This window comes from Kitasatospora sp. NPDC041917 (genome assembly GCF_055589745.1).
In genome coordinates, this window is record NZ_JBVJBI010000015.1 from 1 (window position 1) to 115,343 (window position 115,343).

82 protein-coding genes and 2 pseudogenes (1 of these 84 running past the window's edge) are annotated in these 115,343 nt (G+C 74.2%); 47 read left to right on the forward strand and 37 right to left on the reverse strand.

Features of this window, described 5'->3' with window-relative positions:
- Positions 1-117: 117 nt before the first annotated feature.
- Positions 118-762, reverse strand: coding sequence for a dihydrofolate reductase family protein (locus ACZ6EM_RS19850; protein WP_452180836.1), 645 nt, complete (start codon positions 760-762; stop codon positions 118-120).
- A gap of 302 nt (positions 763-1,064) precedes the next feature.
- On the opposite strand from ACZ6EM_RS19850, the gene ACZ6EM_RS19855 reads away from it, so the two are divergent.
- The 3 genes from ACZ6EM_RS19855 (at position 1,065) to ACZ6EM_RS19865 (ending at position 3,188) form a co-directional block, all read left to right on the forward strand.
- Positions 1,065-2,135, forward strand: a complete 1,071-nt coding sequence (locus tag ACZ6EM_RS19855) for a phosphatidylinositol-specific phospholipase C domain-containing protein (protein ID WP_401054958.1) — start codon at positions 1,065-1,067, stop codon at positions 2,133-2,135.
- A gap of 114 nt (positions 2,136-2,249) precedes the next feature.
- Entirely contained in the window at positions 2,250-2,642 is a 393-nt protein-coding gene (locus ACZ6EM_RS19860) for a ribonuclease (RefSeq protein WP_465772861.1), read from the forward strand.
- A 195-nt stretch (positions 2,643-2,837) separates the two neighbouring features.
- The gene (locus tag ACZ6EM_RS19865) at positions 2,838-3,188 is read left to right on the forward strand and encodes a 5-carboxymethyl-2-hydroxymuconate Delta-isomerase (RefSeq protein WP_465772862.1); all 351 of its coding nucleotides are present in this window, start codon (positions 2,838-2,840) and stop codon (positions 3,186-3,188) included.
- Between the two features lie 138 nt (positions 3,189-3,326).
- Here the strand turns inward: ACZ6EM_RS19865 and ACZ6EM_RS19870 are convergent, their stop codons facing one another.
- The gene (locus ACZ6EM_RS19870) at positions 3,327-4,934 is read right to left on the reverse strand and encodes an alpha/beta hydrolase (protein ID WP_465772863.1); all 1,608 of its coding nucleotides are present in this window, start codon (positions 4,932-4,934) and stop codon (positions 3,327-3,329) included.
- Positions 4,935-5,094: 160 nt separating this feature from the next.
- Between ACZ6EM_RS19870 and ACZ6EM_RS19875 the strand changes: the two genes are divergently transcribed.
- From ACZ6EM_RS19875 to ACZ6EM_RS19885, 3 genes are all read left to right on the forward strand, one after another.
- A complete protein-coding gene (locus tag ACZ6EM_RS19875) occupies positions 5,095-6,447 on the forward strand; it encodes an MFS transporter (RefSeq protein ID WP_465772864.1) in 1,353 nt (450 codons plus the stop codon).
- A gap of 60 nt (positions 6,448-6,507) precedes the next feature.
- Positions 6,508-7,488, forward strand: coding sequence for an SAM-dependent methyltransferase (locus tag ACZ6EM_RS19880; RefSeq protein WP_465772865.1), 981 nt, complete (start codon positions 6,508-6,510; stop codon positions 7,486-7,488).
- A 93-nt stretch (positions 7,489-7,581) separates the two neighbouring features.
- Positions 7,582-9,213, forward strand: a complete 1,632-nt coding sequence (locus tag ACZ6EM_RS19885; protein WP_452180838.1) for a purple acid phosphatase family protein — start codon at positions 7,582-7,584, stop codon at positions 9,211-9,213.
- A 46-nt stretch (positions 9,214-9,259) separates the two neighbouring features.
- On the opposite strand, the gene ACZ6EM_RS19890 is transcribed toward ACZ6EM_RS19885, so the two are convergent.
- From ACZ6EM_RS19890 to ACZ6EM_RS19910, 5 genes are all read right to left on the reverse strand, one after another.
- Positions 9,260-10,849: a cytochrome P450 gene (locus ACZ6EM_RS19890; RefSeq protein WP_465772866.1), complete on the reverse strand. Its 1,590-nt coding sequence runs from the start codon at positions 10,847-10,849 to the stop codon at positions 9,260-9,262.
- A 69-nt stretch (positions 10,850-10,918) separates the two neighbouring features.
- The gene (locus ACZ6EM_RS19895) at positions 10,919-11,536 is read right to left on the reverse strand and encodes a GTP-binding protein (RefSeq protein ID WP_359898353.1); all 618 of its coding nucleotides are present in this window, start codon (positions 11,534-11,536) and stop codon (positions 10,919-10,921) included.
- Positions 11,517-11,879 (reverse strand): DUF742 domain-containing protein, encoded by a 363-nt coding sequence (locus tag ACZ6EM_RS19900; protein WP_359898354.1) that lies wholly within the window; start codon positions 11,877-11,879, stop codon positions 11,517-11,519. Before ACZ6EM_RS19900 ends, ACZ6EM_RS19895 begins: the two co-directional genes overlap by 20 nt.
- A 78-nt stretch (positions 11,880-11,957) precedes the next feature.
- Complete coding sequence (locus ACZ6EM_RS19905) at positions 11,958-12,344, reverse strand: roadblock/LC7 domain-containing protein (RefSeq protein WP_380551404.1); 387 nt, start codon at positions 12,342-12,344, stop codon at positions 11,958-11,960.
- A 17-nt stretch (positions 12,345-12,361) separates the two neighbouring features.
- Entirely contained in the window at positions 12,362-14,122 is a 1,761-nt protein-coding gene (locus ACZ6EM_RS19910; RefSeq protein WP_465772867.1) for an ATP-binding protein, read from the reverse strand.
- A gap of 439 nt (positions 14,123-14,561) precedes the next feature.
- Here ACZ6EM_RS19910 and ACZ6EM_RS19915 point away from each other — a divergent pair, with 439 nt between their 5' ends.
- The 10 genes from ACZ6EM_RS19915 to ACZ6EM_RS19960 all read left to right on the forward strand — a co-directional run bounded on the left by ACZ6EM_RS19915 (position 14,562) and on the right by ACZ6EM_RS19960 (position 24,295).
- A complete protein-coding gene (locus tag ACZ6EM_RS19915; protein ID WP_465772868.1) occupies positions 14,562-15,254 on the forward strand; it encodes a Crp/Fnr family transcriptional regulator in 693 nt (230 codons plus the stop codon).
- A gap of 133 nt (positions 15,255-15,387) precedes the next feature.
- A complete protein-coding gene (locus tag ACZ6EM_RS19920; RefSeq protein ID WP_465772869.1) occupies positions 15,388-16,317 on the forward strand; it encodes a hypothetical protein in 930 nt (309 codons plus the stop codon).
- Entirely contained in the window at positions 16,314-18,464 is a 2,151-nt protein-coding gene (locus ACZ6EM_RS19925) for a hypothetical protein (protein WP_465772870.1), read from the forward strand. Before ACZ6EM_RS19920 ends, ACZ6EM_RS19925 begins: the two co-directional genes overlap by 4 nt.
- The gene (locus ACZ6EM_RS19930) at positions 18,461-19,405 is read left to right on the forward strand and encodes a hypothetical protein (protein ID WP_465772871.1); all 945 of its coding nucleotides are present in this window, start codon (positions 18,461-18,463) and stop codon (positions 19,403-19,405) included. The genes ACZ6EM_RS19925 and ACZ6EM_RS19930 overlap by 4 nt, the downstream gene beginning before the upstream one ends.
- Before the next feature lie 155 nt (positions 19,406-19,560).
- Positions 19,561-20,016 (forward strand): Pycsar system effector family protein, encoded by a 456-nt coding sequence (locus ACZ6EM_RS19935; RefSeq protein WP_465772872.1) that lies wholly within the window; start codon positions 19,561-19,563, stop codon positions 20,014-20,016.
- Between the two features lie 133 nt (positions 20,017-20,149).
- Positions 20,150-21,085 (forward strand): class I SAM-dependent methyltransferase, encoded by a 936-nt coding sequence (locus ACZ6EM_RS19940; RefSeq protein WP_465772873.1) that lies wholly within the window; start codon positions 20,150-20,152, stop codon positions 21,083-21,085.
- Positions 21,069-21,653 carry a GNAT family N-acetyltransferase gene (locus tag ACZ6EM_RS19945; protein ID WP_401044516.1) on the forward strand — a complete coding sequence of 195 codons (585 nt, stop codon included), beginning with the start codon at positions 21,069-21,071 and terminating at the stop codon, positions 21,651-21,653. The genes ACZ6EM_RS19940 and ACZ6EM_RS19945 overlap by 17 nt, the downstream gene beginning before the upstream one ends.
- 167 nt (positions 21,654-21,820) lie before the next feature.
- Positions 21,821-22,234 carry a hypothetical protein gene (locus ACZ6EM_RS19950; RefSeq protein ID WP_401044513.1) on the forward strand — a complete coding sequence of 138 codons (414 nt, stop codon included), beginning with the start codon at positions 21,821-21,823 and terminating at the stop codon, positions 22,232-22,234.
- Between the two features lie 16 nt (positions 22,235-22,250).
- The gene (locus ACZ6EM_RS19955) at positions 22,251-23,681 is read left to right on the forward strand and encodes a sensor histidine kinase (protein ID WP_465772874.1); all 1,431 of its coding nucleotides are present in this window, start codon (positions 22,251-22,253) and stop codon (positions 23,679-23,681) included.
- The gene (locus ACZ6EM_RS19960) at positions 23,678-24,295 is read left to right on the forward strand and encodes a response regulator transcription factor (protein WP_465772875.1); all 618 of its coding nucleotides are present in this window, start codon (positions 23,678-23,680) and stop codon (positions 24,293-24,295) included. Before ACZ6EM_RS19955 ends, ACZ6EM_RS19960 begins: the two co-directional genes overlap by 4 nt.
- Positions 24,296-24,431: 136 nt before the next feature.
- Here ACZ6EM_RS19960 and ACZ6EM_RS19965 read toward each other — a convergent pair whose 3' ends face one another.
- Positions 24,432-24,830, reverse strand: coding sequence for a VOC family protein (locus ACZ6EM_RS19965; RefSeq protein ID WP_401044537.1), 399 nt, complete (start codon positions 24,828-24,830; stop codon positions 24,432-24,434).
- A gap of 158 nt (positions 24,831-24,988) precedes the next feature.
- On the opposite strand from ACZ6EM_RS19965, the gene ACZ6EM_RS19970 reads away from it, so the two are divergent.
- Positions 24,989-26,053 carry a helix-turn-helix transcriptional regulator gene (locus tag ACZ6EM_RS19970; RefSeq protein ID WP_465772876.1) on the forward strand — a complete coding sequence of 355 codons (1,065 nt, stop codon included), beginning with the start codon at positions 24,989-24,991 and terminating at the stop codon, positions 26,051-26,053.
- A gap of 288 nt (positions 26,054-26,341) precedes the next feature.
- Entirely contained in the window at positions 26,342-28,447 is a 2,106-nt protein-coding gene (locus tag ACZ6EM_RS19975) for a proline dehydrogenase family protein (RefSeq protein ID WP_465772877.1), read from the forward strand.
- Between the two features lie 25 nt (positions 28,448-28,472).
- On the opposite strand, the gene ACZ6EM_RS19980 is transcribed toward ACZ6EM_RS19975, so the two are convergent.
- Entirely contained in the window at positions 28,473-29,384 is a 912-nt protein-coding gene (locus ACZ6EM_RS19980; protein ID WP_452180278.1) for a S41 family peptidase, read from the reverse strand.
- A gap of 58 nt (positions 29,385-29,442) precedes the next feature.
- On the opposite strand from ACZ6EM_RS19980, the gene ACZ6EM_RS19985 reads away from it, so the two are divergent.
- Positions 29,443-29,949: an ArsR/SmtB family transcription factor gene (locus ACZ6EM_RS19985; protein ID WP_465772878.1), complete on the forward strand. Its 507-nt coding sequence runs from the start codon at positions 29,443-29,445 to the stop codon at positions 29,947-29,949.
- 137 nt (positions 29,950-30,086) lie between these two features.
- Positions 30,087-31,535 (forward strand): WGR domain-containing protein, encoded by a 1,449-nt coding sequence (locus ACZ6EM_RS19990; RefSeq protein ID WP_465772879.1) that lies wholly within the window; start codon positions 30,087-30,089, stop codon positions 31,533-31,535.
- Positions 31,536-31,681: 146 nt separating this feature from the next.
- Here ACZ6EM_RS19990 and ACZ6EM_RS19995 read toward each other — a convergent pair whose 3' ends face one another.
- The gene (locus tag ACZ6EM_RS19995) at positions 31,682-32,698 is read right to left on the reverse strand and encodes an NADP-dependent oxidoreductase (protein WP_465772880.1); all 1,017 of its coding nucleotides are present in this window, start codon (positions 32,696-32,698) and stop codon (positions 31,682-31,684) included.
- 111 nt (positions 32,699-32,809) lie between these two features.
- On the opposite strand from ACZ6EM_RS19995, the gene ACZ6EM_RS20000 reads away from it, so the two are divergent.
- Positions 32,810-33,286 carry a Uma2 family endonuclease gene (locus ACZ6EM_RS20000; protein WP_465772881.1) on the forward strand — a complete coding sequence of 159 codons (477 nt, stop codon included), beginning with the start codon at positions 32,810-32,812 and terminating at the stop codon, positions 33,284-33,286.
- A gap of 1 nt (position 33,287) precedes the next feature.
- On the opposite strand, the gene ACZ6EM_RS20005 is transcribed toward ACZ6EM_RS20000, so the two are convergent.
- The 4 genes from ACZ6EM_RS20005 to ACZ6EM_RS20020 all read right to left on the reverse strand — a co-directional run bounded on the left by ACZ6EM_RS20005 (position 33,288) and on the right by ACZ6EM_RS20020 (position 37,486).
- The gene (locus ACZ6EM_RS20005; RefSeq protein WP_465772882.1) at positions 33,288-33,929 is read right to left on the reverse strand and encodes a hypothetical protein; all 642 of its coding nucleotides are present in this window, start codon (positions 33,927-33,929) and stop codon (positions 33,288-33,290) included.
- A gap of 193 nt (positions 33,930-34,122) precedes the next feature.
- Entirely contained in the window at positions 34,123-35,166 is a 1,044-nt protein-coding gene (locus ACZ6EM_RS20010) for an LLM class flavin-dependent oxidoreductase (RefSeq protein WP_465772883.1), read from the reverse strand.
- Between the two features lie 244 nt (positions 35,167-35,410).
- The gene (locus tag ACZ6EM_RS20015; protein ID WP_401053170.1) at positions 35,411-35,800 is read right to left on the reverse strand and encodes an SCO5389 family protein; all 390 of its coding nucleotides are present in this window, start codon (positions 35,798-35,800) and stop codon (positions 35,411-35,413) included.
- Between the two features lie 141 nt (positions 35,801-35,941).
- Positions 35,942-37,486 (reverse strand): MFS transporter, encoded by a 1,545-nt coding sequence (locus ACZ6EM_RS20020; protein ID WP_401053172.1) that lies wholly within the window; start codon positions 37,484-37,486, stop codon positions 35,942-35,944.
- Between the two features lie 129 nt (positions 37,487-37,615).
- On the opposite strand from ACZ6EM_RS20020, the pseudogene ACZ6EM_RS20025 reads away from it, so the two are divergent.
- A pseudogene (locus tag ACZ6EM_RS20025) lies at positions 37,616-37,789 on the forward strand (transcriptional regulator); the annotation flags it as partial.
- A 138-nt stretch (positions 37,790-37,927) separates the two neighbouring features.
- Here ACZ6EM_RS20025 and ACZ6EM_RS20030 read toward each other — a convergent pair.
- The gene (locus ACZ6EM_RS20030) at positions 37,928-39,274 is read right to left on the reverse strand and encodes a serine hydrolase domain-containing protein (RefSeq protein WP_465772884.1); all 1,347 of its coding nucleotides are present in this window, start codon (positions 39,272-39,274) and stop codon (positions 37,928-37,930) included.
- Between the two features lie 359 nt (positions 39,275-39,633).
- Here ACZ6EM_RS20030 and ACZ6EM_RS20035 point away from each other — a divergent pair, with 359 nt between their 5' ends.
- Together ACZ6EM_RS20035 and ACZ6EM_RS20040 are read left to right on the forward strand one after the other, a co-directional pair.
- Complete coding sequence (locus tag ACZ6EM_RS20035; RefSeq protein WP_465772885.1) at positions 39,634-39,933, forward strand: hypothetical protein; 300 nt, start codon at positions 39,634-39,636, stop codon at positions 39,931-39,933.
- Positions 39,934-40,265: 332 nt separating this feature from the next.
- Complete coding sequence (locus ACZ6EM_RS20040; RefSeq protein WP_465772940.1) at positions 40,266-42,056, forward strand: S8 family peptidase; 1,791 nt, start codon at positions 40,266-40,268, stop codon at positions 42,054-42,056.
- A gap of 182 nt (positions 42,057-42,238) precedes the next feature.
- On the opposite strand, the gene ACZ6EM_RS20045 is transcribed toward ACZ6EM_RS20040, so the two are convergent.
- The 6 genes from ACZ6EM_RS20045 to ACZ6EM_RS20070 form a co-directional block, all read right to left on the reverse strand.
- Positions 42,239-43,279: a zinc-binding alcohol dehydrogenase family protein gene (locus tag ACZ6EM_RS20045; RefSeq protein ID WP_465772886.1), complete on the reverse strand. Its 1,041-nt coding sequence runs from the start codon at positions 43,277-43,279 to the stop codon at positions 42,239-42,241.
- A gap of 120 nt (positions 43,280-43,399) precedes the next feature.
- A complete protein-coding gene (locus ACZ6EM_RS20050; protein ID WP_380553917.1) occupies positions 43,400-43,873 on the reverse strand; it encodes a nucleoside deaminase in 474 nt (157 codons plus the stop codon).
- Positions 43,874-44,159: 286 nt separating this feature from the next.
- Positions 44,160-44,996 carry an alpha/beta fold hydrolase gene (locus ACZ6EM_RS20055; RefSeq protein ID WP_452180551.1) on the reverse strand — a complete coding sequence of 279 codons (837 nt, stop codon included), beginning with the start codon at positions 44,994-44,996 and terminating at the stop codon, positions 44,160-44,162.
- 20 nt (positions 44,997-45,016) lie between these two features.
- On the reverse strand, positions 45,017-45,454 hold the full coding sequence (locus ACZ6EM_RS20060; RefSeq protein WP_401054660.1) for a universal stress protein: 438 nt from the start codon (positions 45,452-45,454) through the stop codon (positions 45,017-45,019).
- 335 nt (positions 45,455-45,789) lie between these two features.
- Positions 45,790-46,398, reverse strand: a complete 609-nt coding sequence (locus tag ACZ6EM_RS20065; RefSeq protein ID WP_465772887.1) for an ester cyclase — start codon at positions 46,396-46,398, stop codon at positions 45,790-45,792.
- Positions 46,399-46,527: 129 nt separating this feature from the next.
- Positions 46,528-47,253 (reverse strand): SDR family oxidoreductase, encoded by a 726-nt coding sequence (locus ACZ6EM_RS20070; RefSeq protein WP_465772888.1) that lies wholly within the window; start codon positions 47,251-47,253, stop codon positions 46,528-46,530.
- Between the two features lie 130 nt (positions 47,254-47,383).
- Here ACZ6EM_RS20070 and ACZ6EM_RS20075 point away from each other — a divergent pair, with 130 nt between their 5' ends.
- Positions 47,384-48,316, forward strand: a complete 933-nt coding sequence (locus ACZ6EM_RS20075; protein ID WP_401055273.1) for a LysR family transcriptional regulator — start codon at positions 47,384-47,386, stop codon at positions 48,314-48,316.
- 56 nt (positions 48,317-48,372) lie between these two features.
- On the opposite strand, the gene ACZ6EM_RS20080 is transcribed toward ACZ6EM_RS20075, so the two are convergent.
- Positions 48,373-48,777, reverse strand: a complete 405-nt coding sequence (locus ACZ6EM_RS20080) for an ArsR/SmtB family transcription factor (RefSeq protein ID WP_380352967.1) — start codon at positions 48,775-48,777, stop codon at positions 48,373-48,375.
- A 107-nt stretch (positions 48,778-48,884) separates the two neighbouring features.
- Here ACZ6EM_RS20080 and ACZ6EM_RS20085 point away from each other — a divergent pair, with 107 nt between their 5' ends.
- From ACZ6EM_RS20085 to ACZ6EM_RS20145, 13 genes are all read left to right on the forward strand, one after another.
- On the forward strand, positions 48,885-50,864 hold the full coding sequence (locus ACZ6EM_RS20085) for a heavy metal translocating P-type ATPase (RefSeq protein WP_465772889.1): 1,980 nt from the start codon (positions 48,885-48,887) through the stop codon (positions 50,862-50,864).
- 157 nt (positions 50,865-51,021) lie between these two features.
- Positions 51,022-52,593: an NHL repeat-containing protein gene (locus ACZ6EM_RS20090; protein WP_465772890.1), complete on the forward strand. Its 1,572-nt coding sequence runs from the start codon at positions 51,022-51,024 to the stop codon at positions 52,591-52,593.
- Positions 52,593-54,134 (forward strand): NHL repeat-containing protein, encoded by a 1,542-nt coding sequence (locus ACZ6EM_RS20095; protein WP_452178679.1) that lies wholly within the window; start codon positions 52,593-52,595, stop codon positions 54,132-54,134. Before ACZ6EM_RS20090 ends, ACZ6EM_RS20095 begins: the two co-directional genes overlap by 1 nt.
- A gap of 54 nt (positions 54,135-54,188) precedes the next feature.
- Positions 54,189-54,584, forward strand: a complete 396-nt coding sequence (locus ACZ6EM_RS20100; protein ID WP_465772891.1) for a hypothetical protein — start codon at positions 54,189-54,191, stop codon at positions 54,582-54,584.
- Positions 54,581-54,757, forward strand: coding sequence for a DUF6760 family protein (locus ACZ6EM_RS20105; protein WP_401056713.1), 177 nt, complete (start codon positions 54,581-54,583; stop codon positions 54,755-54,757). Before ACZ6EM_RS20100 ends, ACZ6EM_RS20105 begins: the two co-directional genes overlap by 4 nt.
- Positions 54,758-56,666: 1,909 nt before the next feature.
- Positions 56,667-57,098 carry a phage tail protein gene (locus tag ACZ6EM_RS20110; RefSeq protein ID WP_401054724.1) on the forward strand — a complete coding sequence of 144 codons (432 nt, stop codon included), beginning with the start codon at positions 56,667-56,669 and terminating at the stop codon, positions 57,096-57,098.
- A gap of 35 nt (positions 57,099-57,133) precedes the next feature.
- A complete protein-coding gene (locus tag ACZ6EM_RS20115) occupies positions 57,134-57,871 on the forward strand; it encodes a CIS tube protein (protein ID WP_401054726.1) in 738 nt (245 codons plus the stop codon).
- Complete coding sequence (locus ACZ6EM_RS20120; protein WP_452178677.1) at positions 57,868-59,583, forward strand: VgrG-related protein; 1,716 nt, start codon at positions 57,868-57,870, stop codon at positions 59,581-59,583. The genes ACZ6EM_RS20115 and ACZ6EM_RS20120 overlap by 4 nt, the downstream gene beginning before the upstream one ends.
- A 51-nt stretch (positions 59,584-59,634) precedes the next feature.
- The gene (locus tag ACZ6EM_RS20125; protein WP_401047200.1) at positions 59,635-60,081 is read left to right on the forward strand and encodes a GPW/gp25 family protein; all 447 of its coding nucleotides are present in this window, start codon (positions 59,635-59,637) and stop codon (positions 60,079-60,081) included.
- Positions 60,078-62,216: a baseplate J/gp47 family protein gene (locus tag ACZ6EM_RS20130; protein WP_465772892.1), complete on the forward strand. Its 2,139-nt coding sequence runs from the start codon at positions 60,078-60,080 to the stop codon at positions 62,214-62,216. Before ACZ6EM_RS20125 ends, ACZ6EM_RS20130 begins: the two co-directional genes overlap by 4 nt.
- On the forward strand, positions 62,213-62,746 hold the full coding sequence (locus tag ACZ6EM_RS20135) for a phage tail protein (RefSeq protein WP_465772893.1): 534 nt from the start codon (positions 62,213-62,215) through the stop codon (positions 62,744-62,746). Before ACZ6EM_RS20130 ends, ACZ6EM_RS20135 begins: the two co-directional genes overlap by 4 nt.
- Positions 62,743-66,060 carry a putative baseplate assembly protein gene (locus ACZ6EM_RS20140; RefSeq protein WP_465772894.1) on the forward strand — a complete coding sequence of 1,106 codons (3,318 nt, stop codon included), beginning with the start codon at positions 62,743-62,745 and terminating at the stop codon, positions 66,058-66,060. Before ACZ6EM_RS20135 ends, ACZ6EM_RS20140 begins: the two co-directional genes overlap by 4 nt.
- Before the next feature lie 49 nt (positions 66,061-66,109).
- Positions 66,110-69,961: a beta-propeller fold lactonase family protein gene (locus tag ACZ6EM_RS20145; protein ID WP_465772895.1), complete on the forward strand. Its 3,852-nt coding sequence runs from the start codon at positions 66,110-66,112 to the stop codon at positions 69,959-69,961.
- An 8-nt stretch (positions 69,962-69,969) separates the two neighbouring features.
- On the opposite strand, the gene ACZ6EM_RS20150 is transcribed toward ACZ6EM_RS20145, so the two are convergent.
- Both ACZ6EM_RS20150 and ACZ6EM_RS20155 read right to left on the reverse strand, forming a co-directional pair.
- Complete coding sequence (locus tag ACZ6EM_RS20150; RefSeq protein WP_401049464.1) at positions 69,970-70,410, reverse strand: phage tail protein; 441 nt, start codon at positions 70,408-70,410, stop codon at positions 69,970-69,972.
- A gap of 30 nt (positions 70,411-70,440) precedes the next feature.
- On the reverse strand, positions 70,441-71,961 hold the full coding sequence (locus ACZ6EM_RS20155) for a phage tail sheath C-terminal domain-containing protein (RefSeq protein ID WP_401049463.1): 1,521 nt from the start codon (positions 71,959-71,961) through the stop codon (positions 70,441-70,443).
- Positions 71,962-72,251: 290 nt separating this feature from the next.
- On the opposite strand from ACZ6EM_RS20155, the gene ACZ6EM_RS20160 reads away from it, so the two are divergent.
- Complete coding sequence (locus ACZ6EM_RS20160) at positions 72,252-72,941, forward strand: phage baseplate assembly protein V (RefSeq protein ID WP_465772896.1); 690 nt, start codon at positions 72,252-72,254, stop codon at positions 72,939-72,941.
- Here the strand turns inward: ACZ6EM_RS20160 and ACZ6EM_RS20165 are convergent.
- The 6 genes and pseudogenes from ACZ6EM_RS20165 to ACZ6EM_RS20190 form a co-directional block, all read right to left on the reverse strand.
- Complete coding sequence (locus tag ACZ6EM_RS20165) at positions 72,938-73,777, reverse strand: hypothetical protein (protein ID WP_465772897.1); 840 nt, start codon at positions 73,775-73,777, stop codon at positions 72,938-72,940. The genes ACZ6EM_RS20160 and ACZ6EM_RS20165 overlap by 4 nt on opposite strands.
- A gap of 142 nt (positions 73,778-73,919) precedes the next feature.
- The gene (locus tag ACZ6EM_RS20170) at positions 73,920-74,297 is read right to left on the reverse strand and encodes a hypothetical protein (protein ID WP_401054600.1); all 378 of its coding nucleotides are present in this window, start codon (positions 74,295-74,297) and stop codon (positions 73,920-73,922) included.
- Positions 74,298-74,501: 204 nt separating this feature from the next.
- Complete coding sequence (locus ACZ6EM_RS20175; RefSeq protein WP_465772898.1) at positions 74,502-76,592, reverse strand: ATP-binding protein; 2,091 nt, start codon at positions 76,590-76,592, stop codon at positions 74,502-74,504.
- Entirely contained in the window at positions 76,589-77,218 is a 630-nt protein-coding gene (locus tag ACZ6EM_RS20180) for a Pvc16 family protein (protein WP_452178669.1), read from the reverse strand. Before ACZ6EM_RS20180 ends, ACZ6EM_RS20175 begins: the two co-directional genes overlap by 4 nt.
- Positions 77,219-77,383: 165 nt before the next feature.
- Complete coding sequence (locus ACZ6EM_RS20185; RefSeq protein WP_465772941.1) at positions 77,384-77,725, reverse strand: respiratory nitrate reductase subunit gamma; 342 nt, start codon at positions 77,723-77,725, stop codon at positions 77,384-77,386.
- Positions 77,717-78,310: pseudogene (locus ACZ6EM_RS20190) on the reverse strand (nitrate reductase subunit alpha); the annotation flags it as partial. The pseudogene ACZ6EM_RS20190 and the gene ACZ6EM_RS20185, both read right to left, overlap by 9 nt.
- Here ACZ6EM_RS20190 and ACZ6EM_RS20195 point away from each other — a divergent pair.
- From ACZ6EM_RS20195 to ACZ6EM_RS20215, 5 genes are all read left to right on the forward strand, one after another.
- Entirely contained in the window at positions 78,275-78,460 is a 186-nt protein-coding gene (locus ACZ6EM_RS20195; protein WP_465772899.1) for a hypothetical protein, read from the forward strand. The pseudogene ACZ6EM_RS20190 and the gene ACZ6EM_RS20195 sit on opposite strands and share 36 nt — an antisense overlap.
- Positions 78,461-78,595: 135 nt before the next feature.
- A complete protein-coding gene (locus tag ACZ6EM_RS20200; RefSeq protein WP_465772900.1) occupies positions 78,596-80,506 on the forward strand; it encodes a glycoside hydrolase family 5 protein in 1,911 nt (636 codons plus the stop codon).
- Positions 80,507-81,004: 498 nt separating this feature from the next.
- Entirely contained in the window at positions 81,005-84,049 is a 3,045-nt protein-coding gene (locus ACZ6EM_RS20205) for a non-ribosomal peptide synthetase (RefSeq protein ID WP_465772901.1), read from the forward strand.
- Between the two features lie 55 nt (positions 84,050-84,104).
- The gene (locus tag ACZ6EM_RS20210) at positions 84,105-89,690 is read left to right on the forward strand and encodes an amino acid adenylation domain-containing protein (RefSeq protein WP_465772902.1); all 5,586 of its coding nucleotides are present in this window, start codon (positions 84,105-84,107) and stop codon (positions 89,688-89,690) included.
- On the forward strand, positions 89,687-92,815 hold the full coding sequence (locus ACZ6EM_RS20215; protein WP_465772903.1) for a non-ribosomal peptide synthetase: 3,129 nt from the start codon (positions 89,687-89,689) through the stop codon (positions 92,813-92,815). Before ACZ6EM_RS20210 ends, ACZ6EM_RS20215 begins: the two co-directional genes overlap by 4 nt.
- A 118-nt stretch (positions 92,816-92,933) precedes the next feature.
- Here ACZ6EM_RS20215 and ACZ6EM_RS20220 read toward each other — a convergent pair whose 3' ends face one another.
- The 4 genes from ACZ6EM_RS20220 to ACZ6EM_RS20235 form a co-directional block, all read right to left on the reverse strand.
- A complete protein-coding gene (locus tag ACZ6EM_RS20220; RefSeq protein WP_465772942.1) occupies positions 92,934-96,083 on the reverse strand; it encodes a class I adenylate-forming enzyme family protein in 3,150 nt (1,049 codons plus the stop codon).
- Positions 96,084-96,193: 110 nt separating this feature from the next.
- Positions 96,194-96,904 carry a phosphotransferase family protein gene (locus tag ACZ6EM_RS20225; protein WP_401050719.1) on the reverse strand — a complete coding sequence of 237 codons (711 nt, stop codon included), beginning with the start codon at positions 96,902-96,904 and terminating at the stop codon, positions 96,194-96,196.
- A complete protein-coding gene (locus ACZ6EM_RS20230) occupies positions 96,901-97,431 on the reverse strand; it encodes a GNAT family N-acetyltransferase (RefSeq protein ID WP_401050722.1) in 531 nt (176 codons plus the stop codon). The genes ACZ6EM_RS20225 and ACZ6EM_RS20230 overlap by 4 nt, the downstream gene beginning before the upstream one ends.
- Positions 97,432-97,577: 146 nt before the next feature.
- The gene (locus tag ACZ6EM_RS20235) at positions 97,578-97,916 is read right to left on the reverse strand and encodes a hypothetical protein (protein WP_401050725.1); all 339 of its coding nucleotides are present in this window, start codon (positions 97,914-97,916) and stop codon (positions 97,578-97,580) included.
- Positions 97,917-98,092: 176 nt separating this feature from the next.
- On the opposite strand from ACZ6EM_RS20235, the gene ACZ6EM_RS20240 reads away from it, so the two are divergent.
- The 3 genes from ACZ6EM_RS20240 (at position 98,093) to ACZ6EM_RS20250 (ending at position 99,298) form a co-directional block, all read left to right on the forward strand.
- Positions 98,093-98,398, forward strand: a complete 306-nt coding sequence (locus ACZ6EM_RS20240) for a hypothetical protein (protein ID WP_401050727.1) — start codon at positions 98,093-98,095, stop codon at positions 98,396-98,398.
- Positions 98,399-98,532: 134 nt separating this feature from the next.
- On the forward strand, positions 98,533-98,916 hold the full coding sequence (locus tag ACZ6EM_RS20245; protein ID WP_401050729.1) for a hypothetical protein: 384 nt from the start codon (positions 98,533-98,535) through the stop codon (positions 98,914-98,916).
- Positions 98,917-99,055: 139 nt separating this feature from the next.
- A complete protein-coding gene (locus tag ACZ6EM_RS20250) occupies positions 99,056-99,298 on the forward strand; it encodes a hypothetical protein (RefSeq protein WP_465772904.1) in 243 nt (80 codons plus the stop codon).
- 78 nt (positions 99,299-99,376) lie between these two features.
- On the opposite strand, the gene ACZ6EM_RS20255 is transcribed toward ACZ6EM_RS20250, so the two are convergent.
- The 3 genes from ACZ6EM_RS20255 to ACZ6EM_RS20265 all read right to left on the reverse strand — a co-directional run.
- The gene (locus ACZ6EM_RS20255; RefSeq protein WP_465772905.1) at positions 99,377-100,882 is read right to left on the reverse strand and encodes a condensation domain-containing protein; all 1,506 of its coding nucleotides are present in this window, start codon (positions 100,880-100,882) and stop codon (positions 99,377-99,379) included.
- Complete coding sequence (locus tag ACZ6EM_RS20260; RefSeq protein ID WP_465772906.1) at positions 100,879-114,084, reverse strand: MupA/Atu3671 family FMN-dependent luciferase-like monooxygenase; 13,206 nt, start codon at positions 114,082-114,084, stop codon at positions 100,879-100,881. Before ACZ6EM_RS20260 ends, ACZ6EM_RS20255 begins: the two co-directional genes overlap by 4 nt.
- Before the next feature lie 272 nt (positions 114,085-114,356).
- A protein-coding gene (locus tag ACZ6EM_RS20265) for an MFS transporter (RefSeq protein ID WP_401055265.1) crosses the window boundary here: on the reverse strand, positions 114,357-115,343 show its 3' portion. It continues 261 nt past the right edge of the window; only the last 987 of its 1,248 coding nucleotides appear in the window; the start codon falls outside the window, past its right edge; the stop codon is at positions 114,357-114,359.

The window sequence follows — 115,343 nt, forward strand, 5'->3', positions numbered from 1 at the left end:
CCCCCCTCCCCACCCCCCCCCCCCCCCCCCCCCCCCCCCCCCCCCCCCCCCCCCCATCCCCCCCGCCGCCGTCCGTGCCGGAGGGGCCGGGGCCGGAGGGACCGGGCCGGGGGCCGGCTACGGCCTGGTGAAGGTGTAGTGGGTGACGCCGCTCGGACTGGTCACCGCCTCGGTGCGGAAGCGCCGCTCCAGCCCTTCGAGTCCGCCCCAGAGCGGCTCCCCCCGGCCGAGCAGCACCGGCACCACGACCACGTGCAGGTGGTCGACCAGATCGGCCTCCAGGAAGGCCCGGACGGTGCTCGGGCCGCCGCCGATCCGCACGTCCAGGCCGCCGGCCACCTCCCGGGCCCGGCGCAGCGCCTCCTCGGGGGAGGCGTCGAGGAAGTGGAAGACCGTCCCGCCGTCCATCTCCAGGGAGGGGCGCGGGTGGTGGGTGAGCACGAAGACCGGGGTGTGGAACGGCGGGTTCGGCCCCCACCAGCCCCGCCAGTCCTCGTCCTGCCAGGGGCCGCGCTGCGGGCCGAACTTGTTGCGGCCCATGATCTCCGCGCCGATGCCGTCGCCCCAGGTGCGGGCCATCGCGTCGTCCACGCCGGTGTCTCCGCCCTCCTTGCCGTTCATCCGCCGGAACGTCCGGGTGTCGAAGAACCAGCGGTGCAGCCGGTCGGCGGCGTGGCCGAACGGCGCGTCGAGGCTCTGGCCCTCGCCCGTGCCGTAGCCGTCCAGGGAGATCGAGAAGTTGTGGACCCGGACCAGGGACATCGGTTCCTCCGCCGCTCTGCGCGCCTCACGCGTGTCTCGGGTGCGGACCGCCCGCACCCCGCGCCTGGGCCAAACTAGCCTGGAGCCACCGAACCCCGACGTTCCGTCACCGTCCTCGGGCGTGGCGGGTGCGGCGGATGGGGAGCGCGTGGAGGAAGGGGAGGGGAGCGGGGGAGAAGCGGTGCAGCCGTCACGCTATTGTCGTGCCTTCTTCATCCTGAGCACGCCCGGGCGGGCGATGCTTCGTCAGGCTGCCCGGGAGCAGGGCGGCCGGCATCCCATGACTTGGGGGGACCGTTCCGATGACCGTACGCCGCACCCTGACCGGATTCCTGGCCGCCGGCCTGATCGCCGCCGCGGCGGCGCTGATCCCGACCGCCCCGGCGGACGCCACCACGGGCGGGTCGGGCGACCTGCCGTTCGGCTCCGCGACCACCGTCGGCCTGCACAACACCTACGACCCGGCCGCGTTCCCGTACCTCGCCCAGGGCCTGGACACCGGCACCGGCATGATCGAGCTGGACCTCTGGCCGAACGTCTTCACCAAGACGTGGCAGGTCAGCCACTCCAACCCGTTCGGCAACTCCAACAACTGCACCGCCGCGAGCACCCCCGCGCAGCTCTACGCGGGCGGCACCGACCAGAACCTGGAGAGCTGCCTGGACGACGTCCGGGTCTGGCTCGGGGCGCACCCGGGCGCCGGGCCGCTGGTGATCAAGCTGGAGCTCAAGCCGGGCTACTCGGCCAACCTCGGCATGGGCCCGGACCAGCTGGACGCGCTGATCGCCCAGCACCTCGGCTCCGCCGTACTGCGCCCGGCCGACCTGCTGGCCAGGCCCGGCGGCGGCTCGTACGCGAGCGTCGACGAGGCGGTGCGGGCGGGCAACTGGCCGAGCCGCTCGGCGCTGGCCGGGAAGGTGCTGCTGTACGCGATCCCGGGCACGGTCGAGCTCGGCAACCCCTTCGACACCCTGCACACCGACGTCGAGCAGGGCCGGCACCTGCGCGACCTGGCGGCGGCCGGCCGGATCGGCCAGGCGCAGGTGTTCCCCTCCGTGCTCGGCGCCGCCACCGGCGACCCGCGCGGCCAGTACACCGGGGCGGACGCCTCGATCCGGCCCTGGTTCGTGGTCTTCGACGGTGATGCCTCCACCTACGTCAGGACCGTCGACACTGCCTGGTACGACAACGCCCACTACCTGCTGGTGATGACGGACTCCCACCTGGTCGCGCCGGAGATCAGCGGCACGGACCCGACCGCGGACCAGGCGCGGGCCCGCACCGAGCAGCTGGCGAAGGCGCACGCGAGCATCGTCTCCAGCGACTGGCGCAGGCTCCCGGCGGTGCAGGCGCTGGTGCTGTCGCGCGGCTGAGGCCGGCCCGGCGGCTGACCGGGCCGAGGCCCTGACGGGTACGTCGAGTTGACCGGAGGTGAAGAGTTGGAACGGGGCTTCCGATGGCTCCCGACCGTCGCCATCCTGGTTGTCATGACCCGAACTCTACGCGCGTGGAAGACCCGCGTCGCCGCCACCGCCGCCGTTGCCCTGGTCACCCTCGCGCCGATCGCCGTCGCGACCGAGGCGCAGGCCGCGGTGAGCGGCTCGGTGTGCCTGTCCGCCCTGCCCTCCCAGGCCGGCACCACCCTCGACCTGATCGCCTCCGGCGGTCCCTTCCCGTACAGCCAGGACGGCGTCGTCTTCCAGAACCGGGAGCGCGTGCTGCCCGCGCAGTCCTCCGGCTACTACCACGAGTACACCGTGGTCACCCCGGGCTCGCCGACCCGCGGCGCCCGTCGCATCGTCACCGGCAAGCAGTACCACGAGGACTACTACACCGCCGACCACTACGTGACCTTCCGCAAGATCGACTTCGGCTGCTGAACCGGCCACCGCTCACCGCTCCACCGATCATCGTTCCACCGATCACCGCTCCACCGATCATCGTTCCACCGATCACCGCTCCACCGATCACCGCTCCACCGGGCACCTCCGGGGCCCCGGCGCCGCACCCCGCGCCGGGGCCCCGGGCGCGTCCGATAGCGTCGGGGCGTCCGGCAACGACTCCTGGAGGTTCCCGTGCCGCAGATCCTGGTCGACCACTCGGCCGAACTCGACTTCGACCGGGCGGCGCTGGCCGCCGAGGTCCACCAGGCGATCACCGAGGTGATCGACACCACGGTGGCGGACTGCAAGACGCTCTTCCGCCCCGCCGGCCGGCACCACGTCGGCGACGGGACGAGCGGCGAGGCCGTGGTGCTGGTCGAGGTGAAGATCCTGGCCGGCCGCAGTGCCGAGCAGCGCGCCGAACTGACCGCCCGAGTGCTCGCCGCCCTGCGTGCCCGGATCGACCGGCCCGCCGCCATCGGCGTCCAGGTCACCGAACTCGACCGGGACACCTACCGGTTCGTCCACCACCCCGGCCACTGAGCCCCGGCCACTGAGCCGTGAACTCCGAGCCGTGAACTCCGAGCCCTGCCACCGAGTCCCGTCCGCCGGGCGGGGTCCGGGGAACGGCGGCGGCGCCGGGCCCGTGAGCCCGGCGCCGCCGGTGGAACAGGCCCGCGGTCAGTCCGTCGGGCAGTGGATGCCCGTGGCCGGGACGGTGCCGTCCAGCAGGAACGCGTCCACCGAGGCGCGGACGCACTTGCTCGCGCCGTAGCCGGTGTGGCCCTCGCCGTCGCGGCTGATCAGGACGGCGTTGCCGAGTTCGGCGGTGAGCTTCTCGGCCCAGGCGTACGGGGTGGCCGGGTCCCCGGTGGTGCCGACGACCACGATCGGGGTGGTGGCGGCCGACGTGATCACGTGCGGCTTCTCGGTCGCGCGGAACGGCCAGATCCGGCAGTCCGGGTCGAACAGCGAGGCCATCGGGTCGTGCTTGCCGACCAGCGGGGCCTTGGCGGCGAGGTCGGTCAGCGCGGCCTGCAGCTGCTCCCCGGCCGGGGCGTCGGTGGCGCCGTCGGCGCAGTGGATGGCGGTGTAGGCGTCCGCCGACGGGCCGTAACGGCCTTCTTCGTCACGGCCGTTGTAGCCGTCGGCGAGGTCGAGCAGGTAGTCGCCCTTGCCGCGCACCATCGCCCAGCCGATGGAGTTGCGCAGGCCGTTCCAGGCCTTCTCGCCGCCGTAGAGCCGGCTGAGCACGCCGGTCCAGGCCGCGCTGGAGGTCAGGGTGCGGCCCTTCTCCGTCCTGAGCGGCTTGTCCTTGAGTCCGTCGAGGAAGGCGGCGAGCTTCTGCGGGGCCTGGTCGGCGTCCTTGCCGAGCGGGCACGCGTCCTTGGTGACGCAGTCCGCGGCGAAGGCCTTCAGCGCCCGCTCGAAGCCGGCCGACTGCTCGATGTTGTGCTGGATCAGCGAGGTGGAGGCAGAGGTGGCGCCGTCCAGGACGAGCCGGCCGACCCGGTCCGGGAACTCCTCGGTGTAGAGCGAGCCGAGGTAGGTGCCGTAGGACATGCCGAGGTAGCTGAGCTTCTGGTCGCCGAGGGCGGCGCGCAGCACGTCCATGTCCCGGGCGGTGTTGCGGGTGCCGACGAAGGGCAGGACCTGTGCGTACTTGGCCTGGCAGGCGTCGGCGAGCTGCTTGCCGTGGTCGTCGCCGGCCTGGTCGGTGTTGAGCCAGGCGTCCCGGGCCCGGTCGTCCAGGCAGTTGAGCGGGCTGGTGCCGCCGGTGCCGCGCGGGTCGAAGCCGACGATGTCGTAGCGGTCGTGCAGCGGGCCGTCGAGGCCCTTGGGGTCGTAGGTGACCATCTGGACGCCGGAGCCGCCCGGGCCGCCGGGGTTGAGCAGCAGCGAGCCGATCCGCTGGTCGGGCTTGGTGGCCGGGTTGCGGACCACGGCGACGTCCAGGGTGCCGGCGGCCGGGGCGGTGTAGTCGAGCGGGACCTTGAGGGCGGCGCACTGGAGCGCCGAGATGTCCTCCTTGTTCTGCGGGTCCTTCGCGCAGGGGCCCCAGGCGAGCTGCTGGCCGTAGAAGGCCTTGAGCGCCGGGTCGGCGGCACCGGTGGGCTTGACGGTCGGGGTGGGCGTCGGGGTGGCCGTCGGCGTCGCGCCGGCGGGGGCCGTGGTGGTCGCGGGCGCGGCGGCCGTGCCGCTCCCGCCGGTGCAGCCGGCCAGCAGGGCTGCGGTGGCGACGGCTGCTGCGGCGGCGGGCAGGATGCGCCGCGGATTCCTGGTGATCATGAAATGCACGGCACAGGAATATCACCTGCCTGTCACATCGGTCACATGGGATTCTCGGAGTTCTCCGCACGGCGCCGCTCCCGCGGTGGTCGGGGGTGATGCCGTCCGCCGGGCGCGAGGGGTGATTCCGCGGGGCGCCGAACGATGCCATGCTGAGGTCATGACAGAAAGCAGTGCGGTGGCCCCGCTCCGTGAGCAGGCGGAAGTCGGTGGCCGGCGGAGGGAGTTGGCCGCGGCGACGGTCGGATCGGTGGTCGAGTCCTTCGACTGGAGCGTCTACGCCGTCCTCGCGCCCTACTTCGCGGCGGACCTCTTCGGGCACGGCAAGCACGGCGTCAGCGGCGTGCTCGGCGCGTACGTCACCTTCGCGGTGGGCTTCGTCGCCCGGCCGGTCGGCTCCTACCTGATCGGGCGCCTCAGCGACACCAGGGGACGGCGCTTCGCGCTGAGCCTCGGCATGGCGGTGATCGCCGCCGCCAGCCTGGGCATCGCCGTGATCCCCGGCCAACAGGCCATCGGAGTCTGGGCGGCACTGCTGGCCGTGCTCGCCCGGGTGGTGCAGGGGCTCGCCTTCGGCGGGGAGGCGCCGAGCGTGGCCGCGTACGTGACCGAGACCGCCCCGCCGCGGCACCGCTTCGCGTTCAGCTCGATCTCCTACGGCGGGATCGTCCTCGGCTCGCTGCTCTCCTTCGGGGTGCTCACCGTGCTGATCCACACCATCGGCAAGTCCGGTCTGGAGAACGGTGGTTGGCGCCTGGGCTTCGCGGTCGCCGCACTGCTCGGGCTGGCCGCCGTCTGGGTACGGCGGTGGGCGCCGGAGAGCGCGGAGTTCCGCCGCACCCGGGAGCGCGCGCGGCGCACCGCCCGCCCGCCGTTCCTGCGGACGCTGCGCGAGCACCGCTGGGCGGTGCTCACCGTCTTCCTCAACACCCTCGGGGGGACGGTCGGTTACTACTTCGCGCTGGCGTACCTGCCGCAGTACGCCGCCGCCTACCACGTGGTCGGCAAGGAGGAGGCGGCCTCCTTCATGACGGTGGTGCTCGTCGTGGTGCTGGCCACCATGCTGCTCACCGGCGTCGCCGCCGACCGCTTCGGCCTGCTGCCGGTCGCCCGGATCGGCTTCGGCCTGCCGATCCCGATGGTCGGCATCCTGCTCGCCGGGCTGCGCCAGGGCTGGCTGCCGTTCCAGGTCGTCGCCGTGCTGCTGGGGATGCTGGTGGCCACGGTGCTCGGCACGCTCAACGTCTTCACCGGGCTGCTGTTCCCGACCGAGGTGCGGGCGGTCGGCCTCGGCGTGGTCAACGCGACCACCATCGCCGCGTTCGGCGGCACCTTCCCGCTGCTCGCCGAGTGGCTGAACGGCCGTCATCTGCTGGGCCTGATCCCCGGATACGTCACCGTCTGCACGGCCGGCCCGGCCCTCGCGCTGCTGACGGCGATGAAGGTGCCGTCCTTCGCCGCGGCCGTGCGGGGCGCGGAAGCCTCGGTTCAGCGGACACCGGGAACCGCCTGACGGACAGTCATCCACTGTGGTTGAGTGGTCCGGACCATTGCTGATCGGGGAGGGCGGAGCATGGGTGCCGACGCATCGGGTGCGGACATACCGGACACTGCCGGACGGGACGCCGGAACATCGGACGCCGGTCCGGGTGTCGGTGGTCCGGACGACTGGGGTCCGGACGACTGGGGGTCCTACGACCGTCCGCCGGGGACCGGCCTGTCGGAGAGCTGGCTGACCGAGCCCGGGTTCGAGGAGCCGCCGCAGGTGGACCTGCGCACCGACCGGGCGCACTCGGCCCGGGTCTACGACTACCTGCTCGGCGGCAAGACCAACTTCCCCGCGGACCGCGAGGTCGGCGACCGCGTCCTGGCCGACCTGCCCGGCGTGCGCGCGGACGCCACCGCGGCCCGCGCCGTGATGCACCGGATGGTGCGCCGGCTCGCCGAGGTGCACGGCGTGCGCCAGTTCCTGGACGTCGGCACCGGCATTCCGACCGCGCCCAATCTGCACGAGATCGTGCAGTCCGTCGACCCGGCCTGCCGCGTGGTCTACGTCGACAACGACCCGATCGTGCTCGCCCACTCGCGCGCCCTGCTCACCAGCACCCCCGAGGGCCGCACCGCCTATGTCCAGGGCGACCTGCGCGAACCGGAGCGGTTCCTCGCCGACCCGGCGGTGGCCGGCACCCTGGACCTCCGCGAGCCGGTCGCCCTGACGCTCATCAACATCGTCCACTTCCTCTCCGACGAGGCCGCGCACCCGCCCGTCCGCAAGATCCTGGACGCCCTGCCCGCCGGCAGCTTCCTCGCGCTGTCCGCGGGGACGGCCGACATCGCGCCGGAGCGCAGCGCGGCCGCCGCCCGCCGGTACGAGGAGGCCGGGATCACGCTTCACTTCCGCTCGCGCGAGCGCGTCGAACTCTTCTTCGCCGGGCTGGAGTTGGACGATCCGGGGGTGGTCCTGATCAACCACTGGCACCCGGAGCTCGCCGAGGCCCCGGCCCCGGGCGGGGACACGGTCTCGGTGTACGGGGGAGTCGGCCGCAAGGCATAGTCGGATCCTTCCCTGTCAAAACGATCGTCTTTACGTGCTCATGTCATTAAAGTGACTGCCCGTCGAACCCCCCACTCGGCAGGCGGAGATTTCATGACCATTGCACGCAGGTCCATCCTCAAGGGCACCTCGGCGGCCGGAGCCGCCCTCGTGGCGGCAGGGACGGCGGCCGCGCAACCCGCGGCCGCCCAGCCGGCCGACGACGCGCCCGCCGGTCCGCTCCTGCAGACCACCCCGCACCGCGCCGGAACGGCCTCGGTGACCGGGCTGCACCTGCAGTTCGGCACCGACGCCAGTACGGAGATGACCGTCTCCTGGCTCACCCCGCAGTCCGTGCGCCGACCACAGGTGCGGTACGGCTCACCGGACGGCGGCCTCGGCCGGGTCGTCCAGGCCGAGACCCGTACCTACCGGGACTCGATCGACAAGGTCGAGGTGTACGTCCACCACGCGCGGCTCACCGGGCTGCGCCCGGGCACCACCTACCTCTACAGCGCCGGCCACGACGGCGCCAACGCCGAGACCGGCACCTTCACCACCGCCCCGCGCGGCCGAACCCCCTTCACCTTCACGAGCTTCGGGGACCAGGCCGCGCCCAACCTCCGCCGCCGGATCACCTTCCCCGACGGCATGCCCTCCCCGCTCGGCAAGTACCCCGTGTTCATGAGCAGCCAGGTCGGCACCGCGGCCTCCGCCGACATCGTCGCCGCCGTCGAACGCGTCGGGCCGCTGTTCAACCTCATCAACGGCGACCTCTGCTACTCCTCCTACGCCGGCCGCCACGGCCAGAGCCGCACCGCGACCTGGGCCGACTGGTTCATCAGCAACAGCCGCTCCACCCGGCTGCGGCCCTGGATGCCCTGCGTCGGCAACCACGAGAACGAGGGCGGCAACGGCCCGATCGGCGCGACCGGCTACCAGGCCTACTTCACCCTCCCCGACTCCTCGGCCTCCTCCGACGAGGAGACCCGGGGCATGTGGTACGCCTTCACCGTCGGCTCGGTGCGCTTCATCAGCCTCGCCAACGACGACGAGGCCATCCAGAACTCCGGCGACGTCTACCTGCGCGGCTACTCAGGAGGAGCCCAACGGCGCTGGCTGGAGCGGGAGTTGCGGGCGGCCCGGGGCAACCGGGCGATCGACTGGATCGTGGTCTGCATGCACCACCCGATGATCTCCAGCTCGATGCACGGCTCCGGCAGCGACCTCGGCCTCCGCGAGACCTGGGGCCCGCTGTTCGACGCCTACGGGGTCGACCTGGTGGTGTGCGGCCACGAGCACTACTACGAGCGCTCCCACCCCGTCCGCGGCACCCTGCCCAACGACACCCGCACCCCGGTGCCGACCGACACCCGCACCGACCTCGTCGACACCGGGCGGGGCACCGTCCACATGATCATCGGGGCCGGCGGCAACGCCGCCACCACGCAGGACGACCTTTTCGAGAAGCCCAAGGGCCGGGTGGTCGTCGGGCTGGAGGACCCGAAGCCGGGCGCGCCCTACCGGGAGTCGGTCTGGGTCACCGAGGACGCGCCCTGGGCCGCCGTCCAGGACCGCACCCACGCCCACGGCTTCGCGGCCTTCGAGGTCGACCCGGGCGACCGGCGCGGCGGCACGACCACCATGAAGGTCACCTACTACACCTTCGACGGACCCCACGGGGACCTCACCCCGGTGGACACCTTCACCCTGTACCGGCGCCGGACCGACGGGCGCGACGGCTGACGGCCGCGTGGCCCGGCGCCGGGCGGCTCAGCGCCGGGCAGCCGGCTCAGCGCCGGAACAGGCCGGTGAGCACGTCCCACCAGCCGCGGCGCTGCGCCGGGACGGCCCCGACGGCCCCGACGGCCCCGACGGCCCCGACGGCCCGGCGCGCTCGGCGTTCCGGGGGCCCCGACGGCCCCGACGGCCCCGACGGCCCGGCGCGCTCGGCGTTCCGGGGGCCCGGGACGGCCTGCTGCGCCGCTGAGCCGCCCTGTTCCGCCTGCTGGGTCCCGGCCTTCGCCTGCTCCGCCTCCGCCTCCTCGGCCTCCGCCACCGAGAGCGGGTCCGGCTCGATGTCGCGGGCGGTGAACTCCACCGGCAGCTCCGTCAGATGACGGGAGATCCAGGCCGAACTCCAGGTCAGCTCCTCCTCGGGCACCGCGAGCCGGACGTCCGGCAGCAGGGTGAGCAGGATGTCGATCCCGGCCTCGGCGACGTGCCGCCCGATGTCCTGGCCGGGGCACTCGTGCGGACCGGCGCCGAAGGACAGATGGGAGCGGTTGCCGTACAGCGGGGCCGCCAGGTCGGGCCGGACCACCGGGTCCACGTTGCCCGCCGCGAGCCCGAGCAGCAGCAGGTCCCCGGCACCGATCTGCTGACCGCCCAGCTCGGTGTCGGCGGTCGCCCAGCGGCCGGCCACCAGGGACATCGGCGGGGAGTCCCAGAGCACCTGGTCGAGCGCCTCGCCCAGGGTCATCTGGCCGCCGGAGAGGTGGGCGCGGAACCGCGGGTCGGTGAGCACCATCTTCAACGAGTCGGCGATCAGGTTGACGGTGGTCTCGTTCGCGGCCAGCAGCACCACCCGCAGGTGCTCCATCACCTCGTCCTCGGTCAGCCCGGCCGGGTGCGCCAGCAGACGGCTGGTCAGGTCGTCACCGGGGCTTTCGCGCTTGATGGCGATGGTCCGGCGCAGACCGGCGACCACGTACTCGTTGCTGGCGATCGCCGTCTCGGTGCCCTTCATCAGGTCCCGGGCGGCGGTCACCAGCTGCGGCCCGTACTCGTCCGGCATGCCGAGCAGCTTGGTCATCACCAGCATCGGCAGGTGCTCGGCGAACTGGGAGATCAGTTCGGCCCGGCCGGTCGGCCCGACCACCTGGACCAGGTCGGTGGTGAAGCGGCGGACGTGACGGCGGATGCCGCGCCGGTCGAAGCCGTTCAGGCCGTCCAGCAGCGCGCCGCGCAGCCGGCGGTGCTCGTCGCCGTCCGCGAACACGCAGATCGGCTGCCAGGCGACCACCGGCAGCAGCGGCGAGTCCGGCGGGACCTCGTTGTTGCGGAAGGCGCTCCACAGGCGCGAGTCCCGGGAGAACAGCGAGGGCGTGCGCATCGCGGCGATGTTGGCGCCGTGGCCGAGCACCAGCCAGGCCCGGTGGTCGCCGTGCAGCAGCACCGGGGCCACCTCGCCGTACTCGGCGCGCAGCTTCTCGTACAGGCCCGCCGGATCGCTCTCGGCCTCCGGCCCGTACAGGCGGCGCAGGCCGCCGGGGCCGGTCGGGGAGATGCCGCCGCCCGCGTGGGCCGGGCAGCCGGGCGGCGGGGCGGCGGGCGACGCGGGGCCGGCGGGGATGGCGGGTTCGGGGAACGGGGTGGTCACGGGGGTCTCCGGTCGCGGGTGGGTTCGGTGACGGGCGGTCGGTGGGGGTGGTACGGACGGACCGTCGGCTCAGCCGGTGGACGGGGCGGCCAGCTCGTACAGGTAGTGCATCAGGGTCATCAGGGTGTCCCGGCTGGACTCCCGGCTGCGCGCGTCGCACGCGACGATCGGCACCTCGGGCGGCAGGTCCAGCGCGTCCCGGACCTCGTCGAGCGGGACGGGCGGCGCCTCCGGGAAGCCGTTGACGGCCACCACGAAGGGCACGCCGCGCTCCTCCAGACGCCCGATCACCTCGAAGCTGACCTCCAGCCGGCGGGTGTCCACCAGCACCACCGCGCCCAGGGCGCCCTCGAACAGCCCGTTCCAGAGGAACCAGAACCGCTCCTGGCCGGGGGTGCCGAAGACGTAGAGCACGAGCCGGTCGCTGATGCTGATCCGGCCGAAGTCCATGGCCACGGTGGTGGAGGTCTTCTGCTCGACCCCGGTCGGGTCGTCCACCCCGACCCCGGCCTGGGTCATGGTCTCCTCGGTGGTCAGCGGGCGGATCTCGCTGACCGCCCCGACCAGCGTCGTCTTGCCGACGCCGAAGCCGCCGACCACCACCACCTTGACCGCCGTGGTGACGGTGTCCGGCAGCAGGTCCGAACCGGCCGGCCCGACCACCGTGTCAGAGCCGCTGAAGTCCATGGATCACCGCCTCCAACAGGGCACGGTCGGGAAGCTCCGCCGCGGGCACGGCGGAACTGCGGGCCTCGATCAGCCCGTCGTCGAGCAGGTCCGCCAGCAGGACGATGACCACGCTGACGGGCAGCTCCAGGTAGGCGGAGACCTCCGCCACCGAGAGCGGGGACCGGCACAGCCGCAGGATGGCGGCCTGCTCCGGCTGGTGGGCGGGGGTCGGCTCCGCACGGGAGACGATCAGGGTGACCAGGTCGAAGACCCCCGGTCCGGAGGGGCCGCTGCGGCCCCGGGTGATGACGTACAGCCGGTCGGGCTCGGGGCCGTCCCAGCCACCCTTCTCGGCCGTCATGCCACCGCCTCGCTGTGCTCGTTCATGTGCCCGTCCCGCCGCCGGAGCCCACCGCGGCGGGCCGGGCCGGGTGCCGGTTCACGCGACCGCCTCGGGATTGCGCGGCGGGGTGGACAGGTGCTCGCCGATCCGGGCGACCAGGTCGCGCATCTGGTGGCTCACCAGCCCGGCGTCCACGCCCTCGTCGGCGAGCACCGCGAGGTAGGCGCGGTCACCGGCCGCCATCAGGTAGAAGTAGCCGCCGTCCACCTCGATCACCACCAGCCGCATCGAGCCGTCGCCGTGCGGGAACTCGTGGCCGATCGCGCCGGCCAGGCTCTGCAGCCCGGCGCAGGCGGCGGCGAGGCGGTCGGCGGTGTCCGGGTCGGTGCCGTACTGGGCGATCCGCAGGCCGTCGGCGGACAGCACGATGACGTGGCGCACGCACGGGACGCTGTCCGCGAGGTCGTTGAGGATCCAGTCCATGTTGTTGCGGTGCGGAATCACTGCTCGCCCTTCCCTGCCGTGTCTTCACTGGTGTGCGCGGCGCTGGTGTGTCCGGCACCCGCCTGTCCGGTACCCGTCCGTCCGGCACCCGCCCACCCGGAGTCCGTCCGTCCGGGGCCCGTGGTGCGTCCGGCGTCGGTGGTGCGACCGGCGTCGGTGGCGGATCCGGCACCCGCCGGGCCGGACGGGCCCGGCCCGGTGCCCTTGATGCCGTCCATGAACGCCTCCAGCCACAGGCCCGGCTGCTTCGGCTCCTTGGCGGGGCCCGTCGCCCGGGCCGGCGGCCCCGCCACCGGTCCGGCGGGCTGCGCCATCGGCCCGGCGGGCTGCGCGGTGGCGCGCGCGGCCCCGCCGAAGCCCCGCGGCATCATCGGGCGGCTGCGCCGGCGCTGCGGCAGGCCGTTGGGCGTCCACTCCGTCACGATCACCTCGTCGTCCCCGGCGCCCGGGCCGGACGGCCCCCACGGGTTGGTCGAACCGTAGGACGGCCCGACGCCGGCCGAGGTCGTCCGGGTGCCCCAGGGACGGCCCGGGGCCGCGTGCCGGGGCGGGTTCGCCGGGAGCGGACGGGGGCCGGAGAAGGCGCCGATGCCGTGCGCCCGCCCGGTCGGCGGCGCGGTGGTGAGCAGCTCCTGCGGCACGACCAGCACCGCCCGTACGCCGCCGTACGCGGAACGGCGCAGCGAGATCTGGAAGCCGTACGCCTGGCAGAGCCGGCCGACGATGGCGAAGCCCAGCCGGGGGGACTCGGTGAGGTCGTCGAAGTCCTTGGAGACCATCGCCTCGCGGATCGAGCGCTCGGCGCGGAACCGGGCCTCGTCGGTGAGGCCGAGGCCGCCGTCCTCGATCTCGATCGCCATCCCGCTCTGCACCTCGGAGGCGCTCAGGTGCACGTGGGTGTGCGGCGGCGAGTAGCGGGTGGCGTTGTCGAGCAGCTCGGAGACGGCGTGGATCAGCGGCTCGACGGCCGGTCCGGTGACGGAGATCTGCGCCACCGGGTGCAGGTCCACCCGCTGGTACTCCAGGATCCGGGACATGCCGCCGCGCAGCACGCTGTAGAGCGCGATCGGCCGGGTCCACTGCCGGCCGGGGCGGGCGCCCGACAGGACCGCGATGCTGTCGGCCAGGCGGCCGGTCAGCGCGTTGCCGTGGTCCAGGCGCAGCAGGTCGTCGAAGACCGCCGGGTCGTTGCCGTGCCGGTCCTCCATCTCCCGCAGGTCCTTGGCCTGCCGGTGGATGATGGCCTGCACCCGGCGGGCGATGTTGACGAAGGCCCGCTCGGCCGAGTCGCGCCGGCTGACCTCGTCGTCGACGGCCTTGGCGACGGCCTCGGCGACGGCCACCAGGGAGCGGCGGAACCGCGGCGACACGGGGGCGTCGCTCTCCTCCAGCGGGCGGGTCAGGACGTCGAAGGAGTACCCGTAGCGGGCCCCGGCGACGATCCGGCGCATCTCGCCCCGGGCGAGTCGGTCCAGCTCGTCCTCCTGACCGGCCAGCCGGCGTTGGAACTCCTCCACCTGCCGGGCGTGCCGGTCGCGCGACTCACTCAGCGCCCGCCCGCGGCGTGCCGACTCGGCGGCCACCACGGCCACCAGCACGGTGCCCGTCGCCCCGCACCACAGCACCCCGGCCCGGGCCCCGGCGGACACCACCGCCGCGGCGACCGCCACGGCCACCGCCATCACGGCCGTCGGCAACAACCAGCCGAGCAGGGGCGCTTGGCGCCGTCTGGCGAGTGACGATCCAGCTCGAAGCATTCAGCATCCTCAAACGATCGGAACAGCAAAGGGGGACAGGCGGGGGGATCGGCTCCGCGGGCGTGGTGGTGCAGCATAGCCAAGTTCAGGACATCCTGACCGAAAGTCAAAGATACCGTCCCGCAACCGACTTGTCGTATCCAGCCGGACAACACCGACATCTCGCACACCAGTCGCAACCCGGAGCGGCCACCGCCCTCCCACCAGGCTTCTCGCCCCGCCGCCCGCGCGCCGCCGACCCGCTCCGGATTCGCTCATGCGAAGGGTTTCCTCGCCAAGTCCCGCCACCTCGCGCGGAGTTCGTGCTAAGCGCGGCGAACCGGGTCAATCGGGCGGGAGGCAATCACCCGGAAGGGGATTCACGGCCGGGCCTGGCGGGCCGCACCGCGGCGTCCCGATTCCCCGGCCCGCGGTGACCGATCTCTCCTAGGGTCGTCGCATGGACGATCACGACAGCCGAGCACCGGATCCGCTCGGCCGGAACCTGCGCCACCTCATGGGCGACGCCGTCTGGACGGGCATGCTGGCGGAGGCGTTCGAGCGCCGGCACCCGATCGGCACCACCCTGCTGCGCCAGGGCGAACCGGGCACCCACGTCCTCGCGCTGCTGGCCGGAGTGGCCAAGGTGAGCCGGCGGGAACGCAACGGGGACGTCCGACTGCTGGCGTTCCGCGGCCCCGGCGAACTCCTCGGGGAAGTGGCCGTCCTGGACGACGGCGTCCGCTCGGCCAGCGTCCAGGCGATCTCGGACTGCACGGTCGTGGTCGTCACCAAGGCGGCCTTCCTGCGCTTCGTCGCCGAGCACGGGCTGTTTCCCGTGCTGGTCCGCTACGCCATGAGCCGGCTGCGGGAGTCCGACCTGGCCCGGACCGGAGGCGACGTCGTCCCCAGGCTGGCGGCAGCCCTGGTCGCCCTGGCCGACCTCTCCGCAGGGCCGGTGCCGACGGCCGGTCGCCGCATCGAACTCGCCCTGACCCGCGACGAACTGGCCCAACACCTCGGAGTCTCCCGCAACACCGTCACCGCGGCCCTGGTGTCCCTGGCCGCCCACCGCGTCGAAGCCGGCCGGAAGTCCATCGCCCTCGACGACCTCCCCGCCCTCCGCCGGGCGGCCGCATCCCTGCGCGACTGACGAGCCGTCACCTCACTCCTCCGTCGATGTGACCTCCGTCACTCGTTTTCCGCACCGAGTGAGCACACCGCGCCACGCGACCTCGCGAAGCTTGGTGGCGCAAGGTCAGCACGGGAACCACAAGGAGCAGAGAATGACGGAGTTCGACCAGCCGACGCCCGAGGCCAGCGCCCTGCCGTACAGCCGCAGCCGGCACCTCCCGCCGTACCGGGGCATCGTCGCCGTGGACGCCAAGGACTTCACCGGATACCCGGCGATCGAGCACGGCGTGATCAGCAGGTCGGTGCCGCAGGTGCTCCAGTGGTCCTTCGAGCGGGCCGGACTGGGTGACGTCTGGCAGGACCGGAGGTTCCCCAACTCGACCGGCGACGGATACGTGTTCGGCTTCGACCCGGCCTGGATGCCCTTCCTCGTCCACCCCTGGCTGAACACTCTCCAGGAGGTGCTCACCGAGTTCAACGTGCACTCGGTCGGGACGGTGCGCATCCGGCTGCGGGTCAGTCTCAACATCGGCCCGCTGCCGGACACCGGCGGCGAGTTCGACGGCAACGGCACCCCGCGCAACGACACCCACCGGCTGCTCGACTCCCGCCCGGTGAAGGCCATGCTCGCCGCCTCCAACGAGAGCATCACCCACGTCGCCGCCATCCTGTCCGACCGGTGCTACCAGGACGCGGTGGCGAGCGGCTACACCGGGCGCCACCCCGACCACTTCATCGAGGTACCGGCGACCGTCGAGGGCAAGCGCTTCGACCAGCAGGCATGGCTGTACGTGCCCTCCCCGTCCGGGAACCTGTACGACCGCAGGATCCTCGGCGACGCCGTGGTGGAGGAGCAGGAGGGACGGGACAGCCGGAAGCCGGACCGGCCGGCGGAGGGGCGCCGGGCGCCCAGGACGGTCGCGACGCAGCGGGGCGACGGCAGCAACCTGAACAGCGGCACGGTGTACGGCGGTCAGAGCGTCACCAACGCGGGGGGCGACGCGTACGGAGGCTTCGGCGGCGACTACGTCCGGGGCAACAAGGACACCGTCCACGGCGACAAGAACGAGCACCACCGGTGAGCCCCGACGAACGTCCGGCCATCGAGGGGCCGCCGGGCGCGGCGGACGACTTCGATCCCGATTTCGGCATCGACGACGACCTGGCGGATCGGTTCGCCGGTTGGGGAGGGGGCCGCCCGCATGTCATCTTCGCGCCGGGTGGCAACATCAACACCGGTTCGGTGCACGGGGACCAGCGCGTCGAGAACGGTGGTGCCGGGGCCGCCCCGGGCGGCGGCGAGCGGGTCGAGGCGCAGGACGGCCCCATCTCGTCGATGGAGATCCTGGCCGCACGGACCGGTTTCGCGGAGCCGGACTGCTTCGCCGAGGGGCTGAGTGCGCTCGGCACCCGCCTGCTCTTCCTCGCCGGTGACCCCGGTACCGGACGCCGCACCACTGCGCTCAACCTGCTGTTCGAGGGCGGCGGGAACACCATGGCCCTGCGCGCGCTCGACAGCGACTCGGACCTGTCGTCCTGGCGGCCCACCCACAGCGAGGCGCGCGGGTACCTGGTGCACGGCCTGTCGCCCGCGGTCCAGCTCGGCCCCACGGCTATCGCCAAGCTGCGAGCCCGGCTGGAGTCGGCCGACGCCTGCATGGTGGTGCTGCTGCCGCACGACCCGGGCGTGCTCCGCCGTCTCATCCGCGAGATGGACATCAGCCCGGTGGCCTATGCGCCTCCGGCACCGCGTGCGGTCTTCGACGCACGGCTGGAGGCGGTACTGCCCGACGAGGAGCGACGCCGGGACCTGCTGGATCGACTCGGGCCGGACCTCGACGAGTTGCTGGCGCCCCAACTGGTGCCGGCCCAGGTCGTCGAGCTCGTGGACGAGGTGACGCGGGCCCGCGAGGACGATCCCGAACTGGCCGACCTCGGCCAGCGGCTCAGTTTCCTCGCGGAGACGGAGGTCCCCGACCTCCTGAAGGAGCTCCGTGAGGACCCGGACGCGCTGGCGTTCCTGCTGGTGACGAGTGTCCTGGAGGGCCTGGACCACCGGATCGTCCTGGACGAGACCGACCGGTTGCTCAAGCTGGCCGACGGTCGCCTGGACGCGGTACTGCGGCCGAACGCGGACGGAGACGGCCAGGCGCCCCGGCCGAACCCGCGGTTCGTTCTCCGGCGCTCGCTGGACGAACTGCTGGCGACCGTTCGGGCCGAGTACGCGCCCGGTGGGACCCTGCGGACGTCGACCTACACCTATACGGTGGAGCCGATCTGCTTCAAGCGGCATCGGCAGGCGGAGACGGTGTTGCGGCACGTGTGGCGGCAGTACGGGGACGTGCCGGGACTGCTGACCGAGTGGATCGACAAGGTGCACGATTCCGATTCCGATTCCGACCTGGCCGAGCCCATGGGGCGGGTGGTGGGGCTCGCCACGGGGTGGAGCGGTGGCCGTCAGGCCTTGCGTCACATCCGCAAACTGGCCAAGTCCGAGCACATGCAGAGCCAGAGCATCGCCGCGTACGCGCTGGGGATCGCGGCCCAGGACCCGATTCTCGTCGGCGAGGTGAAGCACCGCCTCAACAGCTGGAGCAACAGCGGCGGCTGGCAGCTCCGGTCGACCACGGCCGGTGCCTGTGGCGGAGACTTCGGAGCGGCCCGGCCGGAATTCGCGCTCGCACTGATCCGGCGCTGCTACCGCGGGGAGGACGAGCACGAGCGCATCGTTGCCGCAAGGGCGCGCGGGGCCCTGTGGAGCCTCTTCCACGGCGGAAACCAGACGGCGGTGTTCCGCAAGCTCATCGAGTGGGCGGACCGGTCCGAGCGTGACGCCGCGCTCGCGCACACGGCCTTCCTCGAACTGATTCGAGAACCTTCGTGGTTCCCGCAACAGCTGCTCCTCCAGGGCGAGTTCGGTGAACCGGTGATGGCCTTCGTTCGGCGCTGCCTCAATGACGAGATCCTCTTCGACAGCTCGCGTGCGAGGCTGCTCGGCTGGTGCCGTCGGGCCGTCTGGGACGAACCCCTCCGAGCCGCTGTGGAGACGCTGCTCACAACGCTCGCCCAGGAACTGAGCCCCGGCGAGCTGAGGCTGATGGTCGAGATCGACCGCAGCGACGACCCCGACCTGGTCGGCCGCGACATCGCCCACCGCGCCCTGGAGGCCTGGCGGCGCGGCGAGCCGCAGCCCTACCGCTCCGCTCCTGCCTTCGGAGGCCCCCGATGACCCTCGACACCGACCCACCCGTCTACACCCAGGCCACCCGCGCTCCTTGGCGGGAGATCCTCCGGCACCGCTGGTCCGGGCGGCGCGACCGTGCGCTGGTCCTGGGGGATCGCCACGGGGTGTACCACCAGCTGGGGAAGGGCCGTCCGAACCCGGGGGGCGGGGTCGCCGCTCGGCTCGGGCTGCGCGGATTCGACCAGGCGTACCTGGTCGACCTCAACGAGCGGCCGGGCACCCGGGATGTTCGCCTTCCCACATCCTTCGGTACGGCCTCGCTGGAGGTCCACGTCCTCTGGTGGGTCCACGACGCCGCACGGGCCGTGCAGACCCGGACCAGCCTGGGATGGCTGCCGGTGCGCAAGGACCTCGACGGGCGCCTGTACCAGCTCAGGGAGCAGTTCGCCGCCGCGGGCACCAGGCTGGGCCCCGAGGAGCTGGTCCAGTACCTGGCGGCGCCGTACGTGCTGCCCCACTACGGCCTCGGTTACCGCGTCACCGACGTCTCCACGCGGGAGCACGGCAACGAACTGCGCCTGGGGGAGCCGGACGCGATGGACGTGCCCTTCGACTGGACGTCCAAGAGCCAGGAGGAGTACGCGTTCTGCCGGCGCCAGGTGCAGGACGGTCCGGTCGCCCTGGCGGCCCTCTGGCTCGCCAGGAAGCCGGACGAGGTGCGCGACGTCCTGGACTGGGTGGTCAACCACTCCGACCTGCTCCGGGGCGAGACCACCTGGCAGGACAGGATGGCCCTCATGCTGGGCAGACTGACGGAGCAGGAGCAGGAGGAGCTGTCCAGGATCCTGCGGGACCGCCTGGTCGCCCTCGGGCGGCAGGTCCCCGGGCCGGCCCCGCAGCCCGGTGGGCCGGGGCCGGGCTTCACCAAGCTCCACACCCACGTCAACGGCTGGGCCGGCGGCGTTCCGAACGGGGTGCCGCGATGACCCCGGCAGGCGTGCGTCGCGGGCCGGTGCGCCGCGCGCCCCGCCGGCGTTCCGCGGCCAGGAGCCCTCGACGGGCGGCCCCGCGACGGCCCCGGCGATCCGTCGCGCCGATAGCGGAGACCAGCCCGTCCTCGGTGTCGGCGATGGAGCGCCTGATGGCGGCGAACAGCGCGGAGCTCGTCCGGGCCGACACCAAGGCCGCCGTCTTCCTGGCCTTCACCGGTGCGGTGCTCGCCACCTTCGTCCCCCTGGACGGCGGCGCCGGTTCCGGCTCCCTGGCGTGGACGGTTCCGTTCCTGCGGTGGAGTGCGGTGGCCAGCGCCCTGCTGGCGGTGGGCTGTTTCGCCTCCGCGCTGGTTCCCCGTCATCGCAAGGGGCGGCGGGGTGCCGCGGCCGGTCCGGGGTACTTCGAGCACATCGCCCCGGGTGCGGGCCCGGATCGGCTGCGTCGGGCCTTCGAGCGGGCCGGGCACGATCCGGCGGGCCCGCTGCTCTCGGCACTGGCCGGTACCAGTGCGATCATCCGCGCGAAGTACCGCTGGATCGAGGCGGGCACCGTCCTGCTCCTGCTGGCGCTGCCCCAGTTCGTGCTCACGCTCCGGCCGCTGTGACGGCGGGCCGCTGACGGGCCCCGGCCGCACCACCGCGGCCGGGGGCCGGTGGCACGGTCGGGGGCAACGGATGTTGCGCGACAGGGCAATGATGGTTGACGGCTTCCGGCTCAGGTCCGTACAGTGCCGGGCCATGGAGACGGGCGATCTTGGTCGGCGGGTGGCGGAGGATGTGGCCGGTGGCGGTGGGGTGGAAGGGCTGCGGCGGCTGTCGGGGGTGATCGAGGCGCTGGAGGAGCGGCGGACGGAGCTGGTGGAGGAGCTGCGGCGCGGGCGGGAGGCGACCTGGGAGGAGATCGGGCGGGCCTGCGGAATGACGCGGCAGGGCGCGACCAGGCGGTGGGCCGGACGGCTGCGGGCGCGGTCGTTCGGGGTGGCGGTGGACGCGTACCAGCACGGCCGACCGGGCTATCCGCGGGCGCTGATCGGCTCGGCGGTGCCCCGGGAGGCCCGCCGGGTGCTCGATCTGGGCGCCGGGACGGGCAAGTTGACCGGTCTGCTGGTCGACGCGGGCCTGGACGTGGTGGCGGTCGAGCCCGACGAGGGGATGCGGGCGCGGCTGGCCGCGACGGTGCCGAAGGCGGCCGTCCGGGCGGGCTCGGCCGAGCACATCCCGCTGCCGGACGGCAGCGTGGACGCCGTGGTGGTGGCGCAGGCCTGGCACTGGTTCGACCCGGCGGTCGCGGTGCCGGAGATCGCCCGGGTGCTCGCCCCCGGCGGCACGCTCGCGCTGGTGTGGAACGTCCGGGACGAGTCCGAACCCTGGGCGGCCGCCCTGGGCGTGCTGATGCACCGCGCGGCGCCGCCGCGGATCGACACCAGGCCGGTCCTCCCGGCGCCGTTCGGTGCGCCAGAGCGGCTGGAGATCGGCTGGGAGCACGTCACCACCCGGGCCGGGATCGTCGACATGGTCGCCTCGCGCAGCTATGTGATCGCGCTGCCGGAGGACCAGCGGGTGCGCCTGCTGGCCGACGTCGAGCAGCTGCTGGCCACCCACCCGGACCTGGCCGGCCGCGAGGAGATCACCCTGCCGTACGTGACGAGGTGCACCCGTGTCCGTCTCGGCTGAGCACGGTCGGCGTGCCGCGGCGCGGCCCGTGGTGCTGCGCCGGCTGGGCGTCGCGGACGCCGAACCGTACCGGGCCTTCCGGCTGGCGGCGCTGCGCGGGACGCCGAGCGCCTTCACCTCCAGCCACGCCGAGGAGGCCGGCAGGCCACTGTCGGAGACGCTGCACCGGCTGGCCGGGGCCGAGGCCGGGCCGGGCGCGCTGATCGGCGCCTTCGACGGCACCGGCACGCTGGTCGGCACCGCCGGGCTGAAGGTGCCGCAGCGCGGTCAGGAGCGGCACAAGGGCACGCTGTACGGCATGGCGGTGGCCCGCAGCGCCGCCGGGCGGGGGATCGGCCGGGCCCTGGTGCGGGAGGTGCTGCGCACAGCGGTGCGGGACGGGCGGCTGCGGCAGGTGCTGCTGACCGTCTCGGAGGGCAACGAGCCCGCCCTGCGGCTCTACACCGCCTGCGGCTTCGAGGTGTGGGGGCGCGAGCCGAGGGCCGTCCTGGTCGACGGGCGGGCGGTCGCGAAGCTGCACATGGTGCGCCTGCTGGACGGGGACCGCGCGGAGGCGGCCGGGCGCTGACAGGGGCGGCCGACAGCGGTCGGCCTGGACCGCTCGGCCGGCCACGGGCGGGCTGCGACGGTCCGTCGTCAACGGCTCGGCGGCGGCGGCCCGCTGACAATTGTCACGGTGCGCCGGTGTGCGAACACACTGCCGCTGGAAACAGGTCCACGACCAGCATGGATGCCATGAACTCCACCGACCTGCAGGACCCCGACACCCGTCGGGCCTTCCGCACCGTCCGGCGACTCGTGCTCGCCTACCTCGGCCTCAGCGTCGTCACACTGGCGGCCGCCGTCGCCCTCCGTGACCACCACACGATGGTCAACGCGCCGGTGCTGGTCCGCGGCACCATCGTCGTGGCCAGCGCCGCCCTCACCCTCCTGCTGACCGTCCGGGCCGCCAACGGCTCCCGGGGCGCGTTCCGGCGGCTGCGGATCCTCTCGGCCGTCATGCTGGTCGCCATCGCCACGATCATCGCCCTGCCGGGGACCTTCCCGGTGTGGATGAAGGTCGAGCAGGGCGTCTGCGGGCTCGCCCTGCTGGGTGTGGCCGCGGTGGTCAACGGACGGCACCTGCGTAGCCTGTTCGCCAGGCTCTGAGGAGGGGGACACGAGGGTGACCGGCCTCGACCGCGCGGGCGACGACCGCGAGCGCGACCACGCGGGAGACCGCGACCGCGCAGGCATGGACCGCGCAGGCATGGACCGCGCAGGCATGGACCGCGCAGGCATGGACCGTGCGGGTATGCACCGCGCGGGTATGGACCGCGCGACCGCGGCCCCCGGCCCGGGGGCCGCACCGGGCCCCGTCCAGCACTGGGGCCACGGCTGGCGGCGCCCGCTGCTGGCCAGCGGGATGATGGTCTTCCCCGCGCTCACCGCCGTCGCCGTCGGCGGCACCGTCTCCGGGGCGGCCGCGGTGGCCGGGTACGCCGTGGTCGTCGCGTTCTGCCTCTGCTACGCGCTGCTGGCCCTCGCCCTCGGGCTGGGCCGGCGGCGCTGGACGACGCCACTGCTGGCGATGATGACGGCACTGTTCCTGGCCGCGCTGCCGTTCGCCCACGAGGACGCCTTCTTCCTCGCCACCGTGGTCGTCTCCGCGGTGGCGATCCAGTGGCGCGAGCACGCCGCCCGGGTGGTGGCGGCCGGCACGCTGGCCGCGCTGGTGGTGCCCTGGGCGGTGCGCCCCTGGCACACCGGTCCGGGCGGATTCCAGGCCCTGGCCCTGCTGTTCACCTCGCTCACCTGTGGGGCCTTCGCCGGGATCGCCGCCACCAACGACGCCCTGGTCGCCGCCCGGGCCGAGGTGGCACGGCTCGCCTCGGAGGCCGAGCGCAACCGGATCGCCCGGGACCTGCACGACCTGCTGGGGCACTCGCTCACCGCGATCACCGTCAAGTCCCGCCTCGCCCAGCGGCTCGTGGGCAAGGACCTGGACCTGGCGGTGGCGGAGATGGCGGCGGTGGAGACGCTGTCCCGCCAGGCGCTGTCCGACGTCCGCGCCGCCGTCAGCGGCTACCGCGAGGTGACGCTGGCCGGCGAGATCGCCCGCGGCCGTGAACTGCTGCGCGCCGCCGGGGTGGTGGCCGACCTGCCGACGGCGGCGGACGCGGTCGCGCCGGGGGAGCGCGAGCTGTTCGGCTGGGTGCTGCGCGAGGGGATCACCAACGTGGTCCGGCACGCCCGGGCCGAGCGCTGCTCGGTGTTGCTCACCGCCACCTCGGTGGAGATCCGCGACGACGGGGCCGCCGCCGCCCGGAGCGGACCGGGAGGGCCGGGCGGTGCAGGCGGTACGGGCCACGGCCGGGGCAACAGCGGTACGGGCGACGGCAAGGGCCTGACCGGACTGCGGGAACGCGTCGCCGCGGTGGGCGGTACGGTCGAGGCCGGCCCGCTCGACCCGCGCGGGTGGCGGCTGCTGGTCACCGTCCCGCCGGGCGGTCCGGGCCCTGCCGGACCCGAAACCGCCGGACCCGAAACCGCCGGGCCGGACGCCGCCAGGCCCGACCCCGGCCGGCCCGACCCCGGCCACGAAGGAACGACATGACGATCCGCCCGATCCGCCTGCTGCTCGCGGAGGACCAGGAGCTGGTCCGCACCGCGCTGTGCACCCTGCTCGACCTGGAGGACGACTTCGCCGTGGTCGCCGCCGTCGGCCGCGGCGACCAGGTCGCGGAGGCGGCGCGGGAGCACCGGCCGGACGTCGCCCTGCTCGACATCGAGATGCCCGGGCTGGACGGCCTGGCGGCCGCCGCCGTGCTGGCCCAGCAGGCGCCGTGGTGCCGGGTCGTCATCCTCACCACCTTCGGCCGCGCCGGCTACCTGCGCCGGGCCATGGAGGCGGGCGCGCTCGGCTTCGTGGTCAAGGACGCCCCGGCGGAGGTGCTGGCCGACGCGATCCGCCGGGTCGCGGCGGGGGAGCGGGTGGTGGACCCGGAACTGGCCGCCGCCACCCTCGCGGCGGGCGTCTCCCCGCTCACCGCCCGGGAGCGCGACGTGCTGAACGCCTCCCGTTCGGGTGCGGGGGTGGCCGAGATCGCCGCCAAGCTCTACCTGTCCGAGGGGACGGTCCGCAACTACTCCTCCTCGGCCATCGCCAAGACCGGCACCCGCAACCGCAGCGAGGCCCTGCGGGTCGCCGACGAGCGTGGCTGGCTCTGACCACTGTCCCGGCCGGCAGCGCCCGGCCGCCGGGCTCCGGCTCTCTCCTGCCGTCGGCGTGCGCAGGCCGCGACGGCACGGACGCGGCCGTGGTGCCGCCCACCCGGTGGAGGCGGGCGGTACGCGGGGCGTCCGGTCAGCGGGCGAACTTCGCGACGGCCGCCGGGGTGACGGGGGTGAAGAAGTTGACGAGGTTGCCGTCGGGGTCGCGGAACAGCAGCGAGCGGTTGCCCCAGGGCATCGTGGTGGGCTCGTTGACGAAGTCCGTGACGAACCCGGACAGGCTGCGGTGGACCCGGTCCACGTCGTCGACGAGGAACTCGGTGATCACGCTCTGGTTGGCCGCCGGCCGGGCGGAGCCGGGGGCGAACAGCGGTACGGTGCGGACCCCGGCGATCGCGAGGGTCGCGCCCGCCGTCCGGAGTTCGGCGAAGTCCTCGGTGGCCCACTGCGCCCGGACCGCCAGGGCGCGTTCGTAGAAGTCGACCAGGCGGGCGACGTCGCCGGTGATGATGCGGATCGAAACGAAGTCCATGGGGTGTTCTCCTCGGTCATGCCGGAACGGAAGCGGAAGCGGAAACGGAAGCGGAAACGGCCGCGGTCGTGCGGTCGTCCGGTCATCCGGTCGTGCGTTCGACAGACTAGGAGGAATAGTGGACAGAATCGGTCCCCTATTCGTTCTAGACTTTCGCCATGTCCCGACCCACCGGCCGCGTGCTGACCCTGCTCGAACTGCTGCAGTCGGGCGGCACCCGCACGGTGGCCGAGCTCGCCGACCGGCTCGGCGTGGACGGCCGAACCGTGCGGCGCTACGTGGACCACCTGGTCGACCTCGACGTGCCCGTGGAGTCCGTACGCGGCCGGTACGGCGGCTACCGGCTCTCACCCGGACACCGCCTGCCCCCGCTCATGCTCGGGGACGACGAGGCCCTGGCGGTGCTGCTCGGCCTGCTCACCGGCCCCAGGGCCGGACTGGCGACGGCCGAACGCACTGCGGGGGAGACCGCGGCGGCCAAGATCCGGCGGGTGCTGCCCCGGCACCTCGCCGGCCGGCTCGGCACGCTCCTGGAGTCGCTCTCCTTCACGGACCGGCCGCTCGGGACCACGGACCGGCCCGGCGAGGCCGGCGCACCGGACACCGGGGTCCTGCTCACCCTCGCCGACGCCGTGCGCCATCGACGGCCGGTCGCGGTCCGGTACACCGACCGCCACGGCCGGCCCAGCGAGCGCACGCTGCATCCGTACGGGATCGTCGCCCACGCGGGCCGGTGGTACGTCACCGGCGCGGACGCGGGGATCGGCCAGGACCGGACCCTCCGGCTGGACCGGGTCACGGACGCGAGGGCCCTGCCCGGCTCCTTCGAGGCACCGACCGGACCGGCCCCGGCCGAGCGCGTCGTGTCGGGCCTGGCCACGGCCGACTACCGGCACGAGGTGACGCTGCGGATCCGCGCGACGCCCGAGTGGATCCGCCGCCACCTCCCGGAGAGCGTCGCGATCCTGGTCGAACCCGAACCCGAACCCGAACCCGAACCCGAACCCGAACCCGAACCGCGGCCGGAGCCGGAGCCGCGGCCGGACGCGGACCGGAGCTCCGAGCGCTGGCTGCGCGTCGAGCTCCGGGCGGAGCGACTCGACTGGCTGCCTCCGGTGCTCGCCGCGATCGACCGGCCCTTCGTGATCGAACGGCCCGAGGAGCTGCGAGGCCTCGTCACGGCCCTCGCCGACCGCCTCGCCTCGCACGCCCGCCGGACCTGACGGAACCGCAGCGTCTGCCCGGACCGCCGGGGAGGCCCCGGCGAAGCCGGGGGCCCGCTCCCCGTAGGCGAATTCGAGGGAGCGGGCCCCGGTGTTTCCTCAGGGTGCCGGGAGCGTAGCGCGGGGCACTGACAATGACGCTGATACTCGGGTTCCGGTGGTCGTGGCTCGGGCCCGGCCGACGCGCGGTCGTCCGGACCCGGGGCGCACCGACAGCGGCGTCGCCCCCGTCACTGCCGCATTCCCCGCCCGGCGGCGTTGTCGGTCCCGCCTGCCAGGATCGCGGCCATGGACCTCACCACCGCCCTCGCCGGGCTCGACGAGCACCCCTGGGCCACCGTCTCGCACGCCTACGGCTGCGCCGAAGACCTGCCCGACCTGCTGCGCGCGCTCGCCGAGGGCGACGACGGGGCGGCCGAGGAGGCGGTCTCCGAGCTGTACGGGAGCATCCTCCACCAGGGCACCGTGTACTCGGCCAGCGTGGACGCCGTGCCGTACCTGGCCCGGATCGCCGCCGCCGGGACCCGGACGGTGGACGTGCTGTGCCTGCTGGGCGGGCTGGCCGAGAGCGAGGACGAGTGGCAGGTCCCCGAGGGCGCGGTCCGGGCTGCCGTGGTTGCCCAACTGCCGCTCCTGCTGCCGCTGTTGGCCGACCCGGACGAGACCGTCCGGCTGACCGCCGCGTGGGCCGTCGGCCACACCCGGGACGGCGCGGCCGCGCCGTCCGCCCTGGGGGAGCGCTGGGCGGCGGAGCAGGATCCGGAGGTGGCCGCCGAACTGCTCGTCGCCCTCGGCCGGGTGGACCTGAGCGCGGCGGCCGGGGAGGCCCGGGTGCTGCTCGGCGAGGAGACCCCGGTGCCGCTGCGGCTGGCCGCGGTCCTGGTCTGCCTGCGGAACGAGGAGCGCTGGGGGGCCGTCCACCACGCGGCCGTGCTCGGCCTGCTGCCCGCCCGCGAGCTCACCGTCGACCGCTACAGCCTCGACCAGGAGGAGCTGCTGTACACGGTCGTCGACACCCTGCTGGAGCGCGACACCGACGCCGACCGCGAGGCGGCCCTCGACCTGCTGGAGGCCGCCCTGCGCGACCCGCGCCCCGAGGTGCAGGCCGAGGCCCTGTGGGCGGCCGACCACGCCTGCTACGTCTCGCGCGGCGCCCCGTCCCGGTTGATTCCGGCCGTCGCCCCGCTCGCCGCCCAGGACACCGCGGCGAGCCTGCTGGCCAAGCTCGGCCCGCTCGCCGCCGAGGCCGCGCCCGTACTCGTCGGACTCGCCGACCGGCCGGACGACGGGCCGGACGACGGGCCGGCCGACGAGGTGGCCGACGAGGCCCTCGCGGCGCTGGTCCGGATCGCCCCCCGGCAGGCCGCCCCGCTGCTGGCCCGTGACCTGGAGCGCCGCCCGCGCGCCCGCAACGCCGCGGGTGACTCGCGGGCCCCGGCCTTCCCCTTCGACCCGGAGCTGTTCGCCGCCGTGCGCGCCCGGCTGGCCGTCGAGGGGCTCGGTACCAACGAGACCGCCGACCTGGTCCACCTGCTGCGGCGGTGGGGCCCGCGGGCCGTCGCCGGCCTGCCCGAGCTGTGCGCGGTGCTGCCCCGCTTCCCGTACGCCGCCTCCGCCGTCGCGGCCGTCGTGGCCGGCGGCCCGCCCAGGGCGTGCGAGCGGGCCGCCGAGGCGCTGCGGGCGGAGGCGGGACAGCTCCAGGCGGCCCGCGCCCACTACGACGTCACCGGCGAACCCGACGTCCTGCTCGCCGCCGTCACCGAACGGCTGGCGGCCTCGCGCGAGCGGGCCGAGGCGGCCCGGGCGGCCGCCGACCTGGGCCCGGCCGCCGCCGGGCTGCTCCCGGCCCTGCTCGCCGCGGTCAGCGAGGACCCGGAGCCGACCGCCCCGCAGCTGGACGCCGACGTCGCGACGGCCCGCGCCGTCTGGCAGATCGACGGCGACGCCGAGGAGGCCGTCCGGATCCTGGCGTCCGTCCTCGACCGCACCGCGGGCAGCCGGCTCTGGGCCCGCTGGACGGTGATCGGGGCGCTGCGTGTCGCCGCGTCCCTCGGGGCGGCCGGCCGGGACCTGATACCCCGGCTGGAAGCGTTGCTCGACGACCCGGAGAAGGCCGCCGGCGCCGCCCGCGCCCTGCTGGACATCGCCGACCCCGACACCGTCGACCTCGGCCGCCTCGCCCGGGCCGCGCTCCACTCGGTCGAGACGGGCGCCGACGTCACGGGCGGCTGCGAGGCCCTGCACGCGCTGGGCGCCGCCGCCGGGGAGCCCGACCTGGGCCGGTACGTCGGCGACCTCGTCGAGCGCGACGGCCGGATCGTCGCCTCCGGCCTCGCGTACGACATCATCCGCGAGGACGAGCGGCTGCGCGCCCTGCTGGCCGAGCTGTACTGACCCGGCCGTTGCCGACGCGAAGGCCTCAGGCCAGGCGCGCCACGGCCAGCCCCAGCGCGCGGTCGAGCGCCTCCTTGGCGTCGCACGGCACATCGGGCTGGACGCCGACGCCCTCCCAGTTGGTGCCCGAGATCGGGTTGACCGCGCGGGCAATGGGCACGCTGAGCTCCAGCTGCGGGTGCAGCGTCCAGCCCTCGCGCGGGTGCGCACCGCCTCGGGTGGTCTCCCCGACGACCTCGGCGCGCCCGAGCTGCTGCAGGTCGTAGGCGAGCTCCTCGCCCCCGGAGAAGGTGTCGCCGCTCGTCAGCACGTAGAGCGGCTTGCTGCCGCCGAAGCGGGCACCGGGGACGAACGGGGGCGTCCAGGACTGCGCGCCGACCTCTCCCTGCCGCGAGAACATGGTGTTCAGGTGGGTGCGGCTGTCGAGCAGGTAGCCGCAGACGAAGGCGACCGTGTTCGGGTCGCCACCGGTGTTGCGGCGCAGGTCCAGGATGAGGGCGCGGGCGGGGGCCACCAGTGAGAGCGCCGCGGCCAGCGGCTGTGCCGCCCAGTCCAGCGGGAACAACTTGGGTCCGATCTCCAGGACCGCGACGCCGTGGTCGAGGAGCTCCAGGCGGGGAACGCCGTTCAGGAAGGTGTCGAACTCCCTGCGCACCGCGGCGAGCACCGCCGCGCCCCGTTCCGTCGGCACCGGCTGGGCGTGGTACTTGAGGCCCAGGTGCAGGTCGCCGTTGACGGACCGCAGGTCCGCGGTGACCGCTTCGGCCAACTCCTCGGCGGATTCGGTCCGGTAGGCGCCCTCGGTGCTCCGGCGCCGCAGCAGGTCCGCCAGCTGCCGGGCGGCGTCGGGGAAGACGTAGTTCTCACAGACCAGGTCGGCGATCGACTCGACGAGGGCGACGGTGTCCAACGCGGACGGCGATGTGGTGGAGGTCATGGGGAGGCAGTAGACCAGCGACTTGCCAAAGCGTCAACCGTACTTAACGCTTGATTCGGTGAGCCACCAACCGGACGAGACCGTCCAGCGGATCAGCACGCCCCTGCAGCACTCCGCACTCGCCCACCCGCTGCGCCAGCGACTGCTCTTCGCCCTGAGCGGCCGGCCGTCGACGATCAGTCGGCTCGCCGCGCAGCTCGGGGTGAACAAGGGCAGCGTCTCCCACCACCTCAGGGTGCTGAGCGAGGCGGGGCTGGTCCGGGACGCGGGAACGCGACAGGTGCGCGGCGGCACCGAGAAGTACTTCCGGCGGACCGCCGAACGCTTCCACGTCGCCGAACCGCAGGCCGAGGGCACGGCCGCACTGCTCGGCGCCGTCGCCCAGGAGCTGGACCGCTCACCCGGCGGGCACACCCTGGCGCTGCGTCACCTCCGGCTCAGCCCCGCCAAGGCGGCGCGGCTCGCCGAGGCGCTGGCCGCACTGGTCGACGAGACGGAGGAGGACGCGGAGGGCGAGCCGGTGCACGGCCTCCTGGTGACGCTCTACCAGCAGGCCGGGACGTAGGGTCGTTCTGCTGAGGACCGCCGCAGGCCGGCGACCCGGCCGGAGTCGACTGTCAGTGCCAGGCCGTAGCTTGGGAGGTGTCGGCGGGCGGGTCCCGAACCGACCCCCATCTCCGTTGCCCGAAAGGGGACTCCGTCGTGTCCGTCGCCGTGGAAGAGCAGGTCACGTACCTCGAACTGTCCGAGGACGAGGGGAGCGCGCACAAGTTCTACGAAGTGCGGCTCGCCGGCCGGGTGGTGACGGTGCGCTACGGGCGGATAGGCGAGCCGGGGCAGAGCAAGTCGACGACGTTCCCGAGCCCGGAGAAGGCGGCCGCGTCGGCGGCCAAGAAGATCGGCGAGAAGGTCCGCAAGGGCTACGCCCCGGCCGTCCGGGGCGTGCGGCAGCGCCGGGCGGTGACCAGGCGGCAGATCGTCAGCAGCCGCTCGACCGCCCGTCAGGCGCCGCTGCTGTGGCGTTTCCGGTCCGGTTCGCCCGCCTTCGGGATCTTCGTCGGCGAGGAGCACGCCTGGGTCGGCAACGAGCGCGGCGACGTCTACACCCTCACCCACGACGGCGAGGTGACGGCCCGCTACGGCCTGCCGGACGGCGTCAAGTGCATCGTCGCCGACGACTGGTGGATCTACGCCGGCTGCGACGACGGCAAGGTGTACGACCTGGGCGGCAAGGTCCCGCGGGTGGCGTACGAGATCGCCCAGGACGTGGACATCTTCTGGCTCGACATCCACGACGGCGTGCTCGGCGTCGCCGACGAGCGCGGCGGGCTCACGACGGTGGACCACGAGGACGAGTTCCAGTGGCGCCGCCAGGCCGACGGCCGGGCCGGCTGGATGGTGCGGTGCGACGCCGACGGCGTCTACCACGGCCACTCGCGCGGCGTCGCCCGCTACGACAACCGCAGCGGCGACCAGCGGTGGCACACCCCGACCAACGGCGAGGTGCTGTTCGGCTGGCAGGAGGCCGACGAGGTGTTCGCGGGCACCGGCCGCGGCTGGGTGCACCGGCTGCGCAAGTCGGACGGCGCCGAGGTGGCCGCCTACCGCTGCGACGCCGCCGTCTTCTCCTGTGCGGCCTCCCCGGACGGCGACTACGTCTTCGCCGGGGACAACCACTCCTCGGTGTACTGCTTCGCCGCCGACGGCACCCGGCTGTGGAAGCTCGCCACCGGCTGCGGCTCGGCGTACAGCATGCAGTACCGGGCGGGGCGGCTCTACCTGGTGACCACCGACGGCTCGCTGGCCTGCCTGGACGCCGACGAGCAGGCGGTGCGGGCGGCCGAGGAGGGCACGCTGCCGGAGACCGCCGAGATCAAGGGCGCGGGCTGGGAGCCGGTGCTGGCCGGCGCCGGGCCGGAGACGGTCGAGGTGGTCACCGCCCGGACCGGCGGCGAGGTCGAGGTCGAGTGCGTCCAGGACGGCGTCCGGCTGCGGATGCGGGTGGTCTCGCAGGGCTACGACCCGTCGTGGCGGGTGCAGTTCCCCAAGGACATCCGGATCGCCGGGGCCCGCTACGTGGTCGCCGAGGTGCGGGAGTCCGCCTCGGGCGGCTTCTACCGGGCGCGCGGCGAGATCAAGCGCCTGCTCTGACCCGGGCTCCCGTGTCCGACCCCGGGGCCCGGGCCCCGATCCCGGGCCCCGATCCCGGGCCCCGATCCCGGGCCCCGATCCCGGGCCCCGTGACCGGGACCCCGGGCGGCCGTACGGGGGTGACGGCCGCCCGGGGAGTCCGTGCGTCAGACGAGCCGCAGCACCAGCTTGCCGGTGTTCTCGCCCCGGAAGAGCATCCCGAAGGTCTCCGGGAAGTCGTCCACGGTGCCCTCCATCACCTGCTCCTTGACCTTGATCCGGCCTCCCGCGATCCAGCCGGCGAGCTCGGCGGCGGCCTCCGGGTACCGGCGGGCGTAGTCGAACACCACGAAGCCCTCCATCCGGGCCCGCCGCACCAGCAGGGACAGGTAGTTGGACGGGCCCTGCACGGCGCCCTCGTTGTTGTACTGGCTGATGGCGCCGCAGACCACCACCCGGGCGTGCATCGCCAGGCGGGTCAGCGCGGCGTCCAGGACGGGGCCGCCGACGTTGTCGAAGTAGACGTCGATGCCGTCCGGGGCGTGGGTGCGCAGGGCCTTGCGGACGTCCTCGGCGCGGTAGTCGATCGCGGCGTCGAAGCCCAGCTCGCCGGTGAGCAGCGCGCACTTCTCCGGGCCGCCGGCGATGCCCACCACCCGGCAGCCCTTCAGCTTGGCGATCTGGCCGACCAGGCTGCCGACCGCCCCGGCGGCGCCGGAGACGACGACGGTCTCGTCCTCCTTCAGCGCCCCGACCTCCAGCAGCCCGAAGTACGCCGTCATCCCGGGGATCCCGAGGGCGCCCAGGTACGTCGACAGCGGCGCGAGCGCGGGATCGACCGTGAGCGCGCCCTTCCCGTCCGAGACCGCGTACTCCTGCACCCCGAAGGCCCCGACCACGTGGTCCCCGACCCGGAACCCCGGGTGGTTCGACGCCACGACCTCCACCACCGAGCCGGCCCGCATCACCTCGCCCAGTCCCACCGGCGGCAGGTACGACGGCCGGTCGTCCAGCCATCCCCGCATCGCCGGATCCAGCGACACGTACCGCGTCCGCCCGAGGAACTCGCCCTCGCCCGGCTCCGGCACCGCCTCCTCCCCGTGCGTCCAGTCCTCCGGACGCACCTCCCCGAGCGGCCGGCTGGCAAGGCGGATCTGACGGTTGACTCCGGTGGCTCCGGCCATGACGTCTCCTGGGGCGCTCGGGCTCGACGGCTGAACGCGCCCGATTCTAAGCAAGCGCTTGTTCAATTGGCCAGAGCGGGACATCGCTGGAGAGCGACCAGGCTTCGCCCCGTGGAGACCGAGATCATCGAGGGGGCCACCGTCCCGGTGGCGCACTCCTGGGCGCGCCAGAGCACCGTCGACCTGCTCCGGCAGCAGCTCGCCCCGGTCCTGCGGCCGAGCGGCCTGTGCTCCGGTTCCGGCGATCCGGCCCTGCCGGGCACGGCGGACCGCTACGTGCCCGACCTGGCCGTCGTGCCGACCGAACTGGCCGGAGACGACGGGGCGTTGACGCCCGACCGGACGCTGCTGGTGGTCGAGGCGACCGAGCCTTCCAGCGCCGACACCGACCGGACGGTGAAGCGCCGGCGCTACGCCCAGTTCGGTGCGCCGCTCTACCTCCTGGTGGACCGGCAGGAGCGGGCCTGCACGCTGTTCTCCCAACCCGGCGCGCTCGGCTGGACCCGGGTCGAGGGGCCGCACCCGTTCGGGGTGCCGGTGCGACTGCCCGAGCCGTTCGAACTCGACCTCGACACCAGCGAGTTCTGAGTCAGTACCGGTCCGCGAGGTGGCCGTAGCCGCCGGCCGTCCAGACGATGCGGCGGAACTCCGGGAGGCTGAGGGCGGCCGTCGGCACGCCGGTGGGCACGCCGGTGGTGGGCGGGAAGTGGGCGGTGCCGCAGCGGGCGCAGTACCAGGCCTGGGCCCAGAGGTGTTCGGCCCGGGGCCGGCCGGCGAGTTCGCGGTCGGCGGAGGCGCGGAGCGCGGCCGCGGTGACGAGGAGGACGGTTCCGGCGATGACGGCGACCACCGGGATCACCACGGGGATCTCGAAGGCGTGGTGGTCCCGGACCGGCGCGGCGAAGGCGGGCGCGTCGTCGTCGAACTGCCGGGCGAAGTTCCCGGCGAAGAAGGTGAAGAAGGCGATCACGAGGGCGACGGCGCCCAGCACCGTCGCCGCGCGGCCGGGTGGCTGGTCCCGGATCGGGACGGGTGCCAGGGCGCGGGCGAGGTCGGAGACGACCTCGCGGGTCCGATGGTCGCCGCTCCCCTGCGAGGGCAGGGTGGTGACCCGCGTCCTCCCCGCGTGGCACACGGCCGGGACGCCGCGGACCTGGTCGGTGAGCCCGCAGTTCGGACAGGGGTGCAGGGCGGGCGGCGGCGGTACGGGTGCGGCGTGGTAGGGCCCCATCGCGGTCTCCCCCCGGGGTGGCGTCCGGCCGGGGTGGCCGTCCGTCCGTACCGGCTTGGGACGCCGTGCCGGACGCGGTGGTTGCGGCCGACTCCCGCTGCCTGTCCGCCTGTTGGGGACAGGGACAGGGACAGGGGCAGGGGCAGGGGCAGGGACAGGGACAGGGACAGGGACAGGGACAGGGCCGGGCGGGTCAGGCCTTGGCGGGCGTCGGCTGCGGACGCCAGCCGAGGGCGGGCCCGAGCCGGGTCGCCAGGTCGGTGAGGATCTGTACGTAGTCCTCGTGTTCGAAGGTGAACGGCAGGGCGAAGGCGACCTCGTCCACCTCGCGGTAGCCGGCGTGGGCGTGCAGCCGTTCGACGAGTTCCTCGGTCGTCCCGACCAGGTCGGGGGCGAACAGCAGCCGGGCCGGGCCCTGCGGGGCGAGGGTGCGCGGGGTGCGGGCGAGGGCGTAGGCCCGGTACTTGGCGCGCTGCTCGGGGGTGGCGCTGTCGGTGGGGATGACCACCAGGCCGTGGGAGACCCGGGCGCGCTCGCCGTCGGGGTGGCGCTCGCGGAAGGCGCGGATCTGGGCGGCCTGGATGGCGGCGAAGTCGAGCGGGCCCTCCTCGCTCTCCGGCTTCACCACGCTGCTGGTGAGCAGGTTGAGCCCCTGCTCGCCGGCCCAGCGGGCCGAGCGCAGGCTGCCGGCGCCGTACCAGAGCCGGGACGCCAGGCCGGGGGAGTGCGGCTGGACGCGGCGGGAGTACACCTCGATGCCCTCGGTGCCGGCGAAGTCGGAGGCGTCCTCGCCGCGGACCAGGGCGAGCAGCCGTTCGGCGCGCCGGGGGCTGAAGTCCTCCTGCTCGCCGGTGTCCGGGTAGAGCGCGCCGCGCACCTGCTCGTAGTGGGTGGGCGGGCCGACGCTGAAGCCGGGGTTGAGCCGGCCGCCGGAGAGCACGTCCACGGTGGCCAGGTCCTCGGCGAGCCGCAGCGGGTTCTCCCAGCCGAGCGGGGTGACGGCGGTGCCGAGCTGGATGCGGCTGGTGCGCTGGGTGGCGGCGGCGAGGACGGCGATCGGGGAGGAGATGCCGTACTGGAGGTGGCGGTGGCGCAGCCAGGCGCTGTCGAAGCCGAGCCGCTCGCCGAGGGCGATGAGGTCGAGGGTGGACTCGTGGCCGCGGCGGGGGTCCGCCTCGTCGAAGAGCCCGATGGTCAGGAAGCCGAGTTTCCGCAGCGGGCGAGGGGTCGGCGACATGGTGGGCTCCGCGGGGGTGAGGGGCGGCCGGGTGAGGGCCGGTCGAGATGGTGCGTTTCGAACGTAAGCGGCCGCCGCGCCGTCCGACAAGATCGACGCACGATCCGGTCACCGGCCCGCAACACGGCGCAACGCGGGTGTCACGTGCGGCGGCTCCCACCCCGGTGGGCAGGGTGGGAGCCGCCGCGATCCGGGTCGCGCCCGGGCTGTGCTCGGGTCGCGTCCTGGCCGCCTCCGGGGGCTGTCAGCAGCTGCGCAGCTCCGGGCTCTGGTTGCGGATCTGGTTGTGCAGCGAGGTGAACTCGCGGTACGCCGCGCCGTCCTCGGCGCCGGGGCGGAAGGCGCCGACGCGGTGGCAGTTGACGAAGGCGAGCTTCACCCCGAAGTGGCTCTCCAGGCTGCCCCGGATCGCGTTGCTGGCGAGCGCGCGCAGCAGCTGGGCGCGCTGCTCGTCGCTGGGCGTGGTGTTGTCGGTGGTGAACTCCTCCTGGCCGGTGGCGAGTTCGGTGCTGAGCCCGGACACGACCTGGTAGGCGTACGGGAGGGAGGTGCGGACGGTGTCGAGGAAGTCGGCCTCGTCCACGCGGCCCTGCTGGGCCTGGGCGAGGAGGGCGGGGGAGACGTCGAGCGACATGGAGGTCCTCTTTCGGGGATGCGTGGGCTTCGACCGGCGGCGGGCGGCGGTGACCGGCGGAACGGGCAGCGCTCACCCGCACCGGTTATCGAAGATGAAAACCATTGCAAGAAAGACTCTCCCGGTCACCCCGACGCCCTGTCAAGCGCCGCCCCCCGAAGGACTGACGGCCGGCGGCACCGGCAGGTGGCCGACCTTGATGACGAACACCGCGATCGTCACCGCCAGCGCCGCGAAGACCAGGCCCATCTGGAACGCGCTGGCGATGCCGTGCACCAGCACCTGCGAGGAGTACGGCGCCGGGAGCCGGCCGGTGGCCCGGAACTGGGCGAGCTGCTGCGGGGTGGCCTGCCGCAGGAACGCCCCGGCCTGCTGCCGGGCCTCGTTGCGGCTGGCCGTGCCGAACACCGTGACCAGGATCGACAGGCCGAGCGAGCCGCCCACCTGCTGGGTGGTGTTGAGCATGCCGGTGGCCGCGCCGGTCTCGTGCGGGGCGACGTGGGAGACGGCGGTCAGCATCACCGGGACGAAGATCGAGCCCATGCCGAAGCCGAACAGCAGGGTCGGGCCGAGGATGCCGCCGACGTAGGTGCTGTCGATGTCGATCTGCGTCGCCCAGACCACCCCGCTCAGCACCAGCAGCGAGCCGGTCACCAGGAAGGGCTTGGGGCCCCAGCGCAGCTGGTTGCGGGCGGCGAACTGGGCGGCGGCGATGATCGCCACGCTGATCGGCAGGAACGCGAAGCCGGCCCGCAGCGGGCTGAAGCCGAGGATCTCCTGCACGAACAGGGTGATGAAGAAGAAGATGCTGAACATCGTCGCGGCCACGCAGAGCATCAGCCCGTACGCGCCCGAGCGGTTGCGGTCGCGGAACAGGTGCAGCGGGGTGATCGGCTGCGGCACCCGCCGCTCGTTGAACAGGAACGCGACCAGCAGCGCGGCGGCGAGGCTGAAGGCGGTCAGCGTCACGGGGTCCGTCCAGCCGTGGTCGGAGGCACGGATGAAGCCGTACACCAGCGAGACCATGCCCGCCGTGGCGGTGAAGGCGCCGGTCAGGTCGAAACGCCCGGGGTGGCGCTCGGACTCGTTGATGTACAGCGGCGCCAGCAGTGCGATCGCGATGCCGATCGGCACATTGACGAAGAACACCCAGCGCCAGGACAGCCAGGAGGTCAGCATGCCGCCGAGAATCAGCCCGATCGCGCCACCGGCCCCGGCCACGGCCGAGAACACCCCGAAGGCCCGGTTGCGCTCCGGGCCCTCCTTGAAGTTGGTGGCGATCAGCGCCAGCGCGGTCGGCGAGGCGATGGCGCCGCCCAGGCCCTGGAGCGCCCGGGCCGCCAGCAGCCAGGCCGAGGACTGCGCGACGCCGCCGAGCAGCGAGGCCAGGCTGAACACCAGCACGCCGACCATGAACACCCGCCGCCGCCCGAGGATGTCGCCGGCCCGCCCGCCGAGCAGCAGCAGCCCGCCGAAGGTGAGCGTGTAGGCGTTGATCACCCAGGACAGTTCGGTGGTGTTGAACCCCAGCGCCGACTGGATGTGCGGCAGCGCGATGTTCACGATCGTGATGTCCAGGACGACCATCAGCTGTGTCGCCGCGATGACGGTGAGAGCGATCCCCGGGTGCTGGCCCCGACGTGCGGTCGCGGGCGAAGCCTCGGCCAGGGCGCGCGAGGTGGCCATGGCGGTCCCCCAATGGGTTCGAGGGTGAACGGCGGGCAGGGGGCGGATTCGTTCACCACTACCGACGGTATCCCCGGGGCATAGGGAACACAATCGTTCATTACGGACATGCTCATGCTGCCCGGTCGCCACCTGGCGTGCCTGCGCGACTGCGGCCGCGTGGTGGCGGTGCCGGTGGGGCGCCGCACCCGGTACGAGCTCGCCGACGAGCGGCTCGGGCACGCGCTGGACGACCTGCGCACCGCCGTGGTCGCCGACGCCGACGACCGCACCCGCACCGAGGCCGACGAGAAGGGCCGCTGCTGCGCGCCCGCCGGGCTCACCCCGCCGCCCGGCAGGGAGTCGGACGCCTGCGGCTGCCGGCCGGGCTGCGACTGCTGCTGAACACCCAGGTGATCCACGCGTCCGTGGCCGTGCGGGCGCGCGGATCCGGGGCTCGGATCAGGTGAGCGGTCCGGTGGACCGCGGTGTCGCGGCGGCGGACGGGAGAGCCGACGGCGAGGCGGCCGGCTGGCGGCCGCCGCAGGTGCCCGTGGAGTACAGGTCGTTGGAGGTCCGCTGCATCGCGGCGGGGTCGGACAGGTCGTACCGGTTGATCGAGGTGGCGAACTGTCGCTTTCCGGTGACCTCGCCGACCAGCAGGGTGTTGTAGCCGGGGATGCCGCCGCTGTGTCCCCAGAACTCGCCGCAGGGCGTGGTCATCCGCTGGAGTCCGAGGCCGTAGCCGACGGCCTCGCCCGGGCCGCTGGTGCGCTTCATCTCGGCGAGTTCGGCCGGGCCGAGCAGTTGCCCGCCGAGCAGGGCGGAGATGAAGCGGGTGAGATCCGCGGTGGTGGAGATGCCCGCCCCGGCCGAGGATGCCATCGACGGGTTGAGCAGCGTCACGTCGGCGGGGCCGGTGGCGAGCTTGTAGTAGCCGTGCGCGTGCGAGCCGGGAATGAAGGGCGATTCGATGGGCATCGAGGTGCCCGTCAGACCCAGCGGCCGGATGATGCGGCGGTCCACCTCCTGCGCCCAACTGCGGCCGGTGAGGCGCTCGATGATCATGCCGACGAGCACGTAGTCGGTGTTGGAGTAGTGCCAGCCCTGTCCGGGGGCGAAGTACGGCGGGTACTTGTCGGCGATGTCCACGAGCTGCTGCGGTCGGTAGGACGTCCAGCGCCCACCCGCCAGCCACTGCCGCAGCGTCGCCTCGTTGCCGGCGTCGAACGCCGGGTCCTCGGTGAAGTCGTGGATGCCGCTGGTGTGGTTGAGCAGTTGGCGCACGGTGATGCCGGCGCCGTTCCGCACCACGCCCGGCAGGCGGCTCTCGACGGAGTCGTCGAGGCCGAGTCGGTGTTCCGCGACGAGCTGGAGGACCACCGTCGCGACGAAGGTCTTGGTGACGCTGCCGATCCGGAACCGGCCGTCCGGATCGGCGGGGGCGCCGGTGGCCAGGTCGGCCACGCCGGCCGCACCCTTCCAGGCCGTGGAGCCGTTCTCCCGGACACGGGCCAGCGTCGCCGCTGCGCCGCCCTCCCGCACCATGGCCCGGACCACCGCGTCCAGGGCCGCCCCGTCCGCTTTCCGCGCCCCGCCCGCCGCCACCCGGTAGGGCGCCGCCGGGGCGTCCGTCGCGCCGGCGGCCGGAGCCGAGGTCGCCAGCAGGCCCGCGCCGGCGAGTACGACGACCGCCGACCGCCCGGCCGTGCCCCGCCACCGCCGACCCTTCGATCCGATCCTCCGAAGCCTCGGATCCGCCGCCCCGTCCGCCATGCCGTCCTCCCGAATCCGACCGACGAATGCCATCAACATCCGTTTCAACAAAGACAGTTGACACAGTGCCAGGCGGTCGTGACGCGAGGCGTCCGCCTCAGGTCCGGGGCATGTCCGCCCCGGGGTCCATCTTCCGGCCCGTGGAACTCCACCTCAGGTCGAAGGCCGCCCCCGACGGATCCCTGAGGCCTCGGCGGATCGAGCGACCAGCGACCGGCGGCCAGCGACGTGGGACGTGGGACGCGGGACGTGGGACGTGGGACGTGGGACGTCGAGCTCATGCCTCGCCGGTCGGGGAGGCCGGGAAGGAGCCGGGCCGGTTCGAAGCGGCGCCGAAAACCGTCCCGAAGGCCGTGGATTCACCCCGTGCCCAGGATGCGGGGACAGGGCGGGTGGGACGACTGGAGACACCTTTGCGGGACAGTTTTTCCGATGGATTCCTTACGCGGCTGGCACACGACACACATCCGGTGGACCTGATGTGTCTCTATCTGCTGCACGGTTCGGTCGAACGGATCCCCGGCCTGTTGGTCGATCGGGAGATGCAGTCGTTCGAGTATCTGAGTCGGCGTGTCCGTACTGAGAACCGCTCCAGCCACGGCGACGCGGACCTGTTCTCGCTCTGGATCAGGACGAAGGTCCGAGGGCGGCTGTACGGCTTGGAGTTCAGGGTCTATTTTCATCGCCGGTGAGCCCTGTGGGCGCCACGATGCGGAAGTGCTCCGTGAACTGACGGACGCCGCCCGGCCGTTCATCGGCCCCGCCGGACCCACCGCGAGGGAGGCCCCGCCGGGTGCCCGGCAGTCGGCCGTGCGCACCCCACCTGGGGCGCCGCGGACCCCGCGACATCAAAACGTAACGTCTCCGTGAGAAGTCGTCGGGCGTAAAGTCTTCCCCAACTCCTGCCCAATCTGGCATGTTTCCTTCAATTCCTGTGCGATCCCCCTCACGCACGGGCCGATTAGGAGGACACGTGTCACCCCTGATATCCCGGCGGCTCGGCCGCCCGGCCGCAGCCCTCGCCGTGCTCTCGGCCATGGCGCTCGCCACCCCCACCGCGTTCGCGACCGCCGCCACCACGACCACCACCCCCACCGTCCCCGGTGCCGTCTCCGCGCCCGCCGCCCAGGCCCCCGTCGCCCAGGCCCCCGCCGCCGCGGGCACCGCGGCCGGCTGGGCCGCCGGCACCCGCGCCTACCTGGTGATCAGCGCCCCCGCCGACATCGCCGCCGCCAAGACCGCCGTCGCCGCCAAGGGCGGTACGGTCTTCGCGAGTTACGACGCGATCGGCGTCATCGTCGCCCACTCCACCAGCGCCGGCTTCGCCGCCGAGCTGCGGACCGTCACCGGCATCCAGCAGGTCGGCGCGACCCGCACCTCCGACGTGCCCGCCGACGCGTACAACCCGGCCCTGCCCGCCAACCCCGCCCAGGCGGCCACCACGCTCACCGAGTCCAACCGCTGGGACATGACCCAGATCAAGGCCGACCAGGCCTGGAACGTCACCACCGGCTCCCCGTCCGTCAAGGTCGGCGTGCTCGACACCGGCGTGGACGACCAGCACCAGGACCTCGCACCGAACTTCGACGCCGCCGACTCGGCCTCCTGCGCCTACGGCAAGCCCGACACCCGCACCGGCGCCTGGCGCGACGTGGACACCCACGGCACCCACGTCGCCGGCACCATCGCGGCCGCGAAGAACGGCAAGGGCGTCATCGGCGTCGCACCGGGCGTGAAGATCGCCTCGGTCCGGATCGCCGAGCCGACCAGCACCCTCTTCTACGCCGAGAACACCGTCTGCGGCTTCGTCTGGGCCGGCGACCACGGCTTCAAGGTCACCAACAACAGCTACTACACCGACCCCTGGCAGTTCAACTGCCCGAACGACCTCGACCAGGCGGCCATCATCGAGGGCGTCAAGCGCGCCCAGGAGTACGCCGAGGGCAAGGGCTCGCTGCAGGTCGCGGCGGCCGGCAACTCCAACTACGACCTGGCCAACAAGACCACCGACAGCGAGAGCCCGAACGACTCCACCAAGGTCACCCGGACCATCAGCAACGCCTGCCTCGACATCCCCACCGAACTCCCCGGCGTGGTGACCGTCGCTGCCACGGGCAGCGGCAGCGGCAAGGCCTCCTACTCCAACTTCGGCCGGGGCGTCATCGACGTCGCGGCGCCCGGCGGCGACGGCGCCACCGGCGTCTACTCGACCCTGCCCGGCGGCAAGTACGGCACCAAGAGCGGCACCTCGATGGCCTCCCCGCACGTCACCGGGGTGGCCGCGCTGATCGCGAGCACCAACCCGTCGCTCACCCCGGCGGACATCCGGGCCCGGCTGGCGAGCCAGGCCAACGACCTGGCCTGCCCCGCCTCCGACAGCCGCTGCACCGGCACCACCGCCGTCAACGGCTTCTTCGGCGAGGGCCAGGTCGACGCGCTGAAGGCGGTCGGCGGTGCCACCCCGCCCACCGGCACGTACGTCGAGAACACCGCCGACGTGGCGATCCCCGACAACACCACGGTGGAGAGCCCGATCACCGTCACCGGCGTCAGCGGCAACGCCCCGGCGGCGCTCAAGGTCGGCGTGGACATCAAGCACACCTACCGCGGCGACCTCGTCCTCTCCCTGGTCGCGCCCGACGGCACGGTCTACCTCCTGGAGGACTTCCCGAACAGCGACAGCACCGACAACGTCGCCAAGACCTACACCGTCAACGCCGCCGCGAGTGCGGCGAACGGCACCTGGAAGCTCCGGGTGAAGGACGGCGCCTCCGGCGACACCGGCACGATTGACGCCTGGAACCTCACCTTCTGAACCTCCTGACCCCGCCGTTCCCCCGGCCGCCCGACGCCCGAGCGCGTCGGGCGGCCGGATCGCGTGCGGGACGCCGACCACCACCGGGGCGGCGTGCCCGGCGATCCCGTGGCTGCCCGGGCCTTCGCCGGGTACGGCGGCTGTCGCAGGCACCGACCGGGCGGGCGGAGGCCCGCGTCGGGCTACTCCGGGACGAGTACCGCGACCCCCGTCACGCGGTCCGCGGCGAGGTCCGCGAGCGCCGCGTCGGCACGGCGCAGGGGGTAGCGGCTGACGTGGACCACCGGGCGGGTGCGGGCCGCCTCGGCCAGGAAGGCCATCCCGTCGGCCCGGGTGTTGGCGGTGACGCTGCGCAGGGTGCGTTCCTGGAAGAGGTGTCGCCGGTAGTTCAGCTCCGGGATGTCGGTGAGGTGGATGCCGGCCACGGCGAGCGTGCCGCCGCGGTCCAGTGCGGTGAGGGCGACGGGCACGAGTTCGCCGACCGGTGCGAACAGGATGGCGGCGTCCAGCGGTTGCGGGGGCGGGTCGTAGGAGTCGCCGGCGAAGACGGCGCCGAGGTCCAGCGCCAGCCGGCGGGCCGCCGCGGCCCGGGTGAACACGGCCACCCGGGCGCCCCGGGCGAGGGCGAGCTGGGCGGTCAGGTGCGCGGACGCGCCGAAGCCGTAGATGCCGAGCAGCCCGCCCGCCGGGAGTTCGGCCCGTTCCAGGGCGCGGTAGCCGATGATCCCGGCGCACAGCAGCGGGGCCAGCTCCTCGGCGGGCGGGCCCTCGGGCAGCCGGTAGGCGAAGCGGGCGTCCGCGGTGAGGTGTCCGGCGTAGCCGCCGTGCCGGTCCCAGCCGGTGTAGCGCGACGCGGGGCAGAGGTTCTCCCGCCCGCTGCGGCAGTACCCGCAGCTGCCGCAGGTCCGGGCCAGCCAGGCCACCCCGGCCCGGTCCCCGACGGCGAAGCCCTCGACCCCGGCCCCCGCCGCCAGCACGCGCCCGACCACCTCGTGCCCGGGCGTGCACCGGGCCAGCCTGGGGGAGAGGTCCCCTTCCGCGAGGTGCAGGTCGGTGCGGCACACCCCGCAGGCCTCCACCTCGACCAGGACCTCCTGCGGGCCGGGCGCGTCCAGCGGCCGCCGCTCCCGGACCAGTGGGCCCGGCCCCGGCCCGCCGACCGGCCCGGGGCGCTCCACCGCCCAGGCCCAGGTCTCCGCCGGTAGGGGTCGCGTGCTGCTCATCGCCGTCTCCTGCCGCTCGGCCTGCGGGGTCGGTGCGCGCCCGGGTTCAAGTTTCCCGCTCCGCGGCGGCCACCGCGTGCTCGACGGCGGAGAAGCCCTCCGGGGAGGGTGGCGATCCGGTCAGCCCCAGTACCCCGTGTGCACGGCGGTGGCCTCCTCGAAGAGGTGCGGGCCGGAGACCTCCACGGTGCCGCCGCCGGCTGCGAAGACCTGGCGGCAGGGCAGGTCGAGCACCGGCTCGTCCGGGTCCACTCCCGCGATGGCGTTCAGCTCGGTGGCGGCGAGCGCGTAGACGACCTTCCGGATGCCGCTCCAGTGGATCGCGCCGGCGCACATCGCGCACGGCTCGGTGCTGCTGTACAGGACGGTCGCGGAGAGCTGGTGCGGGGCCAGGGTGCGGCAGGCCTGGCGGACCAGGTTGGTCTCCGCGTGCGCCGTGACGTCGTGGTCGGTCAGCACGGTGTTCTCGGCCGTGAGCAGGACGCCTCCGGACGCGTCGGTCAGCAGCGCGCCGAAGGGGTGGTTGCCGTGGGCGCGGGCGGAGGCGGCGAGTTCGATGGCCGCGAGCAGGTGCGGGCGGGTGAGGTCGGTCATCGGCGTACTCCTCGGGGGGCGGACCGGACGGGGTGACAGGGGCAGGGCCAGGGCGTACGGCGGACAAGGGCGGGGCGCAGAAGGGCGGATGGCGTCAGCCACCGTAGCCGCCCCCGTCCGGAGTGCGGATCTCGTCGGCGTCCTCGGCCGCCACCAGGCAGCGGATGCGTGACAGGAGGGCCGCGCGCACGACAACCGGCTCTGTCGGCCTCCACGGCCCCGCCCCCGACGCCCCGGCGGGCGCTGCCTCGGACGGTCGCACCGGCGGTGCGTGCGTGCGGTGCCACTACTTCGCCAGGAAGGCGAGCAGCGCCGCGTTGACCTCCTCGGCATGGGTCCAGAGCAGGCCGTGCGGCGCGCCCTCGACCTCCACGTACTCGGCGGAGGGCAGCGCCCGGTGGAAGGGGCGCCCGGTGCTGTCGATCGGCAGGATGCGGTCGGCGGTCCCGTGCAGGATCAGGGCCGGCACGTCGATGCGCGGGATGTCGGCCCGGAAGTCCGTGTACCAGGTGGACGGCGCCGCGGCGGCGGCGAAGAAGCCGCCGCTCGCCGCGACGTTCCAGCTGTTGCGGACGGCCTCCGCGCTGATCCTGCTCCCGAGGTTCTCGTCGAGGTTGTAGAAGTCCCGGTAGAAGGCGGTGTAGTAGGCGTAGCGGTCGGCCTTCACGGCGGCGACGATCCCGTCGAAGAAGTCCTTCGGACCGGCCCCCTCCGGGTTGTCGTCGGTCTTCAGCAGGCAGGGCTCCAGGGAGCCCAGGAAGGCGGCCTTGGCGATGCGGCCGGAGCCGTACCGGGACAGGTAGCGGGCGACCTCCCCGGTGCCCATCGAGAAGCCGACCAGCACGGCGTCCCGCAGGTCGAGGGTCTCCAGCACGGTGTGGAGGTCGGCGGCGAAGGTGTCGTAGTCGTAGCCGGTGGTGGGCTGGGAGGACTGTCCGAAGCCGCGCCGGTCGTAGGTGATCACCCGGTGGCCGGCGTCCAGCAGCGCGGCGCTCTGCCGCTCCCAGGAGTGCCCGTCGAGCGGGAACCCGTGGATGAGGACGACCGGCTGCCCGGAGCCGTGGTCCTCGTAGTAGAGGTCGATGGGGGTGGAGTTCTCCTGGCCGACGGTGATGTACGGCATGGTGTCCGGTGTTCCTCTCGTCATGGGGCCCGGACGATGACCACGGGGCAGGCGGCGTGCTGCGCGCAGTGGGTGCTCACCGAGCCGAGCAGGGTGCGGGTGAAGCCGCCGCGGCCGTGGCTGCCGACCACCAGCAGCTCGGCGCCCCGGGCCGCGTCCAGGAGGACGTCGGAGGGGTCGCCCATGACCATCGTCTGGCGGACCCGCACCCGGGAGTCCTCGCCGAGCACGGTGTGCAGTTCCTCGGCGAACCGCCGTTCGGCCAGCTCCCGGTCGAAGGTGCTGTCGACCACGGGCGCCGACCAGCCGAAGTGGCTGGGGGGTTCCCAGGCGCCGACCGCGTCCACCACGCCGCCGATCAGCGTGGCGTGCCGGGCCGCCCAGCGCAGCGCGGCGTACGACGACGGCGAGCCGTCGACGCCGACCACGACGCGGGGAGCGGAGTCGTTCGTGTTCATCTGCACCGTCCCTGGCCGGCCGTCCTGCGGATCGTCGCCCCCCGACCACGGTGCTGGTCGCCGGGCGGCGCCGCCACCACGGCCCGGCACCCGGGTGACGGCCGACGGCCGGGCGGGTACCGTCGGTGGCCGCCGAGCGCCCGTGACCGGGGCGCGGCCGTGGTGAGAGCGGGGGAGGACGGGCGCGCGAGGCCCACGTCGCCTCCTCCTGCGTGACCGACCTGCTGGCGCGCTTCCCGGAACTCCTGGCGGACGAGCCGCAGGTCGAGTTCACCGACGTGGTGACGGCCTTCGCCCGGTGACCGCCCGCAGGGCCGCGTGGGCCCGGCACGGCCTCAGGCCCGGACGCCCAGCTGGGCCAGCAGGGTCGCGTTGTCCTCGATGTGCCAGTCCTCGGTGATCCGGTCGGTCCCGACGTGCTGGATGTCGATGGCGTTGAACTCGATGTTCTGGCCCTGCCCCCGCACGCCGTCGAAGGTGCCGGTGAAGTGGCCGCGGAAGACCAGTCGGGCGGTGATCCTGTCACCGCTGATCAGGAGGTCGGACAGCTCGCAGGTCAGGTCCGGCACCGCGGCGCGGAAGCTCGTCGAGGCGAAGGCCGGCCCGGCGGGGCCCTGCGGGCGGCCCGGCGGCAGCGTGTTGTCCCGGAACTGCGGGCTGATCGCCGCGTCCAGGTAGCGCTGCTGCCCGGTGTTCCAGAACGTGTACAACTGCTGGGCCAGGTGGACCTCCTGGGCGGCGCGCCGGGCGCCGATCGAGCGGTCCGCGGTGAGCGCCTTCGGCTGGACGAGGCCGGGCGAACGGTCGATCAGGCGCTGCGGCCAGTCGCGTGCGGAGTCGTGGTGGCCGCTGTCGTGGACGGGGGCGGCCGCGGCGGTGCCGCCCGCCAGGCCGGCCACCGCCGCGAGGACGGCGGTGGTACGGATCAGGGTGCGCGAGCGCATGGGAACAGCTCCTCGGTTCGGGGGGCACGCCGGCGGTTCGGGGCGTGCGGGGGTGGTCGGCCGGTCGGAAGCCCGACCGGCCGGGGTGGGGGAACCATGCCGCCGGAGCGGGCCCGGCAGCCCGGCGGGTCAGGCGAGTCGGCCGCCGCCGTCGACGTGCAGCACCGTGCCGGTGACGTACGGGTTGTCGATGGCGTAGCGGACGGCCTTGACCAGGTCCTCCGGGGTGCCGACGCGCCGGGCCGGGTTGCGCTGGGCGACCCCGCGCAGGAACGCGTCCTTGTCGGCGCCCAGGCCGTCCCAGGAGCCGGTGTCGACGATGCCGGGGGAGACGGCGTTGACCCGGACCGGCGCGATCTCCACCGCCAGCGCCTGCACCAGGAAGGCCAGCGCGCCGTTGGTGGTGGCCATCACCGTGCGCGCGGGCGCCGGGCGCCACGCGGCCACACCGGAGAAGAAGGTGAACGAACCGCTCTCGGAGACCTGGCCGACCAGGTGCTTGGCCAGCAGCAGCGGGCCGATCACCTTCGCCGCGAACGCCCGCTGCACGTCGGCCGCTTCGAGTTCCCGCAGCGGGCCGTTGGCCGGCATCGCGGCGGTCGAGACCAGGTGGTCGAAGCGGCCGGCCCGGGCGGCGAAGGCGGCGATCGACGCCTCGTCGGCGATGTCCAGGGCGATCACCTCGGACGGTCCGGACAGCTCGCCGGCCGTCCACTCCAGCTTGCGCGGGTCGGGGCCGGCCAGCACCAGGGAGGCGCCGGCCGCCGAGGCGGACTTGGCGACGGCCCGCCCGGTGCGCGAACCGGCACCGACCACGACGAGCCGCTGCCCCTGGAGGGAGGTGGTGTCGGACATGGTGGAACTCCTTCGGATGATCGGGGAACCGGCCGCCCGCTGTTTCCCGCGGCGGCCGCACCACGACCCTCTCCCGACCAGCACTGATGAGTCCAAGGCTTGTTTTCTACCTCGGCGATAAAATCTGTTCATGGCAACGCCGACGCTCAGACAGCTCGAATACCTGGCGACCGTGGTCGACACCGGATCGTTCACCCGTGCGGCCGAACAGCTGCACGTCACCCAGCCCGCGCTGTCCCACCAGATCCGCGCCCTGGAGGGCGCCCTCGGCGGCCCGCTGCTGGAGCGCCTGCCGCGCTCGGTGCGGCTCACCCCGATGGGCCGGGCGGTCCTTCCGCACGCCCGCGCCGCACTCGCCGAGGCCGAGCGGCTGCAGGCGGCGGCCCGCCGCTCGGCCGGCCTGGAGGAGGGCGAACTGGAGGTCGCCGTCGTCTACTCCGTCAGCCTCGGCATCCTGCCGCCCGTGCTGCGGGAGTGGCGCCGCCGTCACCCCGGCGTGCGGATCCGGCTGCGCGAGTACCCCCACACCGACGCGCTCCGGGAGGCCATGGCCGCGGGCCGCGCCGACCTCGCCATCGGCCCGGCGCCGAGCGGCTGGGAGGGGCCGATCCGGGAGCTCGGCGTCGAGGAGTTCACCGTCGTCCTGCCCGCCGACGACCCGCTGGCCGACCGCCCCGCCGGGACCGTCGCCCTCACCGAACTCGCCGACCGCGACTGGGTCCACTACGCCCCCGACAACGGCCTCGCCGACCTGCTCGACCAGGTCTGCGCCCGGGCGGGCTTCCACCCCCGGGCGGCGATCCGTGCCGAACAGACCTCGGCCGCCCCGCTGCTGGCCGCGGCCGGGCTCGGCCCCGCCCTGGTGCCCGCCAACATCGTCCCGGCCCACTTCGAGGGCGCCCTGCTGCGCCCGGACCCGCCGGTCCTGCGCATCCTCACCGCCTACACCCGCACCCGCCCCGATCCGCTCACCGTGGCCTTCGCCGACCTGCTGGCCCGTCAGGCCCGGGTCGACCCCGTGGTCTCCGGCCGGTCGGCCGAGGCCGACGGGGCGCTCACCTGAGGCCCGACCCCGGCGGTGGAACGCGCGCCCGAGCTCCGATCGGGCGCTGTGGCGCGTCAGCGCGCGGCGCCGCCGACCGGCTCGTGCTCGTCGTCCGCGTCCTGCGGGTCGACGGCGTCGCTGAGGCCCAGGCGCAGGTGCTCGATGTGGTAGACGGCCTGGTCGAGCAGTGCGGCGACGTGGTTGTCGTAGAGCGCGTAGACGACCTGCCGGCCGTTGCGGCGGCCGATGACCAGGCCGAGGTTGCGCAGCAGGCGCAGCTGGTGGGAGCAGGCGGACTGCTCCAGGCCGACCTCGGCGGCGAGTTCGGTGGCCGCGCAGGGGCCCTCGCGCAGCCGGGAGAGGATCAGCAGCCGGGAGGGCGTGGCGAGGGCTTGCAGGGTGGTGGCCACCCGGGCAGCGCTGGTCGCGTCCAGGCGCGTGTGCGGGACGGCGGTGGCGGGGGTGGCTCCATGACCCATGCGGGCCATCCTACAACTCATAGATGAACGAGCCTTCATATGTTCATGTATCGTGAACGAGTCAACGGCCCCGCCCTGCCCAGGCCTGCCCGAAGGGTCCCCCCGCCATGTCCACCACCACCCTGACCGGGCGTTCCGCGCCCCCGGCCGCGCCACGCCCGGACACCGCACCCGGACGGCGCACCCGGGTGCTGTCGCTGCCCGAGGCCCGCTGGGCCGCCGCCGCGACGGCGCTCTTCCTGATCGCCCTGCCGCTCCAGCTGACCGGCGCCCCCGCCTGGGCCTGGGGCCCGCTGTACGCCCTCGCGTACGCCACCGGCGGCTGGGAGCCCGCCTGGGCCGGGCTCCAGGCGCTGCGGGAGAAGACCCTCGACGTCGACCTGCTGATGATCGTGGCCGCGCTCGGCGCCGCCGCCGTCGGGCAGGTCATGGACGGCGCGCTGCTGATCGTCATCTTCGCCACCTCCGGCGCCCTGGAGGCGCTGGCCACCGCCCGCACCGCCGACTCGGTGCGCGGACTGCTCGACCTCGCCCCGGCCACCGCCACCCGGCTGCTGCCCGACGGCGGCGAGGAGACCGTGCCCACCGAGGAGCTCGCCGTCGGCGACACCGTGCTCGTGCGGCCCGGTGAGCGGATCGGCGCCGACGGGCGGGTGCTCGACGGCGCGAGCGAGGTGGACCAGGCCACCATCACCGGCGAGCCGCTGCCCGTCGTCAAGGAGACCGGCGACGAGGTGTTCGCCGGGACCCTCAACGGCACCGGGGCGCTGCGGCTGCGGGTCGAGCGGGACGCCTCGGACACCGTGATCGCCCGGATCGTCCAGCTGGTCGAGGAGGCCTCCGGGACCAAGGCACCCACCCAGCTGTTCATCGAGAAGGTCGAGCAGCGCTACTCGCTCGGCATGGTGGCCGCCACCCTCGCCGTCTTCGCGGTCCCGCTGGCCTTCGGCGCGGCCTTCACCGGCTCGCTGCTGCGCGCGATGACCTTCATGATCGTCGCCTCCCCGTGCGCGGTGGTGCTGGCCACCATGCCGCCCCTGCTCTCCGCCATCGCCAACGCCGGACGGCACGGCGTCCTGGTCAAGTCCGCCGTCGTGATGGAGCGTCTGGGTCAGGTCGACGCCGTCGCACTGGACAAGACCGGCACCCTCACCGAGGGCACCCCGCGCCTCACCGACGTCCGGCCGCTCACCGGCTCCGGCCTCTCCGAAGCGCGGCTGCTGGCGCTGGCGGCCGCGGCCGAGCACCCCAGCGAGCACCCGCTGGCCCGCGCGGTCGTCGACGCCGCCCGCACCCGCGGCCTGACCCCGGCCGCCGCCGAGGACTTCACCTCCACCCCCGGCGTCGGCGTCACCGCCACGGTCGACGGCCGGGTCGTCGCGGTCGGTGCGCCGGCCCGGCTGATCCTGGGGCGCACCGACGCCGCCTCCGCCGAAGCCGCCGCGCTGGCCGCGGAGTTGGAGGAGGGCGGGCGCACCGCCGTCCTGGTCGAGGCGGACGGCGTACCGGTCGGCGTGCTCGGCCTCGCCGACCGGCTGCGTCCGGACGCCGCCGCCACCGTCGCGTCCCTCAAGGCGATGACCGGCACCGCGCCGATGCTGCTCACCGGCGACAACCCGCGCGCCGCCGCCCACTTGGCCGCCGAGGTCGGCATCACCGACGTCCGGGCCGGACTGCTGCCGCAGGACAAGGTCGCCGCCGTCCGGGAGCGGGAGGCGGCCGGACGCAAGGTGCTGGTGATCGGCGACGGCGTCAACGACGCGCCCGCGCTGGCCGCCGCCCACACCGGCCTCGCGATGGGCCGGGCCGGCTCCGACCTCGCCCTGGAGACCGCCGACGCGGTGATCGTCCGCGACGAACTCGCCACCGTCCCGGCCGTGGTGGCGCTCTCCCGGCGGGCCCGCTCCTTCGTGGTGCAGAACCTGGTGATCGCCTCGGCGTTCATCACCGTCCTGGTGGTCTGGGACCTGGTCGCCACCCTCCCGCTGCCGCTGGGTGTGCTCGGCCACGAGGGCTCGACCGTCATCGTCGGCCTCAACGGCCTGCGGCTGCTGCGCGAGAGCGCCTGGAGCGGGGCCCGGGGATAGCGGGAAGGTGTTCGACTGAACGGTTCTGCACGGAACTTCAGCGAGGGGGCGGGGTCCGACCGGTCGGACCCCGCCCCCTCGCGTGTGTCGCCGCCGGATGGCGGCCGCCGGGCCGAAACGGTTGGGGCATGAGGCTGTTCGCATGAAAACTTCCGAGGTGTCACCGCTGCTCCGCGCGGCGTCGACAGCGGTTCTCCTACAGTGGCGCTGCCCGCCGCGCCACCCGGGTGCGGAATCCACCCTTCAGGCCAACTCCCCTTTTCTGTTGGCCGGTTCGAGGAGAACCTTCATGACCAATTACCCACCGGAGACGCTGCTGAAGGGCACTCCGGCACCGAAGCCCCATTCGATCACCCTGGGCCCTGACGGCAACCTCTGGGTGACGACGCACAACAAGAGGCTCATGCAGGTGGATCCGGATAATCCCGAAGCCCAGGACAACAAAGAGACGGCAGGTCTGCTCTCGGCGGGCATCGTGATGGTCCCGGAGGGAGGCAACATCCTCTGGTACGCCTCGCCCGCCCACGAGCAGGACTATGATCCCATCTACGAATGGGACGTCGTGAAGTGCGCCGAGACCAGCCAGCACAAACTCGACGACGACGCCCGGGCCCAGACCCTCACCTGGGCGGTGCTGACCAAGGAAGTGAAGAGGCTCAGCGCGACCATCGACGGCAGCGGGGAACACCTCGACGAGGTCCCCTACGCCTGGAACCCGTCCGTCGTCCCGGATCCGGGGGAAAATTACAACACCCCGATCTACTACGTGTTCTTCGCCGAGCCGGTCCACCGCCGGGTCGGCTACGTCAAGGTGGGGGAGGCCGGCCAGCCCAGCACCCACCAGCTTCCGAACGGGGACGACTTCGACACCTGGCTCTGGTCGGTGGCCGTCAGCGTGGACAAGACGGTCAACAACTACACCTACTGGGCCACCGGCCAGGTGTCCACGACGGGCAATTTCCTGCGGAAGAAGAACGGCCTCTACACCTTCACCCCCGGGCAGTCCGGCAAGCCCTGGCAGCGCATTCCACTTCCGGACCCGGATCCGAACCAGAACTCGCAGGTTCCCATCCACGTCATCACCGACTCCACGGCTGTCTGGGTGGGTACGCGAAACCCGAACCGCGTGTGCCGGTACGACATCTCCGACGGATCGTGGACCTCCTCGAAGACCCTGGACCACGAACCCCGGCAGCTGGCCTTCGGGCCGGACGGCAATATCTGGGCCGCGGCCGCCGGCGCCATCTACTGCTTCAAGAAAGACCCGGGCGTCACCACCCTGCCGAGCCCCGACCTGGACAAGGGCAGTGAGGCCGAAGGCCTGTTCGTCGACGCCGAGAAGAAGCAACTGTGGTTCACCGACCCGGCGAAGTGCTCGATCGGCCAGTACGCGATCAAAGTTGCCACCGCCGCCGCGGAACTCGTGGAGATCAAAGAAGGCGCCGCCACCACGTCCGACAAGAACAAGGTCGTCGACATTCCCATGATCGCCCAGTACGTCATCGACGGGCATGACACCCCTGGGATCCCCATCACCTGCAGCATCGACAAAGCCAGTGGTGCCACGTTCGTCCAGGGCAGCGGCGGCCTCGTGCGAGTCGTCCACACCAACCAGCGCGGTGTCGCCCTCTTCCCGAGGATCAGGACCGCCACCAAGGACGTCACGCTCATCATGCAGTACTCGGCAGCCGAGAAGGCGGTCTCGAAGACCCTCACGGTGAAGCCCTGATGACCGCCAACGCCCACAGCCTCACCAAATCGGCCCACCCCGCTGCCATCGCCTACCACCCGGGGGACGGGACGATCTGGTTCGTCACGCCCGACGCGGAGTTCGGCTCCTTCACCCCCTCCGGCCTCTACGAGAGCCAGCTCTTCGCCCCGATGCAGACCGGCCGGAAGACCCGCACCCTGGCCCTGGCCGGCGGTCTGGCCTGGACGTACGCCACCGATTCCGAAGCCGGCTACGTCGTCACCTGCACGGCCGAGGGCGCCTACACAGACCGGAAGAAGCTCGAACCGGCGACTGCCGTGGCCATGGCCGTCGGCGCGGACAACCACGGTGCCCAGCGGGTCGTCTGCACCCGCGAGGGAAGACGCGACCTCGTCCTCGCGGACAGCGGAAAGGTCGCCACCTCCAAGCCCCACACCCATCCGCTGTACGGGCTCGCCATCGGCACGAAGACCCCCGCCACGTACTGGCTGAGCTGCCCCGAGGCCAAGACCGTGGTCAGCTACGACGCCGCGACGGGGAAGTTCGACGGCTCGCCCGTCACCCTCCCGGACGACGTGGTGCCGCAGCACCTGGCGATCACGGAGACCGGCGGCGACTTCCTGTGGATCGCGACCCACCAGTCCACGATCCTCCGCCACGACCTGCACGACGGGTCTTTCCTGCCCGTCGACACCGGGAAGGTGGTGGACCGGCTCTTCCCGATGGCCGACGGAAGCCTCTGGTTCACCATGCCGTCCGCGGGCGCGGTGGGCTACGTCCTGCCGGGGCGGACGGAGGCGAAGTACGTCCCCTTCGACTCCGACACCCGCCCGTCGGGGATCGCCGCGGACGGGCACGGCGCCCTGTGGGTGGGCCTGGAGGGCACGAGCGAGATGGCGTCCCTGTCCAAGTACCGGATGACCGTCCTGTCGGGCGAGGACCAGAGCGCGCCGGTCGGCGGGACGTTCCCCGACCGGCTGTCCGTCAGGGTCACCGCCCTCGACGGCACCGGGCACCAAGGGGCCACGGTGACGTTCACCGTGCGGGACGACCAGGCGCGGTTCCCCGGTGACAAGGCCACCGCCACCGCGACCACGGGCACGGACGGAAGGGCGACCAGTCCTTCGCTGACGGCGAGGAAAGCGGGGCCGAAACCCTGCGACGTGGTCGCCGAATGGAAGGACGAGGGCCTGCTCGTCCCGTTCAACGGCATCACCGTGCGCCCCGAGGCCGGACCGGTCGACCACCTCGTCTACCTCTCGGGAGCGGGCCAGTCTTCGCTGCCCGGAGAGGACTTCCCCGAGCCGCTCCGGGTGCGGGCGGTCGACGCCTTCGGCACCCCGGTTCCGAAGGTGGACGTGGCCTTCCGCGTGACGGACGACACGGTCTCCTTCAGCGGGAGCGCGACCGCGGTGGTCCGCAGCGGCACCGACGGGGAGGTCGAATCACCCGTGCTGACCGCGGGCGACGAAGCGGGACGAGCGGTCGTCGAGATGTGGCCGACGAAGGCCGCCGCCGGTCTCGTCGTGCACGAGTACGTCCATGACCCCGTCGACTGACCCCGCACCGCCCCGCGCCGGGCGGGGACGGCGCCCCGACCCCCGGGAGGGACCATGACGCGCACGGCCGCCGGGCTGCGCACCGAATTCGACTTCGAACTGCCGCACGGCTACGTCGGGCCGGACGGCCGGGTCCACCGCCGGGGCCGGATGCGGATGGCCACGGCCCGCGACGAGCTGGCCCCCCTCGTGGACCAGCGGGTCCGGGAGAACCCGGCCTACCTCGGCATCGTGCTGCTCAGCCTGGTCGTCACCCGGCTCGGCGACCTGCCGGACATCCACGCCGGAGTGATGGAGGAGCTCTTCGCCGCCGATCTGGCCCACCTCCAGGACCTCTACCAGGAGATCAACGGCGTCGGCCCCGACCACCGGGCGGTGGCGTGTCCCTCGTGCGGTGCCCACTTCGCGGTGCGCGAACCGGCCCCTGGTGGGCGCCTGGGGGAACCGTGAGGCGCTCGGCGCGCCGGACCCGGGAGGAAATCGCGTACCTCGCCCACCACTTCCACTGGTCGTACGCGGACCTCGTCGGTCTCACCCACGGCGAACGGCGGTCGTGGGTGGCCGAGGCCGTCCGGATCAACACCTCGGCGACCGGGCGGGGAGCACCACCGTGGGGCGGCTGAGGCGGGCGCTCTCAAGTCTGCTGGGACGGCTGCCGGAAGCGGCCCGTCCGGGGGCGGCGGCCATGCCGCCCCCGGACGGGGACCGGTCCGCACCCGAAGGCCGCACGCTGGTCCGGGCGCTCCCGGTGCCGGTGACCGACCTGGTGTCCTTCCGGGACGGCCTGGCGGCCTGGCGGCCCGCACCGCTGGTCACCGCGGCCTCGACGCTGCTTCCGCGAGCGGTGCCGGTGTGCGTCCGGCGGCCCGTGCTGCCGGTCGTGGGCTCGGAGGTCGCGGCAGACGGCACATGGCCACCGGACCTGATGTTGCCGCCCCCTCCGTACGTCGAGGTCGTGCCGGGGAGCCCGGAGTACGTACCGTCCCCGGCGGCGGCCGGGGACACGACGACGCAGTCCGCTCGCGTCGGTGCCCGGCCCGCCGCCGACCGCGGGGCCGGGAATCCGGTCCGTGCGGCGCTGCGGGCGATGGGGGACCGCCTTCGCCGGCGGGACTTGCCGACGGCTGGTGGCCGAAGGCCCATCGGGCCTCGCCCGGTGGCGCAGGCCCCCGTTCCCGGCGCCCCCGCACCGCCCGCCCACCGGCCCGCGGCCCCCGGAGCGCCGACCAAGCGCCGGATCCTCCCGCCCTCCTGGTCCTTGCCGTTGACGCGCCGTCCTCGCCCGGCCGCTCCCGGGCCTGTCCCCGCGGCCCCGCCCAGCCCGGCATCGTCCGGGCGGGCGGCACCGCCGCGGCCGGTGCCGCCGGTCCCGTCGAAGGGGAACCCGGCGGTGCGGTCGACCGTCGTGGGGCCGACGGACCCTCCCTCGACTCACGGCCCGGCCGGCGGCCCCGCCCAGCCCGTCACCCCCCGGTCGGTCACCCCCCAGCCCGTCACTTCCCCGCCCGGAGGCGGGGCCCGGAGCGCGCGCCCCGGTGCCGACGGGCGGGAGCGGCAAGGACCGGCCGAGGCGCACAGGCCTCGGCCGGAGCCGGTACCAGGGCTCCCCTTCGCCCCGTTCGTTCCAGTTCCAGCGCCAGTTCCAGGGCCAGGACCGGTCCGTGGCGTGGACAGCGCCCGGACGGCTGCGCCCGACCCGGCTCCGGCCGGCGGCCTGCCACCGTCGCAGGAGCACGCCCCCGCACCCGGCACCGGCCCGGCGCCACGGTGGGCTCCCCCCGTTGTCCGCCCCGGCAGTTCACCCTCGACCAAGGCCCCGACACCGCGCCCGGCGGCGTTCCGGTACGGTCCGGCGGACCGCGAGCACGCGCCCGAGCGCGACGTGACCGGACGTCCGCCACTGCCGCCCGGCGCGGCGGCTGCCGTCGGAACGCCGATGGACCGCCTGCCCCTGACCGCGGTCCCCTTCTCCCCGGCCCGCACGGCGCATCAACCTCCGGCCACGGACGCCCCTCGGCAGCACCTCAGGGGCGACACCCGATCCGGTGCTCCACCAAGCCCCCCGGACCGGCGGCCGTACTCCGAGCCCGGCCCGGGCCCCGCCCGCGCCGCCGGGGCGGCCCACCCGGCAGCCGCGGCGGGGCCGTCCCCCGGTCACGGACCACAGACCTACCGCACCGACCTCCCCGCGGCTCCCGCCGCCGTGCCGAGGAGTCGTCCCGACCGGCCCGATCCGGCGCGGGAACGGCCTCCCGGCTCTCCTCCCGGTGGTCCTTCCGGCGCCGCTCCCCCCGTGTCCGGGGCCCTGGTCGCCGAGGTGGTCAGGCGCATCGTCCACGTCCACGCGGACGTCCTGGCCGGGCCGGCGTCCGGCCACGGGGAGGGCCGGCGCCCGTGGTCCGAACCGCCGGGCGGGCACGCGCCCTGGGGCGGCGACCGCCCCCCGCGGTGATCCGTCCCGCCCCATCCGGCCCACGAACCGGCCCAGCCCGAGCCCAGCCCGAGTCCCGCCCACGCCCCGGAGCCCCTGCCATGAGCGACCAGCCGTTCGCCGTCACCTCCCTCTTCCAGCTCTCCATCGGCGACCACGCCCTCGGGTCGTTCACCTCCTGCGACGGCCTGGGCTGCGCCATGGACATCGAGGAGCGGGCCGAGGGCGGCGAGAACGGTCGCGTCTGGCATCTCCCGACCCGACTGAGGTACACCAACGTGGTGCTGGGCCGGCCCCTGAACCGGCAGACCACGCTGGTGTGGGCGTGGCTGCAGCTCCAGGTCCTCCAACCGGTCCGGATGCGCGGCCAGATCGTCGCGCTGGGCCCGGACCGCCGGCCCCTGGTGCGGTGGGTGCTGGACGGTGTGCTGCCGGTGCGCTGGAACGGCCCCTCGTTCACCGCCGACGTGTCCGAGCCGGCCAGGGAGACCCTGGAGATCACCCACGACGGATTCCTGGACGTCACCGTCTGAGCCCGTCCCGCCGACCTGTTGCCGAAGGGAGACCCATGCCCGCCCTGCCGCTGCCGGGTACGCCCGTCCGTGCCGTTCTGGTGATCTACGAGCCGCCGGCCGACGAGGGCGGTTCCGTCGGACGTGAGCGCGACCGGATCACCCTGCAGTTCAACCCGGACCGCGTGTCGCTCGACAAGCAGGCCCACTGGGACCGCAGCGCTCCCTCGAACGCCCCCGCCGGCAGCCCGCAGTTCGTGTACTCCGAGCCGCGGACCATGACCCTGGAGGTGTTCCTCGACGCCCCGGGGCCCGGGAGCGGGGTGGAGAAGGCGACGGAGAAGCTGCTGGCCTGCTGCACCCCGGCGGTTCAGGCCGCGGCGACGGACACCGCGTCGGCACCCTGGGTGCGCCTGGAGTGGGGACACGGACGCAGCACGGCGTTCCTCGCCCTGGTCACCCGGGTCGGCGTGACGTACACGCGTTTCTCCACCGACGGGAGGCCGCTGCGTGCCGAGTGCTCGCTGGTCCTGGAGGAGGTCGGCGGCCGCACCCCCCGGCAGAACCCGACGTCGGGCGGGGACGGCCCGGTCGCCACCCACCGTCTGGTGGCCGGGGACAGCCTGGCGAGCCTGGCGTGGCACACCTACGGCGACGCCACCTGCTGGCGGGCCATCGCCCGGGCCAACGACGTCGACGACCCGGACCGCATCCCCGTGGGCACGGTGCTCGCCCTGCCGGTCCTGGACACCACGACGGGCGCACCGACGGCGGACGTGGGCGAGGGCCGGTGACCAGGACCCACCAGGCGCGCCCGCTGATCGAGGTCCAGGGGCAGCCGCTGCCGGACCAGTGGGAGAGCCGGCTCGTGGACCTCGTCGTGGAGAGCGCCGTCAACACGCCCGCCACGGCGCGGCTGCGCTACAGCGACGGCAAGCACCGGTTCTTCGAGCGGACGGACGTGAAGGTGGGCCGGTCCCTGACGGTCGCCGTGTCGACCGGCCGTCACCGCACCAGCGCACGGATCTTCGACGGCGAGGTCACCGCGGTGGAGGCCTCCCTGGACCGCACCGGAACCTTCGCCATCGTGCACGCCACCGATCGCGGGCACCGCCTGGAGCGGGGCCGGCGAGCGGAGGCGGACGGCCCGAGGACCCTCGCCGCGGCGTTGGAGGAGGCCGCCCGGCGCCACGGCCTGGACGCCGACACCTCCGGTCTCACCGGTCCCGAGATCCCCTACCTGGCACAGCCCAACCTCACCGACTGGGAGCTGTTGACCCATCTCGCCGACGAGCGCGGCCTCCACCTCGCCGTGGACGGCAAGATGGTGACGATGCGTCCCCTGCGGCCCGCCGCGCAGGCCCCCTCGCCCGACACGGGGGCGGACCGCAGCGTGTTCGTCCTGCAGCGAGGGGTGAACCTGCGCTCCCTGCGGGCGGCGGTGTCCTCGGTCGGCCAGGTCAGCCGGGTCCGGGTCACCGGCTGGGACCCGGCCGCCAAAGCGCCGGTGGCCGAGCGGGAACCGGCGCTCTCCAGCCCGGAGGTGCACCCCTCGGCAAGCGCCGGCAATCTCGCCGAGGTGTTCGGCGGCACCCCCGAGCTCCTGGTCGCCGGCCCGTACTCGCTCCCCGAGCAGGCCGGTGCCGCCGCCCGGGCCCTGGCCGACCGGACGGCCGCCGGCGCGATGCGACTGGAGGCGCTGGCCGACGGCGCCCCACAGCTGCGGGCCGGCCGGCCCGTCACCCTGCGCGGGGTGGGGGCGCCGTTCACGGGGCAGTACACGGCCACCTCCTGCCGGCACACCTACGACCGCAAGCACGGCTACCTCACCGAGGTCCGGGTGGACGCGCCGCCCGCGCCGGTGGTGCCGCCCCCGCCGCCGCTGTGCAGCCGGGGCGTCGCCGTCGGCCAGGTCACCGACATTCGCGAGCCCGGGCAGGGCAGGCGCGGCGCCGTCCGCCTGAAACTGCCGTGGCTGTCCGAGAGTTACCAGAGCGACTGGGTCCGCACCGTGCAGTGGGGCGGGCTCGGTGGGGGCGGCGTCTTCGTGCCGGAGGTCGGTGACGAAGTGCTGGTGGCCTTCGAACACGGGCGGCTCGACCGGCCGTACGTGATCGGCGGGCTCTACAACGGCAAGGACGAGCCCAGCCCGGACGACCTGCCACTGGTGGACGCGACCAGCGGGCGGGCGAACCGGCGGTCCATCGCCGCCCGCACCGGCGACCGGGTGGAACTGCTGAGTACCGAGACCGGACCGCGGGGAGTGCGGCTGCGCAGCGGCGACGGCCGGCTCACCGCCCACCTCGACCGGGGGGAGACCAGCATCAGCCTCACCGCCGGCGACCCCGGCCGCGAGGTGCTGGTGCGGCTCGACGGGCGCGAGGGCGGGACGGTCACGGTGGACGCCGGCGACGATGGCACGCTCGTGCTGCGCGGCGGGACCGTGCGCATCGAGGCCGGATCGATCGAACAGCACGCCGGGCTCGGGAACGGCGGCAGCACGTAGGGGCGGGCGCCCCGATGACACCCGCAGGGCCACACGAGGAGGAGCACCGCAGTGGACAGCACACCCCCGACCGCGACACCGGACATCATCGGCGCCGGCTGGAGCCACCCCGCCCGGCTGACCCCGTCCGGGACGGTCGCCCTGGCCTCGGGCGCCCTGGACGTGGAGGAGGCCATCGGCATCATCCTGCGCACCGTGCCGGGGGAACGGCCGATGCGCCCGCAGTTCGGCTGCGACCTGTACCGGTTGCTCTTCGCGCCGCTGGACGCGGGAACCGTGGCCCGCGCGGAGCACGCGGTCCGCACCGCGCTGGACCGCTGGGAGCCGCGCATCACGGTCGAGGACCTGGGCTTCGCCACCGACAGCGAGCGCGAGGGCGTCCTCTACATCGACGTCCGCTACCGCCTGCGGGCCACCAACGAGCCCCGCAACCTGGTCTTCCCCTTTTACACCCTGCCCCAGGAGCCCGTCCCGGCCGCGGCGGGTGGGACGTCGTGACGGCGGAACCCGGGCTCCCCGTGCCCGATCTGGACGACTGGCCGTTCCAGGCGATGGTCGACGCGGCCAAGCGCGCCCTGCCCGGCCGGGCTCCGCACTGGACCGACCACAACGTGTCCGACCCGGGCGTCACCCTGCTGGAGTCCTGCGCGGCCCGGGTGGACACCCTGCTCTACCGGGTCGGTCGGACGACCCCGGGCCAGCGGATGCGGCTGCTGCGGCTGATGGGGATCCGTCCGGCGCCCGCGACTCCGGCCCGTTACGCCGTCCGGCTGTGCTCCCGCGGCGCCCGGACGACGGTGCCGGCCGGCACCCCGCTGACCGTCCCCGGCCGCGGCGCCCTCGTGCTGACCACCGTCCGCCAGGTCACCGTGCCCGCGGCCGACGAGGGGGTGTCGGTGGAGGCGGTGGAGGTGCCGGAGCGGATCAGTGATGAACTCGGAGTCTCCGACGGGACGTCGGGGCAGCGGTTCGCCACCGGTAGGCGGCCGTGGAGCGGACCGGGGGACAGCCCGCCGTACTCGCCGCTGGAGGAGCTCACGGTCGGAGGGAGCGTCTGGCCGGCGGTGGGCGGCTTCGCCCGCACCCGGCCCGATGAGGCGTGCTACCTGTGGGACGAGACCGCGGCCGAGGTGGTGTTCGCCCCCCGGATGCCCCTGAAGGACGGACCGCGGCAGGCCGGAGCGGTACCGGGGAAGGGGGAGGCCGTCCGCGCCCGGTACACCGCCTACCGGGGGGCTCGGGGCCATGTGCCGGTCGGCACCGTGCTGTTGCTGCCGGCGCAGCTGTGCCCGGCGATGACCGCCGTCGTGGCGGCGGTTGTCGCCGACGGGCAGGACGCGCAGGGCTGGCGGCAGGCGGTGGACCTCGCCGGCCTCCAACTGGCCCCGCTGCAAAGGGCCGTGACGGTGTCCGACCACGAGCGGCTGCTGGCGGAGCGGGCGGGACTGGTGGTTCGCTGCCGGGCGACCGCCACCGTCCGGCCGGCGGGCTCCCGGGTCCCCGAGGCGCTGGTGCCCCCCAGGCGGCCGGACACCGTGACGGCGTGCGCCGTCGCCGCGGTCGATCCCACGTACGCCGTGCACTACACCGCCGACGCGCAGGGCGTCCACTGGACCAGGGTGCCGCTGGACCCGGTCTTCCATCCGGGCCCGATCCTGCCGCTGCCTCCTCCGCCCGCGCCCCGGCCGGGGGACGAGGACACGCCGCCGGAGTTCGCCCTGAAGCAGCTCGACGCCGTACTGTTCCTCGCCCCGGACATCCCCCGCCTGTGGTTCTCCGCCGACAAATGCGGGTGGACCGGCGGAGCCTCGCAGCCGATCGGCACGGTCTTCCCCGGGCTTCCCACCGAGTTCACCACCGGGGTGCACGCGGTGACCGCGACGGCCCTGCCCGGCGGCGGGTTCCGGATCTTCCTCTTCCGCGGCGACTCCTTCCACCACCGCTGCTACACGTACGCGAACCAGGTCCTGACCCCGACGCCGGAGCGCGGTGTGCAGTCGCTGATCGCCGAGGCGTTCCCCCAGCTCCCGCCCCGCCTGACCCGGGACCCGAAACCCGTGGTCGGCATCGGCGGAGTCTTCTACTTCATGCAGGGCCCCCGCACCGAGGCCACCGCCTGGCGCAGCGAGAACGCCGCGCTGCGCGTCCTGGTGACCGGCACCCTGCCCGCTCCCGCGGACCACGCGTTGACGGACCGGGAACTCGCCGCGGGGGACGAGGTCGAACAGGCCCGCGCCGTCCTGGAGGGGGTGCGGCTGCTGGGTGAGCGGATCAGGGTGGGCCCGCCGGACTACACCGACTTCTCGGTGACCGTCGTCGTCCGCCCCTGGGACGCCACACCCGCCGGACAGGAGGCGGCCGAGCGGGCGGTGCGCAAGGCGCTGTTCCGTTTCTTCCACCCCACGGCCGGGGGCGCCGACGGCAGCGGCTGGCCGTGGGGACGGCTGGTCCAGACCGGCGACGTGTACACCGCACTGGCGGCCGTCGCGGAGGTCCGTGAGGTGGCCGACGCCGCCGTGGAGGACAAGGACGGCGCTGTGCGACCCGTCATCGGCGTGCCGGACAGCGGGCTGGTCCATCTGACCGCCGTCGACTGCACGGTCGCCGACGAGCAGAACGGAGGCAGCCGGTGAGCGAACAGCCCGTCGCCCGGGCCGGGGCATCGGCGCCCCGCCCGCTCGCACTTCCGTCGGTCTACGCCGACGACACGGTGGTCCAGGCGTTCGCCGGCGGCGTGGGCGCGGCGCTGGCGCCCACCGAGTACCTCCTCGACCGCCTGGAGGACGTCTTCGACCCGTGGCTGTCGCCGCCGGACTGCCTGCCCTGGCTGGTCCGGATCACCGGCGCGCGGGTCGAGGCGGACTGGGACGAGGTCCGGCGCAGGACCGCCGTCGCCCTCGCCCCGTGGCTGGACGCCCGCCGCGGCACCCTGCGGGCGCTGCTGCGGGAGGCCGAGGAGATCTACGACTGGCATCTGTCGGTGGACGACCCCGGGGGCGTGTTCACGGGTACGGAAGTCCCGCCGGCCGCCGCCGCGGTCACCGTCACCCTGACCGCCGGCAGCACGCAGAACCAGAGCGCGTTGACGGCCCGGCTCACCCGTCTGGTGGAGGCCCACTGCCCCGCGCACATCCCGTTCCGCGCCGTGGTGGTCGGCTCATGACGGCATGGCAGCCCCCGGCGGGGAGCACCGGAGACCCGGGGAGGGGCACGCCGCTGCCGTACGACCCCGGGACACGGGAAGAGACCACGGGCGCCGCGGCCACCGCCGTCCGGGCCGCCCTGCCGGCCTGGACGGGACAGGACCGCGGCGAGCCGGGGTACGCACTCCTGGAGTCCTGCGCGGACATGGCCCAGGCCCTGCGCGACCGGTTGAACCTGGCCCCCGACCAGCGCCGGGCCCGGATGCTGCGTCTGCTCGGACCCCGCCCGCTTCCGGCCGTCCCGGCCCGCGCGGAGGTGCAGTTCCGGCTCTCCGCCCCCGCCCCGGAACCGGTGGTGATCCCGGCCGGGACCGAGGTGGCGACCCGGCCGGCGGGGGGAGGCGAGCCGGTGGTGTTCAGCACCCTGGAGGACGGGGTGCTCAACCCGTGTGTGCTGCTGACAGCCGGCGTCTTCGGGGAACAGGCCGCCGGGGACGGGGTCGTCGAGGGCGTCCTGATCGCGCTGGACCCGAGCAGACAGGACCGGTTCGATCTGGCCGGTACCCCGTTCGGTGGGCCGCCCCTCAACCTCAACCTCCCCTACTTCGGTGACTGGCCGTTCTGCACGGACCCCGAACCGGTCCGGGAGGCCCGTCTCCCGGACCTTCGCGACTCGGGGTTCCAGCCGCCCTACCTGCTGGGAGTGCTGTCCGGGGCCGTGCCCGGCACCCGCATCACCCTGGAACTGACCCCGGATCCGCAGGTCCACCTCGTGGACGTGGATCTGTCCGACGGGGTGTGGGAGGCCTGGCAGGGAGACCGCTGGGCCCCGTGCCGGGTCGTGGCACAGGACACCGGCCCCCAGGGCGAGGCGCGGTTCACCCTGGAAATGCCGCCGACGCACGCCCCCGCCCTCCTGGTGGCGCACGCGGCCCCGGTGGACCGGATCCTCCCGGAGGACGGGGCCGGCGCCGTGTGGCGGCTGGCCGACGTCGGTCTGCTCCGCTACCTGCGGCCCCTGGTGTACCCGCTGAAGAGCGTGGTGCTCCGACCGGTCCTCACCACGCTGCTGGCCGCCGTCCAGGGCAGCACGGTGGTGGACGAGGCCTTGGGAACCGCCACCGGCGTGGCCGGTGAGCGGCTGTGCTTCGCGCGGCCGCCGACGCTCCACCCCACCGAACCCTTGGTGATCGAGGCGGAACGCGACGGGCACCGCCGGACCTGGACCTGGGTCGCCTCGCTCGCCGATTCCGGCCCCGAGGATTGGCACTTCACCCTCGTGCCCGGTACCGGACAGGCCGTCTTCTCCGTCGACACGCCCGGAGAACGGGGCCCGCGCCGGCACGGTGCGCCACTGCCCGCCGGCGCCCTGGTGCGCGCACCCCGGTACCGCACCGGAGGCGGAGCCGTGGGGAACGTCGCCGCCCGCACCGTCACCGCGCTGCGCAAGCCCCTGCCGTACATCTGCGCGGTGACCAATCCGGCCCCCGCCACCGGTGGCACCGAGGCCGAGTCCCTCCAGGACTGTGCCGTCCGGCGCCCGCTCGGCTCGCCGGTCCCCGAGCGGGCGGTCGTCCCCGGCGACTACGAGGACCGGGCGCTCGCCGCTTCGGCGGGCATGGCCCGCGTCCACCACGTCCGTCCGGCGGGCGACGACGCGTTGGACCCCGCCCACCTCTACCGGCTGTCCGACCCCGCGAAGCTCAGGGTCCGCTTCACCCTCGACGCGGGAACCGACAGCGTCGCCGCGGGCACCGAGGTCGCCACGGCCGACGGCATCGTGTTCACCACCACCGGCAAGGCCGAGCGGGCCGCCGGCCTCAAGGCCGGTCTGGCAGCCCTGCGGCTGGACCCCTTGGCGACGGGCGCCACGGACCCGCTGGCGGTGACCGGCTCCTACCAGGCGAACGGGCCGGTGGGTGGCGAGTTCCGGTCGGGCGGCCGCCTGGTGCTGGTCCTGGTGCACCTGCCGCCCGGCGAACCGCTGAAGGAGCTAACCCTGCGGGTCCGGCCCCGGGACCAGGACCGCACCGTCAAGGCCGCGGACCGGATGGCGCTGTCGGTGTTCCTGCCCCGCACCGGCACCGCGTGGTGGACCCCCGACACGCCCGCGGCCTACGCCTGTGACGTCCCGGAAGCCCTCCCCGGCGACGCGACGGTGCTGGCACACCCGATCCACCTGTCCTCGTCGCCGGACTGGCGACCGGACACCCACCCCCTGGCCACCCGGGCCGGGGACGCCGTACCCCGCCACGGGAACTGCCCCGATGACGCGGGGTCATGGCTGGTCCTCCAGATCGACGACCCCCTGGGCAAACCGGCGACCACGTACACGGTGACGGCCGACACCGGGACCACCGCGGAGGTCGAGGCCTCGCAGTACCGTACCGAGAAGGCCGGGTCCCGCCCGGCCGTGCACAAGCCGGGGCAGTACTACGACGGTGTGCTGAAAGGTGCGCTCTGCGATCCCCTGCCGACGGTCACGGTGGACGGGAAGCCCTGGACCACGGTCCCGTCGTTCACCGGAAGGGGCGCGCAGGACACCGTGGTGGTGGTCAACCCCAGCAGCGGCCGCATCCACTTCGGCCCCTCCGTGCCGGACCCGAACAACGTTCAGCGGCAGTACGGCGCGGTACCGGCGGAGGGTGTTCTCGTCTCGGCGGCCGACTACCGCACGACCCTCGGTTCCAAGGGCAACGGCGTCAAGGCGGGCACCGTGAACCGGCTGCCCCACCCGGTGGCCGGCGTGGCCGGGGTCACCAGCACCACCGAATCCGCCGGGGGCGTCGACGGCTACACCGACACCAGCGGCGGAACCCTCCAGGCCGGGGTGCACCTGCGCTGCATCCCCTTCGTCACCCCGGACCGGCGCGGCTGGTTCCCCTTCCACATGCTGACTCCCTCCCAGGACTCCTACGACACCCTCCGCCGCGCCCTGCACGCCCGCCAGCCCCCGGGAGTTCCGGTGTGGCTGAGCCCCCCGGGCTACCGCGGCGTCCAGGTCCTGGCCCGGGTGGTGCCGACCGACTACCTCACCGACCGCGACCGCGCCCTGCTCGGCGAGGCCGCGGAACGCGCGCTCTACCGGTGGTTCGACCCCGTCCGCGGCGGCCCGCAGGGAGCCGGATGGCCGCTGGGCCGCCACGCGTACGCCGGGGAGGTGCACCACGTCCTGGAGGACGTCCCCGGCGTGGGCCGGGCCGACATCGTGCGGCTCTTCGAGGTCCGCCCGCCGACCAGCGCCAACGCGGCGGAGGTGGACGTCGTCGACTGCGGCCCCGAGGAGACCGTCTACTCGACCGGCCACCACGTCACCGTCGCCGAAACCCCCTGACCCTCCCTTCGGCCCGCCGGCAATGAATCAGAAAGGCCGCGATCCACCGATGCAACCACCTTCCGACCCGGACCGGACCGACGGGACCGACGTGCACGCCGTTCCCGGGAAGCTCCTCGCCGTGGACTGGGCCTCCGACACCCTGATCGTGGCGGCCCCGGACCCGCAGACGGGCCTCCCCACCGTCGCCACGGCGAAGACCGGTATCAACCCCCGGGCGGTCGCCGTGGGCGCCGGGAGCGCCGTCGCCCACACCGCCAACCACGCCGCGCCCACGGCGGCTCTGTCCTGCGTCCCGCTCGACAAACCCTCCGACGCCAAGTCCTACGGGGCCGCCCGAGGCGCCTGCGCGGTGCTGGCGGACCTCCACGACGACCACGTGTGCCTGGCGTCCTCGGGAGACCGCCTCGTCCAGGTGTTCCACGCCCGGGACACCGCGCCCACCGGCCACGTCACGGTGCCCGGCCGGCCGTTCGCCCTGGCGGCCGGCCGCAGCGGTGCCACCCGCGTCGGGGTGGCGCTCACCGAACCCGACAGCGCGGGCAGGCCGCTCGTCGTGATCGACCTCACCGACCCCGCGCAGCCCGCCCTGCTCCCGCTGCAGGACACCGTGCCCGGGACGGTGCGGGACCTGACGGCCTCGCCGGACGGGAAGTTCCTCTACGCCGTGAGCCGGCTCGACGACGGCTCCGGGAGCCTGACCGTCGTGGACCCGGCGGGTACCCCGCGCGTCATCCGAACGGTCCCGATGGAGGCCGACCCCGTGTCGGTTGCCGTCAGCCGGAACGGCCGTACGCTGGGCGTCGTCTGCCAGGGGTCCGCCTGCCTCTGGGCGGCCGCGCTGGACACGGGCACCGGGCTGCCCGGCGCACCCGTCGTCCTGCCCGTGGTGCTGAGGCCCTCAGCCTTGGCCCTGTCCTCGGACGGTGGTCTCGCCTGCGTCACCAGCCGCACCACCGGGCGGGTCAGCACCCTCCTCCTCGACCTCGCCGACCCCACCCGTCCGGCCGGCGGCAACCGGCGCGACCTCGCCGGCGGCGCGACACCGAGCCACGTCGCCTTCGCCACCGACGGCGCCCACGCCTACCTGACCGACCAGGGGAACCTGCTCACCCTGCGCACCGGGCCGGCCCAGGACGGCACCATCGACACCGGCAAGGACTCGCGGCCGGTGGCCGCCGCCGTCACACCGGACCACACGTGGCTCTGCACCGCCGACTCGGCGTCCAACCACGTCACGGTCACCGAGCTGGCCAAGGAAGGCCCCGCGAAACCCCTCACCCTCGTACCGGCCACGCTCCGACCCTGGGGGATCGCCACCGGCGCCGTCCCCGGCGGCGAACCGTTCGCCTGCGTGACGAGCCCCGACACCGGCACCTTCGCCACCCTCGTCCCGGAAACGGGCCACCGGCTCGGCGACACGGACCACGTCACCACCCATGTGATCGCCCTGCCCCAGGGGACCGAGCCCCGCGGGGTCGCCGTCACCCCGGACGGCCGGCACGCCCTGGTCGCGGACTCCCGCACCGGCCCGACGGCGAAGGACCTGCTGGTCATCGACCTCGCCAGCGGCTCCACCACCATTCCCAAGCCCGTCACCGGCTGCACCAGGCCGGTCGGTGTCGCGGTCGCCGACGACGGCAACACCCTGTACGTCTCCGACTGCCCCGAGGGGATGGGGTGGGGCGACGACTGGGGCCGCATCAGCGTGCTGCGCCGATCGGGCGAGGCCTGGACCCTGGACGAGGGCGCGTCCATCACCAAGGACAGCACCCACCTGCAGGGCCCGCACGAGGTCGCCGTCCACCGCAGCGGCAAGGTGACCACGCTGTACGCCACCAACTACTCCGAGGCCGGGGGCACTCATCCGGCCGCCGACCGCACCGTCTCGGTCTTCACCCGGAGCGACGGCGACACCTGGACGCACCACTACCTCAAGGGCAAGGACGCCAAGAGGGCGGTGAGCCAGCCGCACGGGATCGCGGTGTCGCCGGACGGGCAGCGGCTGTACGTGTCGAGCAGTAAGACGGGCACGGTGGCCCAGTTCAGCCTGGACGGCGAGTCGTCGGTCCTGGAGTGCTGGTTGGAGACGTCGAAACAGGAGGACAACTGGGCATCGCTGGCCCTCTCCGCGGACGGCACCTACCTCTACGCCACCTCGCAGAACACCGACCAGGTGTACGGCATCGCCGTACCGCAGGCGGCGGACGCCCAGATGACAGCCCTGGACAACCTGGAGAAGGTGACAGCACCGCGAGCAGTGGCGGCCTCCGGCAGCGGCACCCTGCACATCGCCACCCGCCCGTCCGGCGGGACCCCGCAACTGTTCACCGTCACCCTCGACCCCGACAACCGGCTGAAAGCACTTCACGCCGTCCCGGACGAGGAGCCGCTCGCCGAAGGCGGGTGCAACGGCGTGGCCGCCCTTTCCGCGGACGGACCCGTCTTCCTGACGGACGACACACCGGGCACGGTGGAGGTCCGCGGTACCCAGGTGAGGCAGCTGCCGCTGGGGGACGCCGAATCCCGGCTGTGGGACGTCACCTGCACTCCGGACGGGCGGTACGCGTGCGTCACCGACCGGAACGCGAGCAAGCCCGCCGTGCACACGGTGCGACTCGCCGACCCGTGGCCGGTGACGGCCGTGACGGTTCCGGCCGACCCGATGGGTGTCACCTGCTCCCCGGACGGCCTGCACGCCTACGTCGCCTGCCACCAGAGTAAAAGCATCAGCGTGCTGCGCCGCCCCCCGGTGCTGCCCGACGTCCCGCCTGTGCCCCTCACTCCGCCGGAGGCTCCCAAGGCCGCCGCGGCCCACCCGGACGGCGAGCACCTCTACCGGGTGTGCGGCGACGACGTCATCCCGGTCCGGCTGTCCGGCACCGACGACGGACAGAAGCTGTCCGTTCCCGGCGCGTGCGCCCTGGCGACCCGCGCCGGCGGGAAGTTCGGGTACGTCCTCAGTGCCGGAGCCCAACCGACGGTGCGGGCCCTGGACCTCTCCACCCCGAACGCACCGAAACCCACCGGAGCGCCGCTGGACCTGGGCACGGGAGCGACACCGACGGCGTTCGCCCTGAACCCGTCGCCGCCCCACCGGGCCTACGCGGCCGGCAGCACGGCCGGTGGAACCGGCGTCCTGTGGGTCCTGGACCTCACCGCGGCCGACAGACCGGCACTGCTCACCACCGTTCCCGTCGGTGTTCCGGTCACCGCCCTGGCCCTGCTCCCGGGCAGCCCCGGGCACCTGTACCTGCTGGCCCCGGCCGGTGCGTCGGGCAGCGCTCTGCATGTGTGGGAACTCCCCGCCGACGATCCGTCGACAGTGGTCGAACGTTCCCGGGCCCGGCTCGACCTGGGGGGCCGTCCGCGCTCGATGGCCCTGCACCCCGGCGGTGGTCACGCCTACGTCAGCACCGAGGACCACCGGGTGCACCTGGTCGACCTGACCGATCCCGGCGCTCCGGCCCCGGTCGGCAGCATCGACGTCACGGAAGCCGGCGTGCTGGCCGCGAGGCCGGACGGGAACGGAGCATGGCTCGTCCGGAGCGCCGAGGTCACCGGAGTGGGACTCGGCGCGCCGGCGGCGGCCGGTGCCCCCTGGACCGGGCTGACCGCACCGCAGAACCTCGCCGTGACCGCGGACGGCAGCCGGGTCCTGGTGACCGGCGAGAACAGCGGGGTCCTGCACATCGTCGACGCCGCCACCGGCCGGTTCCGTCGGTCCGTGTCGAGCGGCGCCGGCCTCGCCGGTGTCGCCGCGCACCCCGACCCCGCGAAGGAACGGGCCTACGTCGCCGACACCGGGAACGGCCGGCTGGTGATCGTCGACACCGCCGCCCCGAGGCGGACCGGCAGCCAACCGGTCGGCCTCGACGTCCGGCAGATCATCTGCGAGTGACCGAACGGTCAGTCGACGGTGATGTCCTCGTAGGTGATCGTCACCTGCTCGGTGGCGGGCCCCGACTCGGCGGCACCCAGCGTCGGCCCGGTCCACCGTGACGCCCACGCGTTCGCCAGGTGGATGCGTCTGACCGTGTTCCGCTTCGCATCCATCAGCGAGACGGTGACGTTCTGCCGGGCACTGTCGAGATCGGCGTTGACCAGCGTCGCCTTGATCCAGTCCGTGAACGCCTTGCTCTTGTCCATGCCCCTGGTCACGGTGATCTCCCCGCTGCGCCGGGCACCGGGTTGCTTGCGCACCACCAGCTGCCCCGTCGCGGAGACCTGGCGCACCTCCACCACGTCCTGCTCCAGGGTCAGCCCGGACACGTCCTGGACCGTCTCCACCTGGAACTTGCCGAGCTCGATGGCGAAGGCGTTGGCACTGAACGAGTCACCTGTCAGCATCGTGATCCACTCCTCTCCTCGGTTTGCGGGTCAGCTGGTCTGGGCCGGCTGGCCGGTGATCTGCGTGATGGTGAAGTGGACGAACTCCGCCGGCCGTACAGGAGCGACGCCGACCGCGCAGATCACCTTGCCCGCGTCGATCGTGTCGGGCGTGTTGTTGGTGTCGTCGCAGGTGACGTAGAAGGCCTCCGCCGGGGTACGGCCGAGCAGGGCGCCCTGCCGCCACTGGTCGGTGAGGAAGCTGGTGACGGCATGTCGGAGGCTGGCCCACAACCGCTGGTCATTGGGTTCGAACACGGCCCAGGTGGACGACTGCTTGATGGACTCGGCGAGGAAGCAGACCAGGCGCCGTACGTTCAGGTAGCGCCAGTCGCGGGTCCTGGAGCGGGTACGCGCCCCCCACACCAGCAGCCCCTGCCCGGGCAGGACCCGCATGCAGTTCAGCCCCAGCTCGTTGAGCTCGCCGTGCTGCGCGTCGCTCAGCAGAGTGGGGAGTTCCAGCACGCCCCGGAGGTTCTGGTTGGCCGGAGCCTTGAACACCCCGCGCTCCGCGTCGGTCCGTGCCCAGACTCCGGCGATGTGCCCGCACGGCGGAACGGTCGAGCGCTCGCCGTTCAGGTCGAGGACGGTCAGCCAGGGGTAGTAGACGGCGGTGAACTCGGCGTCGGTCGTGTCCTGCGACGGGAGGAGACCGAGGAAGGTCTTCACCTGTTCGCTGTTCAGGTCGCGGGGCGGCTCCACCACGGCGACCCGGTTGCGCATGTCGGAGCAGTGGGCCACCACCAGGCCGACCAGCTCCGCGAACTTGTCGTGTGCGCCTTGGGCGCCGATCCACAGATCCGGGGCGGCGACCATCGAGACGTCGTGCAGGGTACGCAGCCCGGCCAGCCCGGTTCTCTTCAGATCATCGCCATTGAGCGCAGCCTTGAAGTCACCCTCGCGGCTGAGGGGGACGATGTAGCAGGCTGTTCCGCCGTTGGCGAAGAATCCGTACACCGCGTCCGGCAGGAACGACGGTCGGGCCTGCATGATCGCCCAGTATTCCTCCTGGATCTCGTCCTCGTGCTTCTTGGCCGCCACGAACGCCTTGACCGCGTCGTCCCAGCACAGATAGGCCTCAAGGGACTTGGTGAGCTTCGTGATGGAGTCGGAGACCACCTTCTTGTCCACCTCGGTGAGCTTGTCACCGTTCTTCTGCTTGTTCTGGACGGCGAGGAGCTTGTCGAATTCGGGTTCGGTGAGCTCCTTCGGCACGGCCAGACTCTTGAATTTCTCCTGGGCGTCCTGCCGCGACTGGTCGAGCTTCTCGCGGTATTCCGTGCTCTTCTTGAGCTCTTTCTCCAGGGCGTCCAGCGTCACCCCCGGTTGGTGGTGGAACAGGTCGATGAATTCGGTCCAGCTCCGTACCAGCCGTGGTGTCGCGGGATCATCCGGGGTCTTCACGGTGAAGCCGAGGAACGCCGGGGTGGAGGTTCCCACGCCGGTGATCGTGTGAATGCCGCTGGAGAGTTCGTCGATGTAGACACCAGGGGCCAGGGGATTCGGGGACATGGGCGTCACACCCTTGTGGCTCGGGCCGTCCGGCAGCGGGCGGCCGATCGGTCAGGTCACCCGAACCGGCGGAACGAGGGTTCCGTCGCGCGCAGGTCGTTGTGTGCGGCGCGGTCACGCACATGCGCCCAGCGAACCATTCGTGCACCATCGGAATGTCGCGACATGAGGACAGGTCGCCCGGAGGCACCACAGCCGGGACACGGGTGGGCGGGTCGGTGGCCGTAGCCGTCGCCGGGCGTCGCCTCGTCCCGCCCTCCCGATGGGGCAACGGATCAGCAGGAGGTCGTATGAACGCCGACAGCACGTCGCCGAACCACAGCGTCGTCGAGGCATGGGTGGCAGAGGTGGAGCCGGACGGCGGAAGCCGGGTCAGGCTCCGGTTCCCGGCGTCCGGCCGTGCGGAGCCCGGCGGTTGGTGCCAGGTCCTGGGAACGGCCGCGGAGCCGTTCCTCGCCCTGGGGGACCGGGTGCTGGCCGCGTTCGTCCAGGGTGACCCGGACCGCGCGGTGGTGCTGGGCCGCCTGCCCGGCGGGGAGAACGGGACGGACGCGGAAGCAGGCGAAGTCGGCCGACGGGTGATCCGCTCCGGGCACGGCCATGAAGTGGTGCTGGACGACCCCTCGTCCTCGGCGGCCGTCACGATCAGGTCGGCCGCCGGGCACGTGGTGGACCTGGACGAGGAAGGGTCCACCCTCCGGATCGCGCTGGCCCCGGGCGGTGCCGTCACTCTGGTGGGGAAGGGGGACTACGAGGTCACGTCATCGACGAAGATCTTCCTGAAGGCGCCGGAGGTGACGGTGGACTCGCCCGCCATCAACCTCGGCGGCGACGCCACCGCCCAGCCGCTGCTCCTGGGCCAGGCGATGTTCGCCGCGTTCAACGCGCACACCCACGCGACCGCCGGCCCCGGAACGCCGTCGCCGCCGGTGCCGCTGCTCACCCCCGCTGTCTTCGCCAAGAAGGCCCGCACCGCCTAGACGGGAGGCGGGGGTGGGGGTGGGGGAGGGGGAGGGGCGCTCGCCGGCGGTGCGGAGGGGGCCGGTTCCGGTGCCGGGGTCGCACCGAATTCGCGGTTGAGAGTTTCCATGATGGACTCGGCCCAGCTCCGGGAGACCTGAGAGGTGCCCTCCTTCTTTTTGAGGATGTTGCTCACGAAGAACTGCGAGGAATTGGACGAGCGCGAGGTCCAGTTGAAGGACTTGACCAAGCCGTCTTCTCCTTGGGCCACGGAGAACCCCACACAGTCCTCCTGTTGCAGGCCGATGATCTCGGCGAGCTGGGTGTGGCTCGGGGTCCCGGTGGGGGGTCGGGACGGGCCGGCGGCGATCCGCTCCGCCACCGTCCGTTCCTCCACCCGGGCCTGGTCGGCAGCTCGGTTGACGGCCTGCGCTCCCCGGCCGCCGCCGGCGGTGTGCACGACGGGCATGGCGCGGTAGTCGGCGATTCCGCCGATCGGGAAAGGGGTCGACCTCCCGGCCGGCTTCAGCGGTACCAGATGGATGGTGCGGGTGGGAAGGTGCACCAGTCCGGTGAAGGAGTTGTCGGGCGCGCCGTCTTCCCAGATGCGGCGGCTGACGGGGTCGATCCGCAGCGCGTGAGGGGGTGGCAGGCGCGGCTGTGTGAGGATCCGTTCGTCCGGCGTCCAGTTGGGATTGAGTCGGGCGTTCGGGGCCTCGGTGACTCCGTGGACGGTCAGGAGTTCCGCGATCCTCCGGTCGATCGCCGCGGCCAGTTCGGTGCCCGTCCCGGCGGAAAGACGCGCGGTGCGCAGTTGGGGAAGCGTCGCGTAGGCGAGGAACAGGTCCGGGCGCACGGGGCCGGGACGCCGGAACGTCGTCGTCGCGAGGTCGAGTGCGGGGCTGGGCTGCCTGCCAGCCGGTCCGGCGACGGGGCCGGTCGAGCCCGGGAGGCTTCTTCGGCGCGGAGGGTGGTGCGGCACTGCGGTCTCCTCCGTGTCAGACGTTGCAGGCGACAACTCGCCAGGTGACGAGCTTCACCGAGAGCCACTGATTGAAGTACCGGACCGCATCGCCGGGTCGGGCGAACCCTTGCGTGCCTTTCTTGGGCTTGGCTTTCACCCACGGCGCCAGGGTGGCGGTTTTCGCCAACCCGTAGGACATCACCCCGTCCTCGGGCTTCGCATGGACGCCGGTGTAGGAGAAGAGGTCGTCCTCCAGTGACACGGAAGGATCGATGGCGAACTCGACCAGGTACCCAGGCTTACCGAGATACCGCTCCGCGTACTGCCGCGTGGGGGACAGCCCCTGGTAGCCCTTCTCCTGCACCGGCATCTGATCCGTCCGCTCCAGATGGCGGAACTCCTCTTCCGTCATGGCTCGGTAGAAGCATGTTCGGTCGGTGCGGGACGGTGCCGAGTACTGGCTGAAAGCGGCACCCTTTCCGGTTTCCCGGGAGAAGGCGAGGAGGCCGCCCCGTCGGGACACCTCCCGTCCCGTCCTGTGGGCGGGCGGTTGCTGGGACCGGTTGTCGTTCAGGGGTCCGGCTTTCTTCGGGTGTGCGTACACGGGGAACTCCGGTCAGTCGGGGCCGGGGAGGGTGAACTTCTGCTCGTCGACGTAGCGGTTCAGCTTGTGGTGTTCGATCCGTACGGCGTCCAGCAGGTCGGCGGTGCCGATGGGCCGGCCGTCGTGGGCCGCGCGATAGGCGGCGGTGGTGGCGCAGCAGCGGATGTCCCCACCGGTCAGCTCGAACCTGCGGGCGAGCAGGGTGAGGTCGAGGCCGTCGGTGCGTGGCGCGGACGGCCCGAGGCAGGCGTCCCAGAGGGCGCGGCGTCCCTCCTCGTCCGGGAGGGGGAAGGGGATGACGAAGTCGAAACGGCGCAGGTAGGCGCTGTCGATGTTGGCGTGGAGGTTCGAGGTGAGGAGGGTGACCCCGTCGAAGGCCTCCAGACGCTGGAGCAGGTAGGCGGTGGTGGCGTTCGCGTGGCGGTCGTGGGCGTCGCGGACGGCGGTGCGGGTGCTGAACACGGCGTCGGCCTCGTCGAAGAGGAGGATCCCGTTGAGGCCTTCCGCCTCGGCGAAGAGGTTCTCCAGGTGCTTCTCGGTGTCGCCGATGTACTTGCTCATGACGGTGGAGAGGTCCACCACGTGCAGGTCGAAGCCGAGGTCGGCGGCGACCACTTCGGCCGCGAGGGTCTTTCCGGTGCCGGAGGGGCCGGTGAACAGGGCGCTCACACCGTGTCCGCGGGCGGCTCCCGGGCGCAGGCCCCATTCGCCCAGCACCCGGTCGCGGTGGCGCACCCGGTTGGCGAGGGCCCGCAGGCTGCCGGCGGTCGGGTCCGGGAGCACCAGGTCCGCCCATCGCGCGGCGGGATCCACCCGGCGTGCGAGGCGGGTCAGGGCACCGCCGCGGTGCAGGCGGGCCGCGGCGGCCAGGTCCCCCGGGGCCGGGGCGCGGTCCATGGAGTGGGCCTGGCGGCGGGCGGTGGCCACGACGGCGGGGACCAGGTGCGGCGCCAGCCGGTAGGAGGCCATGAGGCCGGCCACGCGGTCCGGGTCCAGGCCCGGCAGGCCGGCCAGTTCGGCGCGCCAGAGTGCGGCCCGTTCGGTGGCCGTGGTCGCGGGGCAGTCCAGGAACACCGGGGCGAGGCGGGTCGGTGCGGTGTCCCCGGGGTTCGTGCCGGTCAGGACCAGAGGGAGCACGCCCGCGGCTTCGGCGAGGCGCGACCACAGCTCCGGCGCGCGGTCGTGGTCGTGGTCGGCCGTGGTCGAGGGCGGCAGGACGACCAGCAGGACGGCCTCGCGCAGCCGGGCTTCCAGGACGGTCGCGGCCAGGAGGGCGTCCGCGTCGGAATGGGCGCCGAGGCCGTCCCAGTCCAGACGCAGGACCGGGTGGCCGAGTGCGTGCGCTGCCGCGGCGGCGACCGTCTCGGCTTCTCCGCCGGCGTGCCCGGGTCGGTGGCGGAGGTGGACGGGCCGCCTTTCGGGCGCGCCCAGGACCGCCGCGAGGCGGTCGGCGGCCGCCCGGACCGGGCCCGGCAGCGGTGGTGGCGTCGGGAGGGAGGTCAGGAACGGGCGCAGCCGACGGGGGAACGCGTCGTGGCCGAGGAGGTGGTCGGCGACCCGGTCGGGAACGCACAGGGCCCTGGACAGGAAGGGGCGGCCGGAGTCCTCCACGGCCAGCAGCCCGCCGGAGCGTAACGGCCCGGTGGGCGAGACGACTGCCCTCGCGGTGGTCGAGAGGGCGGGCACGCCGCTGAGGGTGAGGGCGAGGGCGACGGTCGCATGGGGAAGCGTCGGGTCGTCGTTGAGGCAGGCGTAGAGGTGTTCGAAGCGGCGGTCGAGGTCGGGGGCGAGAGCGATGAGGAACACCGACAGGTCGACGGGGCCCAGGCCGAAGGTGTGCGCGAGGCGGCGCAGCGGTGACGACCGGGTGGCGTGCTCGGCGGGCGATTCGAGCGTGGTGAAGGGCACCGCGTCCTCGTCGTCCGGTGGACCGGGGGAGCCCGTCGGCGTCGTGCGCGAGGAGAGGGCGTGGTGCACCCGCCGTTCCAGCGAGGCGAGCTGGTCCAGGAGGCAGGTTTGTCCGGTGACGCCCGCCGCGGGCAGGGGCCGAACCGGGGACTCGGCGGGCGGGGCCTCGAAGGACGGAGTGGCGGTCTGTGTCATGGCCGGCCCCCGGTGGGCACGGTGGTGTCGGCTGACGGCCCGTCGTCCGCCGGGCTGCCCGTCCCCTCCGGGTTCTCCACCCCGGGGTGGACGGTGACGACCGGGTCGTACCGCACCACCAGGACCTCCGTCGGTGGATCGTAGGCGGGCAGCGGAACGCTCACCGTGACGTGCAGGGAAGGGGAGAGCGCGTTGTCCACCGCGTTCCACAGCTCGGCGTGCGTACGGTCCCCGGCCCACGGCAGGCCGACGTGGAACGGGGCCGTGGAGTCGGAGTCGGCGGCACCGAGGTCGAGGGAGCGTACGTGGGTCAGGGCGGCGAAGAGCCGCCCCAGCAGCTTGTGGTGGTCCTGTGGGGCGCCGCCCCACGTGCTGATCAGATAGGACACCCGGGCGTAGCGGGGAGGATCCGACTCCAGGACGAATGGAAGGGGCCATCCGCCGGCGCGTACGCTGCCGGCCTGACGGCGTTCCAGGTCCTCGCACACGTCGTAGAGATAGACGTTCACGGTGTTCGCCGCTGCATGGGCACTCCAGGCGCGGGTGGGCACCGCGAAGTCGACGCGCACGCCCGGCAGCCGGTCGGTGATGACCTTCTCCAACGCCAGATCCACGAGGTTGAACACCGAGTTCCCTTCGTCCCGGGGGGCCGGGCGGCGCAGTCCGGCCGATCCGCAGCACCTGCAGTGTCCGGCCTGGGCGGCGGACACGCCCGGCAGGAGGTGGGGGAGTCCGCCCAACCGGCCCAGCGGGAACTGAAGCCAGGCCGGCAGGGCCCGGCGGCCGCCGGCTCAGGAGTCGATGCCCTCCCAGCCGCGGCGCGGCGCGCGCTCGGCCGGCTGCCCGGCGGGGCGGCTGCGGTAGACCAGGTACGGGCGGAACAGGTAGAACCACGGCGCGCTGAACATGTGCACCAGCCGGGTGTACGGCACCACGGCGATCACCAGCATGCCGAGCACGGCGTGGGCCTGGCAGGTGGTGGGGACGCCGGCCCACAGGCCGGTGTCGGGCCGCAGGGTGAACAGGCTGCGGGCCCAGGGGGCGATGGTGGAGCGGTAGTCGTAGCCCCCGCTCGGGCCGGAGTTGGTGAGTTTGCTGTACAGGCCGAGGCACATCTCGCCGAAGAGCAGCAGGTCGAGCTTGCCCTCCGGGGCCTCGTCGCGCCAGCGCACGTCGCGCGGACGGACCGACTCGGGGGCCTCGGCGGCGCGCAGACCGGAGTGGGTGCCGAGCAGGTGCCGGGAGAAGTACTCGGCGCCCTTCACGGAGGAACCGAACAGGTTGGAGCGCCACAGGGTGAGCACCCGCGGCCAGTTCCCGGGGGCGTCCGGGTCCTCGCCGGCGAACCGCAGCGTCCCGGCCCCGAGCTCCGCCACGGTGGAGGCCACCGGGTCCTCGGCGTCCCCGAGGTCCAGCGGGTTGCGGTCGAAGGTCGGGTAGGAGGGCATCCAGCCGGTGCGGGCGGCTTGGGCCAGGCAGTCGGCGGCGGTCATCCCCCGGAAGGCCCCGGAGCCCAGCGGGGAGGCGAGCACCTCGGCGCGGAAGTGGTCGTAGCGCCACTGGTCGGTGTGGAGGAAGAACCACCCGGTGCCGATGGCCTGCCGCGCGGGGCGGGCCCAGTCGGCGGCCCCGGCCAGCGTCGCCCAGCCGGTGGACGGGCGGCACTTCTCCTGCCCGACGTAGTGCGCCCAGCCGCCGCCGTCGCCGCCCTGACCGCCGCGACGGCGACGCGGGTGGACTGGCTGCGCCCACTCGGCCGGGTGCTGCTGTGGATCTCGGCGGGCGCCTGGCTGCTGACGGCGGCCGGCTTCCTCGCCGCCGCGTCACGGTGGCCCCGGGTGCGCCGCTTCCTGCGGCGCGTCCGCTGACGTTCACCCGGATTTCGCCGGGAGGACGGCACGCGCCCTTCCCGTGCCTGAGGTTCCGTCATATCGTCGTCCCCCGTCGACGGCGCCGGTGCGCCCGGTCACGGCCCGAGCCACCTCACCACAGCGGGGACGATCATGAAGAGTCTTGCGGCGCGTCTGCTCGCCCTGGCCGCGGCCCTGCCGGTGCTCGCCGTCCTGGCGGCGGGCCCCGGGGTCGCGGCGCCGGACGGCGGACCCGAGGCCCGACCGGCCGCGTCCTGGACCGGACCGCTGAGCACCCGCGGGCGCTACGTGGTGGACGCCGACGGTGAGCGCTTCAAGCTGAAGTCCGCCAACTGGGCCGGTGCGCAGGGCACCTGGCAGGGCAGCGGGAGCGCCGACGATCCGGCGAACAACCAGGCCGGGCAGGTGTCGCACAACATCCCGCTGGGCCTGGACCGGGTGCCGGTGGCCCGGCTGCTGGCCGACTTCCACGGGCTCGGCGTCAACAGCATCCGGCTGCCGTTCGCCAACGCGATGATCCACGACACCGTCCCCGTCCCGGACTCCGCCGTCGCCGCCAACCCCCAGCTGCGCGGCCGGACCCCGCTCCAGGTCTTCGACGCCGTGGTGGCCGCGCTCACCGCCGACGGCTTCGCGGTGATCCTCAACAACCACACCACGAGCTACCGCTTCTGCTGCGGCCTGGACGGCAACGAGCGCTGGAACAGCGGCCAGTCGACCGCGCAGTGGGAGGACGACTGGCTGTTCATGGTGAACCGCTACAAGGCCGACAAGCGGGTGGTCGGCGCCGACCTGCGCAACGAGGTCCGCCGGGACGTCTGGGACGACCCCAACTGGGGCCTCGGCGACGCCCACGACGAGTACGCCGCCTTCGAGGAGGCGGGCAACCGCATCCTCCAGGCCGACCCGGACCTGCTGGTCGTCATGGAGGGCATCAACTGGTACGGCGTCCCCGCCGCGGGGTTCAGCCACGGCCGCCCGATGCTCACCCCGGTGCGCAACCTCTCCAACACCCTGATCGACTCCGGCAAGCTGGTCTACTCCGCGCACTTCTACGCCTACACCGGCCCGGCCAACACCGGTGCGGGCAGCGGCCCGGGATCCACCGCCGACCCGCGCTACCAGGACTTCACCCCGGAGCAGCTCGCCCGGGTGGTGGACGACGAGGCGCTGTTCGTCACCGGGGCCGGGCAGCACTTCACCGCCCCGGTGTGGATCAGCGAGTTCGGCGCGGGCGGCCGGGGCTCGACCGACGCCAAGGAGCAGGCCTGGCTGCACGCGTTCACCGACATCCTGGTCCGCGAGGACGCCGACTTCGCCTTCTGGCCGCTGGTCGGCTGGGCCGACACCGCCGGCCGCCCGCTGGACACCTGGGCGCTGCTCTCCTACGGCCCCGACGGCAGGCGCACCGGCCTCACCGACCCCGGCGACTGGCGGGCCGCCGACTGGACGAGGCTGATCGACGCCCCGGCGGCGAGCGGCCCGGTGCCCGCGGTGACCCACTGGAACCTGCTCGCCCTCGACCACGGCGACCAGGACCTCTCCCGGCGGATGCTCGCCCGCGCGGACTGGAGCCCGGGCAACCGCAAGGGCAACTGCCCGGACGGCCAGCGGCTGACCGCCCTCGCCCGCGGCGACAGCCGGGCGCTGTGCACCGACGCGGGCGAACCGGCCGCCGGCAGCGGCGACTGGACCACCGTCACCGACGAGCGCTACGTCACCGGGGGCGACTGGGCGTCCGGCTACGACAAGCTCCAGTGCCCCGACCGCACCTTCGCGGTCGGCTACGGCGTGCACGGCAACGGCATGGCCGCCCTGCTGTGCGCACCCGCGGCCGCCCCGCTGCCGCTGAACGGCCGCACCCTCTGGTTCGACCGGGGCGACAACCGGCCCGCCACGGGCGGCTCGGTGGCGAGCGACTGGGCGCCGGGCCGCTACAAGGGCCAGTGCGCGGACGGCGAGTACCTGGCCGGTGTCGCCTCCACCTGGCAGCGCCTCCAGTACGGGGCCCCGGCCGCTCTGCTCTGCCGCCCGCTCGCCTGATCCGGAGCCGGCCCGGGGCGGTTCCGCGGCGTCACGCGGACCCGCCGGGGTAGCCCGGAGCGGCGCGCCCGGGCGGGGCACGGCCGGGCGAGGGCGCGGGGCCCGTCGGCGCCCCGTGGTCCGGTCGGCGGGCGGTACGACGATGACGAACGATCAGAAGGCCTCCCGGGACGGCATTCCCGCAGGCTGGACGCGTTCATGACGCCTTTGTCAGCGGGGTGGACGACCCTTGACGGCGGTGGGCATCTCTGCCAACCTCTCGGCAGGTCTGGACCAAGATCGGTCTTTTTCATCGGGGGAGAGGACCGGCTCCGAACCGGTCGTGCGCAGGGGGGATCTGCGGGCCGGGAGGGTCGAGGCCGGAGCGGCCCGTCGGCCGGCCGGGAGCCGGTCGGACGCCACCCGGAGGCCGGGCCGCCAGAGCATCCGCGGTGCCGGCCACGTCGGCGCCCGGCCACGGGGAACGCGCCATTCACCGACTGCCGAATCGAGCCGCACATGCCACACTCCCTCCCCCTGCCCGCCTCGCCCTTCCAGCGGGGCGTCTGGTTCACCGAGCGCCTCGGCCGGGCGCACGGGGTGTTCCACATGCCCGTCCTGCTCTCCTTCGACCGGGTCGACACCGAGGTCCTCGCCCGGGCCGTCTCGGCGGTGACGGCACGTCACCCCGCCCTGTCCCGGGTGTTCGTGGAACGCGACGGCAGCCTCGTGCTGGAGCCCGGCCCCGCCCCGGTCCTCGACGTGGTCGACGCCTCCGAGGAGTGCGTGCGGGGCCGGGAGAAGCGGCTGGCCGAGGACACGGCACGACCGTTCGACCTCCAGGCGGGCCCCTTGGCCCGGTTCACCCTCTACCGCGGCAGCGGTGAGGCGGCGGAACTGCTGGCCGTCGTGCACCACGCGGTCTTCGACGGGGAGTCGAAGGACATCCTGGTGGCGGAACTCGCCGCGGCCTACGCGCAGGCCCTGGGCGAGGCCGCCCCGGCCGCCGACCGGATCCCGTCCGCGCCCCTCTCCCCGCCCGACCCCGACCTCGTCCGCCGGGCCGCCGACTGGTACGACCCGCGGTGGGCCGCGGCGACGGAGCCCGTCCTCCCGGGACTGCCGCATGCCGTCACGGCCCCGGCGTCCGGCGAGTCCGACGCGTGGCGGATCGACGCGCGGGGCCGGGCGGACCTGGCCGAGGCCGCCGAGCGCTGCGGCGTCACCGTGTTCGAGTTCCTGCTCGCCGCCCTGCACGCCCTGCTGCTGCGCTACGGCGGCGAGGCCGTCCCGGTCGCCGTGCCGCTGTCCGTCCGGACCCCCGAACAGGCCGGGGAGATCGGGCTGTTCGTCAACGAGCTGCCGGTGCACGCACCGGCCGGGGTGACCGCCCGGACGTCCTTCGCCGCCTTTGCCCGGGCCGTGCGGGCCGAGGCCCGTGGCGGGTACCCGTTCCGCCCGGTGCCCTTCGGTGCGGCGGTCGGCGGCCTCACGCCGCGCGCCGGGCTGGCCCCCGTGTCGTTCGGCTACCGGCGCGGCGCGGCCGCGGACCCGGTGTTCCCGGGAAGCACCGTGCGGGTGGACCGCGCGGTGTTCAACGGCGCCGCCCGCAACACCCTGCACCTCCAGGCTGTCGACACCGCCGACGGGCTCGCGTTCTCGCTCCAGTACGCTCCGGCGGTCCTGTCGCCGGACGCCGTGGACCGGATCGCCGGGCACTGGACGGCCCTGCTGGAGGCCGCGACGGCCGCGCCCGAGACGCCGCTGAGCGCCCTGCCGCTGCTGGGCGAGTGCGAGCGGCACCTGGTGACGGAGGAGTGGAACGCCACCGCCCACGCCTACCCGCGCGAGCGCACGGCGCTGGACCTGGTGCGGGATCGGGCCGCCGAGACGCCGGACGCCGTCGCCGTCAGCGCGGGCACCGAGCGGCTGACCTACCGCGCGCTGGTGGAGCGGATCGACGAACTGGCCGCCGTCCTGGGCGGGGCCGGGGTCCGCCGCGGTGACGTCGTCGCCCTGCACCTGGAGCGCTCCGCCGACCTGCCCGCCGTCCTGCTCGCGGTGCACGCCGCCGGGGCCGCCTACCTGCCGCTCGACCCCGGCCACCCCGCCGAGCGGCTCGCGTTCCTGCTCGCCGACTCGGGCGCCGCCCTGCTGGTCGCCGACCGGGAGCCCGCTGCCGACGTGGTGGCGGCGGCACCGGCCGTCCTGCGCCTCGGCGGCGGCCGCACGGAACCGACGGCCCCGGGGGCGGAGCCGGCCCCGTCCGGCGACCTCGCCTACGTGCTGTACACCTCCGGCTCGACCGGGCGGCCCAAGGGCGTGGAGATCGGGCACCGGGCCCTGGTGAACCTCCTGACCTCCTTCGCGGACCGGCTGGGCTCGGGACCGCAGGACGTCTGGCTCGGCCTGACCTCGCTCTCCTTCGACATATCCGGGCTGGAGATCCTGCTGCCGCTGGTCACCGGCGGCCGGCTGGTCCTCGCACCGGACGGCGCCGCCCTGGACGCGCCGGGCACCGTCGGGCTGATCCGGCGGGAGGGCGTGACCCATCTGCAGGCGACCCCCTCGGGCTGGCGCGTGCTGCTCAGCGCCGGGCCCCTGCCGGCCGGGCTGACCGGGATCGTGGGCGGGGAGGCGCTGCCGCTCCCGCTGGCCCGCGAGCTCCGGGGCTCCCTCGGCCGGCTGATCAACGGGTACGGCCCGACCGAGGCGACGATCTACGCCACCTGCGCCGACGTCCCCGCGGAGCCGGACGCCGTGGTGATCGGCCGGCCGGTCGCCAACACCAGGGCGTACGTCCTGGACGCCGACGGCCTCCCGGTGCCGATCGGGATCCCCGGAGAGCTCCACCTGGGCGGCGACGGCCTCGCGGACGGCTACCGGGGGCGGCCCGAACTCACGGCGGAACGTTTCGTCGGTGACCCGTTCGCCGGCGGCCGGATGTACCGCACCGGCGACCTCGTGGCGTGGACGCGGGACGGCGAACTGGAGTTCCACGGCCGGATCGACGACCAGGTGAAGATCCGCGGCCACCGGATCGAACTCGGCGAGATCGAGGCCGCGCTGCTCGACCACCCGGCCGTCGCCGCGGCGGCCGTCGCCGTCCGCGAGCAGGCCGAGGGGGAGCCCGCCCTCGTCGGCTACCGGGTGCCCGCTCCCGACAGCGCACCGCTGCCCGACGCGGACCTGCGGGACCACCTGCTGCGCACCCTGCCCGCGATCATGGTGCCGCGGCAGTTCGTCACCCTCGACCGCCTGCCGCTCACCCCGAGCGGCAAGCTCGACCGGCGCGCGCTGCCCGACCCGCCGCGCGAGCGGGCCGCGGTAGCGGCGGAGGCCGACGACGTCACGGCGGGCGTCCTGGCGATCTGGGAGGAGGTCCTGGGTGTCTGCGGCCTCGGCCCCGAGGACGACCTCTTCGACCACGGCGGACACTCGCTGACGATCATCCAGATCACCGCCCGGATCCGCGCCGCCTTCGGGGTCGAGCTCGCCTTCGACCTGTTCTTCGACGCCTCCACCCCGGCCGCCCTGGCCGACGTCGTGAGAGAGCGGCGTTGACCGCCGCCGACCGCCCCTGCGCGTCCTCCCCGCTCCACGCCCGAACGGACTGCCGATGACCGACACCCAGGACCTGCCCGCAGACTGGTCCGCCACCAAACGATCCCTCCTCGCCCAGCGCCTGCGCGGCGCCGCGGCCCCGGTGCGGGTGGTCGAGCCCCGCCCGGAGGGCAGCGCCCCGCCCCTGTCCAGCGGACAGGAACGGCTCTGGTTCATGGACCAGTTCTCGCCCGGCGGGACGGCCTACACGCTCGCCCCGGCCCGGCGGCTGCGCGGCCCGCTGGACCGCTCGGCGCTGGACACCGCCCTGGCCGCCCTGGTGGCACGGCACGAGGGCCTGCGGATGACCTTCCCGGTCACGGAGGACGGCAGGGCCGAGGTCCTGATCGCCGAACCGGGCCCCTTCGCCGCCGCGTTCGTGGACGCCTCGGACGATCCCGACCCCGGCCGAAGAGCCGCCGACGAGATCGGGGCGCTGGTCGCCAGACCCTTCGACCTCGCGACCGGGCCGCTGCTGCGCGCCCTGCTCGTCCGGCTCTCCGCCGAGGACCACGTCCTCGCCCTGGTCATGCACCACATCGTCGGCGACGGCTGGTCGATCGACATCCTCAACCGCGAACTGGACCTGCTCCACGCCCGGTACGCCCACGGCACGGAGCACGAACTCCCGCCCGTCCCCGTCCAGTTCGGGGACTACGCGCGCTGGCAGCGGGACCGGCTGGACAGCGGCGCCCTGGCCGCCTCCCGCGACTACTGGCGGACCGAACTCGCCGACGTCCCCGCCCTGGAACTGCCCGTCGACCGCCCCCGGCCGCCGCTGCTCACCTTCGACGGCGCCGCCGTGGAACTGCACTGGAGCCCGGAACTCGCCCGCGCCGTCGCCGAGTGCGCCCGCGCCCGCGGCGCGTCGACGTACATGGTGCTGATGGCCGGGCTCCAGGTGCTGCTCGGCCGGCACACCGGCCAGCGGGACTTCGCGATCGGTTCGGCCGTGGCCGGCCGTCTCCACCGGGAACTGGAGGCGGTGGTCGGGGCCTTCGTCAACATGCTGCCGATCCGCGCCCGGCTGGACGAAGGACTCACCTTCGGACAGCTGGTCGGCCGGGTGCGGGAGACCACGCTGAACGCCTACACCCACCAGGAGGTGCCCTTCGAGCAGATGGTCGCCGACCTGGACATCGAGCGCGACGTCAGCCGCTCGGCGGTGTTCCAGGCCACCTTCGCGTTCCAGAACTACGGCGACCGCGCCGCCCCCACCGCACCCGCCGCCACCGCGGAGGGATTCGGGCACGCCGCCACCACGAGCCACTCCGACCTCGCCTTCTACCTGCGGGAGAAGAAGGACGGCGGGCTCTTCGGGCTGATCACCTACCGGACCGACCTCTTCGACGCCGACACCGTGCGACGGCTCACCGAGCGGTTCGAGGTCCTGATGACGGCGGCCACGGCCGATCCGGACCGAGCCGTCGAGGACCTGCCGGTGACGACCGGCACCGAGCACCGCGACCTGGTCGAGGAGTGGGCGGCCGGCCCGGCGCTCCCCGAGGACGGGCCCGGAACGCTGACCGCGCTGCTCGCGGCGGCGGCCCGGCAGGCGGGCGACCGCCCCGCGCTGGTCTTCGAGGACGCCACCGTCACCCACCGCGAACTCGACGCACGGGCGACCGCCCTGGCCCGGCGGCTGCGGGCGCTGGGCGTCGGCCGGGACGACCGGGTGGCGGTGTGCCTGGAACAGTCCCCGGACCTGGCGGTCGCCCTGGTCGCCGTGCTGAAGGCCGGCGGCTGCTACCTGCCGCTGGACCCGGAGCAGCCGCCCGCGCGGCTCTCCCACCTGGTGGCCGACGCGGACGTGCGGGTGCTGGTGACCGACTCGGAGCTGCGGGAGCGGTTCCCCGCGTACGGGGGCGCGGAGCTGCTGGTGGACCGCGCCGACTCCGCGCCGCACCGGGTTTCGGACGACGCGCCGCTCGCCGAGGCGTCCGGACCGGACGACCTCGCGTACGTCATCTACACCTCCGGCTCCACCGGGCAGCCCAAGGGCGTCGCGGTGCAGCACCGCGAGATCCTCAACTACCTGGCCGGCGTGCGGGAACGGCTGCGGATCGAGCCCGGCGCCCGCTACGGGCTGCTGCAGTCCCTGTCCTTCGACTTCAGCATCACCATGCTCTACCTGGCGCTCACCACCGGCGGCCGGGTGCACCTGCTGCCGCGGCGCATCGCCGGCGCCGAACTCGCCGCACACATCGAGGCGTCGGCGCTCGACTACCTCAAGATGACGCCCTCCCACCTGGCCGCGCTGTCCGCCGACGCCCCGCTCGAACGCCTGCTGCCGCGCCGCGCCCTGGTGCTCGGCGGGGAGGCCTCGTCCCGGGCCTGGGCCGCCGACCTGGCCGGCCGGGGCGGCTGCGCGGTGTTCAACCACTACGGCCCCACCGAGGCGACGGTCGGCGTCACCGTCCACGAGGTCCTGCCGGGGGAGCACGGCCCGGGGAACACCCCGATCGGCACCCCGCTCGCCGGCGCGCGCTGCTACGTCCTGGACGCGGCCCGGCGGCCGGTGCCGCCCGGCGTGACGGGCGAGCTGTACCTCGGCGGGGACCGGCTGGCCCGCGGCTACCTGGGCCGTCCCGAGCTGACGGCGGAACGTTTCGTCGAGGATCCGTTCGCCGGCGGCCGGATGTACCGCACCGGCGACCTGGCCCGCTGGCGGCCGGAGGCCGGGGGAGGCGTGCTGGAGTACCTGGGCCGCGCCGACGACCAGATCAAGGTCCGCGGCTACCGGGTCGAGCCCGGCGAGATCGAGGCCGCGCTCACCGCGCTGCCCGGCGTCACCCAGGCCTTCGTCACCGTCCGGGGCGAGGGGATCCGGCAGAACCTCGTCGCCTACCTCGAACGCGCGGCCGACGCGGCCGTCCCCGCCGCGGCCGAACTGCGGGTGACGCTCGGCGAGGTCCTGCCGGACTACATGGTCCCCGCCCGGTACGTCGTCCTGGACCGCCTGCCGCTGCTGGCCCACGGCAAGGTCGACCGCAAGGCGCTGCCCGAACCCGAGGACACCGCCCCGGCCGCCGGACACGTCGAACCCGAGGGCGACACCGAGACGCTGATCGCCGCGATCTGGGCCGAGGTGCTCGACGTCGCGAAGGTCGGCGCCCTGGACGACTTCTTCGAGATCGGCGGGCACTCGCTGCTCGCCACCCAGGTCGTCGCCCGGCTGCGCCGCACCTTCCCCGACCTGCCGACCCCGGTCGGCGTGATGGACCTCTTCCGCTTCCCGACCGTCCGGCAGCTCGCCGGGCTCGTCACCGACCCGGGCGCCGACCGCGGACCGCAGGGGCTGCTGCACCGGCTCACCCCCGAACGCCGCCGCACCACCGCGAGCGTGGTCTGCGCCCCCTACGGCGGCGGCAGCGCGCTGATCTACAAGCCGCTCGCCGACGCCCTGCCCGAGGACTGGGCGCTGCACTCCATCGCCGTCCCCGGCCACGAACTCGGCGAGGAACCGATGGACGTCGACGAGGTCGCCGACCGGTGCGCGCGCGAGATCGTCGAGGGCGTCGAGGGCCGGATCGTGCTGTACGGGCACTGCGGGGTCGGCGTGCGCCTCGCCGTCGAGATCGCCCGCCGGGTCGAGGCCGCCGGCCGGGAGATCGACGCCGTCCACCTCGGCGGCATCTTCCCCTTCGCCCGCCCCAGGGGACGCGGCGCGGCCGTCGGCGAACGGTGGGCCGAACTCCTCGACCGGATGCGCAGCGACCAGGACATGATCAACGGTCTGGCCGCCGCCGGGATGGACACCGACGACCTGGACCCGGAGCAGCTGCGGCTGATCGTCCGCAACCGCCGCACCGGCACCAAGGACGTCGAACGGTACTTCACCCGGATGTTCGGGACCGAGGGCGGACGGATCAAGGCCCCCGTGATCGCGGTCTGCGGCGACCGCGACCCGGCCACCGAGTTCTACCAGGAGCGCTTCCGCGAGTGGCACCGGATCGCCGACACCACCGCCGTGGTGGTCCTCGACGAGGCCGGCCACTTCTACCTCAAGTACCGTGCCGCCGAACTCGCGGCCGTCGTCACCGGCGTCCACCGGTCGATCGCCGCGGGGCAGGAGGACCGCCACCGTCGGACGGACGGCGCCACCTGGTGGCTGGCCGGGCTCTCCCGGGACGCCGAACGGCCGGTCACGCAGGACGCGCAGGCGCCCGTCCGCCCGACCATGCGCCGCTTCCTCACCGTCGCCTCCGGGCAGCAGGTGTCGATGATCGGATCGGCGCTCACCGAGTTCGCCCTCCCGGTCTGGATCTACCTGCGCACCGGCTCCCTCGCCCAGTTCGGGCTGCTGGCCGCCTGCGGCCTGGTGCCCGGCATCCTCGCCGCCCCGATCGCCGGAGCGATCGTCGACCGGGGCGACCGGCGCCGGACCATGCTCCTCGGCGACCTCGCCGCCGGCCTCACCCAGGTCGTCCTGCTCCTGCTGTACGCCACCGGCGGACTGGAGGTCTGGCACGCCTACGCGCTCGTCGCCGTGCTGTCCGCCGCCCTCTCCTTCCAACGGCTCGCCTGGAACGCGGCCGTGCCGCAGCTCGTCCCCAAGCGCTACCTCGGCCGCGCCAACGGCGTGGTCCAGATGGCCTTCGGCCTCGCCCAGTTCCTCGTCCCGCTGTTCGCCGTCGGCCTGCTCGCCGCCATCGGACTCGGCGGCATCCTCGCCCTCGACGTGGCCGGCTACGCGGTCGCCGTCGGCGTCACCCTGGCCGTGCGCTTCCCGGACGTGATGGGCTCCACCCGGCGGGAGAGCATTCCCGCCGAGATCCGCGAAGGCTTCCGACGGGCCCTCGGCAGCAGCCACTTCCGCGCGATGCTGCTGTACTTCGCGGTCCTGAACGTCTTCCTCTCCCCGCTGTTCCTGCTCACCACCCCGCTCGTGCTCTCCTTCGCCCCGCTCTCCGCGGCCGGCTGGGTGTCCACGGCGGCCGGCCTCGGCGCCGTGCTCGGCGGGATCACCCTGGTGGCCTGGGGCGGACCGCGCCGACGGAAGCTGCGCGGGGTGCTGCTCGCCACCCTGGCGGTCGCCGGGGCCTGCCTGCTCACCGGGCTGCGCCCGTCGATCTGGACGGTCGCCCTCGGCGCGTTCGGCATGACCTTCGCGCTCGCCCTGCTCAACGGCGCCTACGCGACCATCGTGCAGACCAAGGTGCCGCTGCGCTTCCACGGCCGGGTGATCGCGGTCAACACCATGGTCGCCTGGTCGACCCTGCCGGTCGGGTTCGCCGTCGTCGCCCCCTTCGGCCCCGGACTCCTCCAGCCGCTGATGGACCGCGGCGGCGCCCTCGCCTCCACCGTCGGCCGGCTCATCGGCACCGGCGAGGGCCGCGGCATCGGACTGCTCTACCTGCTGTTCGGCCTCGCCATGGCCGCCCTCGCGCTGGTCTGCCTGGCCGTCCCGGTGCTGCGGCACTTCGACCGGGACGTCCCCGACGCCGAGCCCGACGACCTGGTCGGCCTGAGGGCCATCCAGGACCGGGCCGCCGGCACCGCCCGGCCGTCCAGTGACGCCGACGCCGACGCCGACGCCGACGCCGCCGCCGCCGCGCCCACCCTCCCGCACCGCTCCGAGACCGAGGTGACCGTCCGGTGACCACCACCGCCACCCACCCGTTGACCGCCGAACAGCGCCGGCTCTGGTTCCTCCAGCAGCTCCACCCGGACGACGCCGGCTTCAACATGTACCTCAACCGGCGCTGGACCGGGCCGATCGACCCGCGGGCCCTGCGCACCGCCCTCGGCCGGCTGGCCGAACGGCACGAGATCCTCCGCACCCGCTTCGGGTACGACGACCCCGAGGCCGCGGAGCCCGTCCAACTGGTCCAGCCCCCCGCCGCGATCGACCTGGTCGTCCTCCGCCTGCCCGAGGGAGCCACCGAGGCGGACTTCACCGACGCCTGCCGCCCGTACGTCAACGCGCCGTTCGACCTCGCCGCCGCGCCGCCCCTGCGCGCGACCCTGATCAGCGCGGGGGAGCGGGAACACGCGGTCAGCGTCGTCGTCCACCACATCGTCGCCGACGGCTGGTCCTTCCGCACGATGTGGCGCGAACTGCTGGCCCTCTACCGCGAGGCGATCGGCGAGGCACCGGCCGATCTTCCCGAACTCCCCTTGCAGTACGGCGACTTCGCCCGCGCCGAACAGGCCAGGACCGGCGGGGAGGCGGGCGGGGAGGCGTTCCGGTTCTGGGCGGACCGGCTCGCCGGCACCGGAGCGCTGCGCCTGCCGTTCGACCGGCCGAGACCGTCGGACCCCACCAGACCCGCCGGCTTCGTCACCGTCGACCTCGGCCCCGAGCTGACCGCCGCCCTCGACCGGCTGGCCCGCCAGGAGCGGTGCACCCCGTTCATGGTGCTGCTCACCGGCTACCAGTGCGTGCTCGCCCGCTGGACCGGCTGCCGGGACTTCGTGGTCGGCACCCCGCTGGCGGGCCGCACCGAGGCGGCGCACGAAGCGCTGCTCGGCTACTTCAACCGCACCGCGGTGATCAGGTCGGACCTGACCGGGGACCCCGACTTCCGCGGGGTGCTGAAGCGGACCAGGTCCGCCGCGCTCGCCGCCCTGAGCCGTCCCGACGCCCCGGCCGAGCGGCTCGCCGCCCACCTCGGCCTGCCCGCGGACACCGGAGCCGGACCGCTCTACCAGGCCGTCTTCGTCCACCAGAGCCAGAACGACCTCGCGGACGGCTCCGGCGAACCCGCGCTGCCCGCGGGCGTCCGCACCACGAGCATGGACTCCGGCTTCGAGCAGGCCAAGACCGACCTGCTGCTCGACAGCTGGCGCACCGCCGACGGCGGCATCACGCTCTCCTTCTGCTACGACCGCGAGCTCTTCGACCGGGAGACCGTCGAGGCGCTCGGCGGCCGGTGCCGCGAGCTGTACACGCGGATCGTCGAGGACCCGGAACTCCCCCTGCACGGCGACTGGTTCGTCGGAGCGCGGGAGCGGGCGGCGCTGCTCGCCCTGGGCGCGGGGCCGACGGCTCCCGCCACCGTGCGAACGGTGCTGGAGCGGTTCGCGGACCAGGTCGCCGCGCGGCCGGACGCGCCCGCCCTGGACTGCGACGGCCGGACGCTGTCCTACGCCGAACTCGACCGGCGGTCCACCGAACTGGCGCACCGGCTCGGCCCGGTGGCCGGCCGGGTGGTCGCGGTGTCGATGGCGCCCTCCTTCGACCTGGTCGTCGCCCTGACCGCGGTCTGGAAGGCCGGCGCCGCCTACCTCCCGCTCGACCCGGCCCACCCCGAGGACCGCCGCGCCCTGATGGTCCGCGAGGCCGACGCCGTCCTCACCCTCACCGGCGCGGACCTGCCCGGCGCCGGGACCGCCGACCTCGCCCCGCCCGACCCGCGGGGCCTGGCCTACGTCCTCTACACCTCCGGGTCCACCGGCACGCCGAAGGCCGTCGCCGTCGACCATTCGGCGGTGTCCGCCCGGGTCGACTGGATGACGGGCCCGGACGGCTACGCGCTGGGCCCCGCCGACCGGATCGTCCAGTTCGCCTCCCTCGGCTTCGACACCCACGTGGAGGAGCTCTGGCCGGCCCTGGCGGCCGGGGCGTGCGTGGTGCTGCTGCCCGGCGGCGGCCGGACCCTGCCCGACCTGCTGGACGGCCCGTCCGGCCGGTCCGTCACCGTGCTCGACCTGCCGACCGCCTACTGGGAGGAGCTCGTCGGCCTCGGCGAGCAGACCCGCTGGCCGGAGGCACTGCGCCTGGTGGTCATCGGCGGTTCCGAGGCGCGCGCCGACACGGTCGCCCGGTGGCGCCGACGGCACGGGGACGCCGTCCGGCTCGTGAACACCTACGGCCCCACCGAGGCCACCGTGATCGTCACCGCGGCCGAGCTGACGGCCGCCGACACCGAGCGCCGGCCCTCGCTGGGCCGCCCGCTGCCCGGGGTCGGGCTGCACGTGCTGGACGAGCGCGGCGGGCTGCTGCCCCGGGGAGCCGAGGGCGAGCTGTACATCGGCGGCAGCGGCCTGGCCCGGGGCTACCTGGGCCGGCCCGACCTGACCGCGACCGCCTTCGTACCCGATCCGTTCCTCGGCGGCGTGATGTACCGCACCGGGGACCGCGCCCGGTGGCGGGCGGACGGCCGGCTGGAGTTCCTGGGGCGCGGCGACGCCCAGCTGAAGCTGCGCGGCTACCGGATCGAGCCCGCGGAGATCGAGTCCGCGCTGACCGCGCACCCGGCCGTCGCGCAGGCCGCCGTGCTGGTCCGCGACGGCCGGAGACTGCTGGCGTACGCCGTCCCGTGCCCGGGTGCCGAGCCCGGACCGGCCGAGCTGCGCGAGCACCTCGCCCTGCGGCTTCCCGCCTACATGGTCCCGGACACCGTGCTCACCCTGGCCCGGCTGCCGCTGACCCCGAACGGCAAACCCGACCTCGCGGCCCTGCCCGACCCCGGGCCGGCCGCCGGGTCGGGCTACGTCGCGCCGCGCACCGACGCCGAGCAGCTGGTCACCGACCTGTGGCAGGAGGTCCTCGGAGTCCCGCGGGTCGGGGTGTTCGACGACTTCCTCGCGCTCGGCGGGGACTCCCTCCTGGTCACCCGGGTCGCCGCGCGGATCCGGGCCGGGATCGGACTCGACATCCCCATCCGCGACGTGTTCGAGAGCAGCACACCGGCCGCCCTCGCGGCCCGGATCGAGGCGCTGCTGATCGCCGAGATCGACGCGCTCACCGAGGAGGAGGCGGCCGGGCGCCTCTCCGGCTGAGCGGGCGGGGCCCGGCTTCCGCGCGCAGTGGAAGCCGGGCCCCGAGGGCGCTCCGGGGGCGCTGCGGGGGCGCTCCGGGGGTGCGGCCGGTGATGGCCGCACCCCCGCTTTCCTCGTGTCAGATACCGGCCGCCCCGGCCAGCGCCGCGGCGAGGTCGTCGGCCAGCGCCGACACCGTCGCCGCCTCGAAGGCGTGCTCGTTGTACCGCAGCCAGCACCGCAGCGCGCCGTCCGGCTGCTCGGTGACCGCCAGCTCCGGGACGTGCCGGTCACCGCCCGGCAGCGGGTACGGCACGGTGGCGTTGCGGGGCAGCTCCCAGGCCGCGCAGGCCACCCCCGGCAGCTGGGCCGGCGCACTCCAGCTCTCGTACCTCAGCCAGGCCGCGAACGGCACCAGCGGGCTGAACTCCGCGAACGGGTAGAGCTGGTGGTCGAGCGCGGCGGTGGCGGCGGACCGGACCCGGTCGAGCAGTTCGGCGAAGCCCGGCGCGCCCGACACGTCCACCCGCACCAGCAGCGACTGCACGAAGCAGCCGACCGCCCGCTCCGCCTCCGGTCTGGTCCGGCCGGGCACCGGCGTCATGAGGACGAGGTCCGGCTGTCCGCTGCGGGCGGCCAGCAGGCCGCTCCAGACCGCCGCCACCGCGAGGAACGGCGTGGCCCCCAGCTCCGCCGCCCTGGCCCGCAGCGCGTCCGCCGCCTCCGGGGGCACCGTGAACGCGTGGGCGGCGCTCAGCACCACCTCGGTGTGGTGGCGCCCCGGGAAGGGGTCGATCGCGGCGGGCGCGTCCGCGAGCGCCGTCGCGAAGTGCGTCCGGGACGCCGGCCAGTGGGCGTTCGACCACTCCGCCAGCTCGCGGTACTCCGGGCCGGGCCGGGCGGCCGGCACCCGGCGCCCGTGGCGCAGCGCCGAGTACGCCACCCCCAGCTCGCGCAGGAGCACGCCCAGCGACCAGCCGTCGCTGACGAGGTGGTGGACGGCCAGCAGGACGACGTGGTCCTGCGGCCCGCGGCTCACCACGGCCAGCCTGGTCATCGGCCCCGCGGCGACGTCCGTCAGCCGGTCGCGCACGGCGACCAGCCGCGCCGACACCTCGTCGTCGCTCGCGCCGGGCGCCTCCACCAGCACCACGTCCGCGTGCGGTTCGTCGTCCAGGACGGCCCGCAGCACCCCCGGTTCGGCACCGGGCACCGGGACGAACCTGGTCCGCAGCGCGGGATGGCGGCGGATCGCCTCGTGCAGGGCGTCGGCCAGGACGTCCGTCCGCAGGCCCTCCGTCACCCGGAACATCACCGCCACCGCGCCGACGTTGCGGCCCGGGGCCTCGGCCATCCAGCGCAGGAAGTTCTCCTGCTGGGAGGTGAGCGGCAGGTCGTGCGGCTGTGCGCGCAGCGAGCGGAGGAAGTCCGACACCTCGGCCCCGGACCGCTCCACCGTCCCGGCCGCCGAGGCTTCGGCCCGCTCCAGCCAGGCCGCCTGGGCGCGGAGCGAGGGGCGCTCGAAGACCAGCGCCGTGCGAGCCGCCACGCCGAACTCGGCGGAGATCGCGGCGGCCAGCTGGACCGCGCGGAACGAGTCCCCGCCGAGGGCGAAGAACTCCTCCTGCACCGCCCGGACCGGCCGTCCCAGCACCGTCCGCCACAGGCCGGCCAGGGCGATCTCCCGCTCCGTCTCCGGGGCCCTTCCCGTCACCGGGGCGGGCTCGTCGAACGCGGTCCGCAGCTCGTGCTTGACCACCTTGCCGCTCGGGTTGCGGGGCAGGGAGTCCAACACCAGGATGCGCACCGGCAGTTCGGGCCTGGCGAGCCGCTCGCTCAGGAACAGCCGCAGACCGTCCGGATCGATTCCGCCCGGCAGCGGGACCACCGCGGCGACCGGCACCTGGCCCATCACCGGATGCGGCAGACCGAGCGCGGCCGCGTCGGCGACCTGCGGGTGCTCGTGCAGCACGGCCTCGATCCGCAGCGTCGAGACCTTCAGCGCACCGGACTTGACGATGTCGCTCTCCCGGTCGACCAGATGGAGGAAGCCGTCCCCGTCCAGCCTGCCGAGATCGCCCATGCGCACCCAGCCGTCGCGGAAGACGCCGTCGGAGGCCGCCCCGGCGTATCCGCGCGGCGGCCCGGGCTGACGCAGCCAGATCTCGCCGGTCCCGCCGGGCGGCACCGGCTCCCCGGCCTCGTCCAGGATCCGCAGGTCGGCCGGGTCGGTCGGGCGGCCCACCGAGCCGGGGCGGCCGGGGTCGACGATCGCGGAGATCTGGGCGGGGGAGGCCTCGGCCGAGGTGTAGGTGTTGACGACCGTCGCCTTCGGCAGAGCGGCGCTCAGCCCGGCGGCGACGGCCGGCGGGAGCGCGGCGGCGGTGGAACCGACCAGCAGGACGCTGCCGAGGTCCCGGCGCGCGGCTGTTCCGGAGTTCAGCAGTTCCACCGCCATCGACGGCACCAGGAAGACCGTGCCCGCGCCGAACTCCTCGACCACCCGCCCGAATTCCTCCGCGTCGAAGCGCGGCAGACAGATCGTCGTGGGCTGCGCGGTCAGCGCGTTCACCAGGACCGCCTGGGCGGCGTTGGTGCCGATCGGGAAGGCGTGCACCGCGTGCCGTGAGTGCGCGTACGGGCGGGGCCGGGGGTTGAGGACCAGACCGGCGGTCAGGCTCGCGTGCGCGGCCCGGACGCCCTTCGGGGTGCCGGTGGTGCCGGAGGTCCCGATGATCTGGGCCAGGTCGCCGGGGGCGACCCGGTGCGGCGGCTCGATCCCGTCCGGGGCGCCGAGCGGTGGGTCGAGCGGAGCGCCGTCCGGGGAGTCGAGCGGAGCGTCGAGGCCGTCGAGCGCGAAGGTGGGCAGCGTGGTGCGCGGGCCGTTCCCGGCGACCGCCCAGCGCGCCCCGGCCGCCTCGACGAGCCGCTCCACATCGGTCGGGGCCAGGTCCTCACGGATCACCAGCCCGGCCGCGCCCGCGTAGTGGGCGGCCAGGAACGCCACGGCGTACGCGTCCCACTCCCGGTTGGTGAACAGCAGCGCCACCGTGTCCCCGGGGCGCACGCCCGCCCGGGCCAGCCCGTGCGCGGCCCGCACCGCCCGCTCGCGCCACCGGCCGTAGGTGAGGCTCCCGCCGCCGGGCACGAGCAGCGCGGTGCGTTCCGGATGGAGCGAGGCCCGGTGGTCCAGGAGCGCCGGAAGCGTGAGCGGGACGGGGACGGGCTGGGCGCTGATGACGACTCCCGGGGGCTTTCGGAGCGCGGCGGACCGATGCCGGAGGAAGATCGGCCGCTGATTGGTCCAGACCGTATCGGAACGGTGAAGGCGGGCGCCAGATCCGTTCACAGTTCGTCACGACCCTTGGCGCGCGGGCCCGGAGCGCCGCCCCGCCGGAGTCAGGCGGGCGGCCCCGGCTGCTCCGGCCAGCCCGCCGTCAGGCGCCCGCGCTCCTGCCACTGCCGTACCCCCGGCCCGTCCGGGGCGCCCCGGCGGCAGAACTCCTCCAGCCGGGCGCACCGGGCGAGCATGGCGGCCCGGCGCCGCGGCCAGGGCGGCACCGGCTGCCCGTAGGCGTCGAAGAGGTGGTGCAGGGCGCCCGCCCGGGCCGGGTGGTGCATGCGGACGATCCACTCGCACCAGGCCAGGTCCTCCACCGGCTCGCCGAGATGGGCGAACTCCCAGTCCAGCAGGCCGGTGACGGCGAAGGTCGCCGGGTCCAGCAACAGGTTGTTGGGCCCGAAGTCCCCGTGCACCAGCACCGACCCCGGGCGCGCCGGACCGTCGCCGGCCATGCCGGGATCGACGGCCTGGAGCCGTCGCAGCACCCGCCCGCAGGCGGCCAGGACCTGCGCGCCGTGCCCGGCGTCCAGCAGGTCCTGCGCGGGCACTCCGGGCAGGTGGCCGAGCGTGATGGCGCCCGGCTCGGTGCCGAGCACCGGGGGAACCGGCAGCAGCCCGTGCAGCAGGGTCAGCAGCCGGTGCTCGCGCCGGCGCCGCTCCTCGGCGTCCGGCCCTTCGTAGCGTTTCACCACGACGGTGCCGTCGCCCGCGGTGCGGTTGGTCCAGCCGTGCGGGAGGGGCCGAAGCCCGGACGGGCCCTCGCTCACCCCCGCCACTCCTCGGCCAGCAGTCCGAGCACCATCTGGTCCACGAACTCCCCGTACGCCCAGGCGGCTTGGCGCAGCCGCCCCTCGACGGTGAAGCCGACGCCGGTGGCGGCCCGGAGCATCGGGGCGTTGTCCGCCAGCGTCTCCAGTTGCAGGCGGCGCAGGCCGAGTACCGGGAAGGCGTAGTCGCAGAGCACCCGCAGGACGTCCGGTGCGAGCCCGCGGCCCCGGTGGCCCGGCAGCAGGGCGAGGCCCACGTGGGCGCTGCGGTTGTGGGCGTCGATGCCCCACAGCAGCGCCTCGCCGGCCAGCTCCCCGGAGGCCGTCTCGACCACGGAGAAGCACGCCGCCTCGTCGGACGGCCCGGTGGCCACGTACGGGGAGTCCGCCGAGCCCGGGGGGATGGGCCGCCAGGGGCGGGAGTCGGCCCGCGAGCGGGTCGCCACGTCGTCGTACAGCTCGGCCAGGAGCACCGGGAGATCGGCGTCGTGACGGGCCCGGAGGGTGATGTGAGTGCCTTGTAACATGTCACATGTTTACCATTGGTGGGACTGCCGCGCCCAACGGGTTTTCCGGAGCAACCGGCGTTGATCGCGGTCCTCCGCGTCCTCAGGTCCTCGGAGCCCGCGAGTCGGCCGACGCCTGTGGCCTCGTCACGTGTTCGCCTCGATCATCACGGCGTTCTCGTGGACCGGGCGGTGCAATGGTGGCAGTAGACGACATCGACCGGCCCACCGGACCGGGCCCGTGCCACGGCCCGCGCACACGACACGGCGGAGAGCACGCCGAGGGCGAGCAGCACCACGCCCGCAGCGTGCCCACTGAGCAGCGGTTTCGCGGCCAGGACGAGGAGCACCACCGCCGCCAGGAACCGCACGACACCCCGGCCCCGGAGCACGGGCCGATATCGCTCGCGGAACACGGTGAGCTCTGTCGTCTCCTCGCACCGCGGGCAGCCCGCCCCGCCGCCTCCGCCGGCCTGCGCCGTATCGAACAACAGCTCATCCGTCACACGGCAACCCTACGGCTCACGGCCGGGGCGGCTCGACCCCGTCGCTCAAGTCGGGCCGTCGAACCGGATGTCACCTGGTGGGGCCGGGTGGCGGCGCTCGGCGGAGCTCGCCCCCGACCGAGGCGGCCGGGCGAACCTGTGCTGTGATGGGGGTCCGATCAGCCAAGGAGGACGTCGTGACCGTCGAGTCGCACGAGGACTGCGGTCCGGTGTACACCCTCGGCCCGGACGAGCCGATGTTCGTGTCGAAGCGTGTGCGTCGCGGGCAGCCCGTCGTGAGTGTCCACCTCGACGAGGACGGTGACTGGCAGGCGTTCTCGGCGACCGAGCCGCGCTGGTGGAAGGGCGGCCCCAGGCTGGTCCATGCCGCGCACCTGCTGGAGAGCGACCCCTCGATGGCCGGCCTGCCGGCGTTGCCGCTGAATCACTGGGCGACGCGTGAGGACGCCTCGTCGACGGCGTGGCAGGTCTTCCGGGGCTGACCGGACCCGCGGCGGCCCCGGAGCTGTCGCCCGGCCCGCGCCGGCGCGCCGACGACCTGTGAGCGGACATGTGATCTCCCTCTCCGGTGCGACAAGTCATTACTCGTCCGAGCCCGTCAGCGTAGAGTGGGCGGGTGTCAGCTGATCTTGGAGACCGACCGAAGCCCAAGCCGTTCGATGAGTGGCGGGACATCTATGACGTCCTTGAACAGGTGCGGCAGCGGCCCGGCATGTTCGTGCGCAACGGCTCGCTGGACGACCTGGGCCTGCTTTTCTCGGGGTACGGCCTTGCCCTGCGGATTCACGGGGTCGACGAGCGGTTCGATTTCGATCCGGCCGGCCCGTTCCAGCAGTGGCTGTGCTGGACGCGCGGTTGGCCGTTGAGCCTCAGCTGGTACAAGTTCATCGAGCAGAACGCTGGTGCGGTTCCGCCGCTGGAGGCGTTCTTTCAGCTGCTTGACGAGTGGCGGGCGAGTGTGGCCGCCGAGAACTCGGCAGCAGCAGAAACGGCTCCCTGACAGGCCGTTGAACGGCATCACGAGCGGCTGTGCGCGGTGCCCGACGGCGACCTCGTCACGGTGCTCCGCGAGGGCAGGGCCTCCGTGGTCACGGACACCATCGAGACCGGCCGCCTACCTGGTGCGGCTGCTGAAGCACATGGAGGCCACTGGCCGGACCGTCGCCGTGCCCGTCGACCGTGCGGCCGACGCGACCGGGGACGGCGTCGTCGACGAGCTCTCGTCGGGCTACATCCGGCGCGCGAAGGATGCGATGCCGCGCCAGGGACGGGACTTCCGGTGGCGGATGGTCATGGACTACCGGCACGACAGGAAGGTCCTGCTCTCCGACCCGATCGAGGACGGCGTCCTCCGGTTCACCGGCGCCCCGGACGGCAGTTGATCCGCCACTGGGTTCCCGGGAGTCCCGGACGGGTGGGCCCCGGTGGACGGCGTACCGTCCACCGGGGCCCACCGGGTGTCACGCGAGCGGGACCTCCAACTGCCGGGCCAGGTCCGCGACCAGGGCGTCCAGCCAGCCCCGGACGGTGCCCGCGTCGAACAGGTCGGCGTCGTACTCGACCTGACCCAGGTAGCCGTCGGCGTCCGGGGTGAGCGAGAACGCGCAGTCGGCGCGGGCGGAGTGGCCGGGGATGTCCTCGATCTCGGCGGTCAGGCCGGGGAGGTCGAGGGCGATGGGCGGGGTGCTCTGGACGGCGAGCACGATCTGCGGGTACCCGACGGGCATGGGGACGCCGCGCTCCCGCAGCGGTTCGACCAGCAGGCCGAACGGCATCAGGGAGTGGTCGAGGGCGGAGGCGATCGCCTCGGCGGCGCGGTCCACCAGGCCCGCGAAACCGCTCTCGCCCCGGGTCGGCACCAGGATCGGCATGCTGCTGGTGAGCAGGCCGACCACCTGCTCGTCGACCGGCCGCCGACGGTTGGCGTTGGAGAGCAGGATCAGCACCTCCGGCGCGCCGCTGAGCGAGCCGAGCAGCCGGGCGAACGCGGCGACCACGACGGCCGAGGCGGTGGCGGAGCGCGCGGCGGCGTAGCGCCCGATCTCCTCGGCCACGGCCGCCGGGATCCGGAACTCGGCCGTCTCACCGTGCCCGGAGCGCCGTTCGGGACGGGGCCGGTCGGTGGGCACGTCCACCGAGAGCGAGGCGCCGCCGAGGGCCTCGGCCCAGTGGTCGGCGGCCGCCGCCATGGAGGCCCGGTTGACGACCGTCCGCTCCCAGCAGGCGTGGTCGGTCATCCGGCCGGCCTCTCCCGGCAGCGGCCCGCCCGTGCGGTAGAGCGCGCTCAGGTCGGCCAGCACGGTGGCCAGCGACCAGCCGTCGAGCGCGATGTGGTGGATGGTCAGCAGCAGCACCCACTCCTGCGCCGCCGGGCGCAGCAGTCGGGCGCGCAGCAGCGGGGGCGCCGTCAGGTCGAACGGGCGGCCGACCTCGGCCTCCAGGGCCGCGGCGAGGGCCGCGTCCCGTTCGGCGGGGGCGAGCCCGCGCAGGTCCTCGACCGGGACGTCCAGCGGGGTGTTCGGCAGCACCTGCTGGAGCCCGCCGAGCTCGGTGTCCACGAACCGGGTCCGCAGGCTCTCGTGCCGCTCGGTGACCGCCGTCAGCGCGGCGGCCAGCCGCCCGGGCTCCAGCGGCCCGCGCAGGGTGATCCGCTGGAGGATGTTCCACACCGCCGGGTCGGCGGCGTCGCCGTGGGCCTTGTGCAGCCGCCACTGGGTCACCCCGGCCGGCGCGGCGGACAGCGCCTCCCCGGCGCCGGTCAGGGTGGTCAGCAGCCGGTCGCGGTGGGCCCGGACGAGGCCGGTGACCTCCTCGTCCATCGCGCCGGCGGGGGCCAGGTAGCCGAGCCGCTCGCCGGTGGTGCGCAGCACGATCTCGCGTTCGTCGAGCAGGCGCAGCAGCCGCGCCCAGCCGTCCTCCGCCGTGCTCGCCGCGTCCTCTCCTCGAACGTCCTCCGCCGTGCTCACAGGGTCCCCTCCTCGAAGGCCGGGGCCGGGTGCTGCTCGGCGGCCGGCTCGTGGGCGGCCATCGCGCGGACGGTCGGGCGGCGGAAGAAGTCCAGCACGCCGATCCGCAGCCCGGTCTCCTCGCGGACCCGGTTCAGCAGCCGGGTGGCGGCCAGCGAGTGCCCGCCCAGGTCGAAGAAGGAGGTCTCCACCCCGACGGGGCGGCCGAGCTCCTCCTCCCAGAGCCGTTGCACGGTCCGTTCCAGCTCGGTGGCCGGCGCGGCCTGGGGCTCGTCCGCGCCGAGCGGGCGCGGCTCCGGCAGGGCGGCGGTGTCGAGCTTGCCGTGGGCGTTGAACGGCAGGGCGTCGACGGTGGCCCAGAGCCCGGGCACCATGTAGTCGGGCAGCAGGTCGGCCAGCCGGTCGGCGACCCGGGGCAGGTCGGCCGGCGCGCATCCGACGTACCCGGCGAGCACGGTGCCCGCCGCGGTGCGGCGCGCCGTCACGGCGGCGGCGTGCACGCCGGGAACGCCGCGCAGCACGGTCTCGATCTCGCCCGGCTCGACCCGGTAGCCGCGCACCTTGACCTGGCGGTCGGCCCGGCCGAGGTACTCCAGCCGGCCGTCCGGGCGCCAGCGGCCGAGGTCGCCGGTGCGGTAGCTGGGGCCGTCGGGGGTGTCGGTGAAGACGGCGGCGCTCTCCTCGTCGCGGCCGATGTAGCCGATGCCGACCTGGACGCCGAGGGCGTGGATCTCGCCGACCGCTCCGGCCGGCACCCGGCGGCCGGCGGGGTCGCGCAGCACGATCCGGCTGCCCGGGGTCGGGCGGCCGATCGGCGCGTACTCCGGGCCGTCCGGGTCGATCTCGCCGGCCGTCAGCGCGTGGGTCTCGGTCGGGCCGTAGTGGTTGATCAGCCGGCAGCCGGGGTTGCGGCTCAGGAAGGCCCGCAGCCCGGGGGTGACCAGCACCTGCTCGCCGCCCGAGATCAGCTCCCGCAGGTGCGGCACGGGCTCCTCGCCGAGCGCGTCGGCCAGGGCGGCCAGCGGCGTGTACGGCAGGTGGAGCCGCTCGGCCCGGGTGGAGCGGACCACGGCGGCCAGCGCCGTCACGTCGTAGCGGGTCTCCTCCTCGATCAGCAGCAGGGTGCCGCCGCCGGCCAGTGTGGTGAGGATCTCCTGGACGCTGACGTCGAAGCCGCAGGAGGCGTACTGGAGGGTACGGGCCGCGGGGTGGTCGGCGACGTTCCAGGCCACGAAGTGGGCCAGGGCGAGGGAGTGCATCAGCACGCCCTTGGGGCGGCCGGTGGAGCCTGAGGTGTAGAGCAGGTACGCGGGGGCCTGCGCCGAGGGGGCGGGCAGCGGGGGCAGTTCGGCGGCGGCGTCGGCCGGGGCGGTGGCGGTGAGCACCGTCGGGACGGTCAGGCCGAGCTCCGCCGGGGCGTCGTCCGTGGTGGTGAGCAGGACGACCGGCGCGCTGTCCTCGACGATCAGCCGGCAGCGCTCGGGGCCCTGCAGCACGTCGACGGGTACGTGGACGGCGCCGAGGCGCAGGATGGCCAGCAGCGCGGCCACCAGGTCGACCGAGCGGGGCAGCAGGACGCCCACCCGGCTGCCCTCGCGGACGCCGGCCGCCAGCAGCCGGCCGGCCAGGTCGTCCGCCCGGGCCAGCAGCGTCCGGTAGTCCGTCCCGGTGCCGTCGGCGGCGACCACCGCGGTCTGCTCGGGCCGGCCTGCCGCGGTCGCGGCGATGGTGGCCAGCGGGTGCTCGGGTTCCCGGACGGCCGGGGGGCCGCACTCCAGGGCGGTGTCGGCCTCGGTGGCGGACACGGCGGTGAGTTCGACGAGGGGGCGCTCCGGGTCCGAGACCGCGGCGGTGAGCAGCCGCTCGAAGGCGCCGAGCAGCCGGTCGACGGTGGCCCGGTCGAAGAGGGTCTCGGCGTACTCGACGTGGCAGCGGATGCCGTCGGGCAGGCTGGTCAGGAAGAGCGTCAGGTCGAAGGCGGAGCGGTCCGCGACGTGGTCCAGCGGACGGGCCGTCACCCCGGGCAGGTCCAGTTCGAAGACCATGTGGTTCTCGAACTCGACCATGACCTGGAACAGCGGGTTGCGGCTGGTGTCGCGCTGCGGGTTCAGCTCCTGCACCAGTACCTCGAAGGGCAGCTGCTGGTGCTCGTAGGCGTCCAGCGCGGTGGAGCGGACCCGGCCGAGCGCCTCGGCGAAGGCCGGCTCGCCGGAGAGGTCCAGGCGCAGCGCCAGGGTGTTGACGAAGAACCCGACCAGGTCCTCGGTGCCGTCGGCCCGGTTGGCCACCGGGGTGCCCAGCACGATCTCGTCCTGGCCGGCGTACCGCTGCAGGACGCCGGCGAAGCCGGTCAGCAGCACCATGAACAGGGTGGAGCGCTTGGACCGGGCCAACTCCCGCAGGCCGTCCGCGAGTTCGGCGGGCAGGTGGTGGACGAAGGAGCGGCCCCGGCCGTCCGGCACCGCCGGGCGCGGCCGGTCGGTGGGCAGGGACAGCACCGGCAGGTCACCGCCGCCGAACACCTTGCGCCAGTGGGCGAGGCTCTCCTCGTACTCGCCGGCGGCCACCCGGGCCCGCTCGCGGGCGGCCTCGGTGGCCGGGCCGGTGGTGAGCACCGGGAGCCGGGCGGCCCGGTCCTCCCGGGCGGCCAGGTAGAGCTCGCCCAGCTCGCGGGTGATCACCACGGTGGACAGGGTGTCGATCACGATGTGGTGCATCGAGAGGACCAGGACGTGCCGGTCGGCGTCCCGCTCCAGCAGCAGGGCCCGGAACAGCGGGCCCTCGGCGAGGTCGAAGCGGTGGGCGCCCTCGGCGGCGACCAGGTCGGCCACCGGGTCCGGGCTGCCGCCGTCGGCCGTGATCCGCCGCAGCACCGGGCCGGCGGGCGGCGCCAGCACCTGCTGGAACGGTTCGCCGTCCTGCTCCCGGAAGACGGTGCGCAGCGCGACGTGGCGTTCGACCAGCCGGCGCAGCGCGGCGTCCAGGGCCCGCGGGTCGAGCGGGCCGTCCAGGGCGATCGCCTTGACCTCGTTGTACTGCCCGCCGTCGGGCAGCATCCGGTGCAGGAACCACATCCGCTGCTGGGCGTAGGACAGCGGCGCGCCGCGCAGGGTGTCCCGGCGCAGGACGTCGAGCTGGGGCAGGCCGGCCGCCACCAGGTCGGGGGAGAGCCCGAAGTCCACGAAGGCGGCGATCTCGTCGGCGCCGGCCGCCCGCAGCTCGGACAGCACCCCCTGGACGCTCTCCGGGGTGCCGATCAGCGCGCGGGAGGCGCAGTAGCGCTCGTACGCGCGCTCCAGCACGTACTCCAGGTCGTCATCGCGGGCGCTCTCGTAGTCCAGGGTCAGGCCCAGGCTGTTGGCCATCTGCCCGAACAGCGAGAGCGAGGAGCGCAGGTAGTTGCAGAACGGCCGGTAGGCCTGCTCGCGGGCGGTGGCCAGGTCGGTGCCCAGGTAGGTGTGGACCAGCACGACCACCCGGCCGGCCTCCGGGTCGAGCCCGTGCTCGGCCCGGGTGCGCCGGTAGACCTCGATGTTCTCGGCCAGCTGGGAGATGTCCTGGGTCATCAGGTTGGTGATGACGCCGAGGTCGTGCCGGGCGGCCTCGCGGAAGCTGTCCGGGTTGCCGACGATCGCGGTGAACATGGGCGGCAGGTCCTGCAGGGGGCGCGGGTGCAGGGTCACCTCGATCGGCTCACCGTTGCCGTTGCGGCCCTGGTACGGCTCGCCGCGCCACAGCGCCCGGACGGTGTCGACCTGCCGGTGCATCAGCTCCTTGTGGCTGCCGTAGTTCTCGGGGAAGAACAGGAAGTCGTTGGGGTGCCAGCCGCTGGCGCAGCCCAGGCCGACCCGGCCGCCGGACAGGTTGTCGACCACCGACCACTCCTCGGCCACCCGCACCGGGTGGTGCAGCGGCAGCACGGCGCAGCCCGCGTTCAGCCGGATCCGGCTGGTCTCCCGGGCGAGGGCGGCGGCCAGCACCGAGGGGTTGGGGAAGATGCCGCCGAAGGAGTGGAAGTGGCGCTCCGGCAGCCAGACCGAGTGGAAGTCGTGCCGGTCGGCGAAGCGGGCGCTCTCCAGGACGATGCGGTACTTCTCGTCCTCCGGGGAGTCCAGCGGGTAGTCGCCGAAGAAGTAGAGGCTGAAGTCCACCGGCCGCTGCGGGTCGCTGACCGGCTGGTACGCGATCGGCTCCGCCCGGCCGCGCAGGGTCTCGGCGGGGACGGCGAGTTCGGCGGCCGGCCGGGGGGCCGGCAGGCGGACGCCGGGCGAGGCCGGGAAGAAGCCGCCGCGCCGCAGGTCGCGCAGCGACTCGCGGACCGCGTCGATCACGAACTCCAGGTCGCCGTCGGTGTGGGCGGTGGAGAGGAAGAAGTTGCGCCACTCCCACACGTAGACCCCGCGGGTCAGCAGGTGCGGGAAGAGCAGCTCCATGTCGGCCCGGGGCTCGAAGCGGAAGAGCGAGCCGAAGTGGGCCAGGCGCAGCGGGAACTCCTCCTCCTCGAAGAAGCCGTTCAGGGTGGCCGCCAGCTCGTCGGTGCGGGCGTTCAGCCGCTCCTGGAGGCCGGGGCCGGCCGCCTTGAGGTGGCGCAGCACCGCGCCCGCGGCGGTCATCGCCAGCGGGTGCTGGATGTAGGTGCCGCCGAAGAAGGTGGTGTCCTTGGGCGGGTAGCTGTCGTCCCCGTAGTCCCAGTGGCCGCCGTCGATCCCGTCCATGATGTCGGCCCGCCCGGCGATCGCGCCGATCGGGTAGCCGCCGCCCAGCACCTTGCCGTAGGTGGACATGTCGGGGGTGACGCCCCAGAAGCCCTCGGCGCCGCGCAGGTGGGGCCGGAAGCCGGTGAGCATCTGGTCGAAGACCAGCACGATGCCGAGCCGGGTGGTCAGTTCGCGCAGCGAGCGGACGAAGTCGGCGGGCTGGCGGCCGGGGTGGCGGCTCTGCACCGGTTCGACCAGGACGGCGGCGATCCGGTCGCCGTGCTCCTCGATGACCTTGAGGCTCTCCGGGTCGCCGTACCGCAGCACCAGCAGGTCGGCGACCGCGCTGCCGGGGATGCCGATGGAGACCGGGACGGTCTCCCGGTCGGCGCCGCGGCCCAGCGTCCGGCCCAGGGTCTGGTCGGAGTGGCCGTGGTAGGAGCCCTCGAACATGACGATCTTGTCCCGGCCGGTGTGCGCGCGGGCCAGCCGGATCGCCCCGGCGTTCGCCTCGGTGCCGGAGTTGGCGAAGGCGACCCTCTCGGTGCCGGTCAGCTCGGCCAGCAGCTCGGCGGCCTCGCCGGTCTCCGGACCGCGCGGGCCCAGCCGCAGGCCCGAGGACAGGTGCTCGCGGACGGCCTCGGAGACGAACTCCGGGTCGTGGCCGAAGAGCAGGACGCCGAAGCCCATGGTGATGTCGACGTACGCGTTGCCGTCGACGTCCTCCAGCCGGGAGCCCCGGGCCCGCCGGGCGGCGAGCGGGTAGAGCATCTCCTTGGTGCCGGAGCGGAAGCCGACCACGGCACGGCTGTCCGCCAGGGTGCGGCGGTGACGGCGGGTGATCGCCTTGGAGGCGGTGGTGCGGGCGGTGAAGCGGGCGACCAGCTCGTCCACGTGGGCGCGCTGCTGGTCGGTCAGGCCGCCGGAGGCCATGCCGGACTCGCGGGAGACGGTCACCCGGGGGCCGTGCACCTGCGGGGCGGGCGCCTCGGCGGCGGGTGCGGCGGGTGCCTCGGCGGCGGGTGCGGGGGCGACGGCGGGCGTCGGGACCGGGGCGGTGACGGGTACGGCCGCCGCCGGGGGCAGGGCCGCGGGCACGGGCGCCGCGGGGAGCGCGGGCGCGCCGCCGCCGGCCAGCAGGCCGAGCTGGTCGCGCATCAGGTCGGAGAACTGGCCGAGGAGCGCGAGCTGGCGCTCGATCAGGCCGGTGCCGTCGGTCACCGGCCGCAGCGCGGTGGGCACCGCCTGCGGGACGGTGGGCGCGACGGGCACGGGCTGGGGAACCGGCACCGCGGCCGGGGCCTGGACGGGCGGTGCCTGGACGGGCGGGGCCGGGTGGACGGCGGGTGCGCCCTGGGCCACCGGGGCGGCCTGGACGGCAACGGGAGCGGCAGCGGGAACGGCGGCCGGAGCGGGCACCGCAGCCGTGGCGGCCGCCGGAACGGGCGCGGGCTCGGGCTCCGCCACGGGCTCCGGCTCGGCGGCCGGCAGCAGCGTGGCCAGCACCGCCGGCTCCAGCCGGGAGGCGATCAGCCCGGCCAGCCGGGCCGGGGTGTCGGCCGCCTCGAAGAGTTCGCGCATCGACACCCGGACCCGGAACGCGCGCTCCAGGTCGCGGATCATGTTGATCATCGAGAGCGAGTCGGCGCCCAGGTCGAAGAACGGCTCGTCCGTCCCGACCGAGGCCTCGTCGTAGCCGAGCTGGCGGGCCGTCTGCTCGACGACCCGGCGCAGGACGGCCTGCTCGGCGAACTCCTCGGGGCTCGGCGTCGGTGCGGCGGCCGGCGTCGCGGCCGGTGCGCTCTGCTGGGGTGGGTCCTGGCGCATGGCGGGGTCCTCGGTGGTGGGCCGGGCAGGGGCGGTGAACCAGTGGCGGCGGCGTTGGAAGACGGTGGTGGGCAGCGGGACGCGGCGGGCAGGCCCGTCCGGCCAGTCCCGGGCGGCGGCGAAGCGGGCCCAGTCGAGCGGGACGCCGTGCGACCACAGCGCGGCCGCGGCGGCGTCGAACTGCTGCTCCGGCGAGGCGCCGCGCCGGCCGCCGGCGACGAAGTGGCGGTGCGGCAGCTCCCGGCGGCCCATGCCGGTCAGCGTCGGGTGCGGGCCGAGCTCCAGGAACAGCTCGTGGTCCAGTCCGTCCAGCGCGGCGAGCACCTGGTCGAACCGGGCGGTCTCCCGGGTCTGCCGCAGGAAGTACTCGGGCGTCGGGACGGTCCCGGGGGCCAGCACCTCGCCGCCGAGGTTGCTGACCAGCGGGACGGCCAGCGGCCGCAGGCGCAGCCGGGCCAGCTGGTCGCGGAAGGGGTCGAGCATCGGGTCGAGCAGGCGGGAGTGGAACGCCCGGTCGGTGGCCAGGCGTTCGGTGGTCACCCCGTCGGCGGCCAGTACGGCCTCGGCGGCGGCGATCTCGCGCGGCGGGCCGGCCAGCACGCACTGGCCCTTGCCGTTGACCACGGCCAGGTCCACCCCGGGCAGCCAGTCGCCGAGCCCGGCCAGCCGGTCCGGGCCGGCCGAGACCACCGTCATGGCGCCCGGTTCGGTCAGCCGGTGCATCAGCCGGCCGCGCAGCGCCGTCAGGAACATCCCGTCGGCCAGGTCGAGCGCGCCGGCCGCGTGGAAGGCCGCGTACTCCCCGGCGCTGTGCCCGGCGACCGCGGCGGGACGCACGCCGAGCTCCTGCCAGAGCCGCAGGTAGGCCGCTTGGAGGGCGAACAGCGCGGGCTGCGCCGCCTCGGTGGTCCAGGTGTCCTCGGTGCCCTGCGCGGCGGGGTCGAGCAGCAGCGGCAGCAGCGGCTCGTCCCAGGCCGCGCGGTGCAGCCGGTCGCACTCCTCCAGGACGGCGCGGAAGACCGGGAACGCGGCGTGCAGTTCGGCGGCCATGCCCCGGTACTGGGATCCCTGGCCGGTGAAGAGCAGCACCGGCCGGACCTCGCCGCGCCCGGTCTCGCGGTGGGCCGCGCCGGCGGTGGGCCGGCCCGCCAGGAAGGCGTCCAGGCCCTTGCGCAGGGCGGCCGGGTCGGGGCCGGTGACGGCCAGCCGGTGGCGCAGCGCGCGCCGGCCGGCGCCGAGGGTGAGCGGCAGGTCGCCGGGTGCCAGGGCGGGTTCGGCGTCCAGCCGGTCGCGGAGCAGTCCGGCCAGCTCGGTGAGGCCCTGGGCGGTGCGGGCCGACAGCGGCAGCACGGTCGGGGCCGGCCGCGGCGCGGGCACCGCGGCGGTGGCCGGAGCCTGCTCCAGCACCAGGTGGGCGTTGGTGCCGCCGACGCCCAGGGCGCTGACCCCGGCCCGGCGCGGGGTGGGGCCGTCCGGCCAGTCCCGGCGCTCGGCGGCGAGCCGGAACGGGCTGCCGGCCAGCTCCAGCGCGGGGTTGGGGCTGGTGAAGTTCACCAGCGGCGGGACGGTGCCGTGCCGCAGCACCAGCAGCGCCTTGATCAGGCCCGCCATTCCGGCGCAGGTGTCCAGGTGGCCGATGTTGGGCTTGACCGAGCCGAGCGAGCAGAACCCGGCGGCCTCGGTCCGGGACCGGAACGCCTGGGCCAGCGCCCGGAACTCGATCGGGTCGCCGAGCGGGGTGCCGGTGCCGTGGGCCTCGATGTAGCCGATGCTCTCGGCCGGTACGCCCGCGAGGTCCAGGGCCCGGCCGACCACGGCCGCCTGCCCGTCCACGCTGGGCGCGGTGTAGCCGACCTTCCGGCCGCCGTCGTTGTTGACGGCGGAGCCGAGGATCACCCCGTGCACGGTGTCGCCGTCGGCGAGCGCCCGGTCGAGGCGCTTGAGCAGGACGGCGGCGACGCCGTTGCCGCCGACCGTGCCGCCCGCGTCGGCGTCGAAGGCCCGGCAGGCGCCGTCGGGGGAGAGGATCGACCCCTCCTCGTAGCGGTAGCCGGCGGCCTGCGGGATGTGCAGGGCGGCGGCCCCGGCGAGGGCCAGCTCGCAGTCGCCCGCCAGCAGGGACTGCACGGCCAGGTGCACCGCGACCAGCGAGGTGGAGCAGGCCGTCTGCACGCCGATCGCCGGACCGGTGAGGCCCAGCCGGTAGGCGACCCGGGTGGCGGCGAAGTCCGCCTGGTTGCCGATCGCGGTCTGCAGGGCGGCCACCGGTTCGGCCGGGTCGGCGGTGGCGGCCAGGGTGTGCTGGTAGTAGTTGCGCAGCGCGTACAGGGTCATCCCGGTTCCGGCGAAGACCCCGACCCGGCGCTCCGGGTCCGGTGCGTCGTAGCCGCCGTCCTCCAGGGCCTGGCGGCAGATCTCCAGCAGCAGGCGCTGCTGCGGGTCCATCAGCGCGGCCTCGGTGCCGCTGATCCCGAACGCCTCGGCGTCGAAATGGTCGACGTCGGTGAGCGCCCCGGTGACCGGGACGAAGTCGGGGTGGCGGTACTCCTCCGGGCGCAGTCCGGCGGCGGCCAGCTCCTCCTCGGTGAACCGGGTGGTGCTCCGGACGCCCTCGACGATGTTCCGCCAGTACTGCTCGGGGGTGTCGGCGCCCGGCAGGCGCAGCGCCAGGCCGACGATCGCCACCCGGCGGTCGTCGCCCGGCCCGGCGTCGGTGCCGGCGGCGGCGGCGGGGGAGCGGAGCGGAGCGGTGGGTGCGGCCGGTTCGGCGGCCAGGTGCTCGATCAGGGCGTCCACGGTGGGGTGGCGGAACAGCTCGGTGGGCGCCGGGGGCGTGGGCAGCACGGCGCTGAGCGCGCCGTGCACCCGCATCAACTGGAGGGAGCCGATGCCGAGTTCGGCGAGCGGGCGGCCCGGGTCCAGCGGGGTGTCCAGGACGGACTCGAAGGCGTCCAGGACGAGTCGGCGCAGCCCGGACGGTGCGGTCCGGCCGGTGCCCGGGACGGGCTGTGCGGCGGGCCGGCCGTCCGCTGCCGCGGTGCCCGGTGTCGTGGTGTCCGGTGCCGTGGTGGACGGTGTCGTGGTGCCCGGTGCCGGGGCGGCGGCGGTCACCGGGCGGGGTGCGGTGGCGCGCAGCCGGCGCCGGGCGGCGGGGGAGCTCGGGTCCGGACCGGCGTACCGGTGACCCGGGGCGCCGGCCAGCAGCAGGGCGGCCAGTCGGCGCCCGTGGGCGGCGCTCAGCACGGCGATGCCCCGGCCGGTGGCGGCCTGCTCGTTCTCCGTGTCGCGGTTCATGCCGACCCCGCGCCACAGGCCCCAGGAGATCGTCCAGGCCGGGGTGCCGCTCTCGCGGCGCAGCCGCTCGACGGTGCTCTCCAGGTAGCGGTTGGCGGCGGCGTAGCCGGTGGAGCCGACCGCCTCCTGGAGGCCGATCATCGAGGAGAAGGCGACGAACTGTGCTCCGGGCCGTTCCTTGACCAGCTCGATGAGGTGGTCGGTGCCCTCGGCCTTGGTCCGGACGGCCTCCCGCCAGCCCTCGGTGCCGGTGTCGGCGAGGAGCGCGAGCCGGTAGCCGCCGGCCAGGTGGAGCACGCCGTCCAGCGGCGCCTGCCACTCCCGTTCGGCCTCGGCGACGACCTCCGCCACCTGCTGACGGTTCGTCACGTCGGCCTGGCGGTAGCCGACCTGACCGCCCTGGGCGGCCAGTCGGCGCAGTGCGGCCCGGCGTTCGGCGGCCTCGGCGGTCGGGGCGTCCAGGTCGCTGCGGCCGACGATCAGCAGTCGGGAGCCGTACTCGCGCAGCAGCCCGGGCAGCAGCTCGGCGGCGATCCCGCCGAGGCCGCCGGTGACGAGGTAGCGGGCGCCGGGGGTGAGCAGCGAGCAGCCCGCCCCGGACGGCGCGGAGGCGGCCTCGACCGTTTCCAGCCGGGGGACCCAGGGGCGGCCGGCGCGCCAGGCGGATTCGGGGTCGGGCCGGGGATCGGTGAGCAGGGTGAGCAGGGCGCCGGCCTGTTCCGCGGCCGGTGCCTCGCGTGGCAGGTCGAGGTGCCGGGCGGCGGGCACCAGTTGTTCGGCTCGCGCCCCGGCGGTCAGCGCCGCGGTCAATGCGGCGGTGGGACTGGGGAGTTCTCCGGGGAGTACGGCGTGCAGCCCGGCGCTGACCGAGACCAGCTCGCGGAGCGGCGGCCGGGCCGGGAGCGCCCGGAGCAGGGCGAGCAGTGCCTCGTCCGGCCGGGCCGGTCCGTCGGCCGTCGCGCTCCAGAGGTAGACCAGCCGGTCGGCCGTCCGGTCCCCGAGGGCCCGCAGCCAGTCCTCGGGGTCGGTGGTCGGCGGCCGGTCCACCACCAGGGCGTTCGGCAGGGCGGTGGCCAGGGCCTCGGTGAGGGTGCCGGGGCCGGCCGGGCCGAGCAGCAGGATCGTTTCGTCCGCCAGCGGAGCGGCCACGGCCTGCGGAACCGGGCGGGGCTCCCAGCCGAGCCGCCGCACGCAGTCCGGCAGCGTCCGGGAGTTGGCCTCGGCCAGGTCCAGCGCCACGACGTGGTCGTCGAGTTCGCCGTCCAGCAGCCGGCGACGCAGCGCGGTGCGCTGGATCTTGCCGCTGGTGGTGCGGGGGAACTCGGCCGCCGGGACGGGGAGCACCAGGGCGGGCGCGGGCTGTCGGCGGGCCGCCAGCAGCTGCCGCACCTCGGCGGCGACGGGCGGCGCGGGGGCCTGCGGGTCGCTCTGGACGTAGGCGATGACCAGCTGCTCGGTGCCGGTGCGTTCGTCCGGCACCCCGAAGGCCGCGACGTGTCCGGAGCGCACCCCCGCCACGGAGGCCACCACGTCCTCCAGCTCGTGGCAGAAGTAGTGCACGCCGTTGACGATGATGATCTCCTTGCGACGGCCGGTGAGCACCACCTCGCCGTCGGTCAGGAAGGCGAGGTCCCCGGTGTCGAACCAGTCGTCGCCGACGAAGGCCTCCTGGTTGGCGGCCGGGTTGTTCAGGTACCCCGGCGTCACCCGGCCGGAGCGGACCTGGAGCCGGCCGACCCAGTGCTCGGGCAGCGCCCGCCCGTTGTCGTCGGTGACCCGCATCCGGGTGCCGGGCGCGGGCCGTCCCATGCTGAGGAAGCCGGTGCCGCGCTCCGCCGAGTCCGGGTCGGCGGGCTCCAGCCGGCCGCTGAGCGAGTCGGTGCGCACCAGCCGGCGGGAACCGTCCTCGTGGTAGCGCTTGTAGGTGATCACCGTGCAGGTCTCGGCCATGCCCCAGCCCAGCAGCAGGTGCTCGGGGCGGACGCCGAACGGGGCGGTGGCGGCCAGGAACTCGTCCAGCACCGCCTCGGTGCACTGCTCGCCGGCGTTGATCAGCGACTTGACCGCGGACAGGTCCCAGTGGCGTCCGGGCCCGGCGGCCCGGACGGCCTCGGCGACCAGCCGGTAGCCGAAGTTGGGCGACCAGGAGTGCGCGCCCCGGTAGCGCTCCAGCGCGTCCAGCCAGACCAGCGGGTCGGCGAGGACGAGTTCGGTGGGCACCTGCACCTGGTCGGCGGCCAGCACCACGTCGCGCAGGTGGAACATCAGCAGTCCGGCGACGTGGTCCAGGGGCAGCCAGTTGACCGTGGTGTCGGCCGGATCGCAGCCGTTCGCGACGGCTCCGGCGGTGTACTCCAGGATGCCGCGGTGGGTGATCTGCACCGCCTTGGACCGCCCGGTGCTGCCGGAGGACAGCTGGAGGATCGCGACGTCGCCGGGGGCGGGGGCGTGTTCGGCGGCCGCCGGCCGGTCGCCGTCGACGGGCCGGTCGACGGCGATCACCCGCAGGCCCGGCGCCGGGTACAGCTCCCCGAGCCGCTCCAGGCCGGCCACCGCCGGCCCGCAGGCGAGCACCGGCGGCTCCTCCAGGGTCTGCCAGGCGTGCCAGAGCTTCTCCAGGACGGGGTTGCGCTCGTGGTAGTCCGGCGGGCGTGCCACCGTCACCGGCTGCACCCCGCCCAGCAGGCAGGCCCACAGGGTGGGGAAGTAGAGCTCCGGGTCCGGGACCTGGAGGATCACCCGGTCCCCGGCCCGCACTCCGGCGGAGGCCAGGGTGGTGAGGATCTCGCGCGATCGGGCCAGGAGTTGACGGTAGGTCAGCCGGGTCGCCTCGCCGCCCGCCCGGACCAGGTGCAGCCCCCGGTCGGGGTGCAGCTCGGCGGCGCGCAGCAGCGCCTCGGGCAGCGTCCGGGGCGCGTCCGGCGCGGGTGCGTGCAGCGGGGCGCCGACGGCCTCCGTCCCGGGGCCCGCGGGCGCGGCCGCCGGCTCCGTCGGGGCGGTGCCGGCCGTCGCCGACCCCTCCCCGAACGGCCGCCAGCGGTCGGTGAGTTCACGCAGGTGGCGCAGGGCGGGGCCGGGTGCGGCCGGCGCCCGGGTGAGCGCCGCGGCCAGGGCGGCGGCGTCGGGTTCGCCCTCGGGGGTGCGGACGATGCCGTCCAGGAGGTGCACCTCGGCGCTCGGGTCGGCGTCCAGCAGCGCCGCGGCGGCCCGGCGGCGCAGGGCCTCGGGATCGCCGTCGACGGCGGGCACCAGGTAGGCCCGCAGGCCTGGGCGGCCGTTCCCGTGCTCGACGGGCAGCAGCGCGCAGTCGGCGATCTCGGGGCGCAGCAGCAGTCGGGCTTCCAGGGTTCGCAGCCGGCCGTGGTCGGGACCGGTGGGGCTCATGACGTTCGGCACCTTTCGGATCGGTGCCGGGGCGCGGGTGTGGGCCGCCCCGGGTCGGGGAGGGGAGCGGAGACGGGTGGCGCGTACGGCGCGGAGGCGCCGGGGCGGTGCGGGGGAAAGCGCGGTGTCGCCTACGGCGCGGGCGCCGGAGGGGTGGTGCGAAGGAGCGGTGTCGCGTGCGGCGTGGGGGTGTCGCGGGAGTGGTGCGTCGGGCCGGTGTCGGGTACGGCGCGGGGCGCCGGGGTGGTGGCGGGGGCCGGTGGGCGGGCCGCTCAGCGGCGGCGGGTGCGGGCGACCAGGACGAGGAAGGCGAGCGCCAGCACGATCGGGACGGCGTGCGAGACGCCGACCACGGTCAGCGGGCTGACCACCGCCAGCAGTGAGCCGCTCAACAGCATCCCGGTGCCCATGCCGACGTTCTCGGCGGACGCGAGGATGCCGAAGGCCTCGCCGCGCCGCTCGTCGGCGAGGGCCTGGATCCGGGTGGTGTAGGAGATCTCGGTGAAGCCGTCACCGAGGCCGGCGCCGATCGCGACCAGCAGGAAGAGCGGGGTCGGGAGGTCGGTGAAGACCAGGATGAAGCAGGCGGACATCAGGCAGGTGCCCAGCGCGAAGCCGCGCTCGCCGGGCTCGATGCCCCGGCGCAGCATGAACCGGGAGACCAGTTGCTGGGCGCCGAGGTTGCCGATCGCCCAGGTGGCCCAGAAGGTGCCGAGCAGTGCGGCCGGGTTGTCGGGGGAGGACAGGTTGGCGAAGACCGGCAGGCTGATGTTGTGGGCCGCGGAGCCGAAGGCGTCCAGCAGTCGGATCCCCGCCATGGCGCCCACCACCGGAGCGGCCCGCAGGACGACCAGTGCCTGCCACCGGGGGCCGCGCTTCCCGGCTGCCGGCGCGGGTTCCTCCGGTTGGGTCGCGGGTTCCTCCGCCGGGACGGCCCGGGTGGGCAGGGGCAGCCGGATCACCAGTGCCCCGAACAGGACGAAGCTGGCCGCGTCGATGAGCAGCGCGGCCCGGAATCCGGCCCAGGCCACCACCACGCCCGCGGAGGCGAAGCCGAGCACCATCGCCGTCGAACGGCAGCTCGCCATCAGGCTGTTGGCCCGGGCGCGGCGCTCGGCACCGACCATCTCGGGGATGCTGGTCCGCAGCGCGACGGAGGCCACCGCGGCGGCGCCGCCGAGGACCAGGGCGAGCGGGTAGAGCACGGGGATGCGCATCGAGGCCGGGACGAGGGCGACGACGACCAGTGCCAGCGCCTG

Bases quoted from the DNA above. Each gene is read 5' to 3' on its own strand.
- ACZ6EM_RS19850 (WP_452180836.1), bottom strand. From the start codon at position 762: ATGTCCCTGGTCCGGGTCCACAACTTCTCGATCTCCCTGGACGGCTAC.
- ACZ6EM_RS19855 (WP_401054958.1), top strand. From the start codon at position 1,065: ATGACCGTACGCCGCACCCTGACCGGATTCCTGGCCGCCGGCCTGATC.
- ACZ6EM_RS19860 (WP_465772861.1), top strand. From the start codon at position 2,250: ATGACCCGAACTCTACGCGCGTGGAAGACCCGCGTCGCCGCCACCGCC.
- ACZ6EM_RS19870 (WP_465772863.1), bottom strand. From the start codon at position 4,934: ATGATCACCAGGAATCCGCGGCGCATCCTGCCCGCCGCCGCAGCAGCC.
- ACZ6EM_RS19875 (WP_465772864.1), top strand. From the start codon at position 5,095: ATGACAGAAAGCAGTGCGGTGGCCCCGCTCCGTGAGCAGGCGGAAGTC.
- ACZ6EM_RS19880 (WP_465772865.1), top strand. From the start codon at position 6,508: ATGGGTGCCGACGCATCGGGTGCGGACATACCGGACACTGCCGGACGG.
- ACZ6EM_RS19885 (WP_452180838.1), top strand. From the start codon at position 7,582: ATGACCATTGCACGCAGGTCCATCCTCAAGGGCACCTCGGCGGCCGGA.
- ACZ6EM_RS19895 (WP_359898353.1), bottom strand. From the start codon at position 11,536: ATGGACTTCAGCGGCTCTGACACGGTGGTCGGGCCGGCCGGTTCGGAC.
- ACZ6EM_RS19900 (WP_359898354.1), bottom strand. From the start codon at position 11,879: ATGACGGCCGAGAAGGGTGGCTGGGACGGCCCCGAGCCCGACCGGCTG.
- ACZ6EM_RS19905 (WP_380551404.1), bottom strand. From the start codon at position 12,344: ATGGACTGGATCCTCAACGACCTCGCGGACAGCGTCCCGTGCGTGCGC.
- ACZ6EM_RS19910 (WP_465772867.1), bottom strand. From the start codon at position 14,122: ATGCTTCGAGCTGGATCGTCACTCGCCAGACGGCGCCAAGCGCCCCTG.
- ACZ6EM_RS19915 (WP_465772868.1), top strand. From the start codon at position 14,562: ATGGACGATCACGACAGCCGAGCACCGGATCCGCTCGGCCGGAACCTG.
- ACZ6EM_RS19920 (WP_465772869.1), top strand. From the start codon at position 15,388: ATGACGGAGTTCGACCAGCCGACGCCCGAGGCCAGCGCCCTGCCGTAC.
- ACZ6EM_RS19930 (WP_465772871.1), top strand. From the start codon at position 18,461: ATGACCCTCGACACCGACCCACCCGTCTACACCCAGGCCACCCGCGCT.
- ACZ6EM_RS19935 (WP_465772872.1), top strand. From the start codon at position 19,561: ATGGCGGCGAACAGCGCGGAGCTCGTCCGGGCCGACACCAAGGCCGCC.
- ACZ6EM_RS19940 (WP_465772873.1), top strand. From the start codon at position 20,150: ATGGAGACGGGCGATCTTGGTCGGCGGGTGGCGGAGGATGTGGCCGGT.
- ACZ6EM_RS19950 (WP_401044513.1), top strand. From the start codon at position 21,821: ATGAACTCCACCGACCTGCAGGACCCCGACACCCGTCGGGCCTTCCGC.
- ACZ6EM_RS19960 (WP_465772875.1), top strand. From the start codon at position 23,678: ATGACGATCCGCCCGATCCGCCTGCTGCTCGCGGAGGACCAGGAGCTG.
- ACZ6EM_RS19965 (WP_401044537.1), bottom strand. From the start codon at position 24,830: ATGGACTTCGTTTCGATCCGCATCATCACCGGCGACGTCGCCCGCCTG.
- ACZ6EM_RS19970 (WP_465772876.1), top strand. From the start codon at position 24,989: ATGTCCCGACCCACCGGCCGCGTGCTGACCCTGCTCGAACTGCTGCAG.
- ACZ6EM_RS19975 (WP_465772877.1), top strand. From the start codon at position 26,342: ATGGACCTCACCACCGCCCTCGCCGGGCTCGACGAGCACCCCTGGGCC.
- ACZ6EM_RS19980 (WP_452180278.1), bottom strand. From the start codon at position 29,384: ATGACCTCCACCACATCGCCGTCCGCGTTGGACACCGTCGCCCTCGTC.
- ACZ6EM_RS19995 (WP_465772880.1), bottom strand. From the start codon at position 32,698: ATGGCCGGAGCCACCGGAGTCAACCGTCAGATCCGCCTTGCCAGCCGG.
- ACZ6EM_RS20005 (WP_465772882.1), bottom strand. From the start codon at position 33,929: ATGGGGCCCTACCACGCCGCACCCGTACCGCCGCCGCCCGCCCTGCAC.
- ACZ6EM_RS20010 (WP_465772883.1), bottom strand. From the start codon at position 35,166: ATGTCGCCGACCCCTCGCCCGCTGCGGAAACTCGGCTTCCTGACCATC.
- ACZ6EM_RS20015 (WP_401053170.1), bottom strand. From the start codon at position 35,800: ATGTCGCTCGACGTCTCCCCCGCCCTCCTCGCCCAGGCCCAGCAGGGC.
- ACZ6EM_RS20020 (WP_401053172.1), bottom strand. From the start codon at position 37,486: ATGGCCACCTCGCGCGCCCTGGCCGAGGCTTCGCCCGCGACCGCACGT.
- ACZ6EM_RS20030 (WP_465772884.1), bottom strand. From the start codon at position 39,274: ATGGCATTCGTCGGTCGGATTCGGGAGGACGGCATGGCGGACGGGGCG.
- ACZ6EM_RS20045 (WP_465772886.1), bottom strand. From the start codon at position 43,279: ATGAGCAGCACGCGACCCCTACCGGCGGAGACCTGGGCCTGGGCGGTG.
- ACZ6EM_RS20050 (WP_380553917.1), bottom strand. From the start codon at position 43,873: ATGACCGACCTCACCCGCCCGCACCTGCTCGCGGCCATCGAACTCGCC.
- ACZ6EM_RS20055 (WP_452180551.1), bottom strand. From the start codon at position 44,996: ATGCCGTACATCACCGTCGGCCAGGAGAACTCCACCCCCATCGACCTC.
- ACZ6EM_RS20060 (WP_401054660.1), bottom strand. From the start codon at position 45,454: ATGAACACGAACGACTCCGCTCCCCGCGTCGTGGTCGGCGTCGACGGC.
- ACZ6EM_RS20065 (WP_465772887.1), bottom strand. From the start codon at position 46,398: ATGCGCTCGCGCACCCTGATCCGTACCACCGCCGTCCTCGCGGCGGTG.
- ACZ6EM_RS20070 (WP_465772888.1), bottom strand. From the start codon at position 47,253: ATGTCCGACACCACCTCCCTCCAGGGGCAGCGGCTCGTCGTGGTCGGT.
- ACZ6EM_RS20075 (WP_401055273.1), top strand. From the start codon at position 47,384: ATGGCAACGCCGACGCTCAGACAGCTCGAATACCTGGCGACCGTGGTC.
- ACZ6EM_RS20080 (WP_380352967.1), bottom strand. From the start codon at position 48,777: ATGGGTCATGGAGCCACCCCCGCCACCGCCGTCCCGCACACGCGCCTG.
- ACZ6EM_RS20085 (WP_465772889.1), top strand. From the start codon at position 48,885: ATGTCCACCACCACCCTGACCGGGCGTTCCGCGCCCCCGGCCGCGCCA.
- ACZ6EM_RS20095 (WP_452178679.1), top strand. From the start codon at position 52,593: ATGACCGCCAACGCCCACAGCCTCACCAAATCGGCCCACCCCGCTGCC.
- ACZ6EM_RS20100 (WP_465772891.1), top strand. From the start codon at position 54,189: ATGACGCGCACGGCCGCCGGGCTGCGCACCGAATTCGACTTCGAACTG.
- ACZ6EM_RS20110 (WP_401054724.1), top strand. From the start codon at position 56,667: ATGAGCGACCAGCCGTTCGCCGTCACCTCCCTCTTCCAGCTCTCCATC.
- ACZ6EM_RS20115 (WP_401054726.1), top strand. From the start codon at position 57,134: ATGCCCGCCCTGCCGCTGCCGGGTACGCCCGTCCGTGCCGTTCTGGTG.
- ACZ6EM_RS20140 (WP_465772894.1), top strand. From the start codon at position 62,743: ATGACGGCATGGCAGCCCCCGGCGGGGAGCACCGGAGACCCGGGGAGG.
- ACZ6EM_RS20145 (WP_465772895.1), top strand. From the start codon at position 66,110: ATGCAACCACCTTCCGACCCGGACCGGACCGACGGGACCGACGTGCAC.
- ACZ6EM_RS20150 (WP_401049464.1), bottom strand. From the start codon at position 70,410: ATGCTGACAGGTGACTCGTTCAGTGCCAACGCCTTCGCCATCGAGCTC.
- ACZ6EM_RS20155 (WP_401049463.1), bottom strand. From the start codon at position 71,961: ATGTCCCCGAATCCCCTGGCCCCTGGTGTCTACATCGACGAACTCTCC.
- ACZ6EM_RS20160 (WP_465772896.1), top strand. From the start codon at position 72,252: ATGAACGCCGACAGCACGTCGCCGAACCACAGCGTCGTCGAGGCATGG.
- ACZ6EM_RS20170 (WP_401054600.1), bottom strand. From the start codon at position 74,297: ATGACGGAAGAGGAGTTCCGCCATCTGGAGCGGACGGATCAGATGCCG.
- ACZ6EM_RS20175 (WP_465772898.1), bottom strand. From the start codon at position 76,592: ATGACACAGACCGCCACTCCGTCCTTCGAGGCCCCGCCCGCCGAGTCC.
- ACZ6EM_RS20200 (WP_465772900.1), top strand. From the start codon at position 78,596: ATGAAGAGTCTTGCGGCGCGTCTGCTCGCCCTGGCCGCGGCCCTGCCG.
- ACZ6EM_RS20205 (WP_465772901.1), top strand. From the start codon at position 81,005: ATGCCACACTCCCTCCCCCTGCCCGCCTCGCCCTTCCAGCGGGGCGTC.
- ACZ6EM_RS20210 (WP_465772902.1), top strand. From the start codon at position 84,105: ATGACCGACACCCAGGACCTGCCCGCAGACTGGTCCGCCACCAAACGA.
- ACZ6EM_RS20230 (WP_401050722.1), bottom strand. From the start codon at position 97,431: ATGTTACAAGGCACTCACATCACCCTCCGGGCCCGTCACGACGCCGAT.
- ACZ6EM_RS20250 (WP_465772904.1), top strand. From the start codon at position 99,056: ATGGAGGCCACTGGCCGGACCGTCGCCGTGCCCGTCGACCGTGCGGCC.
- ACZ6EM_RS20260 (WP_465772906.1), bottom strand. From the start codon at position 114,084: ATGAGCCCCACCGGTCCCGACCACGGCCGGCTGCGAACCCTGGAAGCC.